The organism is Amycolatopsis vancoresmycina (assembly GCF_000716785.1).
In the GTDB taxonomy this organism is placed as follows: Bacteria; Actinomycetota; Actinomycetes; order Mycobacteriales; family Pseudonocardiaceae; genus Amycolatopsis; species Amycolatopsis vancoresmycina.
In genome coordinates this window covers 55,486-157,597 of sequence record NZ_JNYY01000022.1, presented here as the reverse complement: position 1 = coordinate 157,597, position 102,112 = coordinate 55,486, and the positions used below count along the sequence as shown (strand labels likewise).

Here is a 102,112-nt window from a genome sequence, read left to right as displayed (position 1 = left end):
AGATCGTCGGCAGCGTCAGATGTGTATAAGAGACAGGGTCAACGCCCGGCACGCCGAAAGCACCCCCTCGGGCAGCTCCTACCACGCCGGCGACCCCGACATGGGCGACCTCCCGCACCGGGTGCTCCCCGACCCCGACGGCCGCTACACCGTCGATGTGCACGTCACGCCCGATGGGCACGCCCGGATCGGCGATCGCCTCTACACCCCCGAGGAATTCGCCGACGTCCTGCGCCGCAACGGGGACTACGACGGGCGGCCCATCCGGCTCATCGGGTGCGATGCGAGCTCGAACGACTTCGCGCACCGGCTGTCGCGTGAGCTCGACACCGAAGTGCTCGCGCCCAGCAAGCCCGCGTGGACCGACTCGCACGGGCGGGTCTTCTCGTCCGACTACGAGATCGGGCCCGATGGGCGGATGCGGCCGCGGATTCCGCCGGACGGCGAGTGGAGCGTCCACCACCCCGACGGCTCCACGCACGCCGCCGGGGACACCGGGTTCGCGCCCGACACCCGGCACCACGAGCCGCACGACGTCGATGCCGGCAGTGCCCGGCACCGCGGGGACGATGACACGCGCCAGCGGCACAACCCCGGGACGGGCGCGGACCCCGACGCGCCGCGGCACGTGCCCGAGGACCGGAATCCGCTGTCGCAGCAACAGGAACGCGACCTCACCGATCCGCAGCGGCAGGCCGAGGTCCGGCGGAACCCGCAGCACGGCACGGACTTCACCCCGACCGGCGGCGAGCACGTGCCGGTCGGGCCCGGCAGCACGCACCCGGACGCGCCGCGGCCGCCGCACGCGGGTGAGCGCTTCCCGAGCGACCAGCCGCTGCAGCCCAACCGGTCGTACCAGGTCGTCGACGCCGACGGGAACCCGCGCGGCACCTACCACACCGACGGCACCGGCCGGGTCACGCACATCGACACGGCACACCCGAACGTGCCGCCGCGGCTGTCCGACGGCAGCCCGAATACGAACTACCACCCGAACCCCGACGTCACCCACCCGCACCCGGACACCACCTACCGGGTGGAGATCGACGGGCACCACCAGACCTTCCACACCGACGCCGCCGGCGTGCCGCACCCGTCGGTGCAGTACCACCGGCCGGACTTCGACGCCCCGACCGTCGACGTCACCCGGGACCACCCGAACGCTCCGGGGCCGAAGGACTCCTTCGCCGCAGGCGGCCCGTACGAACCGCACCGCCGGTACGACGTCACCGACTCCAACGGCGTCCACCGCGGCGTCTTCCACACCGACGCCGAGGGCCACGTCCGGTGGGCCGAGATCGACTCGGGCCGGATCGCCAGGACCAACCCGGACTGGCGCGGCATCCAGAACCTCCCGGGCAACCCCGAGGTCCACCTGCGGCAGCGGTTCGAACCCGGGGGCGTGCCGCCGGACTTCCGTGACCCCGGCCGGTTCCAGAACGCGCAGCAGCACGACGTCCGGCTGCCCAGCAACCGGTCCTTTTTGGACAGTCACCCCGATCTGGAGCCGAACTCCCGGTACGTCGTGCACAGCAGCTACGGCAGCCGCGACAACCGGTTCGAGCAGATCCGGTCGGTGTACTGGACCGACGGGAACGGGAACGTCGCGGCGGTCGAGACCTTCCGGCCGCACCACCCGGACCTCAACAACCCGGCGCCCAACATGGTCTACGACGTCGACGGCGGCCGGTTCACCTACCAGACCGGCCCCCACGTCGACGGCGGCCCGGCCCAGACGGTGCACGGCCACTCGCAGCGGCCGGAGGTCGCCGACGAGTGGGAGCTCTCCCGGCGGGACGGGACGGCGCAGGGAGAATCGGGCCGCCTCGGTGCGGGCATGGGGCTCTACGACGGCGGGCACATCGCCGGCAACCAGTTCCGCGGGCCCGGCGAGCTGGTCAACATGATGTCCCAGTGGCGGCCGCAGAACCAGGGCTGGCCCGCCCAGGCCGGGCCCGACCACTGGTACGCGTTCGAGACCGACCTGGCCAACCACCTCAAGAACGGCGGCACGATCGACGGGATCGACGTGTTCCCGCTGCGGCACGACGGCGACCTGGTGCCGCACACCATCCAAGTACGGTGGGTCGAGGTGGACGCGGCGGGTGTCCGGGTCGTCCACCTGCGAAGCTTCCCCAACACCCCGGCCGGGACGCCCTGATGCGCCCCGCCGCGGCAGCAGAAAGGACCGGCACACATGCCTCGTGACGCCTCGCAGTGGCGGGCGCAGTCGCAAGAAGTGGGCACCGCCCTCGTCGACGCCGCGCCCGCGGGATGGCGGCGGATCGACCTGGTGAGCCGGGTCAACGTCGACGTCCAGGACTTCGTGCTGACCGTCCTGATGACCGACGGCAGGCAGGCGACCGTCCCGGTGCCGGACCGGGTCGTGCCCGCCGTGCGCCGCATGCGCGACGCCTACTACGTGCCCGGGGAGGGCACCTGGTTCTCGATGCGGTACATGATCGACGCGCCGGGGAGCGTGAAGACGCTGTTCAACCTGGACTGGGACCCGCACTGGTCGCCGTCGATCGATCCGGCGGGCTGGGTGCGCGACCTCGAGGCCTACCCGCGCGATCCGGAGCACATCCAGCCGTGGCTGCGGGCGCGGCTCGCCGAGGCGGGCCGCCCGGTGCCCGAGGACGCCCCGCCCGCGCGGCCGCAGCCGCCGCTGGACCCGGTGGGCCAGAACTGGTACTGGGACGCGGTTTCGAACCTCGTCGCGCTGGCCGCGCCGCCGGACTGGGCGCAGGTGCTGCTCACCTACCGGGCGATCGGCGGGTACACCGAGCTGCCGGTGATGGTGCGCCGGGCCACCGACGGCGGCCTGGCCCTGTGGCAGCCGCCGGGCGAGGTGGCCGAGCTGCTCGCCGAGCTGCGGTCGGCCATGTACGTCCCGGGCCGGGGCACCTGGTTCCAGGCCGTCGCGCACGTCGCGCTCAACTCGAGCGTCGAGTACACCTACACGTGGGACGACGAGCCGGCGTGGGACGGGCCGCGGCCGGTGGCGGAGTTCGCCCGTGAGCTCGCGCAGTTCCCGCGGACCGGCGAAGCGCTGCCCGGCTGGCTGGCCGAGGTGGCCGGTCCCGCGGCGACGCCGTCGAGCCCGGACGACCCGGAAACGGCGACGAAGGAGGCCCTGCGCGCGGCCGAGGACGCGGCGGCCGAGCTGGAGATCCCCGCCGCGGCCTACCGGATCGGCGAGGTCGCCGACGGCGCCTGGTGCCTGGTGCGCGAAGGCGACGGCTGGGCGGTCTTCCTGGCCCGGGGCGGCGAGCGGCTCGACGCGGCGACGTTCCCGACGGCGCCGGCGGCCGTCCGCTACTTCGTCGGGCACCTGTACCTGAACCGCACGGCCCTGCGCGGCGAACTGCCCCTGGACGCCAAGCGGCCCACCGCGGACTGGCCCATCCAGCCCGTCGGCGGGGACGCGGGGCTGCAGATGTACGGCGGGAAGCGCCTGGTGACCCTGCCGCCGGGCACCGAAATGGACCGCTACGGCGACCCGGCGGGCAACACCGCGTACGTCGCGCGGACCGAGTGGCCGCACCGCTCGGAGCCCGACGAGGTCCGCGAGTGGCCCCACCACGTGTACCGCCTGCGCCGGCCCGTGCGGGCGGTCACCGGCACCGTCATCGCCTGGTACGACCAGCCCGGCGGCGGGACCGCCTACGTGCTGGAGCGGCCCTTCGCCGACCTGCTGGCCGACGGCGCCGCCGAGGAGCTCCCGCAGGCGACCACGCGGCCGCCGTCGCCGGAACAGGGCTGAGCCATGACCACACCGCCGGTACCGCTGGGCCCGGAACAGCAGCAGCAGCTCGTCACCCGGATCGGGCACGGGCTCGCGTCGATGGCGCCGCCCGGCACCTGGCGGCAGATCCGGACCGAATACCGGGCGGTCGGCAGGCACGTCGAGGCCGACGTGGTCGTCACGGGCCAGGACGGCGTGCCCCGCGCGGTCCAGCCGCCCCCGGAGCTGCTCCAGCTCCTGGGCGCGCTGCGCGCGGGCATGTACCGGCCGGGGATCGGGACCTGGCTGGGCGCGGTGCTGACCGTGGACCCCGGCCAGGGCGTCGGCGCGGACTTCGTGGCCGACCGCGAGCCGCAGTGGCGGCGCACGCCACCGCCGATCGGCTTCCAGGACGAGCTGCGCGCCTTCCCGCGCGCCGACCAGCACATCCCGGAGTGGCTGCGCCGGCGCGCCGCGGGCCCGGCGCCGCCGGACGGGATCCGGACCCCGCGCATCCACGACGGCGTCGACGCGGCGGGCCGCCCGCTCGTCCGGCGGCCGCCGGTGCCGCCGGCCGAGGTCGAGCCGGTGCTCGCCTACCTGGACGCGGCCCCGGTGATCCTGGCGTCCCGCAGCAACGGGCCCGACGCGTTCGACCCCGCGCGCACGGACGCGGTGCCGCTGAACTTCCGCACGGACGGCGTCTGGGCGTGGCCCGGCGCGGTCGCGTACTACCTGCGGGAACACGGCGTGCCACCGGACCCGGAGCTGGTCGCCCACCTCCGCGCCCGTCGGTTCGCCGCACCGGCCGAGGTCACCGAAGCGGCCAAGGACCTCGCGCTGGCCGCCATCACCGGCACTCAGACCACGGTGTAACCCGCGTTCGTCAGCGCGACCTCGACCTCCTTGCAGTGCTCGGGGCCGCGGGTTTCCAGGGCGAGCACGATGTCGGCGTCGCCGAGGTCGAGGCTGCCCGAGATGCGGGAATGCTCGACGTCGAGCACGTTCGCGCCCAGCTCGCTGACGCACTTCAGCACGCCGACCAGGGAGCCCGGGCGGTCCGGGACGCGCAGGTGCAGGCGCAGGTAGCGGCCGCCGGCCGTCATGCCGTGCTGGATGATCTGGAGCAGCAGCACCGGGTCGACGTTGCCGCCGGAGAGGATGGCCACCACCGGGGCCTCGAACACGCCGGGGTGCTGCAGGAGCGCGGCGACCGTTGCGGCGCCCGCCGGCTCGACCACCAGCTTCCGGCGTTCCAGGCAGAGCAGCACGGCCCGGGACAGGGACTGTTCGGTCACCGTGACGACGTCGTCGACCAGGGACTCGACGTGGGCGAAGCTGACCAGGCCGGGTTCGCCGACCGCGATCCCGTCGGCCATGGTCGAGGTCTGGCTGAGCCGCACCGGCGCGCCCGCGGCCAGCGACGGCGGGTAGGCCGCGGCTTCCTCGGCCTGGACGCCGACGACGCGGACGTCCGGGCGCAGCGCCTTGACCGCGGACGCGACCCCGCCGACCAGCCCGCCGCCGCCGGTGGCGACCAGGACGGTCTTGACGCCCGGCACCTGCTCGAGGATCTCGAGGCCGACTGTGCCCTGACCGGCGATGACGTCGGGGTGGTCGAAGGGGTGGATGAACACGGCACCGGTCCGCTCGCCGAACTCGACGGCGGCCCTGAGCGTCTCCTCGAGGAGGGCGCCGTGGAGGTGGACATCGGCGCCGTAGCCGCGGGTGGCGGCGAGTTTCGGCAGCGGGGCCCGCAGCGGCATGAAGACGGTCGACTTGGCGCCGAGCAGCGACGACGCCAGCGCGACGCCCTGCGCGTGGTTGCCGGCGCTGGCCGCGACGACGCCCCGCTCGCGTTCGGCCCCGGTCAGGCCGTGGATGCGGGTGTAGGCGCCGCGGATCTTGAACGACCCCGTCCGCTGCAGGTTTTCGCACTTCAGGTACACCGGACCGCCGTGGAGTTTGCGCAGGTCGCGCGCGTGCTCCATCGGCGTCACCCGGGTCACTCCCTTGAGGAGTTCCCGGGCGGCCTGGATCCGCTCGAGGGTGACGAGTTCCATGGGCCGGACTATGCCACTCAGGAACTCCACAGGTTGACCGGACCGTGAGCCGGGTACCCTGGGTCGCGTCAACACGCGGTAAACAAGGAGCAACCATGGCAGCGGGGAACGACGCGAACACGGCCCGACGGGCTCGCGCCACCCGCTCCGCCGGCCTGCTCCCCCTGGTGATCGGCGTGGCTTCGGCGGCCGCGCTCACCGGAGCGGCGTACCTGACGGTGGACAGCGCCTCGTGCGGCGCGCCGGCCCAGTACATCCGCCACGACAGCCACGTCGAGCTGGTCGGCGGCTGCGTCGACGGTTCGAACCTCCCGGCGACGCGCGGGCCCGCCACGGGCTCCGTCGTGCACGGCAACTACAACCCCTGAGCTGGTGGGTTACCCCGGTGTGCCCGGGGAACACGAAAGTGCCTTCTTCCGCGGTCTTCGCCGGTCCCCGATGATCATCGGGTGACCACCGTCTACGAGCCGGGCCGCGGGCCCGGCCCCGCCAAACCCACCGAAGAAGCGTCGAGCCGGCTGCTGAGCGCCCACAGCCTGGGTGCGCTGGCCACCGTCAACCGCGCGGGACACCCGCACCTTTCGACGGTCGCGTACGCCTGGGACCCAGACCAGCGCGTGGTGCGGATCGGGTCCACGGCGGGCCGGGCGAAGGTGCGCCAGCTCGCGCGCAACCCGCGTGCATCGCTGTACGTCAGCAGCGACGACCACCTGGCCTTCGCGGTCGCCGAGGGCCTTGCGGAGGTGTCGCCGGTCAGCTCGGTGCCCGGGGACGAGACCGGCCGCGAACTGCTCGCCATGCAGGTGCCCTTCGCCGACCCCGAGGACGAGGCCGCGTTCCTGTGGAACATGGTCGAGGACCGCCGCGTGGTCATCCGGCTCCGGGTGGACCGGCTCTACGGCGGCGGCCTCGACGTGCGCTGAGGCTCAGCCCAGGGCGGCCAGCAGGTCCGCGACCAGGTCGCGGCCGTCCTCGATGCCGACCGAGAGGCGCAGCAGGTCGGCCGGGACCTGCAGGGTCGAACCCGCCGTGCTGGCGTGGGTCATCTTGCCCGGGTGCTCGATCAGGGACTCGATGCCGCCGAGGGACTCCGCGAGGATGAACAGCTTCGTGCGCGAAGCCACCTCCAGGGCCGCCTGCTCGCCGTCCGCGTGGCTGAACGACACCATCCCGCCGAAGCGGCGCATCTGCTTCGCCGCCGTCTCGTGGCCCGGGTGCTCCGGCAGGCCCGGGTAGTAGACCTTCGCCACCTTCGGGTGCTTGACCAGCGCCTGGACGATCTTCTCGGCGTTGTCGCTGTGGCGCTCCATGCGCAGGGCGAGGGTCTTGATGCCGCGCAGCGTGAGCCACGCGTCGAACGGCCCGGGCACCGCGCCCGCGGCGTTGCGCAGGTAGAAGAACTGCTCGCGCAGCTCGTCCTCGTTCGTGACGATCGCGCCGCCGACCACGTCGGAGTGGCCGCCGAGGTACTTGGTCGTCGAGTGCAGGACGATGTCCGCGCCCAGCGACAGCGGGTTCTGCAGGTACGGCGTCGCGAAGGTGTTGTCGACCACCAGGCGGGCGCCGGCGTCGTGCGCGACCCCGGCCAGCGCCGCGATGTCGGCGATGCCGAGCATCGGGTTGGTCGGCGACTCGCACCAGATCAGCTTCGTCTCGGGCCGGATCGCGGCGCGCACCTCGTCGAGGTTCGCCAGGTCGGCGACGGTGTGCTCGACGCCCCACAGGCTGAGCACCTTGTCGATCAGGCGGAACGTGCCGCCGTACGCGTCGTTGCCGAGCACGAGGTGGTCACCGGGGCGGAGGGTACTGCGCAGCACCACGTCGGAGGCCGCCATGCCGGAGGCGAAAGCCAGCGCGTGCCGGCCGCCTTCCAGCGAGGCCAGCGCCTCCTCCAGCGCCGACCGGGTCGGGTTCGCGGTGCGCGAGTACTCGTAGTCGCCCTCGCGGGTCCCGCCCACGCCGTCCTGCGCGTAGGTCGAGGTCTGGTAGATCGGCACGATGACCGCGCCGGTGCGGGGGTCGGGCTGCTGACCGGCGTGGATCGCGCGCGTCTCGAAGCCCAGTACGGAGTAGTCGTCCACCATTGGCACAGCGTACGGCGGGCCCCTGACATTCCCGTCAGGTGGGATGGATCTCAGTGCCGGGTCCACCGGCGGGTGGCCGGCAGGGCCGCGAGCACCAGCAACGCCACGAACGGCGCCGCCACGACGACCCCGCGCGGCACGGCGGGATCGATCCCCGTGGGGCCGCCCACGACGAAGAGAACGCGCTGGTAGCGGAGCACCATGCCGACGATCGGCGCGACCAGCGCGAGCGCTCCGGCGGCCAGGCACAGCACCCGGCCCGCCTCCACGCGCGCGAGCAGCGACCCCCCGCCGAGCAGCAGGAGCAGGCCGATGACCGCGTCGGCGAGCTGGCCGGGGACCAGCAGGTCGCTTTGGCCGAAGCCCAGGACGAGGCTCCACCAGAAGATGCCCAGCAGGAACCACAGGCCGCCGAGCACGGCGAGCGCCCCCGCGGCGATCGCCGTTCCCGCCCGGGGCGGGGCCGTGACCGTCACTCACCAGCTCCGGGACGAGTACGCACCCTGGCCGGACAGCACCGGGACCACCGACGTGCGGTACCGCAGGTAGCGGAACGTCGGCGGCAGGAACGCCAGCACCAGCACGAGCACGGCCAGCGCGGCCAGGCCGACGCGGTCGGCCATCGCGAACCCGCCGTGGGTGAACATCGCGTCGGCGAACCGGGCCGGCGGCACGCCCACCGAGAGCGGCTCGGTGAGCAGGGCCCCGATGGCCAGCAGCGCACCCACGCCCAGCAGGACCGCGCCGGCCGTCGCGCGGAACAGCGTCGCGAGCGAACCGAGCAGCAGCACGAGTCCCGCCACGACGTAGCCGGCGAGGTCGACCAGCACCCACGCCGGCAGCGCGCCGAGGCTGAATTCCGCCGGCATGTCGAGGAAGATCTTCACCGGCACGTATCCCGCGGCGACCGCGGCCGGAAATCCGAGCACCCCGGCGAGGACCGCCGTTACGCCGGATGGCCGAGTCGATGAATACGAATGCGAATGCGACACCGGGTGTCCGTACGGACCGGTCACAACTCCCCCATCAGCCGAGCGCGGGACGACGGCGCTCACCCTAGTCGGAATGGGGATAAAGAAGCCGGAAACAGAACGGAATTCGGCCGGACGGCGGAACCCAAGATCATTTTTGTACGGTATCGGCAGAATTCACGTCACGCGATCACGGCGGCAGTGCCACTCGCTCCATTGTCCTTTTCGGACAATTGCGTGCCGGGCCGAAAATGCAGCGTGCCCCGGAGCCGAACCGGCTCCGGGGCACGTGTGCTGCGTCAGGTCACCACTGCTGCTGCGGTGGCTGACCCGGCTGGCCGAACCCGCCGCTCGGCGGGCCCTGCTGGCCCGGCGGCTGGCCCCAGCCCTGCGGCGGCTGACCCGGCTGCTGCGGGTAGCCGTGCGGCGGCTGACCCGGCTGGCCGTACCCGCCCGGCTGCTGCGGCGGCTGGCCCGGCTGCGGGAAGCCCCCGCTCGACGGCTGCGGGAACCCGCCGCTGGCCGGGTTGGGCCCGCCCGGCTGCCCGTAGGCGGGCGGTTGGCCGTAGCCCTGCGGCGGCTGGCCCGGCTGGCCGTAGCCGCCCGGCTGCTGCCCGAACCCACCCGGCTGGCCCGGCTGACCCGGCTGGCCGAAGCCGGCCGGCTGCTGCGGGCCGCCGAAGCCCTGCGGTCCGCCGAAGTTCTGCGGCCCGCCCGGCGCGGCACCGCCGCCGCCGAGGCCGGCGTACTGCGCGGTGGCCGGGATGAGCGCCAGGACGCCCACGACGAGGATCAGGATGCCGAAGATCAGCGGCGGGAGCCCGAGGCCGAAGGTGTCCTTCTCGGACGCCGACGCCTGCGCGAGCGTCTCGGCGTTGGGCGTGATGCCGATCTTGAGCAGCAGCGCGAAGAGCGTGAGCACCGCACCGCCCGCGACGACCGCGATCGGGACGAACTTCCGGATCCCGCCCAGCCGGCCCGCCAGCGCCAGGCCGACGCCGCCGGCCAGGGAGATCAGGGCCCCCAGCAGGATCATGATCACGTAGAACCAGACCGTGCCGGGGCCGACGATCCCGGCCGCGTCGAGCACCCGGTCGATCGCCGCCTGGTCCGGCGCGCGGTCGAAGATCGCCGAATAGTCGCTCGCGTCACCCATGTAGACGAACGCGTAGATCAGCGCGATGAGGGCGAACAGCGCGACCAGGCCCCCGGCGATGTAGCCGTAGAGCTGCCGGTTGCCACCCGCGGCCGGCGCGCCGAACTGCGGCGGCTGCCCGCCGAAGCCGGGCTGGCCACCGAACCCGGGAGCACCGAAGCCCTGCGGCGGCTGGCCCGGCTGGCCGAAGCCCGGCTGCTGGCCGAACCCGCCCGGCTGACCGGGCTGGCCCGGCTGCCCGAACCCGCCCGGCTGCTGGCCGTAACCACCCGGCTGGCCGAACGCCGCGGCCGGGTTGTCGGCCGCGCTCGGCGGCGGGGTGTACGGGATCGCCGGCGGCTGGGAGCCCGGGGGCACCAGCTGCGTCGAGTCCGCGACCGGCGCGTCACCGCCGCCTGCCGGGTTCACCATCTGGGTCGCGTTCGCGTCGAACGGCGGCATCGCCTGGGTCGCGCCCGCCCCGCCCTCCCCCGGCCGGCCCGGCTGGACGACCTGGGTCGGCTCCGGCGTCTCCCCGAACGGGGAACCACCCTCCTGCTGGGCGGGCTGCACGACCTGGGTCGGCTCCGGGCTGCCGAACGGGTCGTCCTGCTGCGGCTGGGGGCCACTCGGCGGGCCCTGAGGTGGCTGGCCGCCACCCCACGGCTGGTTCGGTGGCTGCGGTGCACTCATGTGGGTCTTGAACCCCCTTGACGAGGACGCGAAAGTTCTGTACTCGCGCTCACGCTATCGGATCACCCGGCCGGGCGCTCGTAACGCCCCGGCCGGGTTCGCCGATCAAGTACTTTCACAGCTCACGCTCAGCGACCGGCGAGGAAGCCCAGGAGGTCGTGCCGGGTGACCACCCCGGCGGGCTTGCCGTCGACCAGCACGAGCGCGCCGTCCGCGCCTTCGAGCGCCGTCATCGCGGCGCTCACCTGCTCGCCGCCGCCGATCGTCGGCAGCGGCGGGGACATGTGCTGCTCGAGCCGGTCGGCCAGCTGCGCCTTGCCGGTGAACAGGGCGTCGAGCAGGTCGCGCTCGTTGACCGCGCCGACGACCTCGGCCGCCATCACCGGCGGCTCCGCGCTGACCACGGGCATCTGGCTGACGCCGAATTCGGACAGGATCGCGATGGCCTCGGCGACCGTCTCGTTCGGGTGCGAGTGCACCAGCGCCGGCAGGTGGCCGCTCTTCTTCGTGAGCACGTCGGCGACCGTCGCGCCGGACGAGTCGGGCGGCAGGAAGCCGTAGGAGGACATCCAGGTGTCGTTGAACACCTTCGTCAGGTAGCCGCGGCCGCCGTCGGGCAGCAGCACGACCACGACGTCGTCCTCGGTGAGCCGTTCGGCGAGCTTGAGCGCGGCGGCGACGGCCATCCCGCAGGAGCCGCCGACCAGCAGGCCCTCCTCGAGCGCGAGGCGCCGGGTGATCTGGAAGGAGTCGGCGTCGGAGACCGGGATGATCTCGTCGGCGATGGTGCGGTCGTAGGTGTCCGGCCAGAAGTCCTCGCCGACGCCTTCGACCAGGTACGGCCGGCCGCTGCCGCCGGAGTAGACCGAGCCTTCCGGGTCGGCGCCGACCACCTGCACGCGGCCGTCGCTGACCTCCTTGAGGTACTTGCCGGTGCCGGAGATGGTGCCGCCGGTGCCGACGCCCGCGACGAAATGCGTGAGCTTGCCTTCGGTCTGGGTCCACAGCTCGGGGCCGGTGGAGAGGTAGTGGCTCTCGGGGTTCTGCGGGTTGGCGTACTGGTTGGGCTTCCAGGCGCCGTCGATCTCGCGGACCAGCCGGTCGGAGACGTTGTAGTAGGAGTCCGGGTGCTCGGGCGCGACCGCCGTCGGGCACACCACGACCCGGGCGCCGTAGGCCTTGAGCACGTTGCGCTTGTCCTCGCTGACCTTGTCCGGGCAGACGAAGACGCACTGGTAGCCCTTGCGCTGCGCGACCATGGCCAGCCCGACGCCGGTGTTGCCGGACGTCGGCTCGACGATCGTGCCGCCCGGGCGCAGTTCACCGGAGGCTTCCGCGGCCTCGATCATGCGCAGCGCGATGCGGTCCTTGACCGAGCCACCCGGGTTCAGGTACTCGACCTTGGCCAGCACGAGCGGCTTGAGCCCCTTGGTCAACGAGTTCAGCTTGACCAGCGGGGTGTTGCCCACGAGGTCTGCGATGTGCTCTGCGTACTCCACCGCTCCACCCTAAACGGCAGACCATCGGAGCTGTCCAGTCGTGCACGATCGGGCCCAGGGGGCCTCCGGGTGCGCGTCGGTGAGGCGGGTCAGTGAGCGCGAGGTCGGGCCGTCCGGCCCGGACCTCAGGCGGCCACCAAGCCGCTCGTCCGTACCGGTACCGGCCCGAGGGCCGCTGCGCACTGAGCCGTCATCCCGTCCCGGAGGTCCCGCCCGGCGCCGATGACCGTGCGGCAGCCCATCCGAAGAGTGGTGGACGGCCAGTAGGCGGCCCGGTCGGTAATCATCGCCAGTTCACCTCCTGTGTGATGGCGACCTTTCCCAGTTGCGACGATCCTATCGGCCCGCCGGTTGCCCGTGTTCACCCTTTCGTGTCAATTCGACGCGATCCGGCCGATCGGCGATCGGCCGTTCTTCCCAGCCCTGCGGCCAGGTTCTCGCGAAACCACGGTTCGCTTCCGCACCCGCGAGCCGGGCGGCGGACTTCGTGCCGAAAACCGCCGGACCTGCGAAAACGGCGCCGTTGAAACTCTCGCGTTCGCCGCCGAAAACGGTTCCGCGGAAATCGACGCGGTCGTGGAAGGTCGCCTTGTTGAAGTCGGCTTTCGTGCGGAATTCGGTGCCGCGGAAGGACGCCAGTTCGAGAAACTCCGTGCCGTAGCAGGTGATCGACCGGATCACGCAGTGCGTGAGGGTCAGCCCGACGAGCTTGGCCCCGGAGAAGTCGAGGTCGACGTCCGGCCAGAACGCCTCGCCCGGCTGCTCCGCCGGGCCGGGGCGCAGGTGCAGCAGCAGGATGCGCTGGGCGGTCTTGCGGACCTGCAGCTCCTCGAGGTCCTCGGCCGGGGCTTCGAACGGCATCCGCAGGTAGGCGCAGAGGACGTTGACGATGGTCTGCCGGTGCTCGGCGTACCCGGCGGCGAGCCGTTCGAGGGCGTACAGGCCGGCGAGCCGGACCGGGGCCTTGTCGCTGCCGAGCTGGTCGGCGGCCTTGCCGTAGATCTCGGTGACCCGCCGTTCGGTGGCGTCGTGGTCCTTCTGCACCAGGTCCAGCTCGGCCGAGCGCTGCCGCCGCGCGGCGAGCAGCAGGGCGGCGGCCCCGCCGGTGCCGACGACGATGTTGGCGGCCGTCTTCAGCGCGTCGAGCCGCGCCGAGTCCTCCGGGCGGCCCCCGCCCAGCAGCGTCAGCAGCAGGGTGGCGGCGACCGCGGCGACCACCAGCAGACCGGCACCCCACAGCAGGATCGTCCTGGTCCGCAGGACCCGTTCGAGGTCGTTCGGCACGTGGACCGATCATGCCAGGAAGTGGCGCAGGTCGCGTTCGGCTTTGACCACGACCCCGTACCCGGCAGTATGGTGAGCAACTGCTTAGCTCGCGATACGAGGATGTGTCACGTCATGCCTGAAGCCGTCATCGTCTCCGCCGCGCGCTCGCCGATCGGGCGCGCCAACAAGGGCTCGCTGGTCAGCATGCGGCCCGACGACCTGACCGTGCAGATGATCCAGGCGGCACTGGCCAAGGTGCCGCAGCTGGACCCGGCCGACATCGACGACCTGATGCTGGGCTGCGGCCTGCCGGGCGGCGAGTCCGGGTTCAACATGGGCCGCGCGGTCGCCGTCGAGCTGGGGTACGACCACCTGCCCGGCTGCACCATCACCCGGTACTGCTCCTCCAGCCTGCAGACCACCCGGATGGCGTTCCACGCGATCAAGGCCGGCGAGGGCGACGTCTTCATCTCGGCCGGCGTCGAGACCGTTTCGCGGTTCGGCAAGGGCAGCTCGGACTCCTGGCCCGACACGCACAACCCGCTGTTCGCCGACGCCGAGGCGCGGACCAAGGCGACCGCGGAGTCCGGCGCCGACAGCTGGACCGACCCGCGCACTTCCGGCGACGTGCCGGACGTCTACATCGCGATGGGCCAGACCGCGGAGAACCTGGCGCGGCTGAAGGGCGTCACGCGCGAGGAGATGGACGAGTTCGGCGTCCGCTCGCAGAACCTGGCCGAGAAGGCCATCGCGGACGGCTTCTGGGCCAAGGACATCACCCCGGTGACGCTGCCGGACGGCACGGTCGTCTCGAAGGACGACGGCCCGCGCGCCGGCGTCACGGTCGAAGGCGTCTCGGGCCTGAAGCCGGTCTTCCGCCCGTACGGCCGCGTCACGGCGGGCAACTGCTGCCCGCTCAACGACGGCGCGGCGGCGCTGGTCGTCATGTCCGACACAAAGGCGCGCGAGCTGGGCCTGACGCCGCTGGCGCGGATCGTGTCCACCGGCGTCACCGGGCTGTCGCCGGAGATCATGGGCTACGGCCCGGTCGAGGCGTCCAAGCAGGCGCTGTCCCGCGCGGGCCTGTCGATCGGCGACATCGACCTGGTCGAGATCAACGAGGCGTTCGCGGCGCAGGTCATCCCGTCCTACCGGGACCTGGGCATCGACCTGGACCGGCTGAACGTCAACGGCGGCGCGATCGCGGTGGGCCACCCGTTCGGCATGACGGGCGCCCGCATCACGTCGACGCTGATCAACTCGCTGCAGCACCACGACAAGCAGTTCGGACTGGAGACGATGTGCGTCGGCGGCGGCCAGGGCATGGCGATGATCATCGAGCGCCTTTCCTGACCCCTCCTCCCGCGGCCGTCGTGAGTGTTTAGGGCGGTTAGAACCGCCCTAAACACTCACGACGGCTTGAGACGAGCGTCAGCAGATGCTGTCGGTCGGCACCGGGTTCGCCAGGCCGAACAGCGGCCGCAGCTTGAGGCCGAGCCACGTGCCGCCCAGTGCGAACACGCCCCACAGCCAGCCGTGCAGGCTGCCCGTGGAGATGCCGCCCAGGTACGCGCCGACGTTGCAGCCGCCCGCCATCCGGGCGCCCACGCCCATCAGGACGCCGCCGAGGACGGCCGCGACCGCCGTGCGCCAGGGGATCGAGCTGTGGATCTTCCACGCGCCCGCGGCCGCCGCGGCCACCGCCGCGCCGATCATGATGCCGATGTCGGTGAGGCTGTTCTTGTCCCGCCAGATCGGGCCCGCCAGCGAGGCCGCGTTGGCCTTCTGGCGCCAGAACTCCCACGTCTCCGGGTGCAGTCCGAACACCTGCAGGATCTTCGCGCCCCACAGGGAGAACGCGCTCGTGACGCCCCAGGTCCCGCCGGAGACCAGGAACACCGCGCCGGCCAGCACGCCCAGCACCACCGCGCCGGCGAGCATCGGCCAGGCCCGCGGAAGACCCGGGCGAAGCCGCGTGCGGTCGGGACGGCGTCCACCGGCGGCGGCGTGCGGCGGCGCTGAACCGCGCGGGTGACCACGACGATCCCGGCGAGCACGGCGATCGTGATCGCCCACGAACCGGACCAGCCGACGTGGTCGGCCAGCAGCACGCCCTTCACCTCGGGCCAGCCGGACAGCGCCGGGTACGCCCACGTGTAGAACACCGACCCGGCGATGAACCCGCCGAGGGTCAGCACGATCGCCGACTGGCCGGAACCGACCGCGAACAGCGTCCCGGACGCGCACGCGCCGCCGAGCTGCATGCCGATCGCGAAGAGCGTCGCGCCGACGAAGAGCGCGAGACCGAGCGCGCCCGCCGTCGGTGCCGGCTTGCTGCCGAAGAGGCCGCTGCCGGTGCCCGCGATCAGCGCGACGAGCGTCGCGGCGGTGCCGAGCAGGACGGTGTGGGCCCGCAGCCCCTGGCCGTTGCCGACGGCGATCAGCTGCCGCCACGCCGACGTGAACCCGAACCGCGAGTGGAACAGCGCGAGCCCGAGGCCGAGGCCGAGCAGCAGGAGCACGCCGAACTTGGCGCCGTGGCCCGCCCAGACGTACCAGGTGAGGCCGGCCGCGAGGACACCCGCGACGGCCAGCGGGACGATCCGGACGGGGTCCTCGGGCCGCGGCACCGGCGCGGCGCAGGACGTGGGGAAGTCGAGGAACTTCTTGTCACCGGTCGGGGATTCGGTCGTCGCCACCAGTACTCCAGGCTCGGGCGGGCAGGACGATCAAAGCTAGATCCGGTGACCGGCCGGTCGCAGCCCGTCGCACAGTGTGGGACGAACGGAGCAATCCGGATACCCCTGAACGCGGCGAAGGCCCCCTCGCGCGGGGCGAGGAGGCCTTCGGGAAAACCGCGGTTACTCGTTCGTCTTGACGCACATCGTCGTCGCCGGCTCCGGGTACACCGCGACGCGCGTGGCGTCGGTGCCTTCGCAGACGTTCTTGTCGGCCTGGCCCGTGACGACCTTGACGAGCTCGCCGTCCTTGGTCGGGTCGCTGCACGGGACCTTCAGGTAGCCCTTGGTCTGCGACGTGAAGTTCGCCAGGCAGTCGCCCTGCTTCGCGTTGATCATCAGGCACAGCTTGTACGAGCTGCGGCCGCTGACCGAGTAGGTGTCGTAGCCCGCGCTGGAGCCGCCGGGGCAGTCGTCGGAGGCGCTGTCCAGCTTCTTGGCGATCTTGACGTTCGCCTTCGGGTCGTTGCAGTCGGCCTTCGCCGGGTCGTCCCCGCCCTGGGTGAACTCGGTGATGGTGAGGCAGTCACCGGCGTTCGAGGTGGCCGGCGACTTCATGAACGAGACGATCCCGATCACGACCAGCGCGATCACCACGACGGCGCCGATGCCGCCGACGATCAGGCCCTTGGCCCGCGAGCGCTTCGGCGGGGCCGGCGGCGCGGGCGGGAAGCCCGGCTGGCCGGCCGGGAACTGCCCGGGCGGGAACTGGCCGGGCGGCGGGCCGAACTGGCCGGGCTGACCCTGCGGCGCCTGGCCGTACTGACCGGGCTGCTGGCCGTACGGCTGCTGCGGCTGGCCGCCGGGAGGCGGACCGTAGGGATCGGGCTGACCCACCGGCTGCTGGCCCCCGGGGGCCGGAGGGGGAACGCTCACTGTGAACCTCACACATGTGAAGAGAAGAACCGACCGGGACATCAAACACGCAGGGTGAACACGGTCGGCAGCGGGGTCCACAAATGCACGAATTACCCACAGGAAAGGCGCCCCGCCGGTTACGGAGCGCCTTCACTGCGGGACTGTGCGCCAGCCGCGGCCCCCGGACCAGGTCACGGGACGGTCACGCAGCCTCGCCTGACCGCCTGAATCAGCAGTAACCGATCTTCTTGTACCCGATCCAGAACTCGCCCCTGCTGTTCACCTGACTTGGCTCGAATGGGTGCGCACCGCGGTCGTGGATGCGGGTGAGGGCATCGCGGAGGTCGTCGGGTAGCGGGTCGACGGCGGTGAGGGTGTGCTCGCTGGCCTGGATGTTGATGGTGCGGTAGCGGCGGGTGGTGCGCACGAATCGACCAGCCGGTGGTCTGCTCGATCCACCTGCTGACGGCCAGGGCGGCGAACACGACCGTCAGGTGCGCGTCGATCGACTCGCGCTTGTGGGTGGTGGATCGGCCGCGCACGTAGGTCGTGTTTGGACATTCGGCGAGAGACAGCCTGGAACCGGCCGCTAGTGCGCAGGTTTTCGCCGTTCACACGAAACCGCAGCTCAACAGCCAGCACCCTACCCAAGATCAGCGATCTTGAGCCAAAGTCGGGTACGGTGACGGAATGGTCATGCGGGTGGCGATTCCCGTGCTGCCGTGCCGAGATGTGCAGGCAGCGCGGTCGTACTTCACGGACGCGCTCGGATTCGACACCATATTCACCTGGGAGACCCCACCTAGCTACGCGGCCGTGATCCGCGACACCGCCGAGTTCCACCTGTCCGCCGAAAGCAGCGTCGGCCCGGCCAGGGTGACGGTTGTCGTCGACGACGTCGATTCCTGCCACGACGAGCTGCGCGCCCGCGGCGCCGACATCGTAGAGCCACTGGCTGACCGGCCCTACGGGATGCGCGACTTCAACGTACGGACACCCGATGGGCACTTGTTGATCTTCAGTCAGCCGCTTACCTAGTACGGGTGACCATCAGCGGACCAGCCGGAAGAATGACCGGACCTCGTCGACGAACAACGCCGGCGGCTCGAACGCCGCGAAGTGGCCGCCCTTGCCGGGCTCGTTCCAGTACCGGATGTTCGGGAACCGGCGCTCCGCCCACCGCCGAGACGGGCGCCGCAGCTCTTGGGGAAGACCGAACAGCCGATGGGTACGGTCACCGGCGCGCCGGCCGACCCGGAGCCGACCGGCTGCGGCCGGGTCGACTGCTGCGCCGAGCATCCGGAGCCCCATTCGTCCGCCTCCCGCAGTGTCGCGAGCGCCGCCCGCTCGGCACCGGTGAGGTCGTCCAACGTGGCCGGATCGGGCGGTGCGAGCGGCGGCATGAGATGGATGCCGGCGACCCGATCGGGTTGCCGTTGACCGATGCTCCCCACCCCGGCGCGGCCGGCTTGTTGCTGAAGCCGAAACCGCAGCTCAACAGCCAGCACCCTACCCAAGATCAGCGATCTTGAGCCAAGTCAGGCCTGAATCAGCAGTAACCGATCTTCTTGTACCCGATCCAGAACTCGCCCCTGCTGTTCACACTCGCGTTCGTGGCCAGGTGCGGCGTCCGGTGCGCGCCCATGATCCGGCCGATGCGCCCCTGCGACGGGCTGACGATGTCCACGTACGGGGTGCCCACGATGTTCTGGTTGAACGTCGCGGCCGCGTTCGCCCCGCGCGTTCCGCTCGCGTAGCACGCCCGTCCGCTCGGCCCCTCACGGAGCACGAGGTCGCCGTTCGTCTGCATCGTCACGTAGTGATTGCCGTTGCAGATGGACTGGTCCGTCCCCAGCGTTCCGGCAAACGAGGTGCCGATACACGTCAAAGACGCCGCTTGCGCGGCAGCCGGGTTCAGCACCGTGGCACCGACCACCCCGGCAATCCCCAACGCCACGAACAACCGCCTCTTGAACATCGATTCTCCCCTCACGGCAAAGCCGGCTTCATGTTCGATTCGACGTCCCGAAGAACGCCGATGCGAACCCATCGTACGAACGATTCATGGGCGACGACAGCCTTTCACCCATGCGTGAAAGCCAGGAGAGAGCCTCACCACGACAAAGCGCCGGTGAGCCCCTTGATCAAGTAGCCTCGAATGCGCTCACTTCACAGTGAATGCGTCACCACGCTTTGGCCGAGCAGGAGGAGGCCCGGATGAGGGTCCGCGGGGGAGGAAGGATGCTGCGCGTGCACCTGACCAGCGAAGACCTGGTCCGGATACGCATCGCCCATGCTCCCGCAGTGATGTGGGAAACGACGTTGAGCCTGCATTGGCTCCACCACGACGTCGCTGGAACACCGGGGAATCTTTGGCGCCGTTCGGTTGCGCGAAAACTGCCACCGTCGACCGGGCTGCTCGCAACCCTGATCCCGCAACGGGGCTACATCCCCGATTTCCTCACCCCATACGACTCGGCAGCCGAACTGAAGGACGCCATGGAACCCGTCATGCGCGTTCCGAAGCAACGTCTGCGACAGGAGCTCGCGAGGCTGACCGCCGACCACCGCCGGTCTCCCTGGGTTCGCGAACTTTCCGAGGGTGGGAAGACGTCGTTGAGGCGCCTGGGAAACGCCTTCCGCTCCTATCACCAAGCAGCAGTCACGCCGTTCTGGCCGCACGTCCGGCGAAACGTCGCCCAAGAATACGCGCGGGCGTCGAACCTGATGACACAGAGCGGGATCGAGGCACTCCTGACCCAGCTCTCGCCCGGCGTGCACTGGCGCCGCCCGGTGCTGGAGATCGATTACCCCGTCGACCGGCTGCTGCGGCCCGCCGGCCGCGGGCTCATCCTGATTCCGTCGTACTTCTGCGACCGCCGGCCCATCACGCTGGTCCAGCACGACACGACCCCGTGCCTGGTCTACCCCGTGGAGCGCCGGCTGCCGGGCGTCGACGGCCGGCCGGACCACGGGCAAGCCCTGGCCGATCTGGTGGGTCACAGCAGGGCGGCCGTGCTGGAGGCGGTCAACGGCACGGACAACACCAGCGAGATCGCCCGGCGCACCGGAATCCTGGTGTCCTCCGCGAGCCAGCACCTTTCCGCGCTGCGCCGTGCCGGGCTCGTGGCGAGTTCACGGCAGGGGACGTCGGTGATCCACGACCTGACTCCTACGGGAGCCTGCCTGCTTCGCAGCCTCGGCCGTTGACGACCCGGAAGCACGGCGAAACGCGACCGCCACCACGGTCCGGCCTCGCGGGCCGGACCGTGGTGGCGGTCGTTCTCACTATGCGACGGCGAGCTATTCGCGCAGGTACGACAGCAGGCGAAGGATCTCGAGGTACAGCCAGACCAGCGTCGTCATCAGGCCGAACGCGACGTACCACGCCCACTTCGAGGGCATGCCCGCGCGGATCATCCGGTCGGCCTCGTCGAAGTCGAGCAGGAAGCTGAACGCCGCGATGCCGATGCAGACGATGCTGAAGACGATGGCGAGCGCGCCGCCGCCGCGAAGCGGGTTGAACCCGAACGCCACCGTGCTGATCAGGTTGAACAGCATCAGGACGGCGGCACCCACCACGGCACCGATGATCCACTTGGTCAGCTTGGGCGTGACCTTGACCGCACCGGTCTTGTAGACGACCAGCATGCCGATGAAGACACCCGAGGTGCCGACGAGCGCCTGCAGGGCGATGCCCGAGTAGACGGCCTCGAACACGCCGCTCAGCGCACCGAGGAAGAGACCCTCCGCCGCCGAGTACGCGAGGGTCATCGGACCGCTCGGCTTCCGCCGGAAGATCATCACCAGGGAGAGGACGAGCCCGACGACCAGGCCGCCGATCATCGCGCCGACCAGCGCGCCGGACAGCTTGCCGGTCTCGGCCAGCTGGACCTGCGCCCAGATCGCCGTGATCACCCCGAACAGCAGCGCGGTGCCGAGGGACAGGCCGGTCTTGACGACGACGTCGTCGACGGTCATCGGGCGATCGCCCGCGCCGGCGGTGGCCTGGCCGGGGCCGTACCCGGGTACGCCGCCCTCGGGTTGGTCGAAGCCCACCGGGGGCCCGTACTGCCCGTACGTCTGGGTTCCGCCACTGGGCAGGTTGCGGAACGCCGGGTTGCTACTGGAACGCACCTGATCCTCCTGGATCTGCTGCTTCGTTTTTCGTGCTGCATCGGGTCCAACGACCGCCGGGGACCAGCGGTTCCCGCCGAGTAAAGACGACTTTACCCGGCCGGGATCGCGACCGTTCGGCGAGAGCCACTCGAAGAGCGGTACACAGTATCGCCCCTTGACGCAACGCTCACTTCGCGTGCTCGGACGTTCACCGAACGCGCGTCGGGGACCTGATCAGTCGTGTGACCTGCAAAGACGTGGGGCAACGCCGTGCGTCGGACGAAGGAGCATTGACACATGGGGTGGTCAACACGCCCGCGCGCGGCCGCACGCGCGCTCACCGCGCTCGCCACCGCGGTCCTGCTCGGCACGCTGTCCGCGACCGCCGGCGCGCCCGCCGCCTCGGCCGCGAGCCAGCAAGGCATCGGGCACGACGTCGGCGGCCAAAAGGGCTTCGGCACGGTCTGGCTCGGGTCGTACGTCGTCGGCGGGCAGCAGGTGTTCTGCGTGAGCTTCCTGCTCAAGGCGCCCGACACGGACGAGCAGTACAAACCCGGCGACGAGCTGCTCACGAAGTGGGGCACGAAGCTGCCGGCCGACGACGCCGCGAACATCTCGTACCTGCTGCTGCGCTACGGCGACACCAAGGACCCGGACGAGGCGACCGCGCTCGCGCACCTGCTGCACTCGTGGACCGCGGCGCCGCGCACCCCGGCCGACCTCGACCCGACCCTGCCGAAGGACAAGATCGCCTACGACGCGCCGGGGCACCTCGCCGAGCTGCGCGCCAACTTCGCGGCCGCGGCCGACGCCGTCGAGCGGCTGCGGACGGACGCCGAAACCAACCGCGGGCCGTGGACCGCCTCGGTCACCGCGCCGAAGGGCGACCAGCACCTCGGCGAGGCGGCCGAGTGGACCGCCACCGTGAAGAACGCCCACGGCAAGGGCATCCCGGGTGTCCCGGTGAAGCTGACCGCGACCGCCGCCACCCTCGACGGCGGGCAGGCGGACAGCTCCGCGGGCAACGCGAGCCCGCAGGCCGCCGCGAAGGAAGTCACGCTGAAGACCGGCGCCGACGGCACCGTGCAGGTGAAGCTGACCCCGACCGGGGAGCGGCCGAAGCTGGTGGCCTCGCTGACCGCGCCCGCCGACCGGCCCTACGTCAGGCTGCCGGTCGACACGAAGGTGCAGCGCGTGGTCTCCACCGGCGGTGAGAAGACGCTGACGGCGCAGGGCATCGTCAACGTCGCCAAGCCCGGCAAGGTCCAGGTGACCAAGACGGACGCGAAGACGGGCCAGGGCGTCGGCGGCGCCGTCCTGCGGATCACCGGCAAGGACCGGACGTCGGCCGCGCTCGGGCAGGACGGCAAGCCGCTCACCGGAGCCGACGGCAAGCCGGCCGTCGTCACCACCGACGGCAAGACCGGGGCCGTGACGGTCGAGAACCTCCGCGCCCCGCAGGAGATCTGCGTCGTCGAGGCGAGCCCGCCGCCGGGCTACACGAACGCCTTCGACCCGCAGCACCCGCCGTCGGCGTGCGGCACCGTGCAACCGGGCGAAACCCTCGCACTGACCGTGACGAACACGGCGAACGAGGTCCCGCGCGCGATCCCGGCCGGCGACCAGCCGGTCGCCCTGGCGCAGGGTGTGATCGAGACGCGCTACTCCGTGCCGGGTCTCGCCGGGCTGGGCCTGCTCGTGCTGCTGGCGGCCGGGCTGGCCGGGGTCGCCGCGCGGCGGGCGTTCCGGCGGTAACGGCGTGACGGAGCACGGCTGGCGGGGCGAGGACTGGTTCGTCGACGAGTGGCACCGCGGCATCGGCTGGGCCGCCGCCGACGACGAACCGCCCGGCGACCCGGAACCGCCCGCGCCGAAGCGCGGCCGGGGCCGGCTGCTCGCCGGCTTCGCCCTCGGCGCGGCGACGGTGCTGGCGGTGCAGTTCGGCTCCGCCGTGCTCACCGCGCCGCCGCGGGCCGTCGTGGCCGGCACGGCGCTGCCCGCCGCGGGCGCGGCGGGAGCCGCGGCTCCCCCGCCGACGCCCACGACGCCGACGACCGCGGCCTCCGCGGCTCCGGCCGCCGAGACGCCGTCGCCGTCGGCACCGCCGGCGTCCCCGCCGTCGCAGAAACCGGGCACGGTCCGGCTGCCCGGCGGCGGGACGGCGACGCTGGTGCGCAAGGACCTCGGCCCGGGTGGCGAGCTGCCCATCCCCGCGGACCTCGGGCAGGCGACGTGGTGGGGCGCCGAGCTCGACGCGGCGAGCGGGGCGAGCGTGTTCGCCGGCCACGTGAACTGGCGGGGCGCGACCGGGCCGTTCGCCGAGCTGTGGACGGCGCGGATCGGCACCGACGTGACCATTGTGGACAGTGCGGGCCGGACCTGGCGGTACCGGATCTCGCAGCTGGTCACCGTGCACAAGAGCGACCTGCCGGCGCGCGCGGACTACCTGTTCGGCCAGTCCGGCCCGCACCGCGTGGTGCTGGTGACGTGCGGCGGCCGCTGGGTCGGCGGCGCGGACGGCTACGAGGAGAACCGCGTCGTCACCGCGGACCCCATCTAAGTTACTCGTGGGTAACATCACGTTTCGGAACGGTGGTCGCGGGCGTCGCCATGCAGCAGAATGCCCAGGGTCAGGGCGATGGCGGCGAGAGGTGTGAAGACGATGGCGACGTTCTTGGTGACCGGGGCGACCGGACTGATCGGGCGCCACTTCACCCGGCTGCTGCTCTCCCGTCCCGACGACGACCGCGTCGCGCTGGTCGTGCGCGCGTCCTCGCGGGCCAAGCTGGCCGCGCTGGTCGACCAGTGGCCGCACTCCGACCGCGTCACGCTCGTCACCGGCGACCTCGGCGAGCCGCTGCTCGGCGTGTCCGACGCCGACCGCGAGGAGCTGCGCGGCGCCGTCGACCACATCGTCCACCTGGCCGCGCTCTACGACCTCACCGCCGACGACGAAGCCAGCATCAAGGCCAACGTGGAGGGCACGCAGGCCGTCGTCGACCTCGCCGCGGACCTGCGGGCGGGCTGCCTGCACCACGTGTCGTCGGTGGCCGTCGCCGGCGACCACGAAGGCGTCTTCACCGAGGAGATGTTCGACGCCGGGCAGCGGCTGGTTACGCCGTACCACCGGACCAAGTTCGAGGCCGAGAAGATCGTCCGCGAGCAGGACCGGGTGCCGTGGCGGGTGTACCGGCCCGCCGTCGTCGTCGGGCACTCCGAGACCGGCGAGATGGACAAGATCGACGGCCCGTACTACCTCTTCCCCGCGATCAGCAGGCTCGCCGGGCTGCCGGACGTGCTGCCGGTCGTCGGCCCGGACCTCGGCGACACCAACATCGTGCCGGTCGACTACGTGGCCAAGGCGCTGCTGGAGCTGGTGGTCAAGCCGGGGCTCGACGGCCACGCCTTCCACCTGGTCAACCCCGAGCCGCAGCCGGTCGTGTCGGTGTACAACGCCTTCGCGCGGGCCGCGGGCGCGCCGACGATCACCGTCCAGCTCGGCGAGGGCATCTCGAAGCGGATCGTCGGGCTGGTCAAGCTGACTGAGCACATCCCCGGCGTCACCATCGCGCGCGACGCCGTCATGGAGCGCTTCGGCATCCCGCCGGTGCTGCTGGACACGATGGCGTTCCCGTCGGTGTTCTCCTCGGCCGAGACGCGCAAGGCGCTGGCCGGCAGCGTGGACGTGCCGCGGCTGGAGGAATACGCGCCGACGCTGTGGCGCTACTGGCGCGAGCACCTCGACCCGTTCCGCGCGCGCAAGCACGGCCCCCGCGGCGAGCTGGACGGCCGCCGCGTGATCATCACCGGCGCGTCCTCCGGCATCGGCCGGGCGACCGCGCTCAAGGTCGCCGCGGCGGGCGGCATCCCGCTGCTCGTGGCCCGGCGGCAGCACGAGCTGGAGGAGGTCCGCGACGAGATCGTCGCCGCCGGCGGCACGGCGTCGGTGTACCCGGCGGACCTGACCGACGAGGACTCGGTGCACAAGGCCGTCGACGCGATGCTGGCCGAGCACGGCCGGATCGACATGCTGGTCAACAACGCCGGCCGGTCGATCCGCCGGTCGATCAAGCTGTCCTACGACCGGATGCACGACTACGAGCGCGCGATGGCGATCAACTACTTCGGCGCGGTCCGGCTGATCCTCGCCGTGCTGCCGCACATGTCGGAGCGGAAATTCGGGCACATCGTGAACGTCTCGTCGATCGGCGTCCAGGGCATCGCGCCGCGCTTCTCGGCGTACGCGGCTTCCAAGGCGGCGCTGGACTACTTCTCGCGGATCGCGGCGACCGAGACCCACGGCGACGGCATCACCTTCACCACGATCCACATGCCGCTGGTGCGGACGCCGATGATCCGGCCGACGAAGATCTACGACGCGTTCCCGACGAAGTCGCCGGAACAGGCCGCGGACATGGTGATGAAGGCGCTCGTCGAGCGGCCCAAGCACATCGGGACCCCGGCGGGGCAGGCGATCGGGCTGGCGTACACGCTCACGCCGGGGCTCACCGACGCCGTCGCGTACCAGGGTTTCCGGATCTTCCCGGATTCGACCGCGGCGGGCGGTTCCGGCCAGCTGAAGATCGGGCGTGGCGAGAAACACCTCTCGCGCGCGGCGATGGCGCTGGCCCGGCTCTCGCGCGGCTTCCACTGGTGACCGGCGGTCCGCCGCGTCCCGCTGGTCAGCGCGGATGTCCTGCGGGGCCTCACGCTGCGTTTCCCGGGTGCGGCCATTCCGGCGACACGGCGACACGTGTTGGTGATTCGTTAAGCCGGACGGCGGAAGCGGCGGGTGCCCGGGTACGGTCGGGCCCATGGTTCCTGAGCGCGACCCCGCCGCAACCGCCCTCAACGGCCTCCTCCCCCTCCGCCGCGAGTACACCCAGGCCTGGCACGGCTTCGACCGCAACGAGGTGCGGCAGTACCTCGACCACGTCGAAGCCCAGCTGCGCCGGGTGCTCGGCGAGCGCGACGCCGCGGTGGCGCAGGCCGCCGCCGCGACCCGCGAGGCGGAGACCGCCCGGCAGCAGGTCGCCACGCTCGAAGCCCGCGTCGAGGAGCTGAAGCGGCCGCCGGAGCGGCTCGAGGACCTCGACGAGCGGATGCAGCGGACGGTCACGCTCGCGCAGGCGCGCGCGGACGAGATCATCAAGCGCGCCGAGGCCGCCGCGGAGAAGACGTGGGCGGGCTCGACGGAGGCGTCGACGAAGCTGCGTGAGCGGTACACGAAGCTGGTCGCGGAGCTGGACAAGCAGGCCGACCTGCTGCACTCGGAGCACGAGAACGCGCTTTCCGAGACGCGCGCGGAGGTCCAGCGGCTGACCGTCGAGGCGGCCCAGCGGCGCGAGCTGCTGGACACCGAGGCGGAGCGCAAGCGGCGGAAGCTGGAGCGCGAGTTCGAGGCGTCGCTGGCGGCCCAGAAGGCGGCGCTGGAGAAGCACGTCGCGGACCAGCGCACGGCGAGCAAGAACCAGGCCGAGCGCCGGATCGCGGAGGCGACGGCGGAGGCGAAGCGGCGCCTCGACGAGGCCACCGCGGAGGCCAAGCGGCGCCTGGACGAGGCGACCACGCAGGCGGCCCAGCGCACGACGGTGGCGAACCGGAAGGTCGAGCGCCTGGCGGAGATCCGCGAGCAGGCGCGCAAGAGCCTGGCGATGGCGGAGGACATCCTCAACCGCAGCGAAACGCAGCTGGCGGCGCTGCCGGAGGAGGCGGTGATCCCGCAGGCGTCGAAGCTGGTGGGCGGCGACGACCCGGAGTCGGCGACGACGCCGTCGGCACCGGTCGTGCCGGTGGTCCAGCCGTCGATCCCGAAGGCGGCGGCCCCGAAGCCGGCTCCGAAGCCGGTCGCGGCGCCCAAGCCGGCGCCGCAGGCGGCGAAGCCGGGCAACACCCCGGCGAACTCGAACGGCCCGGCGACGAAGCCGGCGAACGGCAACGGCGCGAAGCCCCTGTCGCCTGCGGCGGGTAAGCCGGGCTCCTGAGAGCGTTCGCGTAAGGCCGCCTCGAAAAGTTCGAGGCGGCCTTACCCGCGTTTACCGGCCTGAGCAGCCCCCGTTTTCCACGCTACCGGTGGGCACCGACAGTTCCGGGCCGTCCGCGCTGGCGCTCAGGCGCCCCAGGGTGGTTCAGCTGCGGGCCGTCCGCGGCCAGGGGTTGGCCTGCTCCAGCTGGGCCGCCAAGCCCAGCAACAGCCCTTCCTCCCCCGGACGGGCGACCAGCTGCACCGAGGTCGGCAACCCCGAAACCGCCGAGCGGCCCGCCGGGACCGTGATCGCCGGGTAACCCGCGAAGTTCCACTGGCCGGTGAAGCCGGCAAGGCGCGTCGACGGCAGCACGTTCGTCAGCCAGCCCCGCTCGTGCCAGCGGCCCGCCTTCACCGGCCAGTGCGACAGCGTCGGTGTCAGCAGGACGTCGTACTCGCTGAAGAACTCCTTCGCGCGGGAAATCCAGCGGTCACGGGTGCGTTCGCGGATCAGGCCCGCTCGTTCGGCCAGTCGGCCCGCGCGGACGTGCGCACGCGTGCGCTTCTGCAGGGCCGCGAAGTCGAATCCGCCGGCCTGGGCCGCCGGGCCCGCCAGCCAGCGGGCCGTCATGCCCAGGACCATCGTCGCCGGGTAGCGCGGGGCCGCCGGGGTCACCGCGTGGCCCTGCGCGGCCAGCAGGCCCGCCGCCGTCGAGACCGCCGCTGTCAGCTCCTTCGGGACCGGGGTGCGCAGGAGCGGCACCGTCGTCGACGTGCCGATGCGCACCGAAGCCGGCGGCTCCACCACAGCAAGCGAAGGTTCGCCGGCCAGCACCGACAACAGCAGCGCCGTGTCGGCGACCGTCGTGGCCAGCGGGCCGTGGACCGACATGCCGAACCAGCCGCCTTCGCTGAGCAGGTCCGCGCCCGGCTTCAGGCCGACCAGGCCGCACATCGCCGCCGGCAGGCGGACCGAGCCCATGCCGTCGGACCCGTGGGCCAGCGGGACCAGGCCCGCCGCCACGGCCGCCGCGCTGCCGCCCGACGAGCCGCCCGAGGCGTACGTCGGGTCCCAGGGGTTGCGGGCGATGCCGTCCGGCGTGTCGCTCATCGGCCAGATGCACAGCTCCGGTACCCGAGTCAGCCCGACGAGCACCGCGCCCGCCGCCCGCAGCCGCGCCGCGATCACGCCGTCCGCCGCCGCCGGCGAAGACGGCCCCGCCAGTGAGCCGTGCGACGCGTACTCGCCGGCGATCTCCGTGACGTCCTTGACCGCGACCGGCACCCCGGCCAGCGGCAGCGACGCGAGATCCGGCCGCGCGGCGACCTCCGCGGCTTCCTTCACCGCCTCCTCGGCACGCACCCGCCGGAACGCGCCGACCACGCCGTCCGCCGCGGCGATCCGTTCGAGGGCCTCCTCGGTGACCTGCACCGGGTCGAGCTTCCCGGCCCGGACGGACGCCGCGATCTCCACTGCCGTGAGCACCATGATCGACGACCCTAGCCCACGAAAAGGTGACAGTGGCTAAGAAAACGTCTCAGATTGCGCCCGCTCGCAGCGCGTAGGCGACAGCGTGGGCGCGGTTGTTCAGGCCGCAGCGGGTCATCAGGCCGTACAGCACGTTCTTCACGGTCCGCTCCGAGTAGCACAGCTTCGCCGCGATCTCCTCGGTCCCGAACCCCTCGGCGACCAGCCGCAGCACGTCGCACTCGCGGGCCGCGAGCCCGGACAGCGTCAGCCCGTTGGGCTCCAGGACGTCCTTGCGCATCCGCTGCACCTGCGCGAGCAGCGCGCCCTGCAGCCGCGGCGGCAGGTTCGCCGTGCCGTCACCCGCGGCGAGCACCGCCGTCACCAGCTCGGCGCCGCCCGTCTCGCGGCGCGGCAGCACCGCCACCACGCCGCACTCCAGCGCCGCCATCAGGTCGCTCTCGCGGAAGTGCTCGACCACCAGCACGACGTGGGACGCCTTGGCCGCGCGGATCTCGCCGAGGACGGCCTCAGTGACGTGGTCCTCCATCACCAGCAGCACGTCCGGCACCAGGTCGGTCAGCCGGACGTCCGGGTGCGCGTCCAGCAGGCTCACCGCGCCGGCGTGCGTGATCGGGTCCGAGGCGAGGACGCTCACTTCGACGGGCTTCATGCCCGCAGTGTGGCCGGGACGTCTTCACGCCGTCCCTATTCCGTCTTCACGCGCGTGAAGACAGCTCCCCGAACGCCGCCCGCGCCCGCTCCAGGCAGCCCGGCAGCCGCTCGGCCGCGCGCGCCCAGTCACGCCGGGCACGCAGGTACGCCTCCCGGGCCTCGGGCGTCCAGCCGGCCAGCCCGGGCTCGACCCGGGACTCCAGCTCGGCGAGCAGTTCGCCCAGCTCCCCGGTGATGTCGTCCATCCGGTCCAGCACCAGGCCGGCGAAGCCGAAGTCGAGGCGGGTCACGGCAGGCGCGGCCGCGGCATCGGGCCGCCGGTCGTCTCCAGCAGCTCCGCCAGCCGCGAGAGGATCACGTCGTACTCCTGCTCCCAGTCGCGCATCGCCTGGCCGAACCGCACCGACGCCTCACCGCGCCACGACGCCTGCGCCATCGCCATTTCGCTGTTGACCTCGCGGAGGCGGGAGCGGGCCGCTTCGAGGGCGGACGCGAAGCTGGCGGCGGCCCGCTGCATGTCTTCGGTCGGCATGCGGAGCTCCTCTCGGGCCTCCCGAGCGTGGCGTACCGCGGGGGCGGCGCGGAACCCCGCCCGTGTGCCCTTGCCCGAATGTCCGCCATCCTTGCCTGCCGGTTCACGGCTTCCGCGTATGCTCACGGCAGGCATCCGGCGCGTGACGGTTCGTCGCGCACGAAGGGAGACCGATGTCGGCCGCGGACGGCTCCGCACCGAGACTCCAGCTCCTGGGCCCCATGAAAGCGTTCCGGGGCGACGAGGAGCTCGATCTCGGCTCCGCGCACCGGCGGACGGTCCTCGCCGCACTGGCGATGTACCCGAACCGCACGGTCTCGCGCGAGGAGCTGATCGACGCCGTCTGGGGCGAGGCGCCGCCGCAGAGCGCCCAGGGTTCCATCTACACCTACGTTTCCGGGCTGCGGCGCGCGCTCGAACCCGGCCGCGCCAAGGGCGAGGGTCCGCAGCTGCTCGCGTCGATCGGGTCCGGCTACTCGCTGCGCCTGGACGCCGGCGCGATCGACGTCCACCGCTTCGAAGCCCTGCGCGAGCAGGCGCAACGCCGTCAGGAAGCGGGCGACCTCCGCGGCGCGCGCGAAGCGCTCGACGAGGCATTGGGGCTCTGGCACGGCGTTCCGCTGTCCGGCCTGCCCGGGCCGTTCGCCGCCGCCCAGCGCGCGCGGCTGACCGAGGTGCGGCTGGCGACCGTCGAGCGGCGCGCCGAAGTCATGCTGGAGTCCGGCGGGCACGCCGAGCTCGTCGCCGAACTGACCGCGCTGACCCGCGAGCACCCGTTCCGCGAGACGTTGCGCGGGCTGCTCATGCGGGCCCTGGTCGCGGCCGGACGGCGGACCGAGGCGATCGCGGTGTACACCGACGTCCGCGACCGGCTCGTCGAAACGTCGGGCACCGAACCCGGCCCGGCCCTGCGGCGGCTGCACGACGAACTGCGGCAAACACCCGCCGCCGCGGCGCCGAAACCGCCACCACCCCCGCGTCCGGCGCGGATGCCGGCCGCGGCAACGCCGGAGCGCGCGGACATCTTCGTCGGGCGAGAGAGCGAGCTGGCCCGGCTGCGCGAAGCCGTCGACGGCCTCGAGGCCGGAGTGGGCCGGTCGGTGTGGCTCGAAGGCGAGCCGGGCAGCGGCCGGACGGCGCTGCTCGCCGAACTGCTCGCCATGGCCCGGGACCACCACCCCGCCTTCGCCGCCGCGGACGCGCTGGACCAGCGGTTCTCCCTGCGGCCGCTGCTCGACGCGCTGGGCGTGCACCCGGGCGCCACCGACGAGCGCCGGGCCGCGCTCGCCGCGCAGTCCGGCGAGGACCCGGTCGACGGCGTGCTCGGGCTCGTCCGCGAGCTGTGCGCGGAGGCGCCGCTGGTGCTGGTGGTCGACGACCTGCAGTGGGCGGACGACACGACGCTGCGCGTCTGGCGCTACCTGAGCCGGGAGACGCGGCAGCTGCCGCTGCTGCTCGTCGGTGCCTGCCGCCCGGTGCCACGGCCGGCCGCGCTCGAGGATCTGCGTGCCGAGCTCGACAACGATGACATCACCCTGCTCGCGCTGCCGCCGCTGGCCGAGGCGGCCGCCCGCGAGCTGGCCACCGAGCTGGTCGGCGCGCCGCCCGGGCCGGGGCTGCAGCTGCTGGTGTCCTACGCGGCCGGTAACCCGCGGTACGTCCGGGAAATCGTCGAGACGCTGCTCGCGCAGGCGATGATCGTGCTCGACGGCGTCCACGCGCACCTGGACGGCAACTCGTGCCAGAGCATCCCGTCGCCGCTGGGCTCGCGGATCACGCTGTACCTGAACTTCCTGTCCAGCGGGACCCGCGACACCCTGCGCTGGGCCGCACTGCTGGGCGGGGAGTTCTCGCTGGCGGACATCGCCATCGCCACCGAACGGCCGCCGACGGCGCTGGTCGGCGCGGTGGACGAGGCGATCGCGTCGGGGGTGCTCGTCGAGTCGGGTGACCGGCTGGCGTTCCGGCACCCGCTGGTGCGCCGCGTGCTCTACGAAAAGACGCCCGCGGCGATGCGGGTCGCGCTGCACCGGCAGCTGGCCGAGGCGTTCGCCGCCGCGGGCGTGCCCGCCGACCGCGTCGCCCGGCAGCTCGCCGCCGCACCCGCGCAGGTGGACCCGTGGGTGACCGGGTGGCTGCTGGAGCACATCGGCACGGTCGCGACCGAGACCCCGCGGGTGGCCGTGGACCTGCTGCGCCACGCCGTCACGCAGGGCACGCTGCCGCCGGACGCGCGGGAGACGCTGACCGCGACGCTGGCCCGGCTGCTGTTCTGGCTCGGCCGGGAGCCCGAGGCCGAGGCGCGCTCGGTGGTCGCGCGGACGTCCGACAGCAGGCGCGCGGCCGAGATGCGCTGGATCCTGGCCTACGTGTACTACCGCCGCGGCGACTTCTCCGAGGCGACCGCCGAGCTCAAGCGGACCCTCGACGACGCCGACGTCCCGGAGATGTGGCGCGGGCGGCACGAGGCGCTGTTGGCGACGCTGGAGAAGCTCGGCGAAGTGACGGCGCTGGCGCCGGCCGGGCTGCACCCGCTGGACGACGCGGCACTGGCCGTGCCGAACCTGGACAGCCTCGACGAAGCCGCGGAGCCGCTCGACGCCGCCCGGCGGATCGCCGCGACCCGCGCAGTGCCGGGCGAGATGCACCTGGCGGGCGCGGTGCACTACTACTGGCTGGGCCGCTGGCCGGCGGCACTGGCCGAGCTGGACGCGGTGATCCGCGACGGCGCGGAAACGGCGTCCTACGTGCTGCGCAGCCCGGGCTCGGCGCTGCTGGTGCACGGCGTCGGCGCGTTGATCGCCGGCCACCGCGGCGAACCGGCCCAGGCCCGGACGCACCTGGACGCGGCCGAGCGGCAGCAGTGGCCACCGGGCCTCGAGCCCGACGGCGGCGACTTCCTGCTGGCGGCCCGCGCGCTGCTGGCCGAGCAGGAGGGCCGGCCGGAGGCGGCGTTGACGGCGTTGCTGCCCCTGCTGGAGGACAACTACCCACCGGCGGCCCGCCACCAGTGGCTCCCGGACCTGGTCCGGATCGCGTTGTCCCTCGGCGACCGGCAGCGGGTGCAGCAGGCATTGCGCCTGCTGGTGGAGCCGGAGGGCGAGATCCCCCCGGCCCACGCGGCGGCGGCAGCGCACTGCCGCGGCTTGGTCACGGGCGACGCGGACCCGGTCCTGACGGCGGCGGGCCACTATCGAGCGGCGGGGAGGTTGCTCAAGGAGGCCAAGGCGATGGAGGACGCGGCGATCCTGCTGGCGGAGTCGGGCGGGCTGACGGAGGCACGCACGGCATTCCGGGCGGCGCTGACGGCGTACACCGGGATGGGCGCGGTGTGGGACGTCCGCCGCGCGGAGGCCCGGATGCAGCCGTTCGGCATCCGGCGGGCGGCCCCGGTGCGATCGCGAGCCGTCGCGGGGGAATGACCCGCCCCCGCCGCTCGGCGGGTTGAACGCGCAACCTTGCCGGGAGCCGGTGCGTCGGTAAGGTCACCGGAGTAGTCGGTACCGAGATGTCCCTGGGGGAATGGGGTCTGGGGCACTGCCCCAGAGGGGACGGCACCAATGCCAGGGGATGCGGACACCCGCCTGCGGGTGGGCGTGCTCGGCCCGCTGCGGGCTTGGCTCGGGGCGGCCGAAATCGGCCTCGGCCCCGCCCGTCAGCGTGCCATCTTCGCGGTGCTCGCGGTCAATGCCGGCCGCCCGGTGCCTCGGGCCGAGCTGATCGCCGGCGTTTGGGGCGATTCCGCGCCCGCGAGCGTCGAGGGCAGCGTGCACACCTACGTCTCCGGGCTGCGGCGGGCCCTCGAACCGGACCGGTCGCGCTGGTCGGCGGCCAGTGTCCTGGTGTCGGATCCCGCCGGGTACTCCCTGCTGCTCGGCGAAGACGCGCTCGACGCGGCCCTGTTCGAACGGCACCGCGAACGCGCGCAACGGCACCTCGACCAGGGGGATCCGCGGGCCGCCGTCGCCGAACTCGACGCCGCGCTCGCGCTCTGGCAGGGCGAGGCGCTGTCCGGGGTTCCCGGCGGGTTCGCCGAACGGCACCGCGAATACCTCGCCGAGCTCCGGCTGGACACCCTCGAACGGCGGGCCGAAGCCCTGCTGGCCCTCGGTGGGCACCTCGATCTCGCGCCGGAGCTGGCCGTGCTGGCCGGGGAACACCCGCTGCGGGAGCCCTTGCGGGAGTCGCTCATGCTCGCCCTCTACCGCAGCGGGCGGCCCGCCGACGCCCTCGACGTCTTCCGCGACGCCCGGGCCACGCTCGTCGCCGAGCTGGGCGTCGAACCCGGTCCCGCGCTGCAACGGCTCCAGCAGCAGATCCTCGCCCAGGACCCGGCGCTCGACGCGCCCGCGGCGCCGGTCGTCGTCGCCGGGCACCGGCTGTTCGGGCGGGAAGCCGAGACGGCCCGGCTCGCCGAGCTCGTCGCCGACGTCCGCGCCGGCCGCGGGCGGGCGGTCTGGATCGAGGGCGAGGCCGGGATCGGCAAATCCGCGCTGCTCGCCGGGTCGCTGCCCGACGGCCCCGGCTTCCAGCGGCTCTGGGCGGCGGCCGACGAGCTGAGCACCCGGTTCCCGCTGCAGGTGGTGCTGGAGTGCCTGGCCATCGACGTGCGTTCGCCCGACCCGCGGCGCGCGCGGGTGGCCGCGGAACTCGCGGGCGAGAGCCCGGTGCGGCGCAGCTGGGGACCGGCCGACCCGGTGCTCGGCGCCGTCGACCGGCTGCTGGCACTGGTCGACGAGCTGTGCGCGCAGTCGCCGCAGGTACTGGTGCTCGACGACCTGCAGTGGGCGGACGAGGCGTCCGTGCTGGTCTGGCACCGGCTCTGCGCGGCGACCCGGCAGCTGCCGCTGCTGCTGGTGGCCGCGACCCGCCCGGCGCCGGACCGCGCCGAGCTCGCCCAGCTGCGCCGCGGCGTCCAGGCGCGGGACGGGGTCGTGCTCGACCTCGCACCGCTGACCGGCGACGACGTCGGGCGGCTGATCGAGGACCAGCTCGGGGCGCCGCCCGGGCCGGGGCTGCGCGAGCTGGCCGCCCGTGGCGCGGGGAACCCGTTGTACGTCAAGGAAATGGTCGACGTCCTGACGCGCGCCGGTGCGGTCGAGGTGAGCGGCGGCGAGGCCGACGTCGACGACCCGGCGGAGTTCGAGGCCCCGCGGTCGCTGGTCGCCGCGGTCGACCGGCGGCTGGACTTCCTCACCGCGCGGACGCAGGAAGTGCTGCGCTGGGGCGCGCTGCTGGGCATGGAGTTCGCCGTCGGCGACGTCGCCGCGGTGCTCGGCACCCGGCCGTCGGACCTGCTGGAGCCGCTGGAAGAAGCCGTGACGGCGAACGTGCTCATCGACACCGGGACACAGCTGGCGTTCCGCCACCCCTTGCTGCGCCAGGCGCTGTACGACCGGCTGCCGTCGGCGACGCGGGCGGCACTGCACCGGCAGGCCGCCGAGGCGCTCGCCGGGATCGGCGCGCCGGTGAAGCGCGTCGCCGAGCAGCTGGTGGCGGCACCGGCCACAGTGGACGAATGGGTGCTGGGCTGGCTCGCCGCGCACCACGCCGCCGTGTCGACCCGGGCGCCGCTGATCGCCGTCGAGCTGCTCGAACGCGCGCTGGCCGCGTGCGACGGCACCGGCCCGCGCCGGGAGACGCTGCTGGTGGCGCTGGTCAAGGTGCTGTTCCGGCTGGAACGCAGCCCGGAAGCGCTGGCGCGGCAGGCCATCGAGGCCGCGGCCGACCCGGATTCCGTCGAGGAGATGCGGCACGTGCTTGCGGCGCTGCGACACCGCCGTGGCGACACCCAGGGGGCCGTCGCGACGCTCGCCGCGTCGGTCGACGACCCGGCCGTGCCGGAGCTCTGGCGGGTCAAGCACCGGCAGCTGCTGGCCAACTTCCGGCGCGGCGACCTGTCCGATTTGGACAGTGCAGAGAAGGCGGCGCACGAGACGAAGGCGTTCGCCGGTGGCGACCCCTACCTGACCGCGCACGCGCTGCAGTCGTTGTGGCTGGTCGATTCGGTGCGCCGCGAGCACGACCGCGCGCTCGGCCACATCGACGCGGCGATCGAGGCCGTCGGCGACGAGCACGAGCTGGCCGACCTGCACCTGGACCTGCTCGACAACCGCGTGTTCACGCTGCAGAACCTCGACCGGCTGGCCGAGGCGGGTGACGCGCTGCGGGCGGCGGGTGAAGTCGCCGCCCGGCACGCGCTGCCGGTCGGGCTGCAGGTGTCCGCCGCGGTGCACCGGTACTGGGAAGGCCGCTGGGACGAGGCGCTGGTCGAGCTGGACACGGTCATCGAGGACGGCCCGGCGATCACGTTCAACGGCCTGCGCGAACCGGGCCCGGCGGCGCTGCTGCTGCACGGCGTCGCGGCGCTGATCGCGGGCCGCCGCGACGACCGGGCCCAGGCGGCCGCCCACCTCGACGCGGCGGAGGAGTACGCCCCAGCCACCGGCGCCGAACGCGAAAGCTTCGACTTCCTGCTGGTCGCCGACGCCCTGGCGGCGGAGCAGCGCGGCGACCGCGTCCGCGCGCTGGCCGTCCTCGAGCCGATCCTGAACCCGACGTACGCGCAGATGATGCTGCGGCACCAGTGGCTCCCGGCGTTCGTGCGGCTGGCGATGGAGCACGACGACGCCGTCCGCGCGCGCCGGGCACTGGCGGTGTGCGAGGAGGAGGCGGCGAAGGAACGACGTCCGGCGCGGGCGCACGCGGCGGCGTCGTGGTGCCGGGGGTTGATCGAGGAGGACCCGGCTCCGGTGCTGGCGACGGCCGAGCACTTCCGCGCGGTCGGCCGCCGCCCGGAACTGGCCTCGGCGCTGGAGGACGCGGCGGTGCTGCTGGCCCGAGCGGGCCGCCTGGACGCGGCGCACGCGGCGTTCGAGGAGGCCGCCGAGCTGTACACGGCACTGGCGGCCCGCTGGGACCTGCGCCGCGCGGAAACCCGGTTGCGCCGCCTCGGCGTCCGCCGCGGCGCGCTGTTCTCGCCGATCCGCCCGGGCCACGGCTGGGAGTCGCTGACGCCGATCGAGATCCGCATCGCGGGCCTGGTCGCGGAGGGCCGGTCCAACCCGGACATCGCGGCGGAGCTGTCGTTGCCGCGCCGGACGGTCCAGGCCCACGTGGCCCGCCTGCTGGGCAAGCTGGAGACCCCGTCACGCTCGGGCGTCGCCGACGCCGTCCGGCGGCGGCCGTAGCGCGTTGGCCCTGGCGACCCGGCCGAGGAAGCGGCCCGACTCCTTGACCGTCCGCTGCTGGGTCTCGAAGTCGACGTGCACCAGGCCGAACCGCTGGGTGTAGCCCATCGCCCACTCGAAGTTGTCCAGCAACGACCACGCGAAGTACCCGCGGACGTCGACGCCGTCGCGGATGGCGTCGTGGACCGCGCGCAGGTGCTCCATGAAGTAGTTCACCCGGGCCGCGTCGAACACCCGGCCGTCGACCACTTTGTCCACAAAGGACGCGCCGTTCTCGGCCACCACCAGCGGGAGCCCGCCGGACCGGGTGCCGAGCCGGCGCAGGAGGTCGGTCAGGGTGGCCGGTGCCTGTTCCCAGCCGAACGCCGTCAGCGGCGGCGGAGCCGGCAGGACGTCCAAGCCACGCAACGTCGGCAGCGGGCAGTTGCTCGGCGCCTGCGGGTCCTCGAGCGGCGTGACGCGCGCGGGCGCGTAGTAGTTCACGCCCAGCCAGTCGATCGGCGCCGCGATGACGTCGGTATCGCCGTCGCGCACCGCCGCCGCGAAGCGGCCGCCGTGGTGCTTGGCGTCGGCCAGGACGTCTTCCGGGTAGCCGTGGCCCAGCACCGGGTCGAGGAAGAACCGGTTGTGGATGCCGTCGAACTTCCGGGCCGCCTCGCGGTGGGCCGGGGTGTCGCCGTCCGGGATGGCCGGGGCGAAGTTCAGGGCCAGGGAGAACTCGTGACCCGGCCGCGCCTGCCCGGCGAGCGCGCGCGTTGCCAAGCCGTGCGCGAGCAGCAGGTGGTGGGCGGCGACCAGCGCCGTTTCGTGGTCCTGGACGCCCGGTGCGTGCACGCCGCTGCCGTAGCCGAGGAAGGCCGCGCAGAACGGCTCGTTGATCGTCGTCCACTGGTTCACGCGGTCGCCGAGCGCGGTGTGCACGACCGCGGCGTAGTCGGCGAACCGGGCGGCCGTGTCGCGCTCCGGCCAGCCCCCGGCGTCTTCCAGGGCCTGCGGCAGGTCCCAGTGGTAGAGCGTCAGCACCGGCACGACGGCCCGGCTCAGCAGCTCGTCGACCAGCCGGTCGTAGAAGGCGAGACCGGCCGCGGACGTCGTCCGGCCGTCCGGCATCACCCGCGGCCACGCCACCGAGAACCGGTAGGCGTTCAGGCCGAGGCCGGCCAGCAGGCCGATGTCCTCGGGGTAGCGGTGGTAGTGGTCGCAGGCGACGGCGCCGCTCGCGCCGCCCAGCACCTTGCCGTCGGCCGCGGCGAAGGTGTCCCAGATGGACGGTCCGCGGCCGCCCTCGGCCACCGCGCCTTCGACCTGGTAGGACGCGGTCGCCGCGCCCCACAGGAAACCCGCCGGGAAGGTCATACCGGTGCCCCTTTCACAATGCCTCGCACGATGTGGCGGCCCAGCAGCAGGAACAGCGCGACCACCGGCACGACGGCGACGGTCGCGCCGGTGAGCATCAGCGCGTAGTGGGTGTAGTAGCCGCTGGCCAGCTGCGACAGGGCGACCTGCACAGTCGGCGTCTCGTTGGGGTCGAGGACGACCAGCGGCCAGAAGTAGTCGTTCCAGGTGGCCATGAACGTCAGCATCGCGAGCACGGCGGCCGGCGCGCGGAGCGCGGGCACCGCCACGTGCCAGTAGATGCGCAGGATCGAGCAGCCGTCGACGGTCGCGGCGTCGACGAGGTCCGCGCTGATCGCGTTCTCGCACGCCTGCCGCATCCAGAACACGCTGAAGGCGCTGACCAGCGCCGGCACGATCACCGCTTCGAGCCGCCCGTACCAGCCGAGATCGCCGACGACCAGGTACAGCGGGATGACCCCGAGCTGCGCCGGCACCATGGCCGAGCCGACGACCAGCAAAAACAGCGTGTTGCGGCCGCGGAAGCGCAGCCGCGCGAAGGAGAACCCGGCGAGACCGGCCAGCACGACGTTGGCCACCGTGACGGTGGTCGCGACGATCAGCGAGTTCCCGATGGCCAGCCAGAAGTCGACGGTGTCGAAGACGCGCCGCACGTTCTCGGCGAGGTGCCCGCCCGGCAGCAGCAGCGGCGACGTCTCCCCGATCGCCGAGTTGTCGCGCGTGGCCACGACGAACGACCAGTACAGCGGGAAGACCGACGCGCCGAGCACCCCGGTCAGCAGCGCGTACACCCAGCCGCCGGGCCGGCGCCGGGCCGTCACGCCGACCTCACGAACCGGCGCACCAGCCGGTAGTTGACCAGCGCGAACAGCGCGCAGATCACGAACATCACCCACGTCAGGGCGGCCGCGTAACCGGCGTCGAGGTGCGTGAACCCCTTCTCGTACAGGTACATGACGAGCGTCTGGAACTGGCGGTCGTTGCCGCCCGTCCCGCCGGAGCCACCGGCGTCGAACAGCTGCGGCTCGGCGAACAGCTGCAGGCCGTTGACCGTGCCGGCGATGGCGGTGAAGGCCAAGGCCGGCCGGATGCCCGGCACGGTGATCGACCAGAACGTCCGCCACCGCGAGGCACCGTCGAGCTCCGCGGCCTCGTACAGATCGCCCGGGACGGCCTGCATCGCGGCCAGGTAGATCAGCGCGTTGTAGCCGGTCCAGCGCCAGAGCACCATGCTCGCGACGGCGAAGTGCGAAGACCAGGTCGTCGCCTGCCAGTTGACCGGCGCCACGCCGAACCAGCCGAGAACCTCGTTGACCACACCGAAGTCGCGGCTGAACAGCTGCCCGAACACGAGCCCGACGGCAACGACGGACACGACGTTCGGCAGCAGGACCCCGGTGCGCCACCAGGTCGCGGCGCGCAGCGGCCGGTCGAGCAGCGCCGCGATGCCCAGCGCCAGCAGGAATTCCGGGACCGCGGCGAGCAGGAAGATGCTCACGGTGTTGACGAGGGCGTTGTAGAAGTTCGGGTCGGTGAGCAGGTCGCCGTAGTTCGCGACGCCGAAAGAGCCCTGGTCGCCTTCGAGCAGGTTCCAGTCGTGCAGCGAAACCCACGCCGTGTACAGCAGGGGAAAGGCGCCGAAGACGACGAAGAGCGCGAAGAAGGGCGCGACGAGCAGCAACGGCGTGACCTTGCGGTCGAAACGGGCGAGCCGGTGCTGCACGCGCGGCTACTTCAGGACGGCTTGCGCCTGCTGGACGGCTTGCGCCCAGGCTTGGTCGACGTTCTCGGTCCCGTCCTCGATCCGCCCGAGCGCGCGGCCGAACTCCGGCCGGACGTCGGCGTCCCGCAGGCCGCGGTAGTTCGGCCGCAGCTGGTCGGCCGAGGCGGCGAAGAGCCGCCCGATCGGCGCGTCGCCGAAGTAGGGGTCGGTGTGCGCGACCACCTGCGGATCCTGGTAGACGGCCGGTTCGCTGGGCAGGATGCCGTCGGAGAGGAAGAGTTTCTTCTGTTGTTCCGGTGCGGTCAGCCAGCGGGCGAGCTCGTACGCCTCCTTCGGGTGCGCGCCCTGCTTCGGCACGGTCAGGAACGAGCCGCCCTGGTTGCCGCTCCGGCCGGGCACGGTCGTGACGTCCCACTTGCCGCGGTTGCCGTCACCACCGGCTTCCTTGATCTGGCTGAGCATCCACGCCGGGCAGGCGACGGTGGCGAAGGAACCCTGTTTGATCGCCACGTTCCACGCCTGCGTGAAGGTGGTCGCCGCCGCGGTCTGCTTCTTCGCCGCGATCCCGCCGGCGAGGAAGAAAGCACCGCGGACGCTCGGGTTGCGGTCGGCGATGAAGGAGTCGTCCCGCTGCGAGAAGTAGTTCTCGGGCGACTGGTTGAGCATCGCCGTGTAGACGGTGCCGGCCGAGTCGGCGAACTTCACGCCCGGTGTCTTGGCGGCGAACCGGTCCGCCGTGGCCGCGTAGGCGTTCCAGTCCGGCATCAGCTTCGCGACCTCGTCCCGGTCGGCCGGCAGGCCCGCGGCCTGGAACAGGTCACGCCGGTAGCAGAGGGCGAGGCTGCCCATGTCCGTGCCGAGGCCCAGGACGAAGGCGCCGTCGGTGCCCTGCGCCCACTTCCACGGCACCCACTGGTGTTCGAGGTCGCGAGCGCCGTAGGCCGCGAGGTCGGCGAACTTGTCCTTCGCCTTCCGGTACTGCGGCATGTACTGCTCTTCGATCGCGACGACGTCGGCCGCGCCGTGCCCGGTGGCGAGCTGCGTCGCGAGCCCCTTGTGGTGGGTGTCGAAGTCGGTGACGCGGTTCTGCACCGTGATGTCCGGGTGCAGCTTCTCGTACTCGGCGATCAGGGGTGCGTACCCGAACTCCCCGAAGGTCGCGATGGTGAGCTTCGTCTTTCCCCCGGTGTCAGCCGGGCTGCAGGCGGCGAGCGGGATCAACGCGGCGACCACGATGGCGGTCCGGCGGGCGATCGTTCGCAACAGGCTTCCTCAGATCACACCGGCCCGCACGGCGTAGGCGACCGCGTGCGGCCGGTTGCGCAGGTTGAGCCGGTTGGTCATGGCGTAGATGACGTTCTTCACGGTCCGTTCCGAGTAGCAGAGCTTGCCCGCGATCTCGGCAGTGTCCCAGCCTTCGGCCATCAGGCGAAGCACATCCACCTCGCGCGGCGTCAGCGCCGCACCGCCACCCTCGCCGGCCATCGCCTCGACCTGCTCGCGCAGCGACGACGACCGGCCCCGCGCGGCCGCGAGCACGCTCGCCGTGAGCCGGTCGAGCGCGGTCCGCGGCAGCACGGCGGAGACGTGGCAGTCGGCGAGCAACCCGACGTGCGCGGGGTCGACGTGCCCGGCGACCAGCACGATCGCGGCGGGCGACTCGGCGGACGCGGCACGCAGGGCGGCAACAGCCTCCCGGTCGACCTCCCCGACGGCGAACACCAGCACGGCGGCCTCACCCCGGCGGGCGCGCGGCAGGACCAGCAGCTCCGGGCGGGCCTTCAGGTGGTTGATCAGCCCGGTCAACGCGATCGGGTCGGACGCCCACGCCGCCACTCGCACCTGGTCCATCGAACCCTCCTCCGCCCACGCCGATCCCTGACAGCGTCAGTCTGCTGAGGGCGCCTTCACGAAATCTCTAAGGCGGGCGGCGCCGTTCTTCACGCCGTGAAGTTCGGCCGTCGACTACCGTCGGGGCATACACGGACGAGTGAAGGGACCGATGAACCGCCGACGTCTTGCCGCCTTCGGGGCGGCGTTCGCCATCGTGGCCGGGTGTTCCCTGGTCGCCGGCCTGCAACCGCGGACCGTGCCCGGGCTGGCCCTGCCCCGGGAATCTGCTGTTCCGGCGGCTCCGGCTCCCGGTCCGTCCGTGCCCACCTCCCGGCTCGCCCGGCCGGGCGACTGCGCGTCCGTGGTCAACGGCCTCGACGTCCGCAGCCAGGTCGCCCAGCTGGTGGTCGTCGGTGTCTCCGGCAACAACCCGGCGGCCACCGTCGCCCTCGTGCGCGACCACCAGGTCGGCGGGATCTTCATCGGCGGTAACGCAACAGCGTTGTTGAAAGACCGCGCGCTCGCCGCGGTCCAGGGCGCGGCCAAGGTGCCGGTGGCGGTCTCGGTCGACGAGGAAGGCGGCCGCGTCCAGCGCATCGACGACCTCGACGGCGACCTGCCGTCGGCCAGGGTGCTGGCCGCCACGAAGTCGCCGGACGAGGTGCGCGCACTGGCCGCCGAGCGCGGCCGCCAGCTGCGCGCCCGCGGGGTGACGGTGGACTTCGCCCCGGACACCGACGTCACGGACGCGCCGGACGACGACGTGATCGGCGACCGGTCGTTCAGCCCGGACCCGGCGCGGGTGAAGACGTACGCGACCGCGTTCGCGGCCGGGCTGCGCGACGCGGGCATCCAGCCCGTGCTGAAGCACTTCCCGGGCCACGGCCACGGCTCGGGCGACTCCCACAAGGGCACGGTGGTCACGCCGCCGCTCGACCGGCTGCGGGCGGTCGACCTCGTGCCGTACCGCGGATTGGCCGGCTACGGCCCGGTCGGCGTGATGATGGGTCACCTGGACGTGCCGGACCTGACCGGCGGGGTGCCGGCTTCGCTGTCTCCGGCCGCGTACGGCTTGCTGCGCGGCGAATTCGCCTTCACCGGGCCGGTCGTGACGGACGATCTCGGGGCCATGAAGGCGATCACGGCGCAGTATTCGCTGCCGGACGCGGTCCTGAAGGCGTTGCAGGCCGGCGCGGACCAGGCGCTGTGGTCCTCCGGGGGCCGGGTGGACGAGGTGCTCGACCGCCTGGTGAAGGCGGTGCAGGCCGGGGAGCTGCCACCGGCCCGGGTGCAGGAGTCGGTGACGCGGGTGCTGCGGGGCAAGGGCCTCTGCGGTTGAGGTGTGCACGGTGATCTCCTTTCGCGGTCACATGAACGACGCTACCGAACACGCGTGCGAAAGATCATCACTGAACCGGGTGAACTACGAGCGCCGATTTCCGTTGCGGCGCAAGGGAAACGGCGTGAGCAGCCCCCGATTTCCAGTCTACCGGAGGGCACCGACAAAACCGGGTGGCGCGAAGACCCGGGCCGCCGCGCCTAGACTTCCGTGGAGGCACCCCGGAGCAAGGAGAAGCATGGCGAACCTCGGTGGCACGTACTCCTTCGGCGGCGGACTTCCCGTGACCCGGATGGGTTACGGCGCCATGCAGCTGGCCGGTCCCGGGGTGTGGGGGCCGCCGCGGGACCACGATGCCGCCGTCGCCGTGCTGCGGGAGGCCGTCGAACGGGGTGTCACCCACCTCGACACCAGCGACTACTACGGCCCGCACACCGTGAACGCGCTGATCAAGGAGGCCCTGCACCCGTACCCCGAGCCGCTCGTCATCGTGACGAAGGTCGGGGCGCGGCGGAGTGCGGACAAGGGCTGGCCGGCCGCCCTGTCGGCCGAGGAGCTCACCCAGGCCGTGCACGACAACCTGCGCAACCTCGGCGTCGACGCGCTCGACGTCGTCAACCTGCGGCTCAGCGACGCCTCCGGCGGCTACCCCGTGGCGATGTCGCTCGCCGAACCGTTCGGGGTGCTCGCCGACCTGCGGCAGCAGGGGCTGATCCGGCACCTCGGCGTCAGCCACGTCACCGCCGAGCAGCTCGACGAAGCCAAGGCGATCGCGCCGGTGGTCTGCGTCCAGAACCAGTACAACCTGGCCCACCGCGAAAACGACGACCTGGTGGACAAGTGCGCCGCCGAAGGGACCGCCTTCGTGCCGTACTTCCCGCTCGGCGGGTTCAGCCCGCTGCAGTCGGGGCTGCTCGACGACTGCGCCGCCCGGCTCGGTGCCACGCCGATGCAGGTCGCGCTGGCCTGGCTGCTGCAGCGGTCGCCGTCGATGCTGCTGATCCCCGGCACGTCCTCGACGGCGCACCTGCGCGAGAACCTCGCCGCCGCCGAGCTCGAACTGCCCGCGGACGTTCTCGCGGATCTCGACCGGATCGGCGCCGCCTGATCGCTACGCTGAGCGTTCGGACTGGCACGAGGACGGAGTCGAGCGTGGCGGAGTGGGGCGACCTGGTCGCGTACATCAGGCAGGCGTACCGGGTGGTGCGCGACGAACCCGACGAGCTGCGCATCCGCCTGGTGTTCGGCGACGATCCCGACACCGAGCAGCGGGCGCAGATCGTCGTGATCGCCCGCGAAATCCTCGACCAGCGCGAGGACTGGGTCCAGATCGCCACGCCGTTCGCCCGGCACGAGGAGGTCGACCTGCTCGAGGTGCTGACCGAGGTCGGCGAGGCGATCGTGGTCGGCGGCATCGCGGTGATGGGCGACCACGTCGTGCTGCGGCACTCGCTGCCGCTGATCAACCTCGACATCAACGAGTTCATCGACCCCCTCGAGCTGGTCGCCGGCGCGGCCGAGCTGCTGGAACAGCAGTTCACCGGCCGCGACGACTACTGAGGGGCACCACGGCCACCGCGGCGGCCACGGCCAGCGCGGCCCCCAGGCCGAGCGCCGTGGTCGCCTTGCCGGTGCCGAGGTAGAGGCCGCCGAGGAGCGCGACGCCCAGGGTGCCGCCGAGCTGCTGGACCGCGTTGAGCAGCCCGGCGGCCGAGCCCGTCTCGGCCGGCCGGACCCGGTCCAGGGCGGCCGTGAAGAACGGGACCGTGAACGCCCCCATCCCGAGCCCGCACAGCGCCAGCGCCCACGGGTACGCGCCCACCCCCGCGGCCAGTGCGGCGAGGATGCCCGCCGTCAGCAGGGCGAGCCCGGCGAACATCACCCGCGCGCCGAACTTCGGCACCAGCCGGGCACCGGCGACGTACGACGACACCGCGAGGCCGGCCGAGAGCGGCAGCAGCGTCAGGCCCGCGGTGCGGACGTCCGCGCCGAGGCCGAGCTGGAGCTGCATCGGCACGACCTGCATCAGGCCCGTCATCACCGCGAAGAACAGCAGCGAGCCGGCCAGCGCCGCCGGGAACCCGCGGTTGGCGAACAGGCTCGGCTCGACCAGCGGCGCCGCCGCGCGGCGCTGGTGGAAGCCGAACACCACCAGCACCGCCACCCCGGCCGCGAGCAGGCCCCAGTTCGTCCCGGCCGGGTCGATCAGGGGGTAGACCAGCAGCCCGGCGCCGCCGGCGGCGAGCGCCGTGCCGACGACGTCCAGCCGGGGCCGGGTGGCGGCCCGGTCCTCCCGCAGCAGCCGCGCCGCGAGGAGCACCGCGAGCCCGAGCGGGACGTTGACCAGGAACGCCGCCCGCCACGACACCGACTGCGTCAGCAGGCCGCCGAGCAGCGGGCCGGTGACCGCGGACAGACCCATCACCGGCCCGATGGTGCCCAGGGCCTTCGCGCGCTCGTCGCCGTCGAACAGGGCGCGGATCAGGCCGATCGTCTGCGGGATGACCAGCGCGGCCGCCGCGCCCTGCACCCCGCGCGCCCCGATCAGCAGCCCGGCGTCCCCGGCCGCCGCGCAGGCCGCTGACGCGAGCGCGAAACCCGCCACGCCGAGCCGGAAGACCCGGGCCCGGCCGAAGATGTCGCCGAGCCGCCCGCCGGTGATCAGGAAGGCGGCGAACGGCAGCGTGTAGGCCGCGCTGAACCACGGGACGTCGGCGGCCGGGCCGGGGAGTCCGGCGTGGATCGCGGGGCCTGCCACCTGGACGATCGTCGCGTCGAGCAGGTTCATCGCCTCGGCGACGAGCAGCACGGCCAATGCGGCCCAGCGCCGCCGGTAACGCGTGGTGGTGGGCACGGGGTGCCTCCTTTCGTTCGGCGCCCACCTTGACGGCGAGATCATTACCAGTTCCAGCCGTAGCCTTCAGATAGCGGATTCGTTCCGTGATTTGCGCTTCAATGAGGGATATGACCATGCTGGACGACGTCGACCGCGCCCTGATCCACGCGCTGCACATCGACGGGCGGGCGCCGTTCACGAAGATCGGCGACGTCCTCGGCGTCTCGACGCAGACCGTGGCGCGGCGCTACCGCCGGCTCCGCGCGGAGGCGTCCCTTCGCGTCGTCGGCCTGCCGGACCCGCAGCGTGCCGGGCAGGCCGAGTGGATGGTCCGGCTGACCGCGACCCCGCACACCGCGCAGGAACTCGCCCACGCGCTCGCCCGCCGCGCCGACACGGCGTGGATCAAGCTGATGTCCGGCGGCACGGAGATCTGCGTGAACGTGCAGACGACGGCGGCGAGCGACCACTCGCTGCTGCTGCGGGACATCCCGCGCACGGCGAGCGTCACGGCGGTCTCGGCGCACCAGCTGCTGCACCGCTACTTCGGCGGCCCGACCGCGTGGCTCGGCCGCGCCAACTCCCTCGACGCGGCGCAGATCGCGGCGCTCACCCCGGTGCACCCGGGCCCGGGCAAGCCCCTGACCAGCGACGACGCTGCCCTGATGGCGGCCCTGCAGCGCGACGGGCGGGCGGGCCTCGCCGAACTGGCGACGGCCACGGGCTGGTCGGCGGCGACCGTCGCGCGCCGGCTGGCCGACCTCCAGGCCGGCGGAACGGTGTTCTTCGACCTGGAGATCGACCCGGCGCTGCTGGGCGCGACCACGCAGGCGCTGCTCTGGATGGCGGTGGCGCCGGCCCACCTCGACCGGGTGGCGAAGACGCTGGCCAAGCACCCGGAGGTGGCGATCGTCGCGGCCACGACGGGACCGGCCAACCTGGTGGCGCAGGCCCTCTGCCCGGACGCGGCGGCGCTGCACCACTACCTGACCCACCGGCTGGGTGCGCTCGACGCCATCCGGACGCTGGAGACGGCGCCGGTGCTGCGGACGGTGAAGGCGGCGGCGTCCCGGTGAGGCCGGTCCCTCCTAAGTGGACTTGACGTCGACCAGGTGGTCCAGCATCCCGCGGACGGCTTCGAACTCCCGGACCTCCTGGCGGCAGTCCGGGCACGCCGCCAGGTGCCGTTCGACCCGGGCCGCGTCGGCCGCGTCGAGCAACCCCAGGCTGTACGCCCCGAGGTCGGTGCGGTCGTACCGGCCCATGGATCGCGTCTCCGTTCCGCGTCCCGCGAGGAACGCCCGCTCTGTCGGACGTCTCCAGGGTCCTGAGACAGACGCGCCATGGGGGAGGTTCCGCGGATTTCTACCCGAACGGCCGACAACTTCGGACGGCGAACAGCCCATGTGAGTGATAAAGGCGTCACGGTACTCACCGGTTCGACCACGGAAAGCTTTTGTGCGACGAACTTCGCCGATTCGGCGTCATGGCTCCCCCGCTCGCTCGTCGGACTCGCGTCGGGCTGGGATTTTCCGGCTTCGACCTGGGCAAGAAGGCGATCCGAAACGAGGAGAGCGATGACCGTACGGAGCCACCGGGCGGACGACGTCGTGGACGAGGTCGGGGTGTGGCTGGCCGGGGAGTTCGCGGGGCGGCTCCCCGCCTCGGAGATCGATCGCGTCGTCCGGACGACGCGCATCGACCTCGAAGGGAGCATCGCGCCGGAGGAGCTCGGGGAGATGCTCCACCGGCTGGGCCGGGCGAGGCTGCAGCGCATCCTGCACCTCGCCCCGGCCGCGCAGGTGCGGATCCCGCAAGCGCGGTGACGGGCGGACGGGCCACGCGGCTGTTCCCCGCCGCGTCGCCCGGCCCCGGTGAATCGGGCGGTTAGGCATCGGGGCACCGCGCACTGAGTTGCAGGCATCGGCCTCGCGCCTGCGCCCCGCGCGCTGGGCAGCAAGCACCGGCCCCTCGACCACGCACCGGTCACCGCGGACCGCGCACTGCGGCAGATCGCGCGACCCGGACGACGTAAGCCGAGCTGCTGCCACCGCGACCCGGCCGGCAAACCCCCTCCAGCAGCCTCAGGGACGTTCGCGCAGAACCCTTGCCCGCTGCCCCCGGCTTTCTTGACTGGACTAGACCAATCTGCTCTAGTGACCGTTGTCACGTTCGTCTCGGCCGGATGAGCACCCCCCACCCCCGACGCGGGCGCCTCGCGCGCCCGGGTTCCGTCGTGGCCGAAGGAGTGAGCGAGTCTTGAGAAGACGTCTTGTCGCGGTCCTGTCCGCCGTCGCCGCCGTAGCCGGGCTCGTTTTCGGCGTGCCCGCCGCCACCGGGCACGCTCCGCAGGCGGCCGCCGCCGCGTGCAGTGCGCCGAACTGGGTCGCCGGCCAGTGGTACGACGTCGGCGCCGTCGTCCGCTACACCAACGGCGGCTACTACCGCGCCAAGAACGCCAACCCGGGCTACGACCCGGTCATCAGCACCTGGTACTGGGAGCCCTACAGCTGCGGCGGCACCGACCCCGGCACCTGCAGCTACCCGAACTGGGTGGCCGGCCAGTGGTACGACGTCGGCGCCATCGTGCGCTACACCAACGGCGGCTACTACCGCGCCAAGAACGCCAACCCGGGCTACGACCCCGTGATCAGCACCTGGTACTGGGAGCCCTACAGCTGCGGCGGCGGCACCGATCCCGGCAACCCCGGTGCGTTCGTGGTCAGCGAAGCGCAGTTCAACCAGATCTTCCCCGGCCGCAACTCCTTCTACAGCTACAGCGGCCTGACCGCGGCCCTCTCGGCCTACCCCGGCTTCGCCACCACCGGCAGCGACACGGTGAAGAAGCAGGAAGCCGCCGCGTTCCTCGCCAACGTCGACCACGAAACCGGCGGGCTCGTCTACATCGTCGAGCAGAACACCGCCAACTACCCGCACTACTGCGACTGGAACCAGCCCTACGGCTGCCCGGCCGGCCAGTCCGCCTACTACGGCCGCGGCCCGATCCAGCTGAGCTGGAACTTCAACTACAAGGCCGCCGGCGACGCGCTCGGCATCGACCTGCTCGGCAACCCGTGGCAGGTGGAGCAGAACTCGGCCGTCGCGTGGAAGACCGGGCTCTGGTACTGGAACACCCAGAGCGGCCCTGGCCGGGCGAGCCGGTCGCCGATCAGCCGGATGACCGCCCCGGCGTGGTCGTTGAGGTAGAAGTGGCCGCCCGGGTACGTCTTCAGCTCGAACTCCGCGGACGTGCGCTCGGCCCACGGGCCCGTCTCGGCTTCGGTGACCTTCGGGTCGCTGTCGCCGATCAGCGCCACGATCGGGCAGCCGACGTCCGGCCCGGGGCGGTAGCGGTACAGCTCGGCCGCCTTGTAGTCGCTGCGCAGCGCCGGCAGCACCAGGCCGCGGATGTCCTCGTCGTCGAGCACCGACGTGTCCGTGCCGCCGAGCCGCTTGACCTCGGCCAGCAGCGCGTCGTCGCCCTTCTCGTGGATCCGCTCGTCGCGGACCGTCGAAGGCGCGCGGCGGCCGGAGACGAACAGGGTGAGCAGGCGCGTTCCCCGCGCTTCGAGCCGCCGCGCGACCTCGAAGGCCAGGCTGGCGCCCATGCTGTGGCCGAAGAACGCCACCGGCCCGGTGGTCTCCGCGGCGAGCACGTCCGCCAGCCGGTCGGCGAGCACGAACAGGTCGTCGACCGGGGCTTCGGCGTGCCGGTCCTGGCGGCCCGGGTACTGCACGGCCAGCACCTCGACGGCGGGCGCCAGTGCCGCCGAAACCGGGTGGTAGTAGCTCGCCGATCCCCCGGCGTGCGGGAAACACACGAGCCGCACAGCGGCCGCCGGCGCCGGGTGGAAGCGCCGCACCCACTGCGAAGCGTCGAGGGAAATCGTCATGGCCCCCAATCTGGCAGGCCGCCGGGCCGTCGTCGACCCCTAACGTGCGCAGTCTGGGGGGCGGCAGGCCCCGGGATGCGGCCGGGGCCTGCCGGTTCTCCCTCCCTCCTCAGGCAGGACGCCTCACGCGGCCCGCCACAGCGCCGGAACGGCCGGAGGTTCCCATCCGGGCTGGGCGGTGTGCCCCTGCAGGCACACGTAGGCGACGCCGCCGTAGGTGACCCGGGCACCCGCCGCGTAGGTGGTACCCGCCGCCCAGGACGTGTCCCCGGGCGGCGTCGAGGTCGGCGCACCCGTCGTCGTCGACGTCGGTGGGTTCGACGTCGACGTCGGTGTCTGCGGCACGTCGAGCACGAAGTCGAAGGCGGCTTCCTTGGCGGAACCGTTGTCCCGCACGGTCATCAGCAGCCGCGCGTCGAAGATCGTGTCGGTGTTGTTGCGCGGCTCGTTCGGGAAGTAGAGCTGCGTGGTCAGGATCGGCCTGCCGGGTGCCTGGACCTTCACGTGGATGTGCCGCGTCCGGCCCGGGTAGAGCCCCGGCACGATCGTGGACAGCGTGAACGCGCCCTGGGCGTTGGTGTACTGGTGGCCGCGGAAGGTGTAGCCGGTGTTGTCGTACGCGCCGTTGACGTCGGCCTGCCAGAAGTCCAGCAGGGCCCGGTTGATCGGCAGGCACGCGCGCCCGAAGACGTAGCCGGTCACGGTCAGCCGGGTGCCCTGGGTGCCCGGCGTGACGAGGTTGGTCCGTTCGGGCGAGTTCGGCTTGAAGTACGGGCCCTCGGTCTGCTCGATCGTCGGCTCGTCGCCGTCGTGGCACGACGGGGTGAGCTCCGGTGCCGTGCCGCCGGCGGCGTTGGTGCGGGCGAGCGCCGGGCCGCCGATCAGCGCGACCGGCGCGGCGACGCCCGCGGCGAGCGCGGCTTTCAGCACCGTCTTGCGGCTGAGCTTGGTTTCTTCGTCCATGCCTGCTCCTCGTGGGGAGGTCGGGGATCCCCTCGAACGTAGGCAGCGCACCCGGTGCCCGACGATGGACTGGACCGGTCAGTCGTGGTGTTTGTCCCCGCCGCGCCGGAAGTCACCGGGGCTGAGCCCGGTCTCCCGGCGGAAGAACCGGCAGAAGTAGGCCGGATCGGCGAACCCGACGCGGCGGGCGACCTGCCGGACCGTGAGATCGGTGCGGAGCAGGAACCGCTGGGCCTCCCGGGTCCGGGCCTCGCGCAGCAGCTGCGCGGCCGTCCGGCCGGTCGCGGCCTTCACCGCTTCGGTGAGGCGCCCCGGGGTGACGCCGAGGCGTTCGGCGTGCTCGCTCACCGACCACGGGCCCGGGCCGGGACGCCCGGCGAGCCGGACGAACTCGGCCGCCACCGCGCCGGCGGGCGCCGGCGGCGGGCCCAGCAGCCGGCCCGCCCGCACGACCAGGACGTGCACCAGCGCCCGCAGCACCGACTCCGTGCCGTCGCCGCCGCGGCGGTACTCCTCTTCCAGCTCGGCGATCAGCCGCGTGACGCCGGCGTCGGCGTGCTCGTCCAGGCGCAGCCACGGCCCTTCGCCCAGCCGCCGCAGGAGCTCGCGGTCGGCCGGGTGGTCGAGGAGGAAGTCGTCGGTGAACAGCACGACGTGCCCGGTGAGGCCGCGCACGCCGGCCCACTGGTGCACCTGGCCGGGTGTGATGACGCCCAGGTGCGGCGGCCGCAGCGGCCAGCGCGCGGTGTCGACGACGTGCGCGCCCGTGCCGCCGGTGACGTGGACGAGCTCGTGGAAGGTGTGCCGGTGCGGGAACTCCGCGCGCGCCAGCGGGCCGAGCGCGTCGAACGTGCCGACGGCGAACGGCGGCGCGTGCGGGGCCGGCACCTCCAGGCGGTGCATCGGCAGTTCCCCCGCCCGGGGCGGCAGGCAGGGCGTACCGGGCGGAACGGTCGTACCGCGCATGGCGAAAAAGTCTAGACCAATTACCGCGCGCTTCGCCGCTTTTGCCCCGAAGATCGCAATCCGATCGTCGGGTGCGGAAAACGAAACCGGGGCCGGTCCACAGTGGACCGGCCCCGGTTTCGTCAGTGCTGGTTACCGCTTACGCGCGGCTGCGGCGCCGGTTCAGCAGCAGCATCAGCGCGCCGCCGCCGAGCAGCAGGCCGCCGATGGTGAACGGAACCGCGGCGTCGACACCGGTGTTGGCCAGCTCGCCGCCACCGGACGGGGCGCCACCGGGGGTGGTCGGCGCGGGGGTGCTCGGGACGGCACCGGCCTCGGTCCAGTTCGCGGTCGCCTTCGCGGCCACCTGGGTCTTCTCCGAGTCGGCGACGATCAGCGACTGCGCCGGCTGCTTCGCGTAGTTCTCCGAGACGAACAGGCGGCCGGTGTCCAGCTCGCCGGTGGCCTTCAGCGAGAACGAGCCGTTGCCCGGCTTGGTCGCGGCCGGGACGTCGACGAACAGCTTGCTGCCGTCCTTGACGTCGGCGGTCTTCAGCTCCTTGCCGTCGGCGTCGGTGACCTTGACGCCGTCGGGCAGCTCGGTGGTCAGCGACGTGATGTCACCGGAGGTGGCGACCTCGAACGGGCCGATCTTGCTGCCGGCCTTGCCGTCACCCTTCGGCGACGCGATGTTCAGCGTCGGCTTCGGCTGTGCGCCGAGACCCTTGTTCTGGTCGCCGGTCAGGTAGCTGTACAGCGCGGCCACGTCGGCGTTGGCCTCGGCCGGGTTGTTCTCGGCCAGCGGCTTCTGGAGGTTGAGGTTCACGCCGTCGCTGAAGTGCCACACCGCGGCCTGGGTCGCGGCGATCGCCTCGCGCTCGGAGATGCCGTCGTGGACCGTGACGCCCTGCTTGCCGAGGGCGTCCGCGATCGCGTCCAGCTTCACACCCGGGTAACCGTGGTGCAGCACCCAGTTGATCTTGTCGCTGTTCTTCTTGAACGGCGAGTTAGCGGCGGGGTAGGAGTTCCACGGCCGCTCGACCATGTCCACGTCGGTGCGCATGCCGACGGTGATCTGCACGCAGTAGAGCTTGAGCGACTTACCGTCCGACAGCTTGAAGTCGAACAGCTTGGCGATGTAGTCGCCGCCGCCGTCGAGGTTGATCCGGTAGCCGACGGTGCCCGAGTTCTCGCTGACCCGGCCGCGGGCGGCGCCGTCGTCCGCGAGCGCCGAGGGCGCGCCGACCATGACCGCGGCGGCCGCGGCGAGCACCGCGATCCCGCCACGCACGAGAGCTGACCTGACCTGCATAAATCTCCTATCCGAGCCCGAACCACACCGTTAGGGGCCGCGTGAGATCACCAACCCCGACCACGGCGGCCACTGATTCGGGTGAGTGATCACCCGGTCAAGCGAATCCGGAGCTTACACAGACCCCACAGGAGCTACGCAGGGTGCCCCTCCAAACACGGATTCGCCCGAATTCCCGCAGAACGGGGCATGGCTCTCAGCCGCCGAAATACCCTCCGAACAGGATTGCGGCGATCCGGGTGGTGGTCTCGCGGCCGGTCTCTTCGCCGTTCTCGACGACCTGGGTGTCGTTCATCAGAGCGAGGGTGTAGCGCTCCTGCGGACCCGCGAACCCGACCGAATTCATGATCCAGGAACCGTCGTCGTTGTCGTCGGACCAGCCGTTCTTGTTCCCCGGCGTCGCAGCAGGCCCGGCACCCCAGACGCCCCACCGCTGGTTGACGTCGACCGTGCGCAGCTCCCGGACGAGGTAGTCGCGGTGCCGCGCGGGCAGGCGCGTCAGGACGTAGCCCATCAGGCGGTCCAGGTCGTCCGCCGTGGTGCGGATCCAGCCCCAGTGGTGCGGGTGCCGGTCGCTGAACCGCATGCCGGTCAGCCCGTACGCCGGGAACCGCGCGGCGAACTCCGCCTCGCCGCCGTAGCGGGTCCACAGCGCGTGGGCGGCCGCGTCGTCGCTGGAGTGGAGCATCCGGTGCATCAGGTCGCGGTCCCCGGCGGTCAGCGATACCGCGCCCGAGTCCTGGCGCAGCAGCAGGTCGACCGCCATGGCCAGCTTCGGCGTCGAGCACGCCCAGATCAGCGTCCAGGCCGCGCGGCTGCGGTACACCGCGCCGGTCCACCGGTCCCGCAGCACGATCCCGGTCACGCCGGGGCGGCTGTCGGCGTAGGCCTGCGCCCGCGCGATCCGCGCCCGCAGCTCCGGTCCGAACGGGTCGCCGCCGGTCCCGGAGGCCGGCGGCGGCGCCAGCGCGAACGCCGCCAGCAGCGCGACGAGCACGAGCTTGCCCACGGCGGCTCCCGGTACGAGTGGCTGTTCCGGGACCCAGACTCGCACGGGTGCGGCGAGCCGGCACTCGCCGCACCCGGGCCGGTCACGGGTTGACGGTCAGCAGGTGGGCCCGGAAGCCCTCGCCGTACGTCTTCGTCGGCGTGCCCGCGTAGTCCTCGATCAGCACGTTGCCGCCGCTGCAGCCCCACGGGTTCCACGTCCACGCCGTGTACCCGAGGCTGTGTGCGTCCAGCCACGCCAGCACCTGGTCGACGTAGTCGTGCGCGCAGCTGTTCTGGCCGATTTCGCCGGCCTGCACCGGAACCTGCGCGGCGACCGTCCCGATCTGACTGTCCCAGCAGGACACCGTGACGCACGCGTTGAAGTTGTACGAGTGCCAGGACGCCACGACGTTGCCCGCCGGGTCGTTCGGGCGGTAGGCCAGCCATTGGGTCAGGTCGTTGGTCCAGGTCAGGCCCGCGGTCATGAGCACGTTCGTGGCGCCGGTGGCGCGGACGGCGTCGACCAGCTCCTGCATCCCCGCGACGGGGTAGCCGATGCCGGTGCAGGTTCCGCCGTCACGCAGGCACTTCCACGCGGCGGCCGCGTCGGACCAGTTGGCGGCCGCGTCCGGGTACGGCTCGTTGAACAAGTCGAACACCACGGCGTCGTCGCCCTTGAACGCGGTGGCCACCTGGGTCCAGAACGTGGGCGTGTACTGCCGGTCGGGCATCGGCTTCTGGCAGGTCGCGTTGACGTCGGTGCAGGCCGAGGAGTTGCCGGTGTACTGGCCGTGCGTCCAGTGCAGGTCGAGGATCGGGTTGATCCCGTTGGCCGCCAGCAGTTTCGCGTAGTCCTTGACGGCCTGCTGGTAGGTGGCGCCGCTGGGCGAACCGGACAGGCCGAGCCAGCAGTCCTCGTTCAGCGGGATCCGCACCGCGTGGATGTTCCACGCCTTCATCGCGTCGACCGAGGCCTGGTCGACCGGGCCGCTGTCCCACATCCCCTTGCCCTGCACGCAGGCGAACTCGCCACTGGACCGGTTGACCCCCAGCAGCCGGTAGTTCTTCCCGGCCGCGGTCAGCAGCTTGTTGCCCGAGACGTGCAGCGCGGGCGCCGGCCCGGGCGGCGGCGGTGTCGTGGTCGTGGTCGGCGTGGTGGTCGTCGGTTTCGTGATGGGGGTGGTCGCCGTGGTCGGCGGGGTCCCGGTGCACGCGGCGCCGTTGACGGCGAAGTCCACCGGCGTGGTGTTGGTGCCGCTGTAGGAGAAGTTGGCGCCGGTGCTGACCGAGCCACCGGCCGGGATGGCTCCGTTCCAGCTCGCGTTGGCCACGGTGACCCGCTTGCCGGACTGCGTCCACGTGCCCGACCAGCCCTGCTGCAGGGTCTGGTTCCCGGCGTAGGAGTAGGTCAGCGTCCAGCCGTCGACCGCCGAAGACCCGACGTTGCCGATCCCGACGGTGACGCTGAACCCGCTTCCCCAGTCGTTGGCCGAATAGGTGACCTTGCAGGCGAACGCCGCGGCGGCCGCGCTCGGGTCATTCGCCGCCGACACGGCCGTCGTCGACGTGACGACGCACGCGGCCGCGGCCGCGAGACCCGCGACCGCAAGCGCGGCAGGACGTTTTCCGGCTCTTCCCCACATCGGCACTCCCTTGTGCACACTGGCGGCGGACGAACTCTGGGAGCGTTCCCAGACGCTCGTGCACACCGTCGCTGCCCGGCGCCGGGTTGTCAATCACCAACGGCCGATTCGGGCGAACAGCGTCCGGCGCGTTCGGCCGACGACCGCAACCGGCTGCCCCGGCCGGCGGCACGACCTCGTTGCATACGCCCGCGATAACCCGCCCGACCTACGCTCCGGCCATGCGCAGCGCCCGGCTCAGGCTCACCCTCAGCTACGCCGGGTTCCTCCTCCTCGCGGGCGCCGTCCTGCTCGCCGTGGTGTGGGCGTACCTGCTGCGGTACGTGCCCGACAACGACCAGGGCCTGCTCGGGATCTCCCCCAACCGGTTCCTGCTCATCCGCGAGTTCGCCCCCGCCGCGGCGGCCGCGCTGGGCTTCCTCCTGGTGTTCGGTCTGCTGGGCGGCTGGCTGCTGGCCGGCCGGATGCTGGCGCCCCTGACCCGGATCACGGAGGCGGCCCGGCTGGCCGCCGGTGGCTCGCTGGCGCACCGGATCCGGCTCGGCGGCCGCCCGGCGAACGAGTTCCGCGAACTCGCCGACGTCTTCGACGCGATGCTCGAACGGCTCGAATCCCGGGTCGCCGAACAGCAGCGGTTCGCCGCGAACGCGTCCCACGAACTGCGCACCCCGCTCGCCATTTCGCAGGCCCTGCTCGACGTCGCCCGCAAGGATCCGGAATTCGACCGCGGCGAACTCGTCGAACGCCTGCACGCGGTCACCGCGCGCGCGATCGACCTCACCGAGGCGCTCCTGCTGCTCAGCCGCAGCGACGGCCGCGCCTTCACCCGCGAGCCCGTCGACCTCTCGCTGGTCGCCGAGGAAGCCGCGGAAACGCTGCTGCCGCTGGCCGAACAGCGCGGGATCACGCTCGACGTCACCGGCGAGCCGGCCCGGGCGTCCGGTTCGCCGGCGCTGATCCTGCGGATGGTGACGAACCTCGTCCAGAACGCGATCGTCCACAACCTGCCGGGCGGCGGCACCATCACCGTCCACACCGAACCGCGGCGCTACGCGAGCGTGCTGCGGATCGAAAACACCGGCCTGCCGCTCGCGCCGGACCTGGTCCCCACCCTCGTCGAGCCCTTCCAGCGCGGCTCGGAACGCACCCGCGCCGGCGAGCACACCGGCGTCGGGCTCGGGCTGGCGATCGTGCACAGCATCGTCCGGGCCCACGACGGGATGCTGGAGCTCACGCCCCGCGCGGCCGGCGGGCTCGTCGTCACGATCCGGCTGCCCGCGCCGCGGTAGCCGTCACCTCGGCTTCGAAAGCGGCACCGAGTTCGGCGAACCGGTCCGCGGCCTCCTTCAGGAGCCCGGCGTCGCCCTGGCGGCCGCGGGCACGGGTCAGGACCGCCGCCGTCCAGCGGTTGTGCGCGGCGTGCTGCCCGGCCCGCCGGAGGTGGTTTTCGGCGTCGGCGCTGTCGAGCACCACCGCCAGTTCGGCGGCCAGGCCGACGGCGTACCCGTCGAACCGGCCCGGGGCGAACCCGGCGCCGACCTCCGCGAGCAGCTCCACCGAACCGGTGCCGGTGTGCAGGGCGACCCGGGCCCGGACGAACGCGTCCAGCGGGGCCAGGTTCGCGGACCCGGCCGGTGTCGCCACGCCGGCGACGCCGGCCGCGCGCGCCCGCCACCGGGTCATCGCCGGTTCGTCGCCGGACAGACCGGCCGCCAGCGCGGCCGCCAGCAGCGGCACGCCGAGGGTCGCGTTGCGCGGCAGCCCGGTTACCGCCGTGGCGCCCCACATTTCGTCGGCGAGCGCGAGCGCGTCGGCGAAGCGGCCGGTCAGCGCCAGGGTGGTGACCAGGCCGCTGCGGCCCCAGTACGGATGCCCGGCCAGCGCCGGATCGCCGGCGGCGCGCCGGCTCACCGACAGCGCGTCGGACAGCTCTCCGGTCGCGACGGCGTAGGTGATCGCGGACCGGAACGCGTCCAGCACCTCCAGCGCCGCGTGCGGGTCGGTGCGATCCGCCTTCGTGACGAGGCCGACGCGCTCCTGGGTCGTGCGGTGGGCCAGGTCCGGGCGGCCGGCGAGGGCTTCCGCGGTGCACCGGGCGTCCAGCGCGGCGCTCAGCAGCAACGGATCGCCGTCCGCCGCCGCCACGGCCTGCCCGGCCGCCTCGGCGGTGACCGTCTGCGGGCCCGGGCCGGAATGCCAGGCCCGGGCGACGGCGACGGGCGCCGAGTCCCCGGCCAGCCGGGTGGCCTCCGCGAGCATCCGGTCCAGTTCGGCCGACGGCACCGGGTCGGTGGTGAACCCGGCGCCGCGGAACCGTTCGGCCAGGACGACCGCGGTGGCCAGGCACACCGCCCGGGTGGCGGGGTCGTCCGCCGCGCGGTCGGCCGCGACGAGCAGCAGGTCGTAGTGGTCGCGGGCGTGGCTGAGCAGGTGCACGCAGCTGCCCGCGCGGGCCAGCTCCGCGGCGGTGGCCGCGGGGGTCGCCGCCCGGTCCGCGGCCGTGCGCCAGTGGGCCGCCGCTTCGGCGAGGAAGCCGCGCGCGTAGGCCAGCCGGGCCAGATCCGCGGTCAGCGCGTACTCCTCCGCCGTGCCGTCCGCGACGCAGGCGCGCAGGTCGTCGGCGATCCGGTCGAACTCGTCGCGCCAGTCGCCGCCGAGGCGTCCGGTCAGCTCCCGCGCACGGCGGGCGGCCCACTGCCGGTACCGGACGGCGACCTCGGCCGAGTGCTCGGGCTGCTCGCGGGCGAACCGGGCGACGCCATCGGGGAGCGTCCAGGAAACCGGCTCCCGGTGCACGGTGACCAGCGACTTGTCGACCAGCCGCCCGAGCACGTCGGACACCGCGCCGACGGAGAGCTCGGGCGACAGCGCCGCGGCGCCCTCGAGGTCGAAACCGTGGCGGAACCGGGAAACCCGGGCCAGTACCGTGCGTTCTTCGGCGCTCAGCAGCCGGTGGCTCCACTCGATGACCGAACGCAGCGACCGGTGCCGCGGTTCGCCGCGCCCGGTCGCCAGCACGCGCAACGGGTCGTCGGCCAGCCCGGCCCGCAGCCCGTCCAGGCCCAGCGACGCGACCCGCGCGGCGGCGAGTTCGATGTTCAGCGGCGAGCCGTTCAGCTCGCGGCACAGCTCGGCCACCTGCGCGGGATCGGCGTCGAACGCCGGATCGACCGCCTTCGCCCGCTCGGTGAACAGGGTCACCGCTTCGCCGTCGGCGGGCAGCGGCCCGAGCTGCAGCACGGTCTCCCCCGGCACGCCGAGCCGTTCGCGGCTGGTCGTCAGCACGCTCAGCTGCGGGTTCGCGCCGGTCAGCGCGGTGATGACGTCGGCGACGTCGTCCGCGACGTGCTCGCAGTTGTCGAGCACGAGCAGCGCCCGGCCGGTCAGCTGCCCGGCGACGGCGTCGGGCAGCGGCTGCTGCGGCCGCGGCAGGACACCGAGCCCGGCGGCGACCGACTCGAGCACCGAACCCGGCCGGGCCGGCACCAGGTTGACGAAGGTCGCGCCGCCGGGGAACCGTCCGGCGGCGGCCTCGGTCGCGGCCAGCGCCAGCCGGGTCTTCCCGGCCCCACCGGGGCCGAGGACGGTCGTGACGCGGCTTTCGGCCACCAGCCGCACGACGGCGTCCCGTTCGGCCGCCCGCCCGACGAAGCCGGTGGGCGGCTGCGGCGCGCCGACGACCAGCCCGGCCGGCTCGCTCGCCGTCGCGAGTCCCGGCGCCCGCGCGGCCAGTTCCCGGCGGTCGCGGGCGCCGAGCTTGCGCAGCAGGGCGGAAACGTGGCTTTCGACGGTCCGCACCGAGACGTAGAGCCGGCCGGCGATCTCGGCGTTGGTCAGGTGCTCGGCCACGGCCAGCAGGACCTCGCGCTCGCGCGGCGAGAGCGTCGGCGCGGTCGGCATGGCACCGAGTATGCCGGATCGTGCCTGGTCGCCGGGTCCGTACCGGGATCTCCGTGGTGGGTTCCGTGGTCACCACGGATGTCCGGGGACCGCCGTCGCCGAAAGATGACAGCCAGACCGAAACACCCGGAAAGGGGAACTCCCATGGTGGTCATCGCGAAGGAAGACGACCTGCGCATCGGCACCGGCCGCACGGCCCGGTTCGAAGGCGAGGCCTACGGCTCCGGCGTCTCGTTCTTCCACGTGTACAACACCGAAGGCCAGGGCCCGGGCGCCCACGTGCACCCGTACTCGGAAACCTGGGTGGTACTGGCCGGCGAGGCCCTCGTCCGCACGTCCGACGGCGAGGTGACGGCGAACCAGGGCGACGTCGTGGTGGTCGGCGCGGGCACGGCGCACGCGTTCCGCGCGGTCGGGCCCGAGCCGCTGCGGATGATGTGCATCCACGCGTCACCGCGCATCGAGCAGGACTTCCTCGACGACGCCGAAGCCGCCCAGGCCGGCGTCACCTTCTGAACCCCTTCTCCCGAAAGGAACTCCGGCATGACCACGACCATCACCCGCCCCGCCCCGACGGCGTCCGCGCGCCTGACCTGCCTGGCCGTCGCGGCCCCGCTGTGGGCCACCGTCTCGCTGGCCCAGGCGGCGACCCGCGACGGCTTCGACCTGACCCGCCACCCGCTCAGCGCCCTCAGCACCGGCTCCCTGGGCTGGCTGCAGATCGCCAACTTCGTCGTCGCGGGCGTGCTCATCCTGATCGGCGCGGGCAGCTTCCGCTTCGGCGGCGGGGCGCTGCCGAAGCTCCTGACCGGCTACGGCGCCGGGATGATCGCGGCGGGACTCTTCCCGCCGGATCCCGGGAACGGCTTCCCCGCCGGCACTCCCGACGCGGTGCCGGCGGCGGTGTCGTGGCACGCGATCGGCCACATGGCGGCCGGCAGCATCTCGTTCACCGCGCTCATCGCCGCCTGCTACGTCCTCGGCCGCCGGTTCGCCCGTGCGGGCGACCGCCGGGCCGCGGGGCTTTCGGTCGTCGCGGGCACGGCGCTGCTGGCTGGTGACCTGTGGGCGATGACGGGCGGGCCGGCGGGTTCGCTGACGCTCGCCGCCGGCGCTATCGCGGCGATGCTGTGGGTGTCCGCCGCCTGCGTCAGGACGCCGGGACGACGATGACCTTGCCGTGCACCGCGGGGCGGGCGTGCAGCGCGGCCAGCTCGGGCAGCGGCACCCGCTCGGCGACGTCGACGTGCAGCTCGCCGCGGTCGACCTGCGCCACCAGCTTCGCCAGCTGCCCGGCGTCGCTGCGGACGAACAGGTCGATGCCGCGGACGTTGCGCGCTTCGTCGCCGGGCGCGGGCATCCACACCGTCGTGTTGACCAAGACGCCGCCGGGGCGCACCAGGGTGACCAGCGCGGCCAGTTCCTCCGGAGCGACCGGCGCGAGGTTGAGCACGACGTCGACCGGCTCGGTGACCGCGGTGGTGACCCCGGTGCTGGTGTGGTCGACGACCTCGTCGGCGCCGGCCGCCTTGACCGCGTCGCCGCTGCGGGGGCTGGCGGTGGCGATCACGTGCGCACCGGCGTGGTGCGCCAGCTGGACCGCGTAGCCGCCGACCGCGCCGCCGGCGCCGTTGACCAGCACGCGCTGCCCGGCCTGCAGACCGGCGTGGTCGAACAGGGCCTGGTACGCGGTCAGGCCGACCAGCGGCAACGCAGCCGCGTCGGGCAGCGGAACGCTCTCGGGCGCCGGCGTCAGGGCTTCGGCCGGGGCGATGACGTACTCCGCGGCGGCGCCGGGCTTGTCCATCGGCAGGAAGCCGATCACCTCGTCGCCGACCGCGAGGCCGGCCCCCTCGCCGACCGCGTCGACCGTGCCGGCGACGTCGATGCCGGGCGTGTGCGGCAGCTCGACCGGGATGGGACCGCGCATGAACCCGCCGCGGATGTTGCCGTCGACGGAGTTGAACGACGTCGCGGCGACGCGGAGCCGGACCTGCCCGGCGCCCGGGACCGGCTGCTCGACGTCTTCGTAGCGCAGGACGCCGGGTTCGCCGTACTCGTGGAAACGCACTGCCTTCATCGGACTCTCTCTTCCGCTCTTGCTTCGAATTCGAAGCACCTGCCGATGACAGTACGACTACTTCGAATTCGAAGCAAGTGAGGTCGCTCACCTTGACAACCCTTCGAATTCGAAGCAGTAGACTGCGGTGATGGCTGACTCACCACCGTCGCTCGACCCCGTGCAGCTCGGCGCCTACTTCGCCCTGATCGAGGTGGCCAGCCTGCTGCGGCACGCGGTCGAGCAGCAGTTGCGCGAAGCGGGCGACCTCAGCTACGTGCAGTTCCAGCTGCTGGCCCGGCTCGGGGACGCGCCGTCGGGCAGTCACCGGATGACCGACCTGGCCGACGGCGTCGTCTACAGCCGCAGCGGCCTGACCTACCAGGCGGGGCTGCTCGAAAAGGCGGGACTGGTGGTCCGCGGCCCGTCGGCGGACGACGAGCGGAGCGTCACGGTCACCATCACCGACGCCGGGCGCGCGCTGCTCGGCCGGGTCCTGCCCGGGCACGTCGAGGTGGTCAGCAGCCTGCTGCTGGACCCGCTCTCGCGAGACCAGGTCGAGGCGCTCGCCGGCCTGCTGACACCGGTGCGCGACCACATGCGCGCGACACCGCCCCGCTCGGCCGCGCCGCGCCGCCGCAAGGACGGGGCCTGACCTCCTCTCGCCCTCGGCCGCCTCGGGGACCCATGATCACGGCCCCCGGCGCGATCAGCCTGGGCCGGCTTGGCCCACCCTGACGACACCCGGCTCCCCGGCGGCGCGCACGACCTCCCCGAGCCGCGCGGCGTCGGCCGGTGCCGCGGTGAGGACGACCGCCATCAGGTCATCCCCGGGCACGTGCAGGAGGTTGCCGTCGAGCGTGAGGTCGGTGCCGTCGGGGTGCCGGAACACGGCCTGGTTCTCGTAGCTGCCAACGGTTTCCGGCGTGCGCCACAGGCTGTCGAACGACCGGCTCCGGGTCCGCAGGTCGTCGACGAGCTCGGCGAGGGACGGGTCGGAGGGGTAGCGCAGGGCGGTGTCCCGCAGGCGCGCGGCGAGCATGGCCCGGAACCCGGCCGCGCGGTCGTCGGTCCGGCTGATCCCGCCGAGGGCGTTGCAGAAGGTGCGCCACGCGACGTTCCAGTCCCGTGCGTGCCGGGCAGGCGCCCCGGCTTGCAGCGACAGCCAGGCTGTGTTGACGGCGACGACGTTCCACGCGGCATCGGTCAGGAAGGCGGGGGTGTCACCGAACCGCTCCAGCAGCCGCAGGGCACCCGCCCCGGCATCGCGGGGAACGTGCCCGTCGGCGGGGGCGTACCCGGCCAGGGCGCAGAGCCGTTCGTACTCGGCCCGCCCGACGTCCAGGGCACGCGCGAGGGCGTCGACAACGCTTGGGGAGGGCTGACGGCGTCCCTGCTCGAGGCGTCTGAGGTAGTCGGCGGAGACACCGGCCCGCTCGGCGAGCTCCTCCCGCCGGAGGCCGCGGACCCGCCGGTTCCGGCCGGGCGCGAGACCGAGAGCGGCGGGGTCGGTGTTCTCGCGCAACCAGCGCACGGCCGTTCCGAGATCGTGCAGAGCCACGAGGTCAGTGTGCCTCAGTCAGGAGCCACGACGTCGACCTCGACCCGGCGGCTCCGGGCGTCGTCTCCGGGCGGGGATTCGTCGAACCCGGCACCTCGCACGGTCAGGCGGTCTTCCGCGATGCCGAGGCTGGTCAGGAGATCGGCCACCGCCTGCGCGCGCCGGACGCTGAACGCGCGGGCGGACTCGGCGTCCCCGATGCGGGCGGTGTGCCCGACCACGACGATCCGGTCGGTGGGGTGGATCGCGCTGATCGACCGGGTGACGAAGTCTCTTGCCTCCGGGGTGAGTTCGGCGCTGTCCGGCCGGAACAGAACCGGGAAGCTGAACTTCGCCGGCCCCGGAGTTCCGGCACAGGGACACCCGTGGGACCCGGGGTGGAGGGCGCTCGGCGGCGGTGCGGCGGCCGGCCCGTCACGCTGCGGGCTCTGCACCGGTGAGACGATCAAGGCCACCACGGCCGCGCCCGACGCGACCAACGTCGCTCCGATTCGCACGCCGATTCCCCACCACCCGGGCTGCGCCCCGCCCGGTTTTGCCGAGAGGTCCTGGAGCACCCGTGAGCGCGGCGGGACGTGCACCGGAACCGGGCGGCTTTCGACGGCACGGGAGATGTCGGCGATGAAGAGGCGGTGCTGCTCCCGCACCATCTTGTCGAACTCGTCGTCGTTCACCGGTTTCCCTCCCATCGTCCGTCGTCGACGAATTTGCTCTGCAACAGCTCGCGAGCCTGCTTCAGGCGTTTCTGGACCACTCTGACCGAGGCTCCCGTGTACTCCGCGATTTCCTTCGTCTCGAGGTCGTCCAAGAGCAGGGCGAACACGATCTTGAGCGGCTCGGGAAGCTCGTTCACCCGCGATACCAACGTGCTGTGCCGTTCGACCACGAACGCGATCTCCGGCGCTTCGGCGGCGGGCTGGTCGTAGGCGTCCGGCCAGGGCACCTCGTTCCGGGTCTTCCGCAACAGCCGGCCGGCGTGGTGTTCCGCGGCCTTGCGGGCCCACAGGTGCGGTTTCCCGATCTTGTGCCAGTTCCGGTGCACGTCCACCATCGCGCTCTGCGTCGCGTCGTCCGCGATGTGCTTCGGGAAACCGAGGTACAGCAGGTGTGCGATGACTCGCGGCGCATGCGAGCGGTAGAAGTCCTCGTAACTCGCACGCGCGGAGGATTGCTTGCCCGTCATGGATCTCCGGAGAGTGGCCGAGAGCACTGCTGGGTCGTGGCATGAGTCGGCGGAGGCGGTCACCGTGTCACACCCGACGGCGGTTGCCGAAGACCGCGAGGGCCACCGCCAAGGCGGCGACCGCGAGGGTGACCGCCGTCGAGCCGGTGACGACGTAGATCGACCCGGCGCCGACGAAGATGCGGTCGACCGGCGACGACCCGTCCGGCTGTCCCTTGTTCGCTCGCGTCATGCCACTCAGGGGCGGCCGGGCGCGCCTCCGCGAACGGTCCGCGCCACGTTCACTCGAACGGCCTACGCCCGGAAGACGTGCCGCACCACCACGCCGACCAGCTGTTCCCGCGGCACGAACCCGTAGTGCCGTGAGTCCCAGCTGGTCGCCCGGTTGTCGCCCAGCACCACCGTGCAGCCCGGCGGGACCACTGCCCCAGCCAGGCCGTGGACGTCCGGCTCCGCCCAGCCGTCGGGAATCCGGTCGCCCGCCACCGCCACCACGCGTTTGAGCAGCAGCTGGTCGCCCACTGGGGCGCCGCTCGGCAGGGGCGGGAACCGCAGCAGGGCCACCTGGCCGCGGCGGGGACGGCGGGTGCGGCGGACCAGGACGCGGTCGCCGGACCGCAGCGCCGGTGCCATGCTCGGACCGTCCACTGTGGTCAGGATCAGCACGCGGCGGGCGGCGAACACGGCCAGCAGCACCGCGAGGACCAGCGCTCTCACGGCACGGCCTGGTAACCGTCGGCCTGCAGGCGGAACAGGCGGGCGTAACCGCGGCCGTCGGCGAGCAGGCTCTCGTGCGTGCCCAGCTCGGTGATCCGGCCGTCCTCGAGGACGGCGATGCGGTCGGCGTCGCGCACCGCACTCAGCCGGTGCGAGATGAGCAGGCTCGTGCGGCCCTGCCGGTGCTCGCGGATGCTCGCGTGCACCTCGTGTTCGGCTTCCGGGTCGAGGCCGGAGCTCGGTTCGTCGAGGATCATCAGGTCGCGCCCCTCCCGGACCAGGGACCGGGCCAGCGCCAGGCGCTGCCACTGCCCGCCGGACAGCACCACCCCCGCCGACGTGCCGATCTCGAAGATCCGGGTGAGCGGCGTGTCGTACCCGCGGGGCAGGGCGGCGATCCGGTCGTGCGCGCCCGCGCGGGTCGCGGCGCCGACCAGGCGCGCGCGGTCGTCCCACGCCGACAGGTCGCCGAGCGCGATGTTTTCGGCCGCGGTCATGTCGTAGTTCATGTGGTCCTGGAACACGGCGCTGATCCGGTCGCGCAGCAACGCGTGCGGCACGTCCCGCAGGTCCACGCCGTCCCAGAGGATCTGCCCCCGCGTCGGGTCGTACAGGCGGCACAACAGCTTCACGAGCGTGCTCTTGCCCGCGCCGTTGAGCCCGACCAGGGCGACCGCCGAGCCGTGCGGGATGGTCAGGTCCACCCCGCGCAGCACCCACGGGTGTTCGTCGCTGTACCGGAACCAGACGTCCCGCAGCTCGATCCCCTGCCGCAACGCGGGAACCGGCAACCTCCCGCTGGGCAGGTCGGAGGCGGCCCGGACCACGGCGACGTAGTGCGCGAACGACAGCAGCCGCGCTTGGCCTCCTGCGATCGACGACGCCAGCGTGCCCAGCGCGGCCTGCACCCCGGCGACGGCGGCGACGAACATCGACACGTCACCGGCGCTCAACGACCCGCCGCGCGCCGACGTGATCGCCCACCAGAGCCCCGCGCCGGCGACCGCCGCGCTCAGCACGGTCAGCCCGCCCATGGTCCACAGTTCGCGCTCGTCCATGCGGCGCTGGGCTTCGTTGGCGCTGCGGCGCTCGTCCATCATCCGGGCGCGCAGGAACGCCCCGACGCCGAACAGCCGGATCTCGGTCGCGGCGGGGATGCCGGTGAGCAGCTGGCTGTAGAAGAACTCGCGCCGGGTGAACCGTTCGATGCGCCACTCCACCGCGGCGCGGCGCCGGGCCAGCAGCAGTTCGGCGAGCAGCGCGGGCACGGCAGCGGCCAGCACCACCCCGGTCATCGCCGGGCTCAGCAGGAGCAGCGAGCCGAGGAACCCGGCCAGGGAAAGCGTTCCGCTGAGGGTGCCGCCGACGCCGTCGACGATCTCCGGCATCCGGCCGCAGCTCTCCTGGGCCAGCCGCAACCGGTCCTGGTACGCGGGGTTCTCGAAGGTGCGGAGCCCGACCTGACGGCCCAGCGCGGCGAACAGCCCGTCGGTGGCGACCGTGCTCGCCGCACGGCCGATCTGCGCGCGGACGTAGTGCACCACCACGGGCAGCGCGGCGACGGCGAGCCCGGCGGCCACCAGCGCCGCGGCGAGGCCGCCGACCGCGCCGGTGCGGCCGGTCAGGCGGTCGAGGACGAGCTTGGTCAGCCAGGCGGTGGCGATCGGGGCGGCGGCCGCGGCCGCCGTCATGAGCAGCAGCGCCGTCAGCCGCGCCGGGCCGGATCGCCACAGCAGCACGGCGGCGGCCGCCGCCGCGGCGCGCACCCGGCCCGCGCCGATCCGCGGTTCCGCCACGGTTACCGCCCGGCGGGGACGGGCAGTTCGTGCACCCGGCCCGCGGTCGCGACCACCCGCCCGCCGTCCACCACGTACAGCGCGGGCGTCCAGGTGTTGCGGAACGCGGCGGCGACCGGCCCGCCGTCGAGGTCGGCCGGCACGACTCGGGCGACCTCGGCGAGCGCGCGCACGGTGTCCGGGTCGTCGCCGCCGAAGACGGCGAAGACGCGGTCGCGGCCCTGTTCGCGGGCGTAGGCGAGGAAGTCCGGCAGGGTGTCGTGGCAGGCGGGGCAGTCGGCGGAGAAGAACGCGACCGTGCCGTCCAGTGCGGCGGCGGTGAGCGGCTCGCCGTCGGTCGTGGTGGCGGCGAAGTCGCCGATGGCCGAACCCGGACGCAGCGCGAACGGCGACGCCGTGGCGGTCCGGGCGCGCATCCGGCGCAGGATCCCGACGGTGAGGAGCAGGTTCAGCAGGCACAGCAGGCCGAGCAGCACCAGGGCGGCGACGACGAAGGGCATCAGGAACTCCTTGCGAACACGACGGCGATGTCATCCATCGCGATGACGAGCACGGCCACGACCACCCCCGCGCCGAACGCGACGACGGCCCCGGCGAGGGGCGGCAGGGGCCCCGGCGCGAGGGCGCCGAGGAGGGTGAGGGCGAGCAGCACGCTGTTGCGGACCAGGTGACGCGGCCCGACCGGCGTCTCGGACACGCCGAAGCAGCGGCACGGGGCAGGCCGCCCGCGTCGCAGCGAAGCGGCGATGGCGACGGTGAAGGCGAGCAGCAACGCCGACGCGAGGAGGAAGCCGGCCGTCGCCGTGGCCGGCACGGCGACGAGGACCGCACTGCCCGCTTCGGCGGCCACGACGACCACCGAAACCGGCGTCACCCAGCCCGCGGGCATCGGCACCAGCACGGGCACCGACCGCGCGAACCCGCGGAAGTCCCGCAGCTTCGAGACCGACGAGGCGGCGAACACCACGGCGATCAGGGCCACGCCGGCGGCCCGGAGATACTCCATGGCACTCCCTCCACACCGGGCGGTGTCCGCGGGGAAGGCGGCGGACACCACCCGGCCGGCTTCAGCAGCTGCTGCGGACCTTGGACCACTCGCAGCCGGTCTGCGGGCAGCAGAACCGGTACCAGTAGCCGGGGTGGCCCTGCGCGTTGCAGAAGTAGCCGCCGCTGCAGGCGGAAGCCTCGGCGGTGGGCACGATCCGGTTGAGCACGCGGTCGATCAGGCGCCCCATGGTGTCTCCCTTCGACAGTGGTGTCCACGGTGCGGGAAGCGGTTCCCGCCGCCCGCGCCGGCTGCGAGCATTGCGGTGCGCCGCGGCCCCGGGCAGCAATCCCGGACGAACCCGGACGCCGGCGCGCTCAGCCGCCCGCCGTCACCGACCGGCCGGCACCCTCGGTGATCTCGGCCGGCTCCGGCAGCCCCAGCTCACGGTGGTGCTCGCGGGCCGCGAGCCAGTGCTGCCGGGCCTGCTCCCGCTCCCCCAGCGCCGTCAGCGCCCTGGCCAGGCCGGTGTGCGCGCGGGCCGCCGCGTGCAGGCTGCCGAGCTCCGCGGCGATCGCGAGCGCGCATTCGTGCGTCGTCCGGGCGTGGCCGGGGTCGCCGAGCTCCAGTGACGCGTCCGCGAGGCACAGCAACGCTTCCACGTGCAGGTCCCGGTCGCCGGCCCGCTCGGCGATGGCCGTGGCGCGGCGGAAGTGGGCGCAGGCCTGCTCGTGGCTGCCGGACCGCAGGTGCGTGTCGCCGATGTTGAGCAAGGTGCGGCCGGTGTCGCTCAGGTCGCCGGTCTCCTGGTCGATGGCGAGCGCCTTCCCGTGGATCTCCAGCGCCTCGGCGTACCAGCCCAGCCGCCCGTAGACGTAGCCGAGGTTGGTCAGCGCGGTGCGTTCGCCGACCCGGTCGCGGAGCTCGCGGGCCAGGGTCAGCGTCTCGCCCAGTACCTCCGCCGACCGCAGGAAGTCGCCGTTCCAGGAGGCGATCGCGCCCAGCGTGCCGAGCACCCGGCACTCGCCGGTGCGGTCCCCGGCCGCGCGAAAGCAGGCCAGCGCCTGATCGGCGTGCTGTGTCGCCACCTCGTAGCGGCCGACCTGGCTGTGGGTGGCCGCGAGGCTCGTCAGCGCGTGCCCGCGGGCGACCGGGTCCGCCGACTCCGTCGCGCTCGTGTGCAGGGCCAGTGCCTCCCGGATGTAACCGGCCGTCTGCAGGTACCGGAACAGCAGGCGCGACAGCAGACCCGCGTGGCCCGACGCCACCCCGTGGACGCCGGCGCCGACCAGGTTGGCGCGTTCGGCGTCCAGCCACGCGCCCGCCGGCTCGCGACCGGTCAGCGGCGGGACCGGCAGGCCGGGGTCGGGGACGTGCGGCCGGTGGCTGCGCGTCCGCGGCGCGTAGTGGTCCATCGCGGTCGCGGTGGCGAAGGCGTAGTAGTCGAGGAGCCGCGACAGCGCCGCCTTCCGGCCGGCCGGGGCGTCCTCGTCCTGGGCCCGCGCCATGCCGAACGCGCGGATGAGGTCGTGCAGCTCGAACCGGTCACCGTCACCGCGCCGCACCAGGCTCGCGGCGACGAGCCGCTCCGCGGTCCGCGTCGCCGCCGCCAGGCCGGTCCCGGTGAGCGCGGCGATGCCGTAGGCGTCCAGGTCCGCGCCCGGGTGCAGGGCGAGCAGCCGCAGCGCCCGCTGTTCCGGCTCGCCGAGCTGGTCGTAGGACAGGCTGATCGAGGCGTCCACGGCGTTGTCGAGCCGCAGGTGCGCGCGCCGCTGTTCGAGCCGTTCGAGGTGGTCGGCCAGCAGCCACGACCGGTGGGCGGGCGCGGTCATCCACAACGCGGCCAGCGTCAGCGCGAGCGGCAGCCGCCCGAGTTCGGCGGTGATCCGCCGGGCCACCCCGGGCGCCTGGTCGACGCGCTCGGCGCCGACGGTCCGCCGCAGGTAGGCCAGCGCTTCGTCCGGGCTGAGCGCGTCCAGCCGGACGTGCACGGCCCCGGTCAGCCCGGTGAGCGCCATGCGGCTGGTGACGAGCACCGGGCCGCCGCGCTCGCCGGGCAGCAGCGGCCGGACCTGGTCCTCGCTGCGCGCGTTGTCGAGGACGACCAGCAGCCGCCGTCCGGCCGACCGCTCCTGGTACAGCCGCGTCTTGCCGGGCAGGTCGGCGGGCACGGCGTGCCCGGGCACGCCGAGCAGCCGCAGGAAGGAGTCGAGCACGGCGGCCGGGTCCACCGGCGGCTGGCCGGGGTCGGGGTGGAACCCGCGCAGGTTCACGAAGAGCGCGTTGTCGACCCGCCCGGTGCGCAGCAGGGCGTGTCCCGCGTGGACGGCCAGCCCGGTCTTGCCGACCCCGGCCATCCCGGCGATCACCGCGACCTGCCCGCCGCCGGCGTCGCCGAGCAGCGCGGTTTCCGCCCGGCGCCCGGTGAAGTGCGGGACGGGCTCGGGCAGCCCGAGCTGGGCCTGCACGAAGGTCGCCGCCTCGGCCCGCCCGCGCACGGCCCGCAGCACGTCCTGCCAGCCGGCGAGGTAACCGGGGTCCGGGTGCAGCACCTCGACGACGGCCAGCAGCAGATCGGTGTTCGGCCGCGCCCGCCCGACCTTGAAGCAGTCGGCCACGGTGGTCCGCGCGGTCCGCTCGGCGGCGGGCCGCCCGGCCGCGGTCCAGAGCCGGTTCACCCGCTCGGCGATCTGCGCGTACGACGGCCCGCCCGCCCACGCCTTCAGCAGCCGCAGCTGCGCGATGAGCTCGGCCAGGGTGCGCGCGCGGCCGGGATCGGGTGGTTCGGTGAACGCCATCCCGCCATTGTCCGCAGCGGATCCCGCCCGCGGCCACGCTTTTCGCAGTCAGTCGACGGCGTCGAAGTCCGGCGGCGCCTGCAGGTCGTGGGCCCGGAACAGGACGGCGTGCTCGACCCCCAGCGGTTTCCCGCTCATGGCGGCGAACTGCGGGATGAGCTCGGCCGGAGCAGGGTGGTCCGGCAGCGCGGCCAGGTAGCCGGCGTGCGCCTCGAGCGAGGCGACACCGCGCCGCAGCGGCTCACCGGTGACGTCGACGCCGTGGGTGGCGTTCCGGAAGCCGGGCTGGAGGTACCACCGCGGGGAGTGCGGTTCGAGGCCCTCGCCGGTGACCTGCTCGGGAAACACCCACCGGTTCCCGGCATCCCGGATGGCATCGAGCGTGGCGAGCCCGGCGGCCCGGTGATCGGCCTGGTCGAACCCGAACCCGGTCTCGACGTCGAAGGCGGACCCGAAGACGACGTCGGGCATGAACCGCCGGATCTCCCGGCAGATGTCCCGCCGCAGATCGAGGCCGTAGACGAGCACGCCATCGGGGTGTTCGAGAACGGTCAGCTGGTCGACACCGACGGCATCACAGGCGGCCCGCTGCTCGGCAACCCGCAGCCGCGCGGTCTCCTCGGGCGGGTTCGGCATCCCGGCCTCACCCCGGGTGAGCAGCAGGTAGGCGACCTCGATCCCTTGCGAAGTCCACTTGGCAACGGCGGCGGACACGCCGTACTCCATGTCATCGGGATGCGCGACGACGCAGAGCACGCGGCGGAAGGTCTCGTCGGGGAGGGCAGGCACGGTCATGGCAGGCATCCTGCCGCATTCCGGGCGTGGCGGCCGCCCTTCATGGGACCGCCGGTGCGTCAATGCCCCAGGAGTGAAAGGAGTTTGTTGATGATTTCCAGTGCCGGCAGAGCGGCACCGGCCGCCGCGGTGAGGGTGGTGCGGAGGGTCGCGAGTTTGGCGCTCGCGGCCTTGGGGTCCGGCACGGCGAGGTCGGTGGCGATCCGGCTGACGGCCTGGGCGGCCTGCGCCTTTTCGCTTTCCGGCAGCTTCGCTGTGAGGATCGCACGCAGCAGCTCGGAAAGGCTCTCCTGGTGCTGCACGGACCCGTAGGTCTGCTGGAAATCCTTGACAACGGTGTCGACCGGGCGATTGATGAATGTGGTCTGCCCGTAGAAGTTGAAGTTCTCGGTCAACGAACCCCCTCCGTGGTGGATGAAAACGGTGCTCCCGTACAGCTCGAATCGGCCCGCACGGTCCGGCACCGGTTCGATGGCAGCAAGAATACGCTCTTCGGCAGCACGCACTTCTGCGAAGGCCCGTTCGTCGAGGCGTGCCGCCGAACCGGTTATCGCCCGCACGGTTTCGACGGCCTCTTCGGCCATGACGTCGTCGCCGGCGTTTCCGCGGAGCAGCGAGGAGTAACGCCAGGACGGCAGCCAGCCCATCCGGTACGGAACAGGGTCTTTCCGGTGTGCGGGCCGCCGGGGCGACGCAGGCTCGGCTCCAAGAGGGCTGATGGCATTGTTGATCGCACCGAACAGGCGGCGGAACGCGTCCGGAGTCGCCGAGCGGATGGGGAACACCAGCCGCTGCCCGGTGTCGGCGCCCGGGAACAGCGCGAGGCAGGGAAGGTGGTCGGGCGGGATGTCCAGCTGCCGGGCGATGTCGTGGCAGCGGTGTTTGTCGTAGGGCAGCCATGACAGCCACCGCATTGCGGAGAACGCCCGGTACAGCGGCGGCTCCAGCGTTTGCCGCCAGTAACGGCACGCGGTACGCCAGCTGGCGGGACGTTCCATAACCAGAACGCTCAGCAGCGGGCCGGTCAGGGCGTTCAGCTCGTCGAACTGGGCGCGCACGTAGGTGGCGACCGCGGTATCGGCTTCGGTGTACAGCAGCACGCCCCACAACCGCGGGATCGTGCGAGCGCTGTCGGACGTGGCCGCGAGCTGGAGCACGGACAGCATCGTCTCGGGATCGGGAACAGGCAACGCCTGGGCGGGGACGGGCTCCGGGGCGGGCCCCGTTCTCGGCGGCATCGTTTCGATACGCAGGACAAGGCGGTCGCCGTCGGTGAACCCGGCCCGGTCCAGCGTCTCCGCCACCGGCAGAGGCTGGTAGTCGTCGGTCAGTTCGGTGATTTCGATACCGATCAGAACGCATTCCCGACCCGGCAGCAGGCGGCAGTAGTTCCCCATCACGTTGGGCGAAGCGCCGAACTCTTGTTCCCATTGTATGGACGAGTCGCGCATTCCTCCTTGCACCCGCCGCGCATCGGCGAGGGAAATGGTGGACAGCCCCTCTGCATGCGCGACGCGCAAAGCCTCGTCGCAGAGTTCCCCGATCGTGGCCTGGGGTCCGGCGTGGACCACCACTTCCTTGCCGAACACCGCGCGGTCCGCCTCGTACCAGCGTTCGAGACTGCCGCTGTCCACGGAGGCGGCCCGCAGGACGCCTTCGACTCGGCCGGCCAGGGGATCCGGCCGACCTTCGACCACGCTGATGTACAGCTGCATGACGCCTCCCCATCGGCACGTCGGCCGCGGCTGTGCAGGTGGTGCCCCCGACGGGACTCGAACCCGCACTGAATCGATTTTAAGTCGACTGCCTCTGCCGGTTGGGCTACGGGGGCACCGCACACTCTAGGTGATCGGAGCCGCTCCTGTCCGGTAGCCCTCGCTACCCAGGAGGTCCGGGCCGTGGTTGCGGCGTCTCCAATCCTCGGACCGGCGGCGGCGGCGCTCCTGCTCCCTCGTTATCCAGTCCCTGCCCTCCGCCGAGACCGCCTCCAGTACGTGCAGGGCGCCCGCGATGCCCGATGATTCCATGGCCATGCGCTGCAGCATTGCCTCGTTCTCGAGGTTCTCGTCCGTCAAGCCCTCGAATCCCTCGGCCACCACCGAAATCTTCTCGCCGCTCACCAGGGTCAGGCGGAATGCCCGCTTGCGCAGGGACTGCGATTGCATCAGGACCTGGCTGTCGCCGTTGAGGATTTCGTAGCGCCAGCCTGCCGCGTAGCGGACGCCCACCTCGGCGACGCGGGCTGCTGCCAGTGCGTCGTAACGGAACGATGTCCGGCGCTCGTCGTGGACGTTCGCCTTCAGGAAGTCCAAGTCCACCTCTATCTCGCGGACTCCGCTGCGGGTCAGCAAGAACACCAGGATCACGTACCGCGAATACCGCATCGGGCCGCCCAGGACGCGGGCTCGGCGGGCGTTCGCCGCTCCCTCCGTCAACGTCACGTGCGCCACCAGGTCGCGGTTCGTCAGGGCGCAGCGGCGCAACGCCTCCGTCTTGAGGTACGCCTTGTCCAGGTCCAGCCAGCGCGCCATCTCCGCGTCGTCCGGGCGGTCCGCCAGCACCTGCAACCAGCTCGTGTACGCCTGCTCCTCCTCCCTCAGCAGACGCTGGCCGCGCTCGTTCTCCTCCGTCTGGAACTGCTGGGCCACCAGGATGTGCAGGCCCTGCTTCACCGCGAAGTAGCCGCCGATGCCGAGGAACAACCCCGCGCCCGCGAAACCGCCGTAGCCGGCCAGCATGATCAGGGCGCCCGCTGCCGCGACGACCATTCCCGCGCGGTGGGCGAACAGCACCGAGGGGGCCGGGCGGACTTCGTCGCGGTAGGCGAACAACGTTCCGTTGCGCCACTCCGCCGCCACGCGGCGGGCGTGCCAGCGGATCAGCCAGTTCACCGCGGCCGCGTCGACCTGGGCGTTGCCGTACAACGCCACGAACCGCCACTTGTAGTACTCGCAGATCCCGCGCGTGTCCTCCACCCAGCTGCCCTGCGGGTTCGGGCGGGCCGCCCAGAAGCGCAGCTCGACCAGCTTGTGGATCTGCGTCACGAAATCCGTGCGCACCCAGTGGCCCGGCGAGGCCGCCGGCTGGAACTGCAGCGGGATCCCGTGCTCGCGGTCGAGGGCGGTCAGCCGCCTCGTGCCGAGCTCCTGCTCCCGGCCGGCCCAGATCGCGACGGCGAACCCCGTCACCATGACGAGCAGGGCGATGACGCCGATCGCCGGGCGGCCGGTGGAAAACCCGTCCAGGAACGCGAAAATCCCCAGGAGCACACCCACGCCCGCGAAGGCCGCCTTCACCCACTCGTTCGACGGGATCGCCGTGCGCGCCGGCACGAAGAACCGCGGCTGCGCGGGATCCGGCTCGAAGAACTTCCACGCCCGGCCGACCCGGTCGTGCTCCAGCCGTTCGGTCCGGATGCGGTGGGCGTCCTCCGCGTCCAGCGTGTCCTGCAGCGCGCCGCCGAGGATCAGCGCCAAGTGGCTCCTGATCTCGGCCTGGCGCTCCGGGTGCAGCTGGTGGAAGTTCGCCGTCGCCTTCTCGAGGTCGGGCGAGTCCGGGGAATCCCCCATTTCCTGCCGCCACACGCAGGACATGAGCTGCCCCACCACGTCCATCGCGCCACGCCACTCGTCGTGGGCGAACCGCCTGGCCATCTGGCCCGCCGCCCAGAACCGCGTGTGGATGTCGTCGGTGACCTCGCTGAGCGAGCGGTCGCTGAGGATCGACAACGCGTAGTAGTACGCGAGCACGGTCGAATCGCGTCCCTGCTCCACCAGCTCCCGGAACAGGGACTCGGCGAGGCGGGGCATCCCGCCTTTGAGGCGCTCGCGCCCGACGTCGAACCGCCGCTCCGGCGGGTCGGACGGGTTGATGTTGTACGTCGTCTCGTTGCGGTGGAACGTTCCGCCGTATATCGCGCCGATCTGCTGCTCGACGTGCGCGTCGTCGGCCGCGTGGTTCGCGTTGTGGAACTCGCTCACGCGTGCTCTCCCCGGTTCTGCGAGGCCACGTTCAGGTCCCCGTGCACGGCACCGATCTGCTGGCCGACGCGGGCGTTGCCCTTGGCCACGTTGGTGTTGTGCAGCACCGGCACATCGGCGCGCTCGGCCGGGCGGCCACGGTCCGGGACGTCGAGTTCGGCGGCCAGCGCGCGGACGAAGTCGGCCGCGTTCCCGGCGGCGACGGCCTGCCAGTCCGCCCCGTCGGCCGCGTCCTTGGCGCCGTCGGCGCGGTCGCTGATCCCGCGGACGGTCAGCGCCGGGACGTCGTCGTTGAGGTGGCTCGTCAGCGCGAACCCGGCGCTCTCCATTTCGACCGCCACCGCGTCGTTGTAGTTGTCGTGCAGGTAACGCGCGATGCCGGACGTCCGCCCGTCGACCACCACCTCGCCCGCCGCGATCGGCTCGAAGTGGACTTCCGGCCGGTGGCCGGCGCCCGCCCAGCTGCCCTCCCTGGCCAGCGCCCGCGCGAGTTCCAGCAACCGGTGGGACGGTTCCCACGCCTGCGGCCGGTTCCGGAAGCCGGTGTCGTCGCTGTAGCCGCTGTGGAACGCGTGCACCTTGCGGGCGACGACGACGTCACCGAGCCGCAGCCAGTCGCGCAGCCCGCCGGCGACGCCCGCGAACAGCATCGCGGACGGCGAAAACTCGGCGACGGCCCGTTCCGCGACCGCCGCGGCACCCGCGTTGCCCTTGCCGACCATGCCCAGTGCCACCTCGCGGCCGGACAGCTCGCCGACCTCGAACACCGTGCCCGCGCGGTGCCGGTGCCGCCGCACCCCGCTCATCCGGGCCCGCACCGCGGCCCGCTCCACCTCCATCGCGGTCAGGATCGCGAGCACACGACCACCGTCCCTTCGTGCCGTTCGGCCATGACGATCTCCCTCTCCTCCGCCTTGCGGCGCCCTCGATCGACGGCTCCTGCGGCACGGCCGCGCACGGGTGCAGGATGCCGGATGCACCGTGCAAGGTAGTCCCGTCGGCTTATTCTCGTCAATAAGACATTTATTGACCCGCGAGTACACTGTGCACTATGGACACTCCACCGAGCCCGACCGGCTTTGCCGTCGAACATGCCTGAGCCCGGCGAGTGGACGATCCCCGAGGTCGCGGTCGCGGTGGACCTGGCCGTCCTGACCGTGCACGACGGCTCGCTGCAGATCATGATGGTGAACCGTGGAATCCCGCCTTACGAAGGCATGCCGGCCTTGCCGGGTGGCTTCCTCGCGTCGGCCTCGGAGAGCCTCGACGACGCGGCGGCACGCGAACTAAGTGAAGAGACGGGTCTGGACGCGGCCGCGTTACACCTGGAGCAGCTGCGCACGTACGGGACGCCGGACCGCGACCCCCGCCGGCGCGTGATCACGGTCTGCTACGTCGCCTTTTCACCCGGGCTGCCGGAGCCGGTGGCCGGCGGGGACGCCCGTGACGCGAAGCTCATGCCGGTCGAGAAGGTGCTGAAGCCGCGCACGCGGATCGCCTTCGACCACAAGAAGATCATCAGGGACGCGGTCGAACGCGCCCGCGCCAAACTCGAGTACACCACGCTCGCGGCCGCGTTCTGCCCGCCGGAGTTCACCATGACGGAGCTGCGCGAGGTGTACGAGATCGTCTGGGGGCAGCGGCTCGATCCGCGGAACTTCCACCGCAAGATCACGAGCGTGGCCGGGTTCCTGGTGCCGGCCGGGAAACGGGAGTCGAAGCAGCCCGGGCGGCCGGCGACCGTCTACCGGCGTGGTCCGGCGACCACGCTCCACCCGGCCATGCTCCGGCCCCGCGCGTGAAACAGCGGGTGGCCCCCGTGCTCGGGGGCCACCCGCGGTCCGTCAGTTCAGGGTCCAGGACTGGTTCGCCGCGCCGGTGCAGGTCCAGATCTGCAGCGGGGTGCCGTCGGCCGAGCTCGGGCCGGTGGCGTCCAGGCACTTGCCCGAGGCCGGGTTGACCAGCTGGTTTCCCGACCGGTTCCACTGCTGGGCGCCGGTGCCGTTGCAGTCGTAGAGCTGGACCTTCGTCCCGTTCGCCGTGCCCGCCGCGGCCACGTCCAGGCACTTGCCCAGCGCCCGCAGTGTGCCCGAGGTCGACGTCCACTGCTGCGCGTTCGTCCCGTTGCACGTGTACAGGTCGATCGCCGTGCCGTTCGCCGTCGACGCTCCGGCCACGTCGACGCACTTGCCGCCGTAGCCGGTGATCGTGCCGCCGCTCGCCGGGGGCGGGGTCGTGCCGCCGCCCGTGATCGCGTTGAAGATGCGCGAGTACGCGTAGCCGGTGGCCCGGTCGTAGTCCTGGACCTCCCAGAACGACAGCTCCGCGACGCCGTTCTGGGCGGCGAACGTCTCCAGCTGCTGGGCGTCGGACTGGCTGAACTGGGCGCCGTCGTCGTTGCGGCCCGCGATCGGCGTCAGGCCCATCATCGCGTAGGCCGCCGACGTCGAAATCCCGTACAGGCTCGCCAGCTGCGACGCCGACGCGCGCGCCGCCGACAGCGCGTCGCCGAGGACCGGCTGGCCGTCGTAGAAGTCCATCACCATCAGGTTGACCACGCTGACCTTGACGCCCTTGTTCTTCGCGTCACGCAGGAGGTCGAGCTCGTTCGACGGGATGCCCGACGGGTCGACGGCGAGGGTGTAGTCGACCTGGACCGCGCTGTTCTGCTGCTGCAGCGCCGCCAGCGCCGAGTTGCGACGCTGGTTCGACGCCGTGTCGCCGAGGGTGCCGCCTTCGATGTCGAAGTCCAGGCGGGGCGTGCCGTAGGTGTTGACGACGTTCGCGTACGCCGCGGTCAGGCTGGCGGTGTTCGTGCAGGTCTGGGCCAGTTCGCCGCCTTCCGCGCCGCCGAACGACGGGATGACGTTGCCGCCCGCCGCCTGCAGGGCGCTGATCTGGGCCTTGAACGAGCCGACGCCGGTGCCGTTCGCCTCCCACACCGGCGTGCAGCCGGACTGCGGGGTCAGGAACGCCAGCGTGAAGAACTTCGTGCCGGTGGCGTTGAGGTCGGCGGCCATGTCGCCGGCGTCGGCGTCGCTGATCTGGAGGTACGGCGCCGCGTAGTGGGCCGGGAACGCCGGGCCGGCCGCGGCGGCCTGCGGAACGCCGGCGACCGCGACGCTCAGCACCGCCGCCGTGAGGGCAGCTCTGGTACGGGAAAAGGACATGGGAGCTCCAGGGGACCGAGGGGGCGGAGCGGGAGCGGACTTATTCCGCGTTGTGAAGAAAGGGTTTACCCGCCCACCGGGTCAGTTGTCCAGACCATCTCGCTCACCGGCACACAGCCGGGCATTTCCCCGCAATAGCCCCGAAAACGCCGAAAGCCCCCGGCCGCGAGGGCCGGGGGCTTTCGGGAAAAGAGCGTCAGGACTTCGAGACGCGCGCGAACTCGTCCTTCGGGTTGTTGATCTGCCCCAGCGAGATGACCTCGCGCCGGAACAGCCCGCCCAGGATCCAGTCGAACAGGATCCGGATGCGGCGGTTCCAGGTCGGCATCGCCTTGAGGTGGTACGCGCGGTGGAACAGCCAGGCCGGGAAGCCCTTGATCTTCAGGTTCAGCGCGTCGGCCACGCCCTTGTGCAGGCCGAGGCTCGCCACCGCGCCGAGGTTCTTGTGGAAGTAGTCCTTCGGCTTGCCGCCGCGCAGGACCTTGATGATGTTCTTCGCCAGCAGGCGGGCCTGCCGGACGGCGTGCTGCGCGTTCGGCGGGCAGGTCGCCGTCGGGTCCTCTTCGGTGCGCGAGAGGTCCGGGATCGCCGCGTTGTCGCCCGCGGTCCACACCTCCGGGTGACCCACGACCTGCATCGCGGCGGTCGCTTCGAGCCGGCCGCGCTTGTCGAGCGGCAGGTCCGAGTTGGCCAGCACCGGGTTGGCCTTGACGCCGGCGGTCCAGATGATCGTGTCGGTGTCGAACTCGGTGCCGTCCGAGAGCACCACGTGGCCGTTCTCGAACGACTTCGCCGCGGTCGACAGGTAGACCTCGATGCCGCGCTTCTCCAGCTGCTCGACCGTGTAGACACCCAGGGTCTCGCGGACCTCGGGCAGGATCCGGCCGGCCGCCTCGACGAGCACCCAGCGGATGTCGGAGGTCTTGATGTTCGGGTAGTAGTTCTCCACCGCGAACCGGGTCATGTCCTCGAGCTCGGCCAGCGCCTCGATGCCGGCGAACCCGCCGCCGACGACGGTGAAGGTCAGCAGGCGCTTGCGCAGCTCGGGGTCGAGCGTGCTGGCCGCCTCGTCGAGCTTGGTCATGATGTGGTTGCGCAGGTAGATCGCCTCGCCGATGGTCTTGAAGGCGATGCCCTCCTCGACCAGGCCCGGGATCGGCAGGATGCGCGCGACGGCGCCGAGGGCGACGACCAGGACGTCGTAGCCGAGCTGCTCGATGTGGCCGTCGGCCGCCTCGACCGTGACCGACTTCTTGTCGTTCTCGATCTTGGTGACGCGCGCGGTCAGCACGTGGCAGCGCTTGAGGACGCGCCGCAGCGGCACGACCACGTGCCGGGGCTCGATCGCGCCGGCCGCGGCCTCCGGGAGGAACGGCGCGTAGGTCATGTGGGGCTGCGGGTCAACGACGGTCACGGAGGCCTCGTTGGCCCGGAGCATCTTCTGGAGGCCGTACGCCGTGTAGAGCCCGACGTACCCACCACCGAGGACGAGGATCCGAGTCGGTTCCGACTTCGACTTCGCAGCAGCCATGTCCTCATGGTGACACCTTCGCCGCGACCTCGCTCGGGGGCCCCATCCGGCTGTGACCAGCGTCGCTGCGGTTTCCGTAACGATTCAGTTCTGACCTGTCACCGAGGTCGCGGCCCGGAAGACGTCCGCCACCATGGCGTGGGTCACGCGGTGTGTCTGGACATTGCGCGGCGAGACGTGATAACAGCCGAAAACCCGCAGGTCGCCGAGTTCAAGCACGGCACCGTGCGCGAACGGCGGCCGCGGCTGCGGGACCGCCCAGCCCGCCGCTTCGAGCACGGGCAGCAACGCCTGCCACCCGAACGCGCCGAGCACCACGACCGAGCGCAGTGTCGGACGTAACAGTGCCAGTTCTTCCGCGAGCCACGGACGGCAGGTGTCCCGCTCGGCCGGGGTCGGCTTGTTCTCCGGCGGGGCGCAGCGCACCGGCGAGACGAGCCGGGTGCGGTAGAGCTCCAGCCCGTCGCCGATCGCCGTCGACGTCGGCTGCGAGGCGAGGCCGACCTCGTGCAGGACCCGGAAGAGGAAGTCGCCGGAGGGGTCGCCGGTGAACATCCGGCCGGTCCGGTTGGCGCCGTGCGCCGAGGGGGCGAGGCCGACGACGGCGAGGGAGGCGTCCGGCGGGCCGAAGCCGGGGACGGGGCGGGACCAGTACGGCTCGCCGCGGAAGGCGGCCTTGGTCCCGGCGACGCCTTCGCGCCAGGCGACCAGGCGGGGGCAGGCGCGGCAGCCGGCGACCGCGGCGTCCAGCTCGGCCAGGGACCTCATCGCAGCGCCGCCCGGGACAGCCGGTCGGCCTGCCGGGTGGTCTCGGGCAGCCGGTAGCGCGGGGTCAGCGCCAGGGTGAGCCGGCAGGCGTGGGCCAGCCCGATCCGGTGCCCGGCCGAGACGTACACCGGCTTGACGCCGTCCTGGGTCCGCAGCACCGCGCCGACCTCCTCCCCGGCGTCGACCAGCGGCACCGACATCCCCCGCGACGGCCCCGGCGAACCGTGGGTGCCGACGAACCGGGTCTTGCCGACGCCGAACGCCGGCCGTCCGGTCAGCACGCCGAGGTGGCAGGCCAGGCCGAAGCGCCGCGGGTGGGCGAGGCCGTGGCCGTCGCAGACGAGGACGTCGGGCTCGCGCTCCAGCCGGCCGAGCGCCGCCAGCAGGGGTGGCAGCTCGCGGAAGGCGAACAGGCCCGGCTCGTACGGGAAGACGGCCTTCGCGCGGTGCGTCCGCGCCTCGACCACGGTGAGCCCGGCGGTCTCGAGGGTGACGACGGCCGCGGCGATGCCGTCGCCCTCGTCGTAGGCGACGTCGAGGCCGGTCACGGTCGGGGGCAGCTCGGGACAGTCGTCGGCGAACTCGACGCGGCCGCGGAGCTCCTCCTGGACCGCGAGCGCCTCGCCGATCGTCGTCGGCCACTGCCCGGTGTGCACCCGGTCACCCTGCCACAGGCACCCGGTCCCGCCGACTAAGTTGGGTCCATGGCGGACACGACCCCCGAAGAGGCTCCCGAGAAGAAGGCCGCGGAAACCACCGAGATCCCGGCCGAGCCGACCGACGACATCGTCACGACCCAGCACACCCTCACCGTGAAGCGCAAGAAGCTCGCGTACACGGCGAAGGCGGGGCGGATCGTCCTCCGCAAGGAGATCGTCAAGGACGGCAAGTCCGAGGGGTTCAAGGCGAAGGCCGAGGTGTTCGTCACCTCCTACACCCTCGACGACGCCGACCCGGGTTCGCGGCCGGTCACCTTCGCCTTCAACGGCGGCCCCGGCTCGTCGAGCATCTGGCTGCACATGGGCCTGCTCGGGCCGCGGCGGGTGCTTTCGGGCGACGTCGACGACCTGGTGCCGCCGCCGTACGGGCTGGCCGACAACCCCGAGACGCTGCTGGCGCACAGCGACCTGGTGTTCATCGACCCGGTGTCGACCGGCTACTCGCGCGCCTCCGAAGGCGGCGAGACCAAGGACTTCCACGGCTTCAAGGGCGACATCGAGTCCGTCGGCGAGGTCATCCGGCTGTGGGTGTCGCGGCACCAGCGCTGGCTGTCGCCGAAGTTCCTGGCCGGCGAGTCCTACGGCACCCTGCGGGCCGCCGGGCTGGCCGCGCACCTGCAGGACCGGCACGGGCTCTACCTGAACGGCCTGCTGCTCATCTCCTCGGTGCTCGACCTGGGCACGCTGCAGTTCACCGAGGGCAACGACCTCCCCTACTCGCTGTACGTGCCGACGTACGCGGCCATCGCGCACTACCACGGCCTGCACGGCGAGCGCCCGCTCGACGACGTCCTGGCCGACGCCGAGGACTTCGCGGCGAAGGACCTGCCGTGGGCGCTGGCCCGCGGCGCCCGGCTGTCCACTCAGGACCGGGCGGAGGCGGTGGCCACGCTGGCGTCGCTGACCGGGCTCAGCGAGTCCTATGTGGACCGGGTGAACCTGCGGATCGAGCACGTCCGGTTCTTCACCGAGCTGCTGCGCGACCGCGGCCTGGTGGTCGGCCGGATGGACGGCCGGTTCACGACGTGGGAGCCGGACGGCGGCCGCGAGCACATGAGCGACGACCCGTCGATCTCCCGCGTGGTGGGCGCCTACGCGGCGGCCTTCAACCACTACGTGCGGGCCGAACTCGGGTACGAGAACGACCTGCCGTACGAGATCATCAGCGAGGACACGTTCAAGGCGTGGTCGTACTCGGACTTCGAGGGCCGCTCGGTGTCGGTGGTCGACTCGGTGAGCGCGGCGATGCGCGCGAACCCGCACCTCCAGGTGCACGTGGCGTTCGGCCACTACGACGGCGCGACGGCGTACTACGCGGCCGAGCACGTGCTGGCCCACCTGCACATCCCGGAGGAGCTGCGGGACAACATCGACACGGCGTACTACCCGGCGGGCCACATGATGTACGTCCACGAGCCGACCCGGGTGCAGCAGTCGAAGGACCTGGCGAAGTTCGTCAAGAAGGCGTCGAACCGCTGAGCCCGGCCGCCGGGCGGTGCGGGCCCGGCGGCAGGGCGCGGTTCCGGCGGCCGAACCGGGCCGCGAGCAGGGTCCCGAGCGCCAGGACGAGGTAGGCCACCCGCACCGGGAACCACGGCGGCACCGCCGGCCAGGTGGCGTCGAGGTCGATCCAGGCCAGCATCGCCAGCGCCGCCGCGGGCGCGAACGTCGCGGCGTCCTGGGCGCGCAGGGCCGCGTCGACGGCGAGTGACGTCTCGTCGTCGGCGATGACCGGGCCGCGCAGCACCGGGCCGAGCACCAGGACCGTGCCCGCGAGTCCGACGGCCAGCGCCGCCGCCCAGCCCGCGGCGGCCGGCGGGCTGGTCGCGAACCGCGCGGCGCACAGCACCACGCCGCCGGCGTAGGTGATCGCCACCGACGCCAGGTACCACCAGCCCACCTGACCGGCCGCCACCCGCCACGGCAACCGGGCCCCGCCGGGGGCCAGCCGGGCGGCGACGCGCTCGCGCGGGCGGACCCGGCGCCACTGCAGCAGCGGATACGCCGTGAAGACCACGCTGACCAGCACGAACTTGGCCGGCACCGGGATGGGCGGCAGGATGGCGGCGACCCAGATCACGCCCAGCAAGGCGCCGAAGACCGAGTACGACCGCCGGGCCTGTTCGCGGGCCCCGACGCGCACCGCCGGCAGCGGCGAAGGCCGGTCCACCGCGACGCCGCGGCGGGCCAGCCACGCCCTCGTCAGGTCGACCTCCTCGACCGTCGGCTGATCCGGCAGATCCGGATCAGCCGACATCGCCGGTTCACGCACGGTCAACGGAACACCTCCCCCAGTCCCGGTGTACACGCGAAAACGCCCCGGGAGGTTGCCTTCCCGGGGCGTTCTCGCCGTGCTCACTTCAGGTACTGCGCTCCGCGCGTCACCGCCGAGTAGGCGTCGACCGCGCCGTGGCCGTAGAAGCCGTTGAACGACGGGTCGCCTTCACAGGTGGCCGTGAACGTCGCGTCGCGGCCCTCCTTCAGGTAGTCCACCGTGCGCGGCACCGGGCAGGCGATCTTCGCCGCCGTGCCTTCGAGGACCCGCTGGACCTTGTCCGGGTCCATGCCGAACTCGCCGTGGGTCTTCTTGCCGTACTGCGAGATGATCAGCGCCGCGACACCGGTCGCGTGCGGGGTCGCCATCGACGTGCCCTGCAGCCACTGGTAGTAGCCGACGCGCCCGTCCGGCGCGGTCGCCTTCTTGACGCCGGCCGTCAGGCCCGCCTCGGTGATGTTGCCGTCCGCGTCGATGTTGCCTTCGGCGACGCCGACGTTCTTCGGGTACGTCGAGAGGATCTCGTTCTCGACCGTGCGGTACCAGGGCGTGCCGAAGCCGTCGCGGAAGAAGCCGCCCGGGCCCGACACCGAGATCTGCTCCAGGCCGTAGTTCGAGTAGTCCGCCTTCTTCTGCGACGGGCCGAACGAGCTCACGCCGATCGTGTGGTTGCCCTCGACCGGCAGGTTGAGGCAGCTCGCGTTGTCCACCGTGCGCGGGTGCGTGCTGTTCGCCGGGTAGTCCGGGCTGGTCGTGTCCGGCTGCGGCGCGCCGAGGTCGGTGTGCTGGTTGCCCAGCGCGACCACCATCGTGACGCCCTTGCGGTGCGCGTAGTTCAGCGCGCGCTGGGTCGCCTCGATGATCGTGCGCTGCTCGGCCTGCTCGGCGGGCGAGTCCGCCGGGTTCGCCGTGCAGTTGTACAGCCACGGGTCGGTGTAGAAGCTCATGTTGACCACGTCGATGCCCGCGTCGCCGGCGTAGGTCAGCGCGTCGACGGTCGGCTGCAGGAAGAAGTAGCCCGAGTCCTGGCCGGCGCGGATGTTCACCAGCGTCACGTTCGGGGCGACACCGGAGACGCCGAAGCCGTTGGCCGCGGCGGCGATGGTGCCGGCGACGTGCGTGCCGTGGCCGCCGTCGTCGTGGTTGACCGGGTCGACGCAGCCGCGGAACTCGCACGGGCCGTCGACCTCGACGCCGTTGACGTCGGTCGGGATGTCGCGGGTGAAGTTGCGCGAGTCGGCCTCGTCGAAGTTCGGCGCGATGTCCGGGTGCGTGCCGTCGATGCCGGTGTCGATGACGCCGACCTTGACCTGCTTGCTGCCCGGCTGCTTGGTGCGCGAGAGGTCCGAGCGGACGGACTTGAGGCCCCAGAGCTGGTCGTCCAGCGGGTCCATCCCGACGGCCTTGTTCGCGGCGGCCTTCTTCGAGGCGGTGGCGCCGCGGCCTTCCTTCTCGACGTTGTCGCTCTTGGTCTTCTTGCCGTTCTTCGGCACCGAGCCGATGACCTGCGCCTTGGCCGCACCGAACACGGCGCGGTTCGCGGACACGCGCTCGGTGAACCCGGTGGCCGGCGCGCTGGCCTTGATGAGGCCGACGGCGGTGTTGGTCTCCAGGACCGTGCCGCCCGCGGCCTTGATCGCCTGCTGCGCGGTCGCGATGCTCTGGACGTCCTTGGCGAGCACGGTGAATTCGGTCGCCGGCCCGGACAGCGCGGGCTGCGCCGACGCGGCCGGGACCGCGACCGCGGAAACCGCGCCGAACAGCGGCACGGCCAGCACCGCGGCCAGAAGCCTGGGTCTCTTCACGTTTCTCCTCCTCGCAGAATGCGGTTCCTGCACCGTATAGACCGGACATAGCACGTACAACGGCAGAAAGTACGTTATGGAACAACCGACTTCTGCTCGGCGAAGTGACAAGCTGACAAGTGCCCGTCCGTCCTGGGCACCAGTTCCGGCACCTCCGTCGCGCACCGGTCCTCGGCCTTCCAGCACCGCGTGCGGAACCGGCACCCGGACGGGGGATCCAGCGGGCTCGGCACGTCCCCGGTCAGCCGGATCACCTGGCGGCGCCCGCGCACGGCCGGGTCGGCCACCGGGACCGCGGAAAGCAGCGCCTGGGTGTACGGGTGGGACGGCCGTTCGTAGATCTCCTCGTCGGTGCCGAGCTCGACGATCTTGCCGAGGTACATCACCGCGACCCGGTTGGACAGGTGCCGCACCACGGAAAGGTCGTGCGCGATGAACACGTAGGACAGGCCGAACTCGCCCTGCAGGTCGCCGAGCAGGTTCATCACCTGCGCCTGGATCGAGACGTCCAAAGCGGACACCGGCTCGTCGCAGATGATCACCTTCGGCCGCAGCGCGAGCGCCCGCGCGATGCCGATGCGCTGGCGCTGGCCGCCGGAGAACTGGTGCGGGTAGCGGTTGAGGTGCTCGGGGTTGAGCCCCACCACCTCCAGCAGTTCCCGCACCTTGCCCGCCCGCGAGCCCTTCGGGGCGACCTCGGAGTGGATTTCGAACGGCTCGCCGACGATGTCGCCGACCGTCATCCGCGGGTTGAGCGAGGTGTACGGGTCCTGCAGCACGATCTGGATTTCGCGACGCAGCTTCCGCAGCTCGGCGCCGCGCATGGCGAAGATGTCGCGGCCTTCGAACTGCGCGGTGCCGCCGGTCGGTTCCTCGAGGCGCATCAGGACCTGCGCGAGCGTCGACTTGCCGCAGCCGGACTCACCGACGACGCCGAGCGTCTCGCCCGGCATCAGGTCGAACGAGACGCCGTCGACCGCCTTCACCTGGCCGATCGTCTTCTTGAACAGGATGCCGGTGCGGACCGGGAAGTACTTCCGGAGGTCCTTGACCGAGAGGATGGGGTCAGGCACGTGAACTCACCACCTCTTCGGCGAAGTGGCACGCGCTCGTGCGGCCGAAGCCGATGGCGTGCTGCGGCGGGACCTCTTCCGAACAGCGGGCTTCGGCCCGTTTGCACCGCGGGTGGAACGGGCAGCCCGGCGGGATGTGCAGCAGGCTGGGCGGCAGGCCCTTGATGGTTTCCAGCGTCTGTCCTTTGAGGTCGAGCCGGGGCAGGGAGTCCATCAGCGCGGCGGTGTACGGGTGGGCCGGCGCGCGGAACAGCTCGACGGCGTCGGCCTGCTCGACGATCCGGCCCGCGTACATCACCGCGATCCGGTCCGCGACCTCGGCGACCACGCCCAGGTCGTGCGTGATGAGGACCAGGCCCATCTTGCGTTCGGCCTGGATCTCGTGCAGCAGGTCCATGATCTGGGCCTGCACGGTGACGTCGAGGGCGGTGGTTGGCTCGTCGGCGATGAGCAGGTCCGGGTCGAGCGCCAGCGACATCGCGATCATCGCGCGCTGGCGCATGCCGCCGGAGAACTGGTGCGGGTAGTCCTTGATCCGGCGCTCGGCAGCCGGGATCCGCACGGTGTCCAGGAGTTCGATCGCCCGCTTCCGGGCGTCCTTTTTGGACATACCGAGCCGGACGCGCAGCTGCTCCTCGATCTGGAACCCCACGGTGAACACCGGGTTCAGCGCGGAGAGCGCGTCCTGGAAGATCATCGCGATCTCGCTGCCGCGCACCTCGCGGCGGCGTTCGGCGGACGCCGTCAGCAGGTCCTCGCCGCGCCAGCGCACGGCGCCGGCGGTGATCACGCCGGGCGGCATGTCGAGGATGCCCATCACGGTCTGGGCCGTGACGCTCTTGCCGGAGCCCGATTCGCCGAGCACGGCCAGGGTTTCGCCCGCGTGCACGGAGTAGCTGACGCCGTTGAGCACGTTCGCCACGCCGTCGGACGTCCGGAACTCGACGTGCACGTCCTCGACCTCGAGGAGAAGTTCGTTGTCGGACAAGGGAGCTACCTCGACTTCGGATCGAGCGCGTCGCGGATGCCGTCGCCCAGCATCACGAAGGCCAGCACGGTCAGGGTGACGAAGGCGCCGGGGAACAGCAGCATGTGCGGGTCGTTCCGGAAGTAGTCCCGCGAGTCCGCGATCAGCACGCCCCACGAGATCACCGGCGCGCGCACGCCGATGCCCAGGTAGGCGAGCGTCGCCTCGGCGCCGATGAACGCGCCGAGCGCGATGGTGCCGTACACCAGCACCGGCGCGATCGTGTTCGGCAGCAGGTGCCGGAAGATGATCCGCGGGGTGCTCGCGCCGAGGCCGCGCGCGGCCTTGACGTAGTCGAGCTGCTTGGCGACCAGCGTCGCCGAGCGCATGATGCGCATCGCGACCGGCCAGCTCAGCACCGCGATCGAGCAGACCACCTGCACGATGATGGTGACCGCGCCGGGGTTCGTGCCGGGTGCGTTGAACGTCGTCAGGATGACGATCGCGCCGAGCACGAACGGCAGGCCGGCGAAGATGTCGCCGAACCGCGACAGCAGGCTGTCGACGATCCGGCCGTAGTACCCGGCGAGGATGCCGACCAGCGAGCCGAACAGGACGGTCAGCAGCGTCGAGAACACCCCGACCAGCAGCGACGCGCGGGCGCCGTAGATGGTGCGGGCGTAGACGTCCTGGCCCTGGTTGTCGTAGCCGAACCAGGCGTCCGCCGACGGCCCCTCGTTCGCGTGCGCGAGGTCGCTGAAGCCCGCGTCACGCGAGCTGAACAGGCCGGGCGCGATCGCGATCACCACGATGAACAGGATGATCACCGCCGAGGCGATCACCGCGGGCTTGCGCCGCAGCTGCCGCCAGGCGTCGCTCCACAGGCTGCGGGGTTTCTGCGGGCCGGCGGCGGAGTCGTCGATGCGGGACAGCTCGGCCGCGTCGGCCCCGCCGCCGCCCACCAGGTTCGGGTCAGTCATAGCGGATCCTCGGGTCGAGAACGGCGTAGAGCAGGTCGACGACCAGGCTCATCAGCAGGTACACCAGCACCAGCAGGACGACCACGCCGACGACCGTCGCGCTCTCCCGGTTCTGGATGCCGCGGAAGATGAGCCCGCCCAAGCCGTTGATGTTGAACACGCCTTCGGTGACGATCGCGCCGCCCATCAGCGCGCCCAGGTCGGTACCCAGGAAGGTGAGCACCGGGATGACGGAGTTGCGGAGCAGGTGGACGAGCACGACCCGGCTCTGCGGCTGGCCCTTCGCGATCGCCGTCCGGACGTAGTCGGCACGGCGGTTTTCGGCGATGCTCGTCCTCGCCAGCCGGGCCACGTACGCCATCGAGAGACTGCCGAGCGCGATGCCCGGCACGATGAGCTCGCCTACGCTCGGGTTGTCGGACACGCTCGCCTCGATCCAGCCGAGGCCGTTGCTGCCCAGGGCGAGCTGCAGCACGATCGCGGTGACGAACACCGGCAGCGAGATCAGGAACGTGGTCGAGACGAGCACGAGGTTGTCGAGGAAACCCTTGCCGCGCAGGCCGGTCAGCACCCCGGCCGTGAGCCCGATGACCGCTTCGATGGCCACCGCGATCACGGCCAGGCGCAGCGTGATCGGGTAGGACGTGGCGATCAGCTCGCCGACGGACGTGCCGTTGAAGGTTTCGCCCCAGTCGCCGGTGAAGAGGCTCCCGAGGTACTTGAAGTACTGGACGAAGAGGTTGTCGTCGAGGTGGAACTTCTCGGTCATCTGCGCGATGTAGGCCGGTGGGCAGGCGACCTGGCCGCACTTGCCGGAGAACGGGTCGCCGGGCACGGCCCAGACCAGGACGTAGATGAGGAACGTGGTGCCGAAGAAGACCGGGATCAGCTGGAGCAGCCGTCGCAGGACATAGCGGATCATGACGAGTTCCTAGTGCGCGCCGGCCGTCGTGAGTGGTAAGGAGGGTTAGAACCCGCCTTACCACTCACGACGGCGTGGTGGTGGGAGCCGCAGCTGCTACTTCTTCAGGACCTCGATGGACGGGTAGTCCGGCATGCGGCGGAAGTCCAGGGCCGCCGACTTGAGGTTCTTCGACTTCGCCGCGACGCCCTTCTCGTCCCACACCGGGATCGTCGGCAGGTCCTGCGCGATCAGGTCCTCGGCCTGCTGGTACAGCTTGACCGCGGCGTCCTTGTTGGCGGTGGCGTCCGCCTGGGCGAGGGCCGCGTCGACCTTCGGGTTCGAGTACGTCGAGTCGTTCGAGGACCCGCCGGTCTTGAAGATCGGGTTGAGGAAGTCCTCGATGGACGGGTAGTCCGCCGACCAGTCCGACCGGCCCATGCCGGTCAGCTTGTGGCCGGTGACGATGCTGCGCCACTGCCCGAAGTCGGTCGCGGGCACGAAGTCGCACTCGACGCCGAGGGTGTTCTTGATGCTGTTGCACGCCGCGACGAGCGGTTCCTTGCGGCCGCCGTCCGCGTTGGACGCGATGGTCAGCTTGCCCTGGAAGCCGGACTTCTGGAACGCCGCCTTCGCCGCCGCCGGGTCGTACTTGCAGAACTGGCAGACACCGGGCCGCGCGCCCGGGATGCCCTGCGAGATGTAGCCGTCGGCCGGCACGTAGGTGTCGTTCATGACGGTCTTGGTGATCTGCGCGCGGTCGATCGCCATCGAGATGGCCTTGCGCAGCTCGAGGTTGTTGTAGCCGGGCACGTAGTACGGGATGTTGATGGTGCTGATCCCGAGCAGGTGGCCGGTGACCAGCCGGTCGCCGAGGTCGTTCTTGTACTTGCCGCCCGCGACGGCCGACGGCGGCAGCGCCTCCATGAAGTCGAGCCGCCCGCTCAGCAGGTCCTGGTAGGCGGTCTCCTGGCTGGAGTAGATCTTGATGTCGAGGTTCTTGAACTTGACCTTGTCGTCACCCTTGTAGTCGTCGAAGCGGGTGAGCTTGATGTCCTGGTTGGGCGTCCGCGAGACGAACTTCAGCGGCCCGTTGCCGATCGGGTGCTGCTCGAAGCCCTTGGGGTCCTTGAAGAACGAGTCGGGCAGCGGCGCGAAGGCCTGGTAGCCGACCTTGATGTCGAAGACGGAGAACGGCGCGGTGAGCGTCACCTGGAACTCGTAGTCGCCCTTCGCGACCAGCCCGGACATCTTGTCCGTGGTCGGCTTGGCGTTCTTGTCCTCGGGGTGGACGTCGGCGTAGCCCTGGATGTTCGAGTAGAAGTCGGTGTTGAGCTGGCCGTTCGGCCCGTAGGCGCCGTAGTTCCAGGCGTCGATGAAGTTGTGCGCCTTCACCTCGGTGCCGTCGTGGAACTTCCAGCCCTGCTTGATCTTGATGTCGTAGACCTTGGAGTCGGTCGTGGTGATCGAGTCCGCCATCAGGTTGAAGGGCTGCGCGTCCGCGCCCTTGAAGCCGACGAGCGTGGCGAACATCGGCTGGATCGCCTTGGTGCCGCCGAGGTCGTTGATGTTGCTCGGGACCAGCGCGTTCTGCGGTTCGGTGCCGTAGACGCTGACGGTGCCGTCCGGATCCGTCCCGCCGGCGCCCGTGGAGCTGCCCGAACCGCCGCCGCACGCGGTGAGCGCGAGCGCCAGCGAGGTCATCACCACCGTGGGTCCCCAGAGCCTGCGCGAAGGACGCATGATCCCCTCCATCTCCGTCTGCCCGAAAGGTGAGACGCACGCTATCGGGGGCGGTGAAGCTGATCACAGGACTGCGGTGTTGCAAATGTGTGACGGTCGTCGGGACCACCTGGTTGGAGCACAACCAAGGTAGCAAACCGGATGCTCCGGACGGCCCAGCGCGGACAGCAGGTCATCGCCCGCTCACCCAGGGTTCCGTTGCGGCACAAGCCCTTTGGGGCGGCCGAACGGTCGGTCAGCCAAGCAAGCGTGACCGAACCCGACACTCGCGTGACTGAACCCGGAACGCGGGTTCCGGGCTCGGTTGGGGGGTCAGGCGAGGGAGAGGGCGATGCCGTCGAGGATGTCGTGTTCGCTGACCACCAGTTCCGTCGGGCCGCCGCGGGCCGCGAGCTGCTCCGCGAGGGTCTGGACCACTACCGCGCCGCCGCCGATCACGTCCACGCGGCCCGGGTGGATCACCGGGTTGGCCGCGCGGGTGGCGTGGTCGCTCTGCAGCAGGTCGGTCGCCAGGCGGTCGATGTCCGCCGGGGTCAATGTGGACAGGTGCACGCGGTCGCTGTCGTACTCCGGCAGGCCCAGCGCGATCGCCGACAGCGTCGTCACCGTGCCCGCGACGCCCACCCACGTCTTCGCGCGGGCGACGTCGACGACGTCGAACGCCTCGGTGAGCACCTTGCCGGCCAGGTCGCGGGCCGCCGCGATCTCGTCCGCGGTCGGCGGGTCGCTCTTGAGCGCGCGCTCGGTGATGCGGACGCAGCCGATGTCGACGGACTTCGCCGCGAGCACCTCGGCCTGCCGTCCGTCCCAGGTGCCGAGGACCAGCTCGGTCGAGCCGCCGCCGACGTCGACCACGACGAACGGGCCGTCGTCCGGGTCCTGCTCCCCGACCGCGCCGGTGAAGGACAGCCGCGCCTCTTCGTCGCCGCTGATCACTTCGGCCTCGACGCCGAGGGTTTCGCGCGTCATGCGGAAGAACTCGTCGCGGTTCTTGGCGTCGCGGGTGGCGGAGGTGGCGACCATGCGCACCTTCTCGACGCCCTTGCGCCGGGCGGCGATCGTGTAGTCGGCCAGCGCGGCCCGCGTGCGTTCGATGGCTTCGGGCGCCAGCTGCCCGGTGGCGTCGACGCCCTGGCCGAGCCGGACGATCCGCATCTCGCGGTGCAGGTCGCGCAGGTCGACCGTGCCGTCGTGACGCGGCGTCAGCTCGGCGACGAGCAGGCGGATGGAGTTGGTCCCACAGTCGATCGCGGCAACACGAGGCATGCCGCCACCCTAGCTGGCGGGTGTCGTCGTTCCGACGGTCGTGGTCGTGGTGGTCGTCGTGACCGACGTGATCACCTGTCCGCAGGTGGGGTCGGCGGGCGGCGGCTTCACCGGCGAGGTCGGGGAGGTCTCGGGGGTGCCCGTGGTGGACGGCGGCGGGGTGGTCGTCGTGCTGATGATCGTGGTCGTGGTGGGCGTCGTCGACGGCGGCTTGGTGCACGTCGGCGGCTCCGACGTGGCCGGCGGCGGCGAAGGGCTCGTCGACGGCGGCGGCGAAGGCGTGGTCGTCGGGACCGGCGGTGGCGGGACCGCCGGCAGGGGCGGGGCCGCGGCCGCGTTGGGTGCGCCGATCGGCACCGTGCTGTCCGGCACCTGCATGATCCCGTTGCGGTAGGCGTCCGCCCAGAGGACCACCGTGTTCACGTACGTGTCGGAGTTGTTGTACCGGTAGACCGCCCCGCGCAGCTGGTCGGCTTTCGCCAGGTCGAACCCGCCGGAGCAGAGGTAGCGGCCGGTGGCCAGCGCCGCGTCGAAGATGTTGTTCGGGTCGGCCTTGCCGTCGCCGTTGCCGTCGGAGGCGTACGCGCGCCAGGTCCCCGGGATGAACTGGGTCGGCCCGACCGCGCGGTCCCACACCGGGTCCGTGTCGAGCAGGCCCTGGTCGGTGTCCGGGATCGCGGCGAACCCGCCCTGGCCGTTGAGCTGCGGGCCGAGGATCGGCTCGCGCGTGGTCCCGGCCGCGTCGACGTACCCGCCGCGCGCGTGGTTGGACTCGATCCGGCCGATGCTGGCGATCAGGGCCCAGTCGATGTGGCACGCGGGCTGCTCGCGGCCGAGGATGTCGGCGGCGTTCTTGTACGCGGCCAGCGCGGTGGCCGGGATGCCGAGCGGGCCGTCGGGCAGCTCGTAGGCCGGCAGCGGCAGCGGCGTGGGTGCGCCGGGCAGGGTGCCGTCGACGGCGATCTGCTGGATGGCGGCGTGGCCGGGGTCGTAGCCCTGGCCGAGCGCGGCGTCGCGGGTGTGGTCGCCGGTCCCGCCGAGCCAGCCGAGGGTGCCGCCGCCGGCGACCAGCGCCGGGACGACCGCCAGGATACCGGTGATCAGCGGGTATGCGGTGCGGTGGCGGATCCCGAACCTCCGGGTGTAGCTCCCGACTGCGTCTGGCAGTCGCCGCACACGCATGACTCAGAGCCCTCCTGGCCGGATCGGTCGCCACCCTCGGGGCACAGCCTGCCGTACCCGAGGCGAGGTTTCACCCCGTCGAAAGACCCGAATCGGGGTTTTCGCTCACCCAGACCAGTTATCTGTTCACCACGCGCGAGCGTTACGCGGCGCAGTCTCCCGAGGGCCACCCGTTGGCCTTAAGCAGGGCGAGCGTCTCGTCACCGAACGGATTCACCCCGGGCCCGACGGCGAGGGTGTGCGCGACGTGCACGTGCAAGCACTTGACCCGGCCGGGCATGCCGCCGGCGGTGACCTGGTGGCCGAGCGGCTCGATCGCGTCGCGCTCGGCGAGGTACACCTCGTGCGTGCGCTGGTACTGCGCGGCGAGCTCGGGATCGGTGGTGAGCCGCTCGGTCATCTCCTTCATGATCCCGGACGCCTCGATGGTGCCGATCATCGAGTTCAGCTTCGGGCAGGTGAGGTAGTAGAGCGTCGGGAACGGCGTGCCGTTCTCCAGCCGCGGGCTGGTCTGCACGACGGCGGGGTGCCCGCTCGGGCACCGCGCGGCGATCGCGCGCAGCGCTCGCGGCGGCCGTCCGAGCTGCTCCGCGATGATCTCGCGGTCGGCTTCGGTGACGGGCTCGAACCGGTGCTGCTGCGTGCTGTTCACGCGGTCCAGGTTAGAGCGTGGCCCTCAGCCGCCCGAGACCTGGTTCCAGAGGTTCTCGTACCAGGAGCTGCCCACGGCAGGCTGCTGTCCCGCCGGTGCGGCCGCGTCCGGCGCCTTGTCCTCCGGCAGCTGGACGATGTAGGGCGTCTCGCCCGGCTTGACGTACCGGAGCCGCCGCCGGGCTTCGGCCTCGATCTGCGCCGGGTCGCTCAGCTCCGCCTTGCGGCCCTGGAGCTGAGCGACCTCCTGCTGCAGCTGAGCCTGCTGCGCCTGCTGTTCGCGGACCTCGGTCCGCTGGGAGAGGTACGTGCGCAGGGGCACGGCGATGGTGAACGCCAGCGCGCACACCACGATCGCCACCACCGCCGCGCGGCGGGTGGTGGACATGCCGAGCACCTTCGCCGCGCCCGACGCGCGCTTCGCCGCCAGGCCCCGGCGCAGCCGGGCCCGGGTGGTCTCCGCGTCGCCGGTGCGGCGCCGCGCCGCCGCCGTGCCGTCCGTGCGGGGCGACCGGGATCCCGGGCTCCCCGCCCGTCCGGCCTCGGGACGGCGGGTCCGCGCGGGTCCACCGACCCGCGCCGCCCCGCCGCCACCGCCGCGGCGGCCGCGCTGCCTCCCCCGGTCCGCCATCAGGCCTCGGCGGTGAACCGCGGGAAGGCCAGCTCGCCGGCGTACCGGGCGGCGTCACCGAGGGTCTCCTCGATGCGCAGCAGCTGGTTGTACTTGGCGATCCGCTCGCCGCGGGCCGGGGCACCGGTCTTGATCTGGCCGACGCCGGTGGCGACCGCCAGGTCCGCGATGAACGTGTCCTCGGTCTCGCCCGAGCGGTGGCTCATCATCGACTTGTAGCCGAACGACGTGGCCAGCGAGATCGCGTCGAGCGTCTCGGACAGGGTGCCGATCTGGTTGACCTTCACCAGCAGCGCGTTGGCCGCGCGGCGGGTGATGCCCTCCTCCAGGCGGTCCGGGTTGGTGACGAACAGGTCGTCGCCGACAATCTGGACCTTGTCGCCGACGTCGGCGGTCAGGGTGACCCAGCCGTCCCAGTCGTCCTCGCTCAGCGGGTCCTCGATCGACACGAGCGGGTAGTTCGCCAGCAGCTCGCCGTAGTAGGCGGACATCTGCTCGGCGCTGCGCTTGCTGCCTTCGAAGGTGTACGTGCCGTCGCCGAAGAACTCGGTCGCGGCGACGTCCAGCGCCAGCGCGACGTCTCGGCCCGGGGCGTAACCGGCCTTCTCGATGGCCTGGACGATCAGGTCGAGCGCCTCGCGGTTGTTGCCGAGGTTCGGCGCGAAGCCGCCTTCGTCGCCGAGACCGGTCGACAGGCCGCGGCCCTTCAGCACCGACTTCAGCGAGTGGTAGACCTCGGTGCCCCAGCGCAGGGCCTCGCGGAAGGTCTCCGCGCCGATCGGCGCGATCATGAACTCCTGGATGTCGACGTTGCTGTCCGCGTGCGAACCGCCGTTGAGGATGTTCAGCATCGGCACCGGCAGCACGTGCGCGTTCGGGCCGCCCAGGTAGCGGAACAGCTCCAGCTCGGCCGACTCGGCGGCGGCCTTCGCGACGGCCAGCGAGACGCCGAGGATGGCGTTCGCGCCGAGGCGGGACTTCGCCGGCGTGCCGTCGAGGTCGACCAGCTTCTGGTCGACGATCCGCTGGTCGACGGCCTCGATGCCGACCATCTCCGGGCCGATCTCGTCGAGCACCGCGGCGACGGCGCGCTCGACGCCCTTGCCGTTGTAGCGGCCGGTGTCGCCGTCACGCAGCTCGACCGCTTCGTGCTCACCGGTCGACGCCCCCGACGGGACCGCGGCCCGCGCCAGGGTGCCGTCGTCGAGAGCCACCTCCACCTCGACCGTCGGGTTGCCGCGCGAGTCCAGAATCTCGCGCGCGCCTACCTGCTCGATGAGAGCCACGCCATGCTCCTCGGTGCGTCATTTCTGCCTGCGGTAACGCCGCCAGCCTAGCCGTCGCCGCAGTTCACCCGTTGGAGGACTCACCGCCCGCGCGGACCTCCTGCCAGCCCGGCGGCAGCTCGACGGTCTCGGACGTCTGCTGCCAGAACGTCCAGCTGTTGCCCCCGAGATCGGCGACGGTGAACACCCGGGCGCCGTAGGGCTGGTCCTGCGGCGGCTCCAGCTCGCACTCGTCGCCCAGCACCGCCTCGATCCGCTGGTAGACGTCGTCCACGTCGTCGACGTAGAGGATGTTGAGCTGGCCGACCGGCCCGTCGACACCCTTGGCCTGCCAGTAGTCCGGCCCGACGCCGGCGATCTGGATCCGCGCGTCGCCGGCCCGCAGCGTCGCCTGGAAGACCTCGCCCGCCGCGTCGCAGAACCGGACCTCCTCGGTGAAGCCGAAGGCCCTGGTCAGCCAGGCGAGCGCCGCCGTGGCGTCGGAGTAGTAGAGGTAGGGCGCCAGGCCCCGGTACCCGCTGCTCATGGCGGCACAGTCCATCACGTCCCGTTCGGCGGCGTGTGCATCCCCCTCCCCGGGGGTAACGTGGGAGTGACCATGACGGACGCCGCAGCTGCTTCGCAGCCTCCCGAGGAGTCGCGGTTCCATGCCTTCCGCCAGGCCGAAGACCTGGTCGGCCGCCGTCGCCCGCTCGACGCCCTGAAGGTGTTGCAGCCCCTGCTGGAATCCGAAGCGGACAAGCCGTCGGTGCACCTGCTGGCCGGGCGCGCGTACTTCCACTCGGCCCAGCTGCGCCGCGCGGAGGAGGCGTTCACGCGGGTGCTGGAACTGGACCCGACCGACCACTACGCCCGGTTCGTCCTCGGCCGGACCCTGCAGCGGCTCGGCCGGTTCGTCGAGGCGCTGGGCCAGCTGCGGATCGCGTCGGCGATGAACCCGGTGCCGGAGTACCTGGAAGCGATCAGCGAGGTCAAGGCGCACATCGCGCTGCGCGAGCCGTGACCAGGGCCGAACGGCCCGGGTCACCTCAGCCGTTCGGCCGATCAGGGCGGGCCCGTCGACCGATGTCCCCGGCCCCCTCGTCCGGCGAAGCTGGTTCCGGACCGAAACCAGGGAGGAACCGGAAATGTCGATCTTCGCCACGCTGGGCGCCTACGCCGGCTTGCTGCTGCTCGTGCTGATGGCCGTCACGCCGTTCGTCGCCGACCGCGAGCTCTGACTCAGGGCGCGACGCTCGCCTCCGCGTAGGCGTCCGCCGCGCTGAAGACGTCTTGGCCGTACGAAACGGCCTGGTTGTAGAACAGGATCGCCCGCCACCAGCCGGACGGCGTGCCCAGGTCGTCGCCGCCGGAACACAAGAAGCGCGCCGCCGTGAAGGCCGCGTCGTCGATGTTCTGCGGGTCCGGGGTGCCGCCGTCGCCGTTCGCGCGTTCCTGGTGCTTCTTCCACGTCGACGGCAGGAACTGCATCGGGCCGATCAGGTGGTCCCACGACTTGTCGCCGTCGAGCTTGCCGCCGTCGGAATCGTGCACCGCCGGGACACCGGGCGAGCCGTCGAGGGGCGGGCCGACCACCGGCGTCGCCAACCGGCCGTCCGCGCGGATCGCCGTGAGGTCGAAGCCCGCGCGCTCGGTTTCGACGCGGCCGATGCCGGCCAGGGTCGCCCACGAGAGGTGGCACGTCGGCTTCTGGCGCTGCATCCACATCTCCGCCCGCCCGTACGCCGCCAGCACGCGTGACGGGACGTGCGTCTTGTCCGCGACGCGGGCCGCCCACGCGTCCAGCTCGACGCGGTCGGACACCTGCGGCCGGTCGACCGGCGCGGCGAGCCCGGCCCGCGGCGCTTCGGCGCCCGGCTGCGGACGCTGCTCGGGGATCGCGAGCGCCGGCTGGACCGGCGGTGCCGCGGCCGGGGCGGCCGGGTTCCGGACCCCGATGGTGACCAGGAGGACCACGCCGGTGGCCACGAGCCCGAGCGCGAGGGCGATCCGGCCGACGTACCGCCTGGGCGGCCCGCCCGAAGGCGGCGACGGAGGCGTGACGGTCGGCTGAGCGGTATCGGCCACCCGAACAGGTTACGGAGCCACTCAAGAGGGTCCCCTGAGCGGCTGACCAGGCAAGCGGAGGGTAAAGCCGGCCCCACTGCCTGCGAAATCACAGAATTCGTTATCGAGTCGACGCGCAGGCCCCTGACCTGCGGTTACCCTAACCTAACTTCGAGTCCATGTCCCTTTTGCCCGATTGCATCGTTTCGACCCGGCGGACGCCCACTGGACTTACAGGTGAGCCTTACCTAAAACCATCACGGAAGCAGAAACTCAGGGAGGCGGACCGGTGTTGTTCTCGAGCGCGCTGATCGGGCTGCGCGAAGGCCTGGAAGCCGCGCTGGTCGTCAGCATCCTGGTGGCCTTCCTGGTCAAGACCGAGCGGCGGCACGCGCTGCGCTGGGTCTGGCCGGGCGTCGGCGCCGCGGTAGTGCTGTCGGTCGCCGTCGGCGCGGTCCTGACCTTCACGACGCACCAGATGACCTTCAAGCACCAGGAGCTGCTCGGCGGGAGCCTGTCGATCGTCGCCGTCGTCTTCGTCACCGCGATGATCTTCTGGATGCGCAAGGCGGCCAAGAGCATCGCCGCCGAGCTGCGCGGGAAGATGGACGACGCGCTGGACGTCGGCCCGATGGCCGTCCTGCTGCTGTCGTTCCTCGCGGTCGGGCGCGAAGGGCTCGAAACCGCGGTCTTCTTCTACTCGACCGTCCAGGCCGCGCAGACCGACACCGTGCAGCCGCTGATCGGCTTCTCCATCGGCATCGCGGCCGCGGTCGTGCTCGCCTGGCTGCTCTACCGGGGCGCGGTGCGGTTCAACCTGACCAAGTTCTTCACGATCACCGGCGTCCTGCTGGTGTTCGTCGCCGCCGGCGTGCTCGGCTACGGCCTGCACGACCTCCAGGAAGCCGCGTTCCTGCCGGGCATCGACACCCTGGCCTTCGACGCGTCGAGCGCGCTGCCCGAGACGTCCTGGTACGGCGCCCTCCTGAAGGGCATCTTCAACTACTCGCAGCAGACGACCGTGCTGCAGGCGGTCGCCTGGGTCGCCTACGTCGCCGTCGTGCTGCCGCTGTTCCTCAAGCCCAGCAAGAAGACCGCGCCGGCGCCCGCCGCCGCGGCCGCCTCGAAGGAGTGACCGTGCGCAAGACCCCCTCGCTGGCCGTGCTGGCCGGCGCCGCCGTCCTGGTGACGCTGGCCGCGTGCGACAGCAAGAGCGACTCCGCGGGTACCGCGGCGGGCGGCCCGATCAAGGTCGCCGCGTCCGACACCGCGTGCGAGGTCTCCGCGACCACGGCCGGCGCCGGCAACCTGACCTTCGAGATCACCAACAAGGGCAGCAAGGTCACCGAGTTCTACCTCTACGCCGAGGGCGACCGGATCATGGGCGAGGTCGAGAACATCGCGCCCGGGCTGAACCGGCGGCTGATCGTCGAGGTCGCCGACGCCGGCAAGTACCAGACCGCGTGCAAGCCGGGCATGTCCGGCACCGGCATCCGCGGCGACTTCACCGTCACCGGCGGCGTCGCGAAGCAGAGCGACAGCAACGCCCAGAAGGCGCAGGCCACCAAGAGCTACGCCGGCTACATCGCGAACAACACCTCCGCGCTGCAGGACGAGACGGTCAAGTTCGCCGACCTCGTCAAGGCGGGCAAGGTCGACGAGGCGAAGGCCGCGTACGCGCGCACCCGCACCTACTACGAGCGGATCGAGCCGGTGGCCGAGAAGTTCGGCGACCTCGACCCGGCGATCGACGTCCGCGAGGCCGACCTCGAGCCGAACCAGCAGTTCACCGGCTTCCACCGGCTGGAGAAGGACCTGTTCAAGACCGGCCTGCAGCCCGACAGCGGCCAGATCGCCGACAAGCTGGTGACCGACGTCAAGGACCTGGTCGCCAAGACCAAGACCCTGGAGCTGTCCGCCGTGGACCTCGCGAACGGCGCCAAGGGCCTGCTCGACGAGGTCGCCACCGGCAAGATCACCGGCGAGGAGGAAGCCTTCTCGCACACCGACCTGTGGGACTTCCAGGCCAATTTGGACGGTTCGAAGGGTGCGATCACCTCGCTGCGCCCGATCATCCAGGCCAAGGACCCGGCGCTCGCGTCCACTTTGGACAAGGAGTTCGCGAACGTCCAGGGCCTGCTCGACAAGCAGCGCGCCGGCGACGGGTTCAAGTCCTACACCGAGCTTTCCCAGGACCAGGTCAAGGAGTTCGCCTCGGCCGTCGACGCGCTGAGCGAACCGCTGAGCAAGGTTGCGGAGGTCGTCTCCAAGTGACGTCGGCAGAGGGCGGTCAAGCGGAGGGCACGCGCGTCTCGCGGCGGAAGCTCTTCGGCCTGGCGGGCGCGGGAGTCGCGCTCGCCGGGGCGGGGGCGGCCGCCGGCATCGGGATCGACAAGGCGACGAGCGGCAACGCCGAGGCGTCGACGAACGTCGTCGATTTCCACGGCGAGCACCAGGCCGGGATCGTCACGCCGGCGCAGGCGAACCTGCACTTCGCGGCCCTCGACGTCACCACGAAGGACCGCGAAAAGCTTCGGCAGCTGCTCAAGACGTGGACCGACGCGGCCCGGCGGATGACGGCGGGCCAGGAGGTCGTCGCGAACGGCGCGGTCGGCAGCGGCGCGTACGCCCCGCCCGGCGACACCGGCGAGGCGCTCGACCTGCCGCCGTCGAACCTGACGCTGACCATCGGCTTCGGGCCGTCGCTGTTCGACGGCCGGTTCGGCCTGGCCGGCAAGCGCCCGCCGCAGCTGATCGACCTGCCGCTGTTCCCGAAGGACAAGCTCGACCCGGCCCGCAGCGGCGGCGACCTGTGCATCCAGGCCTGCGCGGACGACCCGCAGGTGGCGGTGCACGCGGTGCGCAACCTGGTGCGGCTCGGCTTCGGCGTCACCGAGGTTCGCTGGTCGCAGCTCGGCTTCGGCCGCAGCTCGTCGACGTCGCGGGCGCAGCAGACCCCGCGGAACCTGTTCGGCTTCAAGGACGGCACGAACAACATCAAGTCCGAGGAACCCGACGTGCTGCGCGACCAGGTCTGGGCCACCGCGGCCGACGGACCGGCGTGGATGGCGGGCGGCTCGTACCTGGTGGCGCGCCGGATCCGGATGCACATCGAGACGTGGGACCGCGAGACCCTCGACGGCCAGGAGAAGATCATCGGCCGCACGAAGGGCACCGGCGCCCCGCTGGGCCAGACCGCGGAGTTCGACGAGCTGGACCTCGACGTCGGCGGCGCGGGCGGCGAGAAGCTGATCCCGGCGGACGCGCACGTCCGGCTGGCCTCGCACCAGGCGCTCAACGGCGTCCGGATCCTGCGCCGCGGCTACAACTTCGTGGACGGTTCCGACGGGGTCGGGCACCTCGAAGCGGGGTTGTTCTTCCTGGCCTTCAACCGCGACACCCGCAAGCAGTACGTCCCGATGCAGCAGGCGCTGTCGTCGAAGGACGCGATGATGGAGTACGTCCAGCACACCGGGTCGGCACACTTCGCGGTGCCGCCGGGCGTGACCCGCGAGTCGAGCTGGGCGG

91 protein-coding genes, 1 tRNA gene and 3 pseudogenes (1 of these 95 cut by a window edge) are annotated in these 102,112 nt (G+C 72.1%); 30 read left to right on the top strand and 65 right to left on the bottom strand.

Going from position 1 to position 102,112, the window contains the following annotated elements:
- The 3 genes from OO60_RS37550 to OO60_RS37540 all read left to right on the top strand — a co-directional run.
- Positions 1 to 2,161: DNA/RNA non-specific endonuclease (locus tag OO60_RS37550; RefSeq protein ID WP_033263147.1), on the top strand; the 2,161-nt coding region annotated here is incomplete at its 5' end.
- 36 nt (positions 2,162 to 2,197) lie between these two features.
- Entirely contained in the window at positions 2,198 to 3,766 is a 1,569-nt protein-coding gene (locus tag OO60_RS37545; protein WP_033263134.1) for a TNT domain-containing protein, read from the top strand.
- Positions 3,767 to 3,769: 3 nt separating this feature from the next.
- Positions 3,770 to 4,603: a hypothetical protein gene (locus OO60_RS37540; protein WP_033263133.1), complete on the top strand. Its 834-nt coding sequence runs from the start codon at positions 3,770 to 3,772 to the stop codon at positions 4,601 to 4,603.
- Here OO60_RS37540 and ilvA read toward each other — a convergent pair.
- Positions 4,588 to 5,790: a threonine ammonia-lyase gene (ilvA, locus tag OO60_RS37535; RefSeq protein WP_004562197.1), complete on the bottom strand. Its 1,203-nt coding sequence runs from the start codon at positions 5,788 to 5,790 to the stop codon at positions 4,588 to 4,590. The two genes, OO60_RS37540 and ilvA, sit on opposite strands and share 16 nt — an antisense overlap.
- Before the next feature lie 95 nt (positions 5,791 to 5,885).
- On the opposite strand from ilvA, the gene OO60_RS37530 reads away from it, so the two are divergent.
- Together OO60_RS37530 and OO60_RS37525 are read left to right on the top strand one after the other, a co-directional pair.
- On the top strand, positions 5,886 to 6,158 hold the full coding sequence (locus tag OO60_RS37530; RefSeq protein ID WP_004562196.1) for a hypothetical protein: 273 nt from the start codon (positions 5,886 to 5,888) through the stop codon (positions 6,156 to 6,158).
- 81 nt (positions 6,159 to 6,239) lie between these two features.
- Complete coding sequence (locus OO60_RS37525) at positions 6,240 to 6,713, top strand: TIGR03618 family F420-dependent PPOX class oxidoreductase (RefSeq protein WP_004562195.1); 474 nt, start codon at positions 6,240 to 6,242, stop codon at positions 6,711 to 6,713.
- 3 nt (positions 6,714 to 6,716) lie between these two features.
- Here OO60_RS37525 and OO60_RS37520 read toward each other — a convergent pair whose 3' ends face one another.
- The 6 genes from OO60_RS37520 to OO60_RS37495 form a co-directional block, all read right to left on the bottom strand.
- The gene (locus tag OO60_RS37520) at positions 6,717 to 7,874 is read right to left on the bottom strand and encodes a cystathionine gamma-synthase (protein WP_004562194.1); all 1,158 of its coding nucleotides are present in this window, start codon (positions 7,872 to 7,874) and stop codon (positions 6,717 to 6,719) included.
- 50 nt (positions 7,875 to 7,924) lie between these two features.
- The gene (locus OO60_RS37515) at positions 7,925 to 8,350 is read right to left on the bottom strand and encodes a hypothetical protein (protein ID WP_004562193.1); all 426 of its coding nucleotides are present in this window, start codon (positions 8,348 to 8,350) and stop codon (positions 7,925 to 7,927) included.
- Positions 8,351 to 8,803, bottom strand: coding sequence for a hypothetical protein (locus tag OO60_RS37510; RefSeq protein ID WP_004562192.1), 453 nt, complete (start codon positions 8,801 to 8,803; stop codon positions 8,351 to 8,353).
- Between the two features lie 346 nt (positions 8,804 to 9,149).
- A complete protein-coding gene (locus OO60_RS37505; protein ID WP_240490937.1) occupies positions 9,150 to 10,673 on the bottom strand; it encodes a hypothetical protein in 1,524 nt (507 codons plus the stop codon).
- Between the two features lie 128 nt (positions 10,674 to 10,801).
- Complete coding sequence (locus OO60_RS37500; RefSeq protein ID WP_004562190.1) at positions 10,802 to 12,172, bottom strand: cystathionine beta-synthase; 1,371 nt, start codon at positions 12,170 to 12,172, stop codon at positions 10,802 to 10,804.
- A 336-nt stretch (positions 12,173 to 12,508) separates the two neighbouring features.
- A complete protein-coding gene (locus tag OO60_RS37495; protein WP_004562189.1) occupies positions 12,509 to 13,456 on the bottom strand; it encodes a pentapeptide repeat-containing protein in 948 nt (315 codons plus the stop codon).
- Between the two features lie 114 nt (positions 13,457 to 13,570).
- Here OO60_RS37495 and OO60_RS37490 point away from each other — a divergent pair, with 114 nt between their 5' ends.
- On the top strand, positions 13,571 to 14,791 hold the full coding sequence (locus tag OO60_RS37490; RefSeq protein ID WP_033263132.1) for an acetyl-CoA C-acetyltransferase: 1,221 nt from the start codon (positions 13,571 to 13,573) through the stop codon (positions 14,789 to 14,791).
- Between the two features lie 78 nt (positions 14,792 to 14,869).
- Here the strand turns inward: OO60_RS37490 and OO60_RS44765 are convergent.
- From OO60_RS44765 to OO60_RS48485, 3 genes and pseudogenes are all read right to left on the bottom strand, one after another.
- A pseudogene (locus OO60_RS44765) lies at positions 14,870 to 16,137 on the bottom strand (YeeE/YedE family protein).
- A 162-nt stretch (positions 16,138 to 16,299) separates the two neighbouring features.
- Entirely contained in the window at positions 16,300 to 17,013 is a 714-nt protein-coding gene (locus tag OO60_RS37480) for an LppU/SCO3897 family protein (RefSeq protein WP_033263131.1), read from the bottom strand.
- Between the two features lie 322 nt (positions 17,014 to 17,335).
- Positions 17,336 to 17,598, bottom strand: a pseudogene (locus tag OO60_RS48485) (IS1634 family transposase); the annotation flags it as partial.
- 126 nt (positions 17,599 to 17,724) lie between these two features.
- Here OO60_RS48485 and OO60_RS37470 point away from each other — a divergent pair.
- Positions 17,725 to 18,072 carry a VOC family protein gene (locus OO60_RS37470; RefSeq protein ID WP_003057792.1) on the top strand — a complete coding sequence of 116 codons (348 nt, stop codon included), beginning with the start codon at positions 17,725 to 17,727 and terminating at the stop codon, positions 18,070 to 18,072.
- A 12-nt stretch (positions 18,073 to 18,084) separates the two neighbouring features.
- Here OO60_RS37470 and OO60_RS44760 read toward each other — a convergent pair whose 3' ends face one another.
- Positions 18,085 to 18,333 (bottom strand): hypothetical protein, encoded by a 249-nt coding sequence (locus OO60_RS44760; protein ID WP_003057795.1) that lies wholly within the window; start codon positions 18,331 to 18,333, stop codon positions 18,085 to 18,087.
- Between the two features lie 250 nt (positions 18,334 to 18,583).
- Positions 18,584 to 19,084 (bottom strand): hypothetical protein, encoded by a 501-nt coding sequence (locus tag OO60_RS37460; protein WP_205624089.1) that lies wholly within the window; start codon positions 19,082 to 19,084, stop codon positions 18,584 to 18,586.
- Positions 19,085 to 19,275: 191 nt separating this feature from the next.
- Here OO60_RS37460 and OO60_RS37455 point away from each other — a divergent pair, with 191 nt between their 5' ends.
- Positions 19,276 to 20,244, top strand: a complete 969-nt coding sequence (locus OO60_RS37455; protein WP_033263143.1) for an ArsR/SmtB family transcription factor — start codon at positions 19,276 to 19,278, stop codon at positions 20,242 to 20,244.
- A gap of 93 nt (positions 20,245 to 20,337) precedes the next feature.
- Here the strand turns inward: OO60_RS37455 and OO60_RS37450 are convergent, their stop codons facing one another.
- Positions 20,338 to 21,171, bottom strand: a complete 834-nt coding sequence (locus tag OO60_RS37450) for a Bax inhibitor-1/YccA family protein (protein WP_003057802.1) — start codon at positions 21,169 to 21,171, stop codon at positions 20,338 to 20,340.
- Positions 21,172 to 21,450: 279 nt separating this feature from the next.
- Here OO60_RS37450 and OO60_RS37445 point away from each other — a divergent pair, with 279 nt between their 5' ends.
- From OO60_RS37445 to OO60_RS37430, 4 genes are all read left to right on the top strand, one after another.
- Complete coding sequence (locus OO60_RS37445) at positions 21,451 to 22,908, top strand: collagen binding domain-containing protein (RefSeq protein ID WP_003057805.1); 1,458 nt, start codon at positions 21,451 to 21,453, stop codon at positions 22,906 to 22,908.
- A gap of 4 nt (positions 22,909 to 22,912) precedes the next feature.
- Complete coding sequence (locus tag OO60_RS37440; protein ID WP_033263130.1) at positions 22,913 to 23,713, top strand: class F sortase; 801 nt, start codon at positions 22,913 to 22,915, stop codon at positions 23,711 to 23,713.
- Between the two features lie 102 nt (positions 23,714 to 23,815).
- On the top strand, positions 23,816 to 25,810 hold the full coding sequence (locus tag OO60_RS37435; protein ID WP_033263129.1) for an SDR family oxidoreductase: 1,995 nt from the start codon (positions 23,816 to 23,818) through the stop codon (positions 25,808 to 25,810).
- A gap of 157 nt (positions 25,811 to 25,967) precedes the next feature.
- Positions 25,968 to 27,137: a coiled-coil domain-containing protein gene (locus tag OO60_RS37430; protein ID WP_004560907.1), complete on the top strand. Its 1,170-nt coding sequence runs from the start codon at positions 25,968 to 25,970 to the stop codon at positions 27,135 to 27,137.
- 144 nt (positions 27,138 to 27,281) lie between these two features.
- On the opposite strand, the gene OO60_RS37425 is transcribed toward OO60_RS37430, so the two are convergent.
- The 4 genes from OO60_RS37425 to OO60_RS37410 are packed head-to-tail and all read right to left on the bottom strand — an operon-like array spanning position 27,282 to position 29,793.
- A complete protein-coding gene (locus OO60_RS37425; protein WP_004560906.1) occupies positions 27,282 to 28,607 on the bottom strand; it encodes an amidase in 1,326 nt (441 codons plus the stop codon).
- A gap of 49 nt (positions 28,608 to 28,656) precedes the next feature.
- The gene (locus OO60_RS37420) at positions 28,657 to 29,259 is read right to left on the bottom strand and encodes a helix-turn-helix transcriptional regulator (protein WP_004560905.1); all 603 of its coding nucleotides are present in this window, start codon (positions 29,257 to 29,259) and stop codon (positions 28,657 to 28,659) included.
- A gap of 46 nt (positions 29,260 to 29,305) precedes the next feature.
- Positions 29,306 to 29,551 carry a hypothetical protein gene (locus OO60_RS37415; protein ID WP_004560904.1) on the bottom strand — a complete coding sequence of 82 codons (246 nt, stop codon included), beginning with the start codon at positions 29,549 to 29,551 and terminating at the stop codon, positions 29,306 to 29,308.
- Positions 29,548 to 29,793, bottom strand: a complete 246-nt coding sequence (locus tag OO60_RS37410; RefSeq protein ID WP_004560903.1) for a WXG100 family type VII secretion target — start codon at positions 29,791 to 29,793, stop codon at positions 29,548 to 29,550. The genes OO60_RS37415 and OO60_RS37410 overlap by 4 nt, the downstream gene beginning before the upstream one ends.
- A gap of 221 nt (positions 29,794 to 30,014) precedes the next feature.
- Here OO60_RS37410 and OO60_RS48290 point away from each other — a divergent pair, with 221 nt between their 5' ends.
- Together OO60_RS48290 and OO60_RS37400 are read left to right on the top strand one after the other, a co-directional pair.
- Complete coding sequence (locus tag OO60_RS48290; RefSeq protein WP_280513810.1) at positions 30,015 to 33,215, top strand: ATP-binding protein; 3,201 nt, start codon at positions 30,015 to 30,017, stop codon at positions 33,213 to 33,215.
- A gap of 138 nt (positions 33,216 to 33,353) precedes the next feature.
- The gene (locus tag OO60_RS37400) at positions 33,354 to 36,983 is read left to right on the top strand and encodes a BTAD domain-containing putative transcriptional regulator (protein WP_244885636.1); all 3,630 of its coding nucleotides are present in this window, start codon (positions 33,354 to 33,356) and stop codon (positions 36,981 to 36,983) included.
- Here the strand turns inward: OO60_RS37400 and OO60_RS37395 are convergent.
- The 5 genes from OO60_RS37395 to OO60_RS37375 are packed head-to-tail and all read right to left on the bottom strand — an operon-like array spanning position 36,942 to position 41,913.
- The gene (locus tag OO60_RS37395) at positions 36,942 to 38,339 is read right to left on the bottom strand and encodes a GH1 family beta-glucosidase (protein ID WP_003089211.1); all 1,398 of its coding nucleotides are present in this window, start codon (positions 38,337 to 38,339) and stop codon (positions 36,942 to 36,944) included. The genes OO60_RS37400 and OO60_RS37395 overlap by 42 nt on opposite strands.
- Positions 38,336 to 39,160 (bottom strand): carbohydrate ABC transporter permease, encoded by an 825-nt coding sequence (locus OO60_RS37390; RefSeq protein ID WP_003089209.1) that lies wholly within the window; start codon positions 39,158 to 39,160, stop codon positions 38,336 to 38,338. The genes OO60_RS37395 and OO60_RS37390 overlap by 4 nt, the downstream gene beginning before the upstream one ends.
- Positions 39,157 to 40,062 (bottom strand): carbohydrate ABC transporter permease, encoded by a 906-nt coding sequence (locus tag OO60_RS37385; RefSeq protein ID WP_003089207.1) that lies wholly within the window; start codon positions 40,060 to 40,062, stop codon positions 39,157 to 39,159. Before OO60_RS37385 ends, OO60_RS37390 begins: the two co-directional genes overlap by 4 nt.
- A gap of 6 nt (positions 40,063 to 40,068) precedes the next feature.
- Complete coding sequence (locus OO60_RS37380; RefSeq protein ID WP_003089205.1) at positions 40,069 to 41,325, bottom strand: ABC transporter substrate-binding protein; 1,257 nt, start codon at positions 41,323 to 41,325, stop codon at positions 40,069 to 40,071.
- A gap of 9 nt (positions 41,326 to 41,334) precedes the next feature.
- On the bottom strand, positions 41,335 to 41,913 hold the full coding sequence (locus OO60_RS37375) for a helix-turn-helix transcriptional regulator (protein WP_003089204.1): 579 nt from the start codon (positions 41,911 to 41,913) through the stop codon (positions 41,335 to 41,337).
- A 151-nt stretch (positions 41,914 to 42,064) separates the two neighbouring features.
- Between OO60_RS37375 and OO60_RS37370 the strand changes: the two genes are divergently transcribed.
- From OO60_RS37370 to OO60_RS37360, 3 genes are all read left to right on the top strand, one after another.
- Positions 42,065 to 43,234 carry a glycoside hydrolase family 3 N-terminal domain-containing protein gene (locus tag OO60_RS37370; RefSeq protein WP_033263126.1) on the top strand — a complete coding sequence of 390 codons (1,170 nt, stop codon included), beginning with the start codon at positions 42,065 to 42,067 and terminating at the stop codon, positions 43,232 to 43,234.
- A 238-nt stretch (positions 43,235 to 43,472) separates the two neighbouring features.
- Positions 43,473 to 44,342, top strand: a complete 870-nt coding sequence (locus tag OO60_RS37365; RefSeq protein ID WP_003089199.1) for an oxidoreductase — start codon at positions 43,473 to 43,475, stop codon at positions 44,340 to 44,342.
- A gap of 44 nt (positions 44,343 to 44,386) precedes the next feature.
- Positions 44,387 to 44,794 carry a hypothetical protein gene (locus tag OO60_RS37360; RefSeq protein ID WP_003089197.1) on the top strand — a complete coding sequence of 136 codons (408 nt, stop codon included), beginning with the start codon at positions 44,387 to 44,389 and terminating at the stop codon, positions 44,792 to 44,794.
- On the opposite strand, the gene OO60_RS37355 is transcribed toward OO60_RS37360, so the two are convergent.
- Positions 44,772 to 46,088, bottom strand: coding sequence for an MFS transporter (locus tag OO60_RS37355; RefSeq protein ID WP_033263125.1), 1,317 nt, complete (start codon positions 46,086 to 46,088; stop codon positions 44,772 to 44,774). The two genes, OO60_RS37360 and OO60_RS37355, sit on opposite strands and share 23 nt — an antisense overlap.
- Positions 46,089 to 46,198: 110 nt before the next feature.
- On the opposite strand from OO60_RS37355, the gene OO60_RS37350 reads away from it, so the two are divergent.
- The gene (locus OO60_RS37350) at positions 46,199 to 47,146 is read left to right on the top strand and encodes an Lrp/AsnC family transcriptional regulator (protein ID WP_033263124.1); all 948 of its coding nucleotides are present in this window, start codon (positions 46,199 to 46,201) and stop codon (positions 47,144 to 47,146) included.
- A gap of 12 nt (positions 47,147 to 47,158) precedes the next feature.
- On the opposite strand, the gene OO60_RS46125 is transcribed toward OO60_RS37350, so the two are convergent.
- Positions 47,159 to 47,335 carry a zf-HC2 domain-containing protein gene (locus OO60_RS46125; protein WP_003080177.1) on the bottom strand — a complete coding sequence of 59 codons (177 nt, stop codon included), beginning with the start codon at positions 47,333 to 47,335 and terminating at the stop codon, positions 47,159 to 47,161.
- Between the two features lie 312 nt (positions 47,336 to 47,647).
- On the opposite strand from OO60_RS46125, the gene OO60_RS37345 reads away from it, so the two are divergent.
- Both OO60_RS37345 and OO60_RS48285 read left to right on the top strand, forming a co-directional pair.
- A complete protein-coding gene (locus OO60_RS37345; RefSeq protein WP_003080179.1) occupies positions 47,648 to 47,896 on the top strand; it encodes a hypothetical protein in 249 nt (82 codons plus the stop codon).
- 433 nt (positions 47,897 to 48,329) lie between these two features.
- A complete protein-coding gene (locus tag OO60_RS48285; protein ID WP_162186961.1) occupies positions 48,330 to 49,277 on the top strand; it encodes a glycoside hydrolase family 19 protein in 948 nt (315 codons plus the stop codon).
- 11 nt (positions 49,278 to 49,288) lie between these two features.
- On the opposite strand, the pseudogene OO60_RS45600 reads toward OO60_RS48285, so the two are convergent.
- From OO60_RS45600 to OO60_RS37315, 6 genes and pseudogenes are all read right to left on the bottom strand, one after another.
- Positions 49,289 to 49,963: pseudogene (locus tag OO60_RS45600) on the bottom strand (thioesterase II family protein); the annotation flags it as partial.
- A gap of 123 nt (positions 49,964 to 50,086) precedes the next feature.
- Positions 50,087 to 50,926, bottom strand: a complete 840-nt coding sequence (locus tag OO60_RS37335; RefSeq protein WP_003080188.1) for a dioxygenase family protein — start codon at positions 50,924 to 50,926, stop codon at positions 50,087 to 50,089.
- Between the two features lie 78 nt (positions 50,927 to 51,004).
- Positions 51,005 to 51,829, bottom strand: coding sequence for a helix-turn-helix domain-containing protein (locus OO60_RS37330; RefSeq protein ID WP_081911301.1), 825 nt, complete (start codon positions 51,827 to 51,829; stop codon positions 51,005 to 51,007).
- 202 nt (positions 51,830 to 52,031) lie between these two features.
- Complete coding sequence (locus tag OO60_RS37325; RefSeq protein WP_033263122.1) at positions 52,032 to 53,183, bottom strand: thioester domain-containing protein; 1,152 nt, start codon at positions 53,181 to 53,183, stop codon at positions 52,032 to 52,034.
- 196 nt (positions 53,184 to 53,379) lie between these two features.
- Positions 53,380 to 54,192, bottom strand: a complete 813-nt coding sequence (locus OO60_RS37320) for a serine hydrolase (RefSeq protein WP_004559599.1) — start codon at positions 54,190 to 54,192, stop codon at positions 53,380 to 53,382.
- An 82-nt stretch (positions 54,193 to 54,274) separates the two neighbouring features.
- Positions 54,275 to 55,816 carry a cellulase family glycosylhydrolase gene (locus tag OO60_RS37315; RefSeq protein WP_033263121.1) on the bottom strand — a complete coding sequence of 514 codons (1,542 nt, stop codon included), beginning with the start codon at positions 55,814 to 55,816 and terminating at the stop codon, positions 54,275 to 54,277.
- A gap of 221 nt (positions 55,817 to 56,037) precedes the next feature.
- Between OO60_RS37315 and OO60_RS37310 the strand changes: the two genes are divergently transcribed.
- The gene (locus OO60_RS37310) at positions 56,038 to 57,105 is read left to right on the top strand and encodes a sensor histidine kinase (RefSeq protein WP_051767885.1); all 1,068 of its coding nucleotides are present in this window, start codon (positions 56,038 to 56,040) and stop codon (positions 57,103 to 57,105) included.
- Here the strand turns inward: OO60_RS37310 and OO60_RS37305 are convergent.
- Complete coding sequence (locus tag OO60_RS37305) at positions 57,077 to 59,716, bottom strand: ATP-binding protein (RefSeq protein WP_051767883.1); 2,640 nt, start codon at positions 59,714 to 59,716, stop codon at positions 57,077 to 57,079. The genes OO60_RS37310 and OO60_RS37305 overlap by 29 nt on opposite strands.
- Positions 59,717 to 59,860: 144 nt before the next feature.
- Here OO60_RS37305 and OO60_RS37300 point away from each other — a divergent pair, with 144 nt between their 5' ends.
- Both OO60_RS37300 and OO60_RS37295 read left to right on the top strand, forming a co-directional pair.
- Positions 59,861 to 60,232, top strand: coding sequence for a cupin domain-containing protein (locus tag OO60_RS37300; protein WP_003102808.1), 372 nt, complete (start codon positions 59,861 to 59,863; stop codon positions 60,230 to 60,232).
- 27 nt (positions 60,233 to 60,259) lie between these two features.
- Positions 60,260 to 60,889 (top strand): DUF998 domain-containing protein, encoded by a 630-nt coding sequence (locus tag OO60_RS37295; RefSeq protein WP_003102805.1) that lies wholly within the window; start codon positions 60,260 to 60,262, stop codon positions 60,887 to 60,889.
- On the opposite strand, the gene OO60_RS37290 is transcribed toward OO60_RS37295, so the two are convergent.
- Positions 60,867 to 61,796, bottom strand: a complete 930-nt coding sequence (locus OO60_RS37290) for an NADP-dependent oxidoreductase (RefSeq protein ID WP_003102802.1) — start codon at positions 61,794 to 61,796, stop codon at positions 60,867 to 60,869. The two genes, OO60_RS37295 and OO60_RS37290, sit on opposite strands and share 23 nt — an antisense overlap.
- 130 nt (positions 61,797 to 61,926) lie before the next feature.
- On the opposite strand from OO60_RS37290, the gene OO60_RS37285 reads away from it, so the two are divergent.
- Positions 61,927 to 62,430 (top strand): MarR family winged helix-turn-helix transcriptional regulator, encoded by a 504-nt coding sequence (locus OO60_RS37285; RefSeq protein WP_003102800.1) that lies wholly within the window; start codon positions 61,927 to 61,929, stop codon positions 62,428 to 62,430.
- Between the two features lie 54 nt (positions 62,431 to 62,484).
- Here OO60_RS37285 and OO60_RS37280 read toward each other — a convergent pair whose 3' ends face one another.
- The 15 genes from OO60_RS37280 to OO60_RS37220 form a co-directional block, all read right to left on the bottom strand.
- Entirely contained in the window at positions 62,485 to 63,336 is an 852-nt protein-coding gene (locus tag OO60_RS37280) for an MmyB family transcriptional regulator (RefSeq protein WP_003102798.1), read from the bottom strand.
- A 14-nt stretch (positions 63,337 to 63,350) separates the two neighbouring features.
- Positions 63,351 to 64,010 carry an OmpA family protein gene (locus OO60_RS45215; RefSeq protein ID WP_003102795.1) on the bottom strand — a complete coding sequence of 220 codons (660 nt, stop codon included), beginning with the start codon at positions 64,008 to 64,010 and terminating at the stop codon, positions 63,351 to 63,353.
- Positions 64,007 to 64,519 (bottom strand): RNA polymerase sigma factor, encoded by a 513-nt coding sequence (locus tag OO60_RS37270; RefSeq protein ID WP_003102792.1) that lies wholly within the window; start codon positions 64,517 to 64,519, stop codon positions 64,007 to 64,009. The genes OO60_RS45215 and OO60_RS37270 overlap by 4 nt, the downstream gene beginning before the upstream one ends.
- A 67-nt stretch (positions 64,520 to 64,586) precedes the next feature.
- Complete coding sequence (locus tag OO60_RS46735) at positions 64,587 to 64,751, bottom strand: hypothetical protein (protein WP_155848976.1); 165 nt, start codon at positions 64,749 to 64,751, stop codon at positions 64,587 to 64,589.
- A gap of 62 nt (positions 64,752 to 64,813) precedes the next feature.
- Entirely contained in the window at positions 64,814 to 65,236 is a 423-nt protein-coding gene (locus tag OO60_RS37265; RefSeq protein WP_033263119.1) for a S26 family signal peptidase, read from the bottom strand.
- Positions 65,233 to 67,032: an ABC transporter ATP-binding protein gene (locus tag OO60_RS37260; RefSeq protein WP_033263118.1), complete on the bottom strand. Its 1,800-nt coding sequence runs from the start codon at positions 67,030 to 67,032 to the stop codon at positions 65,233 to 65,235. The genes OO60_RS37265 and OO60_RS37260 overlap by 4 nt, the downstream gene beginning before the upstream one ends.
- Before the next feature lie 2 nt (positions 67,033 to 67,034).
- Entirely contained in the window at positions 67,035 to 67,532 is a 498-nt protein-coding gene (locus OO60_RS37255) for a TlpA disulfide reductase family protein (RefSeq protein WP_003102786.1), read from the bottom strand.
- Entirely contained in the window at positions 67,532 to 68,038 is a 507-nt protein-coding gene (locus OO60_RS37250) for a MauE/DoxX family redox-associated membrane protein (RefSeq protein ID WP_003102779.1), read from the bottom strand. Before OO60_RS37250 ends, OO60_RS37255 begins: the two co-directional genes overlap by 1 nt.
- A 61-nt stretch (positions 68,039 to 68,099) precedes the next feature.
- Positions 68,100 to 68,267, bottom strand: a complete 168-nt coding sequence (locus tag OO60_RS47270; protein WP_003102776.1) for a hypothetical protein — start codon at positions 68,265 to 68,267, stop codon at positions 68,100 to 68,102.
- Positions 68,268 to 68,394: 127 nt separating this feature from the next.
- Entirely contained in the window at positions 68,395 to 70,815 is a 2,421-nt protein-coding gene (locus OO60_RS37245; RefSeq protein WP_033263117.1) for a tetratricopeptide repeat protein, read from the bottom strand.
- 48 nt (positions 70,816 to 70,863) lie between these two features.
- Positions 70,864 to 71,619, bottom strand: coding sequence for a PIG-L deacetylase family protein (locus OO60_RS37240; protein ID WP_033263116.1), 756 nt, complete (start codon positions 71,617 to 71,619; stop codon positions 70,864 to 70,866).
- 50 nt (positions 71,620 to 71,669) lie between these two features.
- The gene (locus tag OO60_RS37235; protein WP_003063342.1) at positions 71,670 to 73,325 is read right to left on the bottom strand and encodes a hypothetical protein; all 1,656 of its coding nucleotides are present in this window, start codon (positions 73,323 to 73,325) and stop codon (positions 71,670 to 71,672) included.
- A 39-nt stretch (positions 73,326 to 73,364) separates the two neighbouring features.
- Positions 73,365 to 73,441: transfer RNA gene (locus tag OO60_RS37230), tRNA-Leu, on the bottom strand.
- A 10-nt stretch (positions 73,442 to 73,451) separates the two neighbouring features.
- Positions 73,452 to 75,590: a hypothetical protein gene (locus tag OO60_RS37225; protein ID WP_003063339.1), complete on the bottom strand. Its 2,139-nt coding sequence runs from the start codon at positions 75,588 to 75,590 to the stop codon at positions 73,452 to 73,454.
- Positions 75,587 to 76,450 carry a 5'-methylthioadenosine/S-adenosylhomocysteine nucleosidase family protein gene (locus OO60_RS37220; RefSeq protein WP_003063336.1) on the bottom strand — a complete coding sequence of 288 codons (864 nt, stop codon included), beginning with the start codon at positions 76,448 to 76,450 and terminating at the stop codon, positions 75,587 to 75,589. The genes OO60_RS37225 and OO60_RS37220 overlap by 4 nt, the downstream gene beginning before the upstream one ends.
- 231 nt (positions 76,451 to 76,681) lie before the next feature.
- Between OO60_RS37220 and OO60_RS37215 the strand changes: the two genes are divergently transcribed.
- Positions 76,682 to 77,392, top strand: coding sequence for an NUDIX hydrolase (locus tag OO60_RS37215; RefSeq protein WP_003063333.1), 711 nt, complete (start codon positions 76,682 to 76,684; stop codon positions 77,390 to 77,392).
- A gap of 42 nt (positions 77,393 to 77,434) precedes the next feature.
- Here OO60_RS37215 and OO60_RS48000 read toward each other — a convergent pair whose 3' ends face one another.
- From OO60_RS48000 to OO60_RS37195, 4 genes are all read right to left on the bottom strand, one after another.
- Positions 77,435 to 78,760, bottom strand: a complete 1,326-nt coding sequence (locus tag OO60_RS48000) for an RICIN domain-containing protein (protein WP_033263114.1) — start codon at positions 78,758 to 78,760, stop codon at positions 77,435 to 77,437.
- A gap of 196 nt (positions 78,761 to 78,956) precedes the next feature.
- Positions 78,957 to 80,291 carry an NAD(P)/FAD-dependent oxidoreductase gene (locus tag OO60_RS37205; protein ID WP_003063325.1) on the bottom strand — a complete coding sequence of 445 codons (1,335 nt, stop codon included), beginning with the start codon at positions 80,289 to 80,291 and terminating at the stop codon, positions 78,957 to 78,959.
- 84 nt (positions 80,292 to 80,375) lie between these two features.
- The gene (locus tag OO60_RS37200) at positions 80,376 to 81,059 is read right to left on the bottom strand and encodes a uracil-DNA glycosylase (RefSeq protein ID WP_003063322.1); all 684 of its coding nucleotides are present in this window, start codon (positions 81,057 to 81,059) and stop codon (positions 80,376 to 80,378) included.
- Complete coding sequence (locus OO60_RS37195) at positions 81,056 to 81,715, bottom strand: endonuclease V (RefSeq protein ID WP_003063319.1); 660 nt, start codon at positions 81,713 to 81,715, stop codon at positions 81,056 to 81,058. Before OO60_RS37195 ends, OO60_RS37200 begins: the two co-directional genes overlap by 4 nt.
- A 48-nt stretch (positions 81,716 to 81,763) precedes the next feature.
- On the opposite strand from OO60_RS37195, the gene OO60_RS37190 reads away from it, so the two are divergent.
- A complete protein-coding gene (locus tag OO60_RS37190; protein ID WP_003063317.1) occupies positions 81,764 to 83,257 on the top strand; it encodes a S10 family peptidase in 1,494 nt (497 codons plus the stop codon).
- Here the strand turns inward: OO60_RS37190 and OO60_RS37185 are convergent.
- From OO60_RS37185 to OO60_RS37125, 13 genes are all read right to left on the bottom strand, one after another.
- On the bottom strand, positions 83,235 to 84,056 hold the full coding sequence (locus tag OO60_RS37185; RefSeq protein ID WP_033263113.1) for a hypothetical protein: 822 nt from the start codon (positions 84,054 to 84,056) through the stop codon (positions 83,235 to 83,237). The two genes, OO60_RS37190 and OO60_RS37185, sit on opposite strands and share 23 nt — an antisense overlap.
- Before the next feature lie 77 nt (positions 84,057 to 84,133).
- The gene (locus OO60_RS37180) at positions 84,134 to 85,858 is read right to left on the bottom strand and encodes a S8 family serine peptidase (RefSeq protein WP_033263112.1); all 1,725 of its coding nucleotides are present in this window, start codon (positions 85,856 to 85,858) and stop codon (positions 84,134 to 84,136) included.
- A gap of 74 nt (positions 85,859 to 85,932) precedes the next feature.
- A complete protein-coding gene (locus OO60_RS37175; RefSeq protein ID WP_003103923.1) occupies positions 85,933 to 86,931 on the bottom strand; it encodes an ABC transporter ATP-binding protein in 999 nt (332 codons plus the stop codon).
- A complete protein-coding gene (locus tag OO60_RS37170) occupies positions 86,924 to 87,919 on the bottom strand; it encodes an ABC transporter ATP-binding protein (RefSeq protein WP_003103920.1) in 996 nt (331 codons plus the stop codon). The genes OO60_RS37175 and OO60_RS37170 overlap by 8 nt, the downstream gene beginning before the upstream one ends.
- Positions 87,920 to 87,924: 5 nt before the next feature.
- A complete protein-coding gene (locus OO60_RS37165) occupies positions 87,925 to 88,878 on the bottom strand; it encodes an ABC transporter permease (protein ID WP_003103919.1) in 954 nt (317 codons plus the stop codon).
- The gene (locus OO60_RS37160) at positions 88,871 to 89,800 is read right to left on the bottom strand and encodes an ABC transporter permease (protein ID WP_003103918.1); all 930 of its coding nucleotides are present in this window, start codon (positions 89,798 to 89,800) and stop codon (positions 88,871 to 88,873) included. Before OO60_RS37160 ends, OO60_RS37165 begins: the two co-directional genes overlap by 8 nt.
- Before the next feature lie 96 nt (positions 89,801 to 89,896).
- The gene (locus OO60_RS37155; protein ID WP_240490795.1) at positions 89,897 to 91,522 is read right to left on the bottom strand and encodes a peptide ABC transporter substrate-binding protein; all 1,626 of its coding nucleotides are present in this window, start codon (positions 91,520 to 91,522) and stop codon (positions 89,897 to 89,899) included.
- A gap of 312 nt (positions 91,523 to 91,834) precedes the next feature.
- Positions 91,835 to 92,788, bottom strand: coding sequence for a Ppx/GppA phosphatase family protein (locus OO60_RS37150; RefSeq protein WP_003103916.1), 954 nt, complete (start codon positions 92,786 to 92,788; stop codon positions 91,835 to 91,837).
- A gap of 9 nt (positions 92,789 to 92,797) precedes the next feature.
- Complete coding sequence (locus OO60_RS37145; RefSeq protein WP_003103915.1) at positions 92,798 to 93,970, bottom strand: lytic transglycosylase domain-containing protein; 1,173 nt, start codon at positions 93,968 to 93,970, stop codon at positions 92,798 to 92,800.
- 142 nt (positions 93,971 to 94,112) lie between these two features.
- Positions 94,113 to 94,622, bottom strand: a complete 510-nt coding sequence (locus tag OO60_RS37140) for a DUF501 domain-containing protein (RefSeq protein ID WP_003103914.1) — start codon at positions 94,620 to 94,622, stop codon at positions 94,113 to 94,115.
- A gap of 24 nt (positions 94,623 to 94,646) precedes the next feature.
- Positions 94,647 to 95,009 (bottom strand): FtsB family cell division protein, encoded by a 363-nt coding sequence (locus OO60_RS47540; RefSeq protein WP_081655968.1) that lies wholly within the window; start codon positions 95,007 to 95,009, stop codon positions 94,647 to 94,649.
- 242 nt (positions 95,010 to 95,251) lie between these two features.
- Positions 95,252 to 96,538, bottom strand: a complete 1,287-nt coding sequence (gene eno, locus OO60_RS37130) for a phosphopyruvate hydratase (RefSeq protein WP_004561208.1) — start codon at positions 96,536 to 96,538, stop codon at positions 95,252 to 95,254.
- 64 nt (positions 96,539 to 96,602) lie between these two features.
- Positions 96,603 to 97,064: a VOC family protein gene (locus OO60_RS37125; protein ID WP_004561209.1), complete on the bottom strand. Its 462-nt coding sequence runs from the start codon at positions 97,062 to 97,064 to the stop codon at positions 96,603 to 96,605.
- 72 nt (positions 97,065 to 97,136) lie between these two features.
- On the opposite strand from OO60_RS37125, the gene OO60_RS37120 reads away from it, so the two are divergent.
- Entirely contained in the window at positions 97,137 to 97,541 is a 405-nt protein-coding gene (locus OO60_RS37120) for a tetratricopeptide repeat protein (RefSeq protein WP_033263109.1), read from the top strand.
- 218 nt (positions 97,542 to 97,759) lie between these two features.
- On the opposite strand, the gene OO60_RS37115 is transcribed toward OO60_RS37120, so the two are convergent.
- Entirely contained in the window at positions 97,760 to 98,506 is a 747-nt protein-coding gene (locus OO60_RS37115; RefSeq protein ID WP_004561212.1) for a lysozyme family protein, read from the bottom strand.
- Between the two features lie 367 nt (positions 98,507 to 98,873).
- Here OO60_RS37115 and efeU point away from each other — a divergent pair, with 367 nt between their 5' ends.
- The 3 genes in view from efeU to efeB are tightly spaced (each overlapping or abutting the next) and all read left to right on the top strand, a layout consistent with a single transcriptional unit that may run on beyond the window.
- Positions 98,874 to 99,719: an iron uptake transporter permease EfeU gene (gene efeU / locus OO60_RS37110; protein WP_004561213.1), complete on the top strand. Its 846-nt coding sequence runs from the start codon at positions 98,874 to 98,876 to the stop codon at positions 99,717 to 99,719.
- Positions 99,716 to 100,858, top strand: a complete 1,143-nt coding sequence (gene efeO / locus OO60_RS37105; protein WP_033263108.1) for an iron uptake system protein EfeO — start codon at positions 99,716 to 99,718, stop codon at positions 100,856 to 100,858. Before efeU ends, efeO begins: the two co-directional genes overlap by 4 nt.
- A protein-coding gene (gene efeB / locus OO60_RS37100; RefSeq protein WP_004561214.1) for an iron uptake transporter deferrochelatase/peroxidase subunit crosses the window boundary here: on the top strand, positions 100,855 to 102,112 show its 5' portion. Its footprint extends 17 nt past the window's final position; the window shows 1,258 of its 1,275 coding nt (coding positions 1-1,258); it begins with the start codon at positions 100,855 to 100,857; the stop codon falls past the right edge of the window. Before efeO ends, efeB begins: the two co-directional genes overlap by 4 nt.

Bases quoted from the DNA above. Each gene is read 5' to 3' on its own strand.
- OO60_RS37425 (WP_004560906.1), bottom strand. From the start codon at position 28,607: ATGGTGCTCACGGCAGTGGAGATCGCGGCGTCCGTCCGGGCCGGGAAG.
- ilvA (WP_004562197.1), bottom strand. From the start codon at position 5,790: ATGGAACTCGTCACCCTCGAGCGGATCCAGGCCGCCCGGGAACTCCTC.
- OO60_RS37285 (WP_003102800.1), top strand. From the start codon at position 61,927: ATGGCTGACTCACCACCGTCGCTCGACCCCGTGCAGCTCGGCGCCTAC.
- OO60_RS37200 (WP_003063322.1), bottom strand. From the start codon at position 81,059: ATGAGGTCCCTGGCCGAGCTGGACGCCGCGGTCGCCGGCTGCCGCGCC.
- OO60_RS46735 (WP_155848976.1), bottom strand. From the start codon at position 64,751: ATGACGCGAGCGAACAAGGGACAGCCGGACGGGTCGTCGCCGGTCGAC.
- OO60_RS37455 (WP_033263143.1), top strand. From the start codon at position 19,276: ATGCTGCGCGTGCACCTGACCAGCGAAGACCTGGTCCGGATACGCATC.
- OO60_RS37205 (WP_003063325.1), bottom strand. From the start codon at position 80,291: ATGGCTGCTGCGAAGTCGAAGTCGGAACCGACTCGGATCCTCGTCCTC.
- OO60_RS37370 (WP_033263126.1), top strand. From the start codon at position 42,065: ATGAACCGCCGACGTCTTGCCGCCTTCGGGGCGGCGTTCGCCATCGTG.
- OO60_RS37505 (WP_240490937.1), bottom strand. From the start codon at position 10,673: ATGAGTGCACCGCAGCCACCGAACCAGCCGTGGGGTGGCGGCCAGCCA.
- OO60_RS47270 (WP_003102776.1), bottom strand. From the start codon at position 68,267: ATGGGGCGCCTGATCGACCGCGTGCTCAACCGGATCGTGCCCACCGCC.
- OO60_RS37145 (WP_003103915.1), bottom strand. From the start codon at position 93,970: ATGCGTGTGCGGCGACTGCCAGACGCAGTCGGGAGCTACACCCGGAGG.
- OO60_RS37250 (WP_003102779.1), bottom strand. From the start codon at position 68,038: ATGGAGTATCTCCGGGCCGCCGGCGTGGCCCTGATCGCCGTGGTGTTC.
- OO60_RS37150 (WP_003103916.1), bottom strand. From the start codon at position 92,788: ATGCCTCGTGTTGCCGCGATCGACTGTGGGACCAACTCCATCCGCCTG.
- OO60_RS37435 (WP_033263129.1), top strand. From the start codon at position 23,816: ATGGCGACGTTCTTGGTGACCGGGGCGACCGGACTGATCGGGCGCCAC.
- OO60_RS37120 (WP_033263109.1), top strand. From the start codon at position 97,137: ATGACGGACGCCGCAGCTGCTTCGCAGCCTCCCGAGGAGTCGCGGTTC.
- OO60_RS37490 (WP_033263132.1), top strand. From the start codon at position 13,571: ATGCCTGAAGCCGTCATCGTCTCCGCCGCGCGCTCGCCGATCGGGCGC.
- OO60_RS37190 (WP_003063317.1), top strand. From the start codon at position 81,764: ATGGCGGACACGACCCCCGAAGAGGCTCCCGAGAAGAAGGCCGCGGAA.
- OO60_RS37335 (WP_003080188.1), bottom strand. From the start codon at position 50,926: ATGGACGAAGAAACCAAGCTCAGCCGCAAGACGGTGCTGAAAGCCGCG.
- OO60_RS37430 (WP_004560907.1), top strand. From the start codon at position 25,968: ATGGTTCCTGAGCGCGACCCCGCCGCAACCGCCCTCAACGGCCTCCTC.
- OO60_RS37365 (WP_003089199.1), top strand. From the start codon at position 43,473: ATGGCGAACCTCGGTGGCACGTACTCCTTCGGCGGCGGACTTCCCGTG.
- OO60_RS37545 (WP_033263134.1), top strand. From the start codon at position 2,198: ATGCCTCGTGACGCCTCGCAGTGGCGGGCGCAGTCGCAAGAAGTGGGC.
- OO60_RS37540 (WP_033263133.1), top strand. From the start codon at position 3,770: ATGACCACACCGCCGGTACCGCTGGGCCCGGAACAGCAGCAGCAGCTC.
- OO60_RS37290 (WP_003102802.1), bottom strand. From the start codon at position 61,796: ATGAAGGCAGTGCGTTTCCACGAGTACGGCGAACCCGGCGTCCTGCGC.
- OO60_RS37160 (WP_003103918.1), bottom strand. From the start codon at position 89,800: ATGATCCGCTATGTCCTGCGACGGCTGCTCCAGCTGATCCCGGTCTTC.
- OO60_RS37165 (WP_003103919.1), bottom strand. From the start codon at position 88,878: ATGACTGACCCGAACCTGGTGGGCGGCGGCGGGGCCGACGCGGCCGAG.
- OO60_RS37400 (WP_244885636.1), top strand. From the start codon at position 33,354: ATGCCAGGGGATGCGGACACCCGCCTGCGGGTGGGCGTGCTCGGCCCG.
- OO60_RS37325 (WP_033263122.1), bottom strand. From the start codon at position 53,183: ATGCAGGTCAGGTCAGCTCTCGTGCGTGGCGGGATCGCGGTGCTCGCC.
- OO60_RS37155 (WP_240490795.1), bottom strand. From the start codon at position 91,522: ATGCGTCCTTCGCGCAGGCTCTGGGGACCCACGGTGGTGATGACCTCG.
- OO60_RS48290 (WP_280513810.1), top strand. From the start codon at position 30,015: ATGAAAGCGTTCCGGGGCGACGAGGAGCTCGATCTCGGCTCCGCGCAC.
- OO60_RS46125 (WP_003080177.1), bottom strand. From the start codon at position 47,335: ATGGGCCGGTACGACCGCACCGACCTCGGGGCGTACAGCCTGGGGTTG.
- OO60_RS37520 (WP_004562194.1), bottom strand. From the start codon at position 7,874: ATGGTGGACGACTACTCCGTACTGGGCTTCGAGACGCGCGCGATCCAC.
- OO60_RS48000 (WP_033263114.1), bottom strand. From the start codon at position 78,760: ATGTCCTTTTCCCGTACCAGAGCTGCCCTCACGGCGGCGGTGCTGAGC.
- OO60_RS37270 (WP_003102792.1), bottom strand. From the start codon at position 64,519: ATGACGGGCAAGCAATCCTCCGCGCGTGCGAGTTACGAGGACTTCTAC.
- OO60_RS37315 (WP_033263121.1), bottom strand. From the start codon at position 55,816: ATGTGGGGAAGAGCCGGAAAACGTCCTGCCGCGCTTGCGGTCGCGGGT.
- OO60_RS37375 (WP_003089204.1), bottom strand. From the start codon at position 41,913: ATGGACCAGGTGCGAGTGGCGGCGTGGGCGTCCGACCCGATCGCGTTG.
- OO60_RS47540 (WP_081655968.1), bottom strand. From the start codon at position 95,009: ATGTCCACCACCCGCCGCGCGGCGGTGGTGGCGATCGTGGTGTGCGCG.
- OO60_RS37300 (WP_003102808.1), top strand. From the start codon at position 59,861: ATGGTGGTCATCGCGAAGGAAGACGACCTGCGCATCGGCACCGGCCGC.
- OO60_RS37410 (WP_004560903.1), bottom strand. From the start codon at position 29,793: ATGCCGACCGAAGACATGCAGCGGGCCGCCGCCAGCTTCGCGTCCGCC.
- OO60_RS37350 (WP_033263124.1), top strand. From the start codon at position 46,199: ATGACCATGCTGGACGACGTCGACCGCGCCCTGATCCACGCGCTGCAC.
- OO60_RS37395 (WP_003089211.1), bottom strand. From the start codon at position 38,339: ATGACCTTCCCGGCGGGTTTCCTGTGGGGCGCGGCGACCGCGTCCTAC.
- OO60_RS37295 (WP_003102805.1), top strand. From the start codon at position 60,260: ATGACCACGACCATCACCCGCCCCGCCCCGACGGCGTCCGCGCGCCTG.
- OO60_RS37530 (WP_004562196.1), top strand. From the start codon at position 5,886: ATGGCAGCGGGGAACGACGCGAACACGGCCCGACGGGCTCGCGCCACC.
- OO60_RS37345 (WP_003080179.1), top strand. From the start codon at position 47,648: ATGACCGTACGGAGCCACCGGGCGGACGACGTCGTGGACGAGGTCGGG.
- OO60_RS37125 (WP_004561209.1), bottom strand. From the start codon at position 97,064: ATGAGCAGCGGGTACCGGGGCCTGGCGCCCTACCTCTACTACTCCGAC.
- OO60_RS37420 (WP_004560905.1), bottom strand. From the start codon at position 29,259: ATGAAGCCCGTCGAAGTGAGCGTCCTCGCCTCGGACCCGATCACGCAC.
- OO60_RS37445 (WP_003057805.1), top strand. From the start codon at position 21,451: ATGGGGTGGTCAACACGCCCGCGCGCGGCCGCACGCGCGCTCACCGCG.
- OO60_RS37255 (WP_003102786.1), bottom strand. From the start codon at position 67,532: ATGCCCTTCGTCGTCGCCGCCCTGGTGCTGCTCGGCCTGCTGTGCCTG.
- OO60_RS37235 (WP_003063342.1), bottom strand. From the start codon at position 73,325: ATGCAGCTGTACATCAGCGTGGTCGAAGGTCGGCCGGATCCCCTGGCC.
- OO60_RS37305 (WP_051767883.1), bottom strand. From the start codon at position 59,716: ATGCCGACCGCGCCGACGCTCTCGCCGCGCGAGCGCGAGGTCCTGCTG.
- OO60_RS37240 (WP_033263116.1), bottom strand. From the start codon at position 71,619: ATGCCTGCCATGACCGTGCCTGCCCTCCCCGACGAGACCTTCCGCCGC.
- OO60_RS37470 (WP_003057792.1), top strand. From the start codon at position 17,725: ATGGTCATGCGGGTGGCGATTCCCGTGCTGCCGTGCCGAGATGTGCAG.
- OO60_RS37310 (WP_051767885.1), top strand. From the start codon at position 56,038: ATGCGCAGCGCCCGGCTCAGGCTCACCCTCAGCTACGCCGGGTTCCTC.
- OO60_RS37330 (WP_081911301.1), bottom strand. From the start codon at position 51,829: ATGCACCGCCTGGAGGTGCCGGCCCCGCACGCGCCGCCGTTCGCCGTC.
- OO60_RS37460 (WP_205624089.1), bottom strand. From the start codon at position 19,084: ATGGGTTCGCATCGGCGTTCTTCGGGACGTCGAATCGAACATGAAGCC.
- OO60_RS37215 (WP_003063333.1), top strand. From the start codon at position 76,682: ATGCCTGAGCCCGGCGAGTGGACGATCCCCGAGGTCGCGGTCGCGGTG.
- OO60_RS44760 (WP_003057795.1), bottom strand. From the start codon at position 18,333: ATGCTCGGCGCAGCAGTCGACCCGGCCGCAGCCGGTCGGCTCCGGGTC.
- OO60_RS37245 (WP_033263117.1), bottom strand. From the start codon at position 70,815: ATGGCGTTCACCGAACCACCCGATCCCGGCCGCGCGCGCACCCTGGCC.